Below are 115,343 nucleotides of genomic sequence, written 5' to 3' on the forward strand. Positions count from 1 at the left end.
AATAACCAACCTGATGACACTTACGACTGTGCCCAAGGTCTGATTAACAAGCGTAGCTCCCATGATTGCAGTAATTGCCCCAACCACCACCACTGAAGGCGAAACCAACCCTGCGCGTATGGAGGCATCCCCAATAACTAACCCACCGATGACTGTCAGAGTTTGTCCGATGGAGCTAGGCAATCGTACTCCAGCCTCTCGAAAAACCTCTAGGAGGAACAGCAATGTAAACATTTCCATTTGTGCTGATAAAGGCAGACCGCTTCTCGCTACCGATATTGTCGCCATAAGCCGAAATGGAATTTGATCTTGGTGAAACGCAGTAAGGGCCACCCAGAAACCAGGCAAGAGAATCGACATCCAGAAACTTAAAAAACGGATCAGGCGAGCAAAAGCTACGTATTGAAAACTGAAATGAATATCCTCCGGGGATTTCATAATCAACGAAAACGTCCCAGGTGCAATTAAGATCAAGGGGTTGCCGTCGATAATAAGAATAAATCGCCCGGACAACAAGCAGTTAACTGCATAATCGGGCCTACCCGTAAAGTCCGTTATCGGAAATAGCGCAAATTTCTTATCGGTAAGTGCTTCTTCCACCTGGCTGATACTATAAATGCCATCGACATCGACTTTATTTAAGCGAGTACGAACTTCCTCTAAAATATTTGGAGCAAGAATGTCCTTAATATACATTAGTCCGATTTTCGTTCTCGTTCTTCTTCCGAGAATGAACGTTTCACAGCATAACGAATTGCTTCGAATCCGTTTGCGAATCAGGGCAATATTCGTCGAGAACTCTTCCACAAATCCATCTTTCGGCCCTTTGATCGAAATTTCGATACTTGATTCATCAGGAGCCCGCTGAGGACGGTTACAAATATTAAGTTTATACATCGCATCCGAACCTGCAAAAACAAGGAGAAGATCCCCTTGAAAGACGCAATCTGTCATTTCTTGCTCAGTTGCTTCTCCATCAAAGGAAATGAGCGGTAAAGAGCCAAGCACATATCCGTTTTGCAGATATTCGAAGCCATTTTCTTTATAAACATGATTCAATCCCGGCAGGACAACTTTCCCTATTTGAACGGCATCACATAAACCTTCGGCATAGATCATCATAATTGTGGATGACGGGTCATCCTCACCAAATAAGTAAGTCTGAATTTGAACGTCAGAACAGTTTGCGAACAATTGTCGAACCATCTGCTCTTTCGTTACATCGCCAGATTGCGTAACACTAACGCTCATGCTGCTCACTCCTTGGTGGGTTTGGCCATCCATGCAATAACGGCTAAAACAATTGTTATGATTAGAGTGAAAATCAAAGTTGCAGGAAAATAAATTTTATACATCCATAAATAGAACGAATTTTGGTGTGTTACAATCATTGAAAATATAATGGTGCAAAGTGTTATTAACAGAATGAACCAACGCCGCATTTCTGCCTTTTTATTCGGAATTATTTCAGCTAATAAAAAAAGTGAGAGACTGATGCGTATCGTTGCTCCGGCTAACCATTGATACACAGATAAGAAATCGAGGTGCTCGATATACGAACCAATTTTGACAAGGCGCCATTGCTCATACGGAGATACCATCTGCTTGGCAGCTTCTTGAGGTCCGAATTCCGTGATTGCCCCTACCAAAGGACCTAATGTAATGTATACGAGAATCACACCGAGCAGCAGCATTTGCCAGACCCGTATCTTCGATTTAAAACGGTGTTGGAACAATAGCAGCAGCATAATCTCCACTAATGCTCCTCCTGTATAAACCATACCGTTCAAAGCCGGCTGCCAACCATGTTCAAGAAAAGGCTTGAGAAGCGCGTAATCTTTCTCCGGCATATTGGCAATGGAAACGAAGTATCCGAGGCAGACGACCGTAGGAAGTAAGATACCCGCAACTATGGTTATCGTGCGAATGCCATTATAGGCCGAGTAGTAACAAACCAAAACTAACGTAATTATTAAAATATATTGAGGAGTTGCAGGCAAATAGTTGGTGACGGTCCATACCTCCGTCTGGATAACCGTCATGCCTCCAATCAAAAACAGTTCCACGCAAATCGGAGCTAGAATGAACCAAGCTATAAGCGGGCTTGTTTGTTTTGCCAACCATGTCCGCAGCTCCTGTTGACCTGATTTTCTCATAATATAAACAAGAAGTGCGCACCACGGCAGGTAGAGAACAGCCGTCAGTAGAACAGAAATCCAAGCATCTCTACCCGATGTATCCAAAACCAACGGATTAACAATTACATGGCTAGTCAAACCATTGAACAGCATCATGACCATAATGATGGATATAATCCCAATTTTCCCTTGTGTTCCGTCCATATTATTTTCCTCACATGCAGCTATGAATGGTCAGTTATGACGAAAAGAATCTTTTGTAATTTATCCCATTGTTACATTTATTATGCACTTATATTTCTCGTTCACTTCCTAATTCCGATCTCCGTTAGATCTACTCTCACATTCAGTTTAACGTTCATCGTTGGATATTCCTCTTTCCACGCCTCAACGTTCCACTTTCGCGTTTTGCTTCTCACGAAATCACCTAATCCGAGGGGATCGATCTCTTCTTTTTTAAATAATTGTAAAAGATCCAAACCGGTTGTAGTTAAATCCTTTTCGAAACTCTCTGTTATTCTCAGCTGCTCTTGTTTGGTTAACGCCATCCCTTTTGAGTCGATAACTTCCGCGTTTAATCTCAGATTTATGGTCACGTTCGGACTTTTCGATTCTTTACCAACGCGAAAGTTCACTTTTGAACCGATATTCTTGATTGCCATGTACGGTCCATTCTCCAGCTTCGTTTCAAGTGTGCCGTACCTTACATTTCCAAGTAGAAGCTTCATAACGCGCATTTGCTTTTCGCTAAGTGACAGTACGTATTTGTCATCCTTAAATAATGCCAATCCGGAAATCTGAACTTGACCGTTCGGCTGTAAGGTAAGAAGCGGAAAAAAGGGGTCCATTCCTTTCCCCAAATAAGCGTACTCAAAATCGTGAAGGTTCTGCCTCGGAACAAGTCCAGTGCGTACATTCGTGTCGAGTAAATTATACAAATACATTCCTTTTTCTTCATTCGAGCTGAAATTTGCTTGCAATATCTCCTTTCCTTTGCCATCAACAATGGCCACATACATCCTTCGTGAAGCTATAGCGTCCCGCAAGATCACGTCTAATTCATCCGCCAACCCTCTTTCCGCCAATTCTTTTCCGATTAAGAGGACTGATATTTTTCCGGGTTTAATAGGACGGTTTAATTGCAAATCCATTATTTCCAAAATGTTCTTGCTTGTATGTCCGACCTTTGAGTACAAAGCATTAGAAACAGTCCGGGATTTATCGGCTTGAAACTTTGTTGCCGCAATCGTAAATTCAATTTGATCATCGGGTGCTTCATCGAAAGCGCCGGTGAATGAAATCGTGATTTTGTCAATAACATCTTGCTTTACGCATCCAGTCAACAGCACACTCGCGATGAGCACTAGGAAGTAAAAGAAACGAATCATACAGTTCTTCTCACTTTCATTCTGATAACGTCAACTAAAAATACAAATGGAATATACGCATAGATGAGGTAAAATCCAATATCGTATAGCATTTTTTGAACGACTTCAATATGAGAATGATCTGGAATGAAGCATACCGCCGCAAAAACGAGAATTAATAAGATCGGCAAGGCACTTCTTTGTTTCACAGTAAACATGAGTTTACACACTCGGCTTGCAGCCCAGAAACAGAAGCACAAAATAGGAACTACCCACAATAGCTGTGCAGCAGCGCCAATATAGTCAAATCGTTCAATAAAAGGGAATTGAATAAATTTATATTTGGTTAATTGCGGCCATATTTCTACGGCTAATTGTTCTGGTTTAAACAATAACAAGGAAAAGAAAATAATGAGTAAGTAAGAAACTGTGGTGACGACATTTGCGAAATGAGCCCATTTTTGAGATTTTTGAGGAGTTTTAATGAATGTGTAGCAAAAAAAGAGCATTTCCACGCCTAGAAAGGGAAATGTCATCTCCTTGCCTGCATTGACGATTTCGCTTAACGAATGATCGAATAGAGGAGTTAAATTATTGAAATGAAAATAATCCGCAGGAAAAAACATGGCTAAGATAGTTACAATTCGCAATAAGCTAAACATACAAATACCTACAATAACTCGAAAACCCCCTGTAACAATGTAATAGACTAGCAGGAGCAAAACGAATGCTAATGACCATGTTTCAAGATCTTTAAATAGCCATACTTGTATGATTTCTATAAAAAAACGCAGCTGAAAACTGGCAATGAGCAAGAAGTAAATGATAAAGATAAAGTTAAGACCCCCACCCGCCAATTTCCCGAAAAATCGTTGATGGATTTGAATGAGATCCGTCTCATTTCGGTTAAGAATTTGATACATCATCCAAATAATGACGTGGAAACTGAGTCCACAGAGGATAATAGAAATCCAGGTATCTTGACCAGCCAATTGAATCGGAATGTTCGACATGGACAGATATTCGGGTCCGAACTGCATGCTATGTATCAAAACGAATACCAGATAAGGTGATATTGTAAATCGTGGATGTTCATTTGATTTCATCGTTATGTCACTCCCAGAGCTGTTTCAATCATCGATGTCTCGTTTTTCGTTGGTATTTTTCTTATCAAATCTTGTGGGGTTGAGTGTTCGGAGAAAGCTTAGTCGATGGTGAAATTTGGAATATGGCGGACGAATGACGGTATCATATAAATCGGAAGTGCGGAAAGGATAAAATGGAACCAAGTACGGCATCCCGAGAGATGTTAACCTCAACAGATGTGCAACCAAGGTAATCGTGCAAATAAAAATACCTAATAACCCCCATATTTGTGCTGCGATAATAAAGGGAAACCGAAGAATTCGTATGGTAGCGCTCATGCGAAAAATAGGTGTTGTGAACGAGGCCAATGCCGATAGCGCCACGATAATCAATAAGAAATTGCTTGTAAGCGCAGCTTCGACTGCCGCCGTACCAAGAACAATACCTCCAACGATGCCAATAGTCTGTCCGATTTTCGTAGGCAATCTAGCGCCAGCTTCCCGCAATAATTCAATAACAAGTTCCATAATGATGACTTCCACGATTGGTGGAAAAGGTACATTGATCCTCGAAGAAACGATCGTGGGCAAAAAGACATTGGAAATACTTTGTCCGTGATAGGTCATTACGGCAACATAAAAGGAGGAGGCAAAGACGGAAAACAAGACTGAGCACATGCGAATCAACCGTAATAAAGAAGCAACAATCCATGGCAAATAATAATCTTCATAAGTAATGAAAAATTGCCACAGATTGACCGGCGCAAAAAACGCACTCGGGGAACCATCCTTCATTGCGCATATTTGCCCAGAAGATAAGGCCCACGCAACGTAATCAGGTCTTTCTGTCCCGATTGACTGGGGAAAGATGGAGTTGGAATTATCTTCGATCATTTGTTGAAGCAAAGAGCTATCCGTAATTTGATCAAATTGCACATCCTCAATGCGCTTAATGAATGTTTGTAAATATTGTTTGTTCGTTAATCCTTCCAGGTAACAAATCGCAACTCTTGACTTACCTAAACTCCCTACCGTGTACTCTTTTATACGTAAATCAGGACTGGGAACTCGCTTGCGAATCAAGTTCAAATTGATGTCCAATGATTCAACAAAAGCTTCTTTCGGCCCTTCCACGGTGAATTCAACTTCAGGACTGGTTACATTACGACCATTGGATGAAGCTGCGTTGACCAAAATGCATGGTAGGCTTTGATTGCCGTATTGAATCGCAACATATCCTTGATAAATCTTGTTTTGGACGAAATCCCAATCGGAAGAAATCTCTTTCTCCGCTACGTGGAACTTAGGATATAAATCCTCCAAGGAGGATTTATCTGAACTGTTGCTTAAGCATCCGAGGATATGCTGCTGTAAGACTTGTGGTTCAATGAGTGATTTGAAATAACCGATGTACAAAGGAACTGTGTTCATTTGATGTTCGTAGCATACGAAATCCGCTGATTGACTTAGCTCCTTCCATAATGGAGGGACTGATTTCAACTTTAATCACTCATTTCGCCATATAATTTCTCACTTCATTGTGTCACACCTAGTGGAAAATTATACAAAATCAATGCAAGCGAATCGACTCCGCTATGACAGCGCAAATCCGTTCTATCCCTCTTTCAATCTCATCCTCGTTCACGTTCGTAGCATTTAGCTTCACTATATTTTTCCTCTCGAAATTCTGCAAATAATTCCTGTCCATAGACTCCAGCAGAATTGAGTTTTTCTTTAATTTAGCGATAAGCTTCTCAGTAGGAATTGTTTGATGCAATAAGATATGTGTATGTATAAACGGATATTTAGAATGTTCGTAAGTGAAGGCACCTCCACTGCGGGCAGCTTCTTTCGTAAGTGCTGCATCGAGCAGCTTCGCCCTTGCTGTATATCTTCTCTGGATTTTGGCAAGATGGCGATCGAACATTCCGCTGCGCAAATAGATTTCAAGAGCGGCTTGCGACAACATGGAGCTGTCGATATCATCTTGTTTCTTGTACAGCCTGAATGTTTCAGCGAGCTGAACAGGAATAACCGCAATGCCGATGCGCAAACCAGGGAAAATGATTTTGGAATAACTTTTCAAATAAATGACATGTGATGAATCGTCCTGCGTAAAAATGGGATCAGCCTTACTGTCCTGTTCGAAGTCTGCGAGGTAGTCATCCTCAACGATGTAGACATCATATTTGGCAGCAAGCTTAGCAAGCCGCTTCTTCTCTTTGCTCGTATAGGAACAGCCCAAAGGATTGTGAAACCGCGGCATGGTATAAAAAAACTTGATGTCCCCGGTTTGGAAAATATTTTCCAGTCTATTAAAATCTATTCCCGAAAAGCTGCGCTCTATCCCGATAACCGGCATGCGACGCGTCTCCAAATACTCGATAAACAGATGATAGCTGGGCTGTTCAATCAGCACCTTCTGCTTTCCGTTAGGGAATGGCATAGCGGCAAGGAGTGATAACGCCTGCTGAACCCCGGATACGACAAAGATGTTCCGCTCGTCCGTAAACACCTGGTAGCGCATTAATTGCTTACGCACGATTTCGATTAGGGATGACATCCCTTTGGCAGTGCCATATACAAATAAATCCTTCTGGTAGGTGTCAATCGCTTTATTGATGCAATGCTGAAAATCCAAATAAGGAAATACGTTTGGATCGGGAGCAGCAGCTGAAAAGTTCAAAATTGGAGACGCTTCATCCTGAGCGGCGTTCATCCCTTTGACCACGTAATAGCCGCTCTTAGGCATCGCATAGATGAGATGACGCATCTCCAACTCATTCAGCGCCTTAATGATCGTACTTGTGCTGCAAGTATACTTCTCCGAAAGCGTGCGAATAGAAGGAAGTTTCTGTCCATCCTTATAAGGTTCCTTCTGTATCAGTTCCTCCAGCTCATTCATTAGCTTCAAATACATGTACATCGGACAAGCTCCTTAGTTGTAATCTGTATCGGTACAGATTGCTCTTTTCTATATTGTAGCATGTAGTGAGGGTGAGATACGATAGGGATATCAAGTACAGATACTAGGAGGAACGTCATGACAACCGCACAAATCGATACCAAAACAAAGCGCTATGCCTACTCAGCCATCGTAATTTATTCCACCATTGTAGGACTCTCATTTCTGTTTGGAAAATTAGCTTTAACAGTTGCTTCCCCACTGGATAGCCTTGCTCACCGATTTACGATCTCCCTTATCGCCGCCACCATTCCTGTTCTATTAGGATGGGTGAAGCTGCAGATACAACCGCGGGATGTTCTGGTTATTCTTCCAGTTGCGGTCTTATATCCGTCGCTGTTCTTTGCTTTTCAAGTGTTTGGCTTACAGTTCACCACTTCTGCTGAAGCAGGCATTATCCATGCGACCGTGCCGATCTTCACGATGATTGCAGCAGCACTTTTCCTGAAGGAACGTGCAACTAGGTTGCAACAGTTTTCTACGTTACTCTCTGTTGCAGGGGTTATATTCATATTTGTCATGAAAGGCACGACAATTGATGTAACGAATATGAAAGGTACACTGCTCGTTCTTTTGTCAGCCCTTTCTTTAGCGGGATACAGTGTTCTTGCAAGAAAGCTAACTTTGCGATTGAATGTGGTAGCCATGACCTATGTGATGACCATCATTGGATTCCTTGTTTTCAACCTCATGGCGGCTAGTCAGCATTTGGCATCAGGAACGCTATCCCTTTATTTTGCGCCATTTGCCAGTCCGGTGTTCTTAATGTCTATTCTCTATTTGGGCGTCCTCTCTTCGCTCGTTTCCAGCTTGCTCAGCAACTTCGCTTTATCCAAATTGGAGGCATCAAAGGTAAGTGTGTTCAATCATCTTGCCACCTTGGTTTCAATTGTTGGGGGCTTCGTCTTTTTAAATGAACAGCTTGCCTACTATCACATCATCGGTGCAATTGTTATTATTGTGGGTGTGCTTGGTACGAATGCAAAAACATGGCGAGGCAGACGAGTAGGCTCCTCTCAGTCCTCACGCACTAGTGATTCCCGTTAGATGCTAGTTAACCAGTCCGTTAACTAAAAAAGACACCTTCGTGGTGTCTTTTTATATACATTTGTATTTATATAAACAATCATTTATACTAATTATCAGACAGACAAGAGGTGATGATTTTGCACGACATTTATACCATAATTGCCGAGCCTTCTCGGCGTAGAATCCTGGACTGTTTGCTGCGTTCGGATTCGACAGTCAAAGATTTAACCGAAGAGTTGGGTTTATCTCAGCCGCTGATTTCCAGCCACTTACGGTTATTGCGCGAGAGCGGCCTCGTTCGTGTCCAAGCAGATGCACAGCGCCGTATCTATTCTTTGGATGCAAGTCCTTTAGCCGGTGTGGATGATTGGTTAAGTACATATCGCGCAAAATGGAATCAACACGTCGATAGGCTGGAGGAACATCTGGATCGGCAAAAACGAATCAAAAAGGAGAAGCTGCAATGAAACTACATGGCGAAGATCTGATGCCCATACTTAACCGTTCGGATGAAGAATGGGTGTTAATTCTTGAACGAACGCTGAAGCATCCGATAGCAGATGTATGGGCTGCTCTAACTGAATCGGATCAACTACCCGCTTGGGGCCCTTTTGCCACGGATCGGGACCTTGTATCGACTGGGCCTGTCGTACTTTCCCATGTGAACCATTCAGAGGAAAACGTCAAACGACAAGGCGAAGTGCTTACGGCGGAAGCCCCTCACCTGCTTGTTTTCAAGTGGGGCAACGACATTTTACGCTGGGAATTGAGTTCGAGCAATAACAACACAGTTCTTATTCTCCGCCATCGCTTCACAGATTATCAAATGGCACCTTCTCTTGCAGCGGGTTGGACTTTATGTTTAAAAGGCTTAACTGGCATCCTCGACGGCAAACAGATGCCTTCCATGGCTGGAAGCAACGCTGTTCGTTATGGATGGCAAGAGCTGCATGACGAGTTCAAAAAGTTGTTTGAAGGCGAGGCTAACCGATGAACAATGTTACCAAAATGGCCATTGCCAGACCGGCAAATGAAGTATTTGAAGCATTCGTCGATCCCGAGAAGATCGGAAACTTCTGGTTCTCTTCCAGTTCTGAGAGATGGGCACCTGGCAAAACAATCAAGCTGCGCTATGATGAATACAATGCGGATGGCGAGATTAGAGTTAAAGACATCGTGAATGACGAGAAAATTAAATTCGAATGGGATTACGGGCATGTACACCTCGTCACCATAACCTTCACGGCAAAGGATGAAATGAACACGATAATCGAAGTGAACGAGGACGGTTTTGCAGATGACAAGGAGTCTATTCCGTTACTTGTAGGCAACAAAGAAGGCTGGGTATATACGTTGACATGCCTTAAGGCTTATCTGGAACACGGCATCACGACATTACGTGCGGCGTTAGTTCATTAGCAGTCTATAAGAAAAAGGAAAGCACGCGGCGCATGTCTATACGCTTCCTGCTTTCCTTTTTGATTCCCTGCTAGTTTTCTTTATACCATAGAGGAACAATTTCCTCGAAATTCTTATGGTCTTCCAGCACAACGCAAATTCTAGCCAACATGGATTCAAGCTGCTCCGGCACAACTTTAAGAGTCCACGTAATCGTTGGAAAAATACTTACTTTTTGAAATTTTCTTCATATTTTTTCTGGGCATCGGCCATGACTTTGGAACCGCCGGCTTTTTTCCACTCTTCCACATATTTATCGAAGTCGCTTACAGGACGCTGTCCGGTAATGATATCAATGTAAGTTTTCAGCGTCAATTGGTCGAGCGCGTCGATATTTTCGTTGTAAGCTGGAATCGCAATCGGCTGCATGATATCGTATTTACCTTTGCCAATATGCTCGGAAGCCTTACGTAATGACATCAGCTCGTTAAGAGTCATATACGGAGTCTGAAAGTCATAATCGTTAAACGATTTGCCCAGGAACGTGTACTGCTGACCGATACCGAACTTGATCTGCTCTTCTTCTTTATCGTAAGGAGGGAGATATATGTAATCTCCTTTCTCTCCCTTCTTATAGGTTTTTCCTTTTTCCCCATACACAATATTCTCAAAAGTCTCCGCATCAAAAGCCGTAGCATCCGCAACCTGCAAGTATTTGGCCATCTTCTCCTTGTCTTTTTCCATATGTTTGCCGAATTGGCCGCCTGAACTTGCGATTGGGTTTAACTGGACAGTGCCCTGTTGTCCTTCAGGTCCTTTGGGTCCAGCGGTTATCACCCAATTGGCATTCGGTACATTGACACGAAGTTTATCGTAATATTTTCCATCAAAAAATGCGGCCTTCGTAATAAATTGGTACCAGGAAGCGGTTACAATTCCAGCTTTGCTGGAGATGATTTTATCATCCACATTCTGTCCTTTGTTTAGCACAAACTCCGGATCAAGCAGCTCCTCCTTGTACCATTTATTAAGCAGCGTAAGCGCTTGTTTCGCTCCCGGCTCAATCTCTCCCCGAACGATTTTACCGTCCTTATCCGTAAATGTACCTGGAAATACACCAAACGCACCAAATACCGGGCTGAAAATATCTTTCACGCCTACAGCTTGGCCCGTCCAACCGTAGGTATCTTTTTTGCCATTTTTATCGGGATCGTTATTGCGGAACTTGCGCAGTGCATCTTCAAACTCTTCCAATGTTTCAGGGTTTTTCGTGATGCCCACTTGCTCCAGCCAGTCCTTACGCAAACCAACGACCGTACGATCCGGCCCCAACGTCTGGATGATCGGCATGGAATAATTTTTACCGTCTCTCTTATATAACTTCAAGGGGTCATCACCCAGATGTTTCTTCAGCCAAGCCCAGTAATGCGGGGCATTCTTCTCAATCATCTCCTGCGGAATTTCGGCAACAGCTCCCTGATTCACCAGTTTCTCATATTCGGGAAAACCTAAATCCACCCAAACGTCCGGAATTTCCCCAGAAGCCACTTTTAGGAGAAGCTCGTCCTTGTAGTTGTCTTTCGAACGTGGGAGTTGTTCAATATCGACATTGAACTTGTTCTCGACATACTTAATCGCATAAGAATCTTTGACGGTTTTATCGAAATTCTGATTCAAGTAGCTTAACTTCAATTTTTTCTCGACCTGTGGTGCAGCGGATTGTTCCCCTTGTACACCACTTCCCGTTGAACAACCAGCCAGAACGGCTCCAAATAAAGCGACGCTTATCGTCACTGGAATAACCTTTTTCAATTTAATCACCCTTTCAATCCCTATTGTTTATCCTTTAACGGCACCGATCATGATCCCTTTAACAAAATACTTTTGCACGAAAGGGTAAATCACTAACATAGGAATGACAGAAAACATAATAACGGTAGCTTGCAGCTGACGAGTAGAGAACATGTCCTTCTGATCAAATTGATAAAGCATTGCATTTAATTGATCCATATTATTATCTACGATGATTTTTCTGAGAACGACCTGCAGCACCTGCTTCTTCGGGTCGGTTATATAAATTAAGGCGTCAAACCAAGCGTTCCAATGCTGGACCGCGATCCACAAAGCAACTGTAGCCAGAACCGGCTTGGATAAAGGCACAATGATTTTACGAAAAATAAAGAAGTAACCCGCTCCGTCTACACGCGCAGACTCTTCCAAGCTGTCCGGAATCGATCGGAAGAAGTTCCTCATAATTAACGCATTGAACGCACTGATCATGCTCGGCAACACAAGAGCCCAGATGGAGTTATAAATGCCCAGCTTTTTAATCAGCAAATAATTGGGAATTAAGCCTCCACTGAACAACATGGTGAAAAGCACGAGTGATGTGACGGTTCGGTTAAAAGGCAAATCCTTCTTGGATAACGGGTAAGCGAACAGCGCGGTAAAAGTTAAACTTAGACTTACGGCCAGAATTGTACGCAGGATCGTGTTACCATAACCGGACCAGATCGCTTTGTATTGAAAAATAACATGGTAGCTTTCAAAGGAAAGCTTGCTCGGAAAAAGCAGCATCCCTGTTGTGTAAAGGGTGTTCTCAGCACTAATCGACGTCACTACTTGATTCCAAAAAGGGTACAAGGTGATTATCGTAATCACAATCATAACCAGGTAAAGCGAAAATGCACCGATTGTCTCTGCAGTTGTTTTTTTCGTCTTATTCATAGCAGATTTCCTCCATCCCTCTTCCCTCAAGCCTGACTACCAAAGGGTATGGTCCTTTCCTCCCATCATGTGAACGGCTTTATTGACAAGCACGATTAACACTAGGGCCACGACGGATTTAAAGAGCCCAACCGCTGTCGCATAGCTATAGTTCGTTTCCAGCAAACCCTTTCTATACACGAAAGTATCGAGAATGTCTGATACTCCGTACACTTTTGGGTTATACATATTGAAAATTTGATCGAAGCCGGCATCCAGCACATGAGCCATACGAAGTATAAGCATAATGGAGATCACAGGTAACAGCATCGGAAGCGTTATGTAAATGATTCTTTTAAAACGGCTGGCACCATCCATAATGGCTGCTTCCTGAAGCTGCGGATCGATCCCGGCGATCGTTGCAAAATAAACAATAGATCCCCAACCGAAGCCTTGATAAATGTCCGTTAGGACCAGAATCGTACGGAAGTATCGATCATCAGCCATGAATAAAACCGGATCGCCACCGAATAGTTTGACAATTGCATTCATAGGACCGTTCAGCGAGAAGATGCTAATGAATATCCCGGCCAAAATGACCCAAGACATGAAATGAGGCAAATAGGAAATCGTCTGGACGAGTTTTTTAAACCGTTCTCTCGTGATTTCACTTAATAAGAGGGCGAAAATGATTGGAATCGGGAAAGCAAAGACGATTTTATACAAACTGATGATCAGGGTATTATTGAGGACGCGATAAAAATTGGGATCTGCAAAAACTTTTTCAAAATGATCAAATCCCACCCAGGGGCTCGCTATAATGCCTTGCATAATTTTGAAGTTTTTAAAAGCTAACACAACCCCGTAGATCGGGATGTAGTGGAAAACAAGAAAATAAAGCAAGCCTGGAAGCAGCATAAAGTAAAGAACGCGATAGCTTTTCAATTTCCGTCTGAATTCACTTTTTGTTCTGGAAACGGTTTCAACTCTCGGAGTTACGACAACGGATTCCTGCAAATAACCCTCTCCTTTCCCACAAATCTGAAATGAATGCGCATTCACTTGTTATTTACTATAGCACAGCGTTGATTTCATTGATTTATCTCATTTTTTTGAAAATTATTGATTTATTGCGATTTTGTGTTTCTATATTTCGGAATCGTCATGATCATCGTCGTACCTTGCCCTATTTCACTGATCACTTCAATGCCATAGTCTTTCCCGAACACGAGTTTAATGCGCTCATTCACATTTTTTAATCCGTATCCCTTGGACTGTTTAATCAAAATCTCACCAAGTCGTTGCTTATCGATACCAGGCCCGTTGTCCGTTACATGAATGTCGATCGTATCCTGGTTAGCAATAGCCTTAATCGTCAGCTTGCCTCCACCCGCTTCTTTTTGATCGATCCCATGCAGGATTGCATTCTCAACAAGCGGCTGAATGGATAGATTCACCGTATCGTACTGATAGACATCTTCATCTATTTGGTAACTGACTTCGAAGCTGTAATCGTGCATGACCAGCTGAATTTCCACAAACGACTGAGTGTTCTGCAGCTCATCCTTCACCGAAGTCATACTTTCACCACGGTTTAAAGCAGTCCGATAGAAGCGGGATAACATCGTGACCACATGGCTTATATCCGTAGCCCCGATCTTCAATGATTTCCAGTTAATGACGGATAACGTATTATATAAAAAATGCGGATTAATTTGAGCCTGAAGGGCTTTAAACTCCGCTTCTTTCTGAATAAGCTTGTTCTGGTATACTTCTGTTACCAGCTCATTGATCCGGCGGAGCATAATACCGAAACGATTCGTTAATTCCCCTATTTCATCCCTGCTATCGCTTCGAATATCCATCTGCAAATTTCCGAACTGTACTTGCTTCATCCATTTATTCAGGAGATAAATTCGTTTGATCATGGTATGCGAAAATACCGAGATAAGGACAACCAGTATGACCATACACGTAAGAATGAGTGCAATCGTCGCTTTGACAATACTCGTCGCATCCATGGATATGTCCTGTTCCGGTATATAATAATGAAGCGTCCAATTGGCTTGGCGAAGTGGCTCCTGTATCAGGATATAACGAAGGCCATCGATTTCGACCATATCCTTGTTCTTTAACGGATCTTGCAGCATTTGTCGTTGAAGTTCCGCAGCTTCAATGTTGTTGGAGTAAATAATATGATTATTTCGGTCGGAGATATATAGTCCATCATGTGCGGACTGTGCCGTAGTCATCGTAGTCGTAGTTAGCGAATCAAAAAAGCGATCCTTGTTCAGCTTCAAGTACAGGATACCAGACATCTGATTGTACAGAATCGTTGGAAACGGTCTGAATACGGCCAGCTCAGAGCTTTCAAGATACCAACCCGTTTTCTTTTGTTCGGCTATGTCCTTATACCAAGGACTCCCTTCCTTAATCCGGTCCAATGAGAGAATAAACTCACCATACTCGGGCATTTTGCCTGATGTATAGACGGTGAGCTGCAGAATGTCTGTATTCAAATTTTTGATCATGCTAAAATAGGGACTCACATAGTTTCTTAGATCTTCGGAAAGAAGCGTAAGGCTTGCATAGTCCGTAGCAAAAATACGCTGCAAACCTGTATTCATAACGACGGAATCCACGGTCCGCTCAACCTGTTCCGACTTATCGTTCATCCCTCTTGCTAACGTCCCAACCGTATTCTGCAAGCCTTGGATCGCTTGTTTTTGGAGAAAAAGCTTGGATTGATTGTACGAATAGGCGCCTAGCAATGCCAGTGGAATTAAGCTAACAACCAGGTACGACAGGATCAGCTTTTGCTTGAAGCGCATATTCTTGAGCACGTCCAGCCAGCGACTCATGCGGAGTCCCCTTCCCGATACTTGGCGGGAGTTTTCCCGTAATAATTTTTGAATATGGAGCAGAAATAAGCGAAGTTGGTATAGCCCACCTCTTGCGAAATATCTGAAATTTTCTTCGTTGTACTCCGAAGCAGTTCACCCGCCTTTTCCAATCTGTAGCAGGTTATATATTTGACAAGGCTTGCTCCGGTCTCTTTCTTGAACAGGTGGCTCAAATAGCTTGGGGACAAATAAGCCTTCTCCGCCAAAGAATCCAAGCCGATATCCTGCCCATAATTGCGGTGAATCAGCCTAAGTACTTCGCCGATCACCTTTCTGGGTGACTCTGTAGAAGGTTTCTCTCGCTCAACGATCAGGTCGATCATCAAATCTTTCAGTTGGACCAGGTTTTGTGTCGTATAGACTTGCTCGACAAACCTATGAAAGCAAGCATGGTATTCACGTTTATACGTCTGGATATATTTCTTTGCAATTTCCGTGCATATGTATTTTACATAAATGTTGGAAAGGCTATTGCTGTTTTGAAGCACAAAGAACATTTGTTCGATGCCAGTTCGAATCAAAAGAGTTTCGCCATAGGTCATGTGAGTTGAGATTTCCTCGAGTAATCGCTCAATATCCATAGGTTCATCCTGCCGTGAAGGGCAGGCTTGTTCCGTAAACAATATGGCTGATGCAGGAAGGAAAAATTTGTGTTCCAATCCTTTTTCCATCTCCTGAAATTCAGCTGAAAGCATCTGAAAGCCGTTAAGTAATTTGCTGAAAACAAGCACATGATTAGCATGATACTTTACAAGCAGGTACTCTTGCAGATGTAACCCATATGGCTCTATACTCGTGATATCCTCCCCACTTTTTTCAATATGTAAGAACAGCACACTTTGATATTCATTCAAGTTTACATACAAACAATCCCAGGGAAGCATTGATTTCAATTCGGCTTCGAATCCATGATCAACGGAATCAAAAAACTTTCTCCGCATATCCATTAGAACAACTCGATATCTTGCATATTCATCTAGCCATTCGAAAACAGTCTCACCCGCTAATGCATTGCGCGTAGACGCGGTTCCTTGTAATAAGTTAAGCAGTGTTTGTTCCTGTACGTAACGGTTTCCTATTTCGAACACCTGGTGAAGCTTAAGCGTTCTTTCCCTTTGCTCCCGATCTTCATCGCATAAGTGGACAACCTGCGTCACAACCTCCAAAAACTCAGATACCTCAACAGGCTTGAGCAAATAGTGCACAACGTGAATTTGAATAGCTTGTTTGGCATACTCGAAATCCCCGAATGCGCTTACAATAATAACTTTAAGTTTGGGATGAAGCTTCTTAGCTTTTGCTGAAAGCGCCAAGCCATCCATAAAAGGCATGCGGATATCCGTGAACAGGATGTCCACTTCGTTGGCCTGCAAGTACTCCCATGCTTTGACACCGTTTTCCGCTTCGGCAGTAATTAGAGACAGCCCTAGCGTTTCTATTAAAAATTTAATGCCATCGCGCTCAATTTTTTCGTCGTCAACAACCAATGCTTTGTACACCCAACCATCCTCCACATCCAAATTTACCCATGAACGGTTACTTAGATGATACATGGATTGCAAACTACGCGCCATGTGATAACTTTTATAGGTCTGTGTTTTTTTATGATTCGTTGCATACGAAAGAGGCTGCCGCGCGTAGCACTGCGCCAACCTGTTTTGCTGTTTGATCCATGATAATACTTATTCCTTGATCGTATTCTGGATTATATTATTGTTTTCTCCTTCATCTTTGATGTTATTTGGGTTATTGCGCTTAAATTGATTTTCGAACACCAAATTTGCAGTATGTGGTTGATGGATAAAAACGCCGTTGTCTTCATTTTTTTCAATCTTATTATTCTGAATATCATTAAAGTCAGAGATAACTTGAATTCCGCTCAGTTTATTATCTTTGATTTCATTGAAACCGGCAAAGTTATAATTAAATGCGATGAATAGGCCATTTTCGCGGTTCCCTTTTATTTTGCTATCCAATACAATTGTATTCGTGCTCTGAGCATTTACTCCGTTATTTCCATTGTTAGTTATCTTATTATCATATATGAGATTGTTGTCTACCCGACTCACCAGAATCCCGTCGCCTTTATTATGGGAGATCTGATTACCGACAATCGCATTATGGCTGCCATCTATGACCTCGATACCTTGGGCTGAATTGTGCTTCAGCTTATTCTTAATCACCCAGTTGCCAGTAACAGATTGGAGATGAATCCCCGTTCCTGATCCTGCGCTTCCAATTCGCTCAACTACATTCTTCATGACTAAATTGCCTATTGAATTATTTATAAAGATACCAATCGAATTAACGCCACCATCTATATCGCTGATTTTGTTACTAAGGATATGATTTGATTTTGCGTTAAGAAGCTGAATCCCCCGCGAAAGATAGTTTATCATTTTAAAACCGTAAATTTCGACGCCAGCGACACTATTTAACTCAAATGCTTCAAGCAGGATGCACCTTCCATCTAAAATCGCAGCATGCTTATGCTTGGAAATGATGCGAATGTTGTTTTTAATACTGGGAACCTGTACACTTTCATGGTACACGCCTCTATGTACCAATATGACGTCGCCTTCATTCGCCATCGTGATCGCATCTTGAATGGCCGTCTGACTGTTGGGAAATACCTCAATGATCGCCATTCTATCACCTCAATCGATAAGAATTAACTATCTGTTCTATAGTAAATTCTAAACGATGCTGCTAAGAAAGGAACATTTGACCAGTATTTCAACAATAAATATTAAGGGAGTTGTAACTGTATGTCTAACCATGAGACTGCACCAATTGGAAAAGAATATCCCTTCGAATCCCGATTTCTTGAGATAAATGGTCAGCAATTGCATTATATCGATCAAGGATCAGGGAATCCTATCCTATTCTTGCATGGCAACCCGACATGGTCATACATGTGGAGAAATATCATCCCCTACCTAGCGGACTCCGCACGCTGCATCGCGGTCGACCTAATCGGGATGGGCAGATCCGACAAATCAGATGTCGGGTATACCTTCTTGGAGCATGTCGATTACATGAGCCAGTTTATTGAAAAACTAGGTCTTGCTGATCTCACGATCGTCGGGCACGATTGGGGAATGGCGATAGGCTTGCAGTATGCTATGAATCACTCGGACAAAGTGAAGGCAGTTGCGATGATTGAACCGCAAGCCTTGTATCCATGTCCGGATTGGTCCGTGTTTACGCCTGCTGAAGCGAAAGAGCTTTTCCAGACACTGCGCGATCCCGAGCTCGGATGGCCGCTGATGCGGGATAAGAGCGTGTTTATTGAAGGTATGCCTACGATCATCATCAACCGGTCTTTAACCCCGGAAGAACATGAACAATATCGAGAGCCCTTCAAGAATCAGGACAACAGAAAACCTATGTGGGTGTTTCCGAACCAAATACCTATCGAGGGCAGCCCCAATGAAGTCGTACAAGCCGTGCTTTTGCGTAACAAATGGTTTACTAAGGCCTCTATGCCGAAAATCCTGTTTTACGCCACGCCAGGATGCACCATTCGCGAACCGCAAATAAGCTGGTGCCAAGCAAATCTGCAAAACTTCACAACCTTCGATATTGGCAAGGGATATCATCATTTAGTGGAGGAGAACCCGCATGCTATCGGCCAAGAACTACAGCGATGGTATGGTGAGGTTTCCTCCAAATCGTAAAAAGAAGGCTGCCGTTGTTACTGGCAGCCTCTTTCTTATTTTCACATTTAGAGGTTGAAATGATAAAGAGCAATTGCAAATGAGAGCAGACACAGGATGATGGCTGGGATCGCTTTTGTAAACGGATCGCGTGCCATAACAAGCAGACTAAAGGCTGCGGCCAGCATTGTTGCTCCAAGAAGTAAACCGGATAACAGGGCTACGATGGGATACCATATCCCCACGATCATGCCAACTGAGCCTATGATTTCAAAAAAACCTGTTACGAAATTAAAAAAGGACGGAAGTCCAATTCGGCTAAATTCCTTAGCCATTTTACCTGAAATGATTCTCGTTCCTGTTATCATGAAGAAAATACCCAAAATAACTTGTAAAATAATAGCTATTATCATTGTTTTCACGCTCTTTCATTTTAAATGATTGAATTTATATGCTATAGCATATATTTAAGGTGCCAAGGCACTCATTCATCTTCTACGGTTAAATATAGTTTGCTAAGAATTACATGCAACTGCCCAATCTCATCGTTACTCAGATATTTGGTTACATGATCGTGAGCTGCCTTTACAATCGGCATTAGCTTGGTTTTGAGACTCATTCCTTTATCGCTAAGGAACAAGTTGTGGGAGCGTTTATCCGCTTCATTCTGAATTCTTCTTACGATTTCTTTCTTCTCCAGTGAGTAAATCATCCTCACAACGGTAGTTTGATCTCGATCGATGGCTTCAGCAAGCTCTTTCTGGCTCGTCGCTCTTTCTGTATCAAGTACAAGAAGGATCCCCCATTGTTCCGGAGTTACTTCATATTGTTTAAGTATTTTTGTAAAAAAATTAGTCATCTTAACATCAGTTCGATGAACAAGAAATCCAGTGAGATTACTCAGCTCCATCCTATGCGCTCCCTTCTGTCTCAAATTTTTATATGCTATAGCATATAAAATAACTTAAAAACGTTTTTTTGTCAAATGAGGCCGTTAAGCAGAGAATACTATGATGAATCCGGCGGCATAATTAAATATTAGCCTACTCTTCTACAATGCGGCTAATTTGTTTATACTATACTTCTGCCACGACATTATTTTTTTGGAGGAAAGACACATGGAAAACTCGGTTGTAGAAAGACAATTACAGGCATACAACGATAAAAATATTGATTTATTCATGAGCTGCTATAGCGATGATGTGAAAATCTATGATTTTCCTGACACCCTTACTATGGAAGGCCAGGCTGCTATGAGAGCGAGTTATCAAAAATTGTTTGAAACCTTTCCGAACATGGTTGCAACGGTGGATAAAAGAATCATTCATGGCAAATATGTCATCGACCATGAGCAAATCACCGGCAGATTAGAAGGCGCTATTTTGGAAGCTGTGGCTATGTACGAAATAAAGGATGATATGATTATTAAGGTTTGGTTTCTTCGGAATTAAGCTGCTGTTCTGACATCTCCACAAGCCCTGCTGGCCCTGCTTTTCAAGATGCGTGGAAAACAAAATAATGGTAAAATACGTATAGGCAGATGAACTCTGCGCATGTTAACACACAGATTTCCAAAATGTCATTTGGGAGGCAACAAAATGGATGATTATTTCTTGGTTAAAGACGGTAGAGTTGTACGTTGGGACGGGCTTACACTTGGCGGAACGAAAATCCGAGCTGATGAACTCATTGAGTCTTTTGGACGTAAAGCTTTAGATGAAATCGAACAGTATGGATTTTACACGATAAAAAAAGCTTAACTTGTTAAAGAAAGAGACTGCCGTTGGTTCCGGCAGCCTCTTTTTCATATCTGGATCCAGAAACGTCTAACCACATTTCCATGATCCTCCACATATTCCGATTCAAACTTACCACCGTTTTTTAGGATCGTTCTTTCAGATGCCACGTTTCCCTTATCACAAACAAGAAGTACATTGTTCAGGCCCATCTCTTTCATCCGTTCTAATGTTAAGGCCAAAAGCTGTGTGGCATGCCCTTTTCTTCTTGCTGACGGCCGTATGCCATATCCAATATGCCCACCGCTATTGAGCAGTTTTTCATTAAGTCTATGCCTCAGATTTGCAGCGCCAATAATCATTCCCGAATCATCATCTAGTAGCCAATAGGTAGAGTGCGGCACAAATCTTCCGTCCGTTATCTTCTCTTCGGAATCTTGTGAGTATAAGAAATTAAGCATGGCGATGAAATCATAAGGCTCCTTCTCAACAGTCCATGGAACAATATCTTCACCACTCGCTATCCAATCCTCATAAAAAGAAATATACTCATCCTTATACTCAGCAGAAGGTTTTACTAACCTAATTGAATTTTGCATTTCTTCACCTCTTGTTTGATGTCCATAACCTCGCTACACTCCTTAATTCCTTGTCTTCAAATTCAAGTTTGTAGATATCAGGTTTGCTTGTTTGCTTCCAAAATTCAAATCCATAATTTGCATCGAAATACTTCAATATGATCGTCATAATATTCCCATGTGTCCCAATTACAATTTTCTTACCTTCATAGTCAGACAGCAATTTCAATATAACGGGTATCGCTCGTTCTTGAGCTTGTCTTGTTGTTTCACCTTCAGGCATGCAAAAATCAATGTCTGTGAATGATTTTTCAATTCCAAGTAGAATCTGTTCTTCGGATATTGGATAATTTAAGCTCGCAATGGGTCTCTCAATGAGTTCATCATATTCGATAATATCTTTCTTTAACAGCTCTGCCAAAGGAGCAACCGTTTCTTTCGCTCGATGATAGGAACTGGAAACTATAACGTCGATATTTTCGTTGCCTAACAATTCTGCCACTCTTATGGCATCTGCCTGTCCTTGTTCTGAAAGGTTTGCTCCTCCTGCCCGTTCCAGTTCATGTGAAAATGGTGCGATACCATGTCGTACAAAATAAATGTATGTGGTCATAACCAACTATAGCCTCCCTGAAAAATTATTAATTGGTGTCCTTGGGTTTTACCCATGAAAGTAGATAACGGTAATAGAAACGGCGCCGGACGACTGCCCCTGGAAGGATCTCCTGTGCTGCTCGACGTATCTCCGCAATTGATTCTTTAGGTTCTGCAATTCGCACATTTGGATCTTGCATCCCGCCATGGACTCGATCCATGATCCGGATTGGGAGAAGCAGAAATGCCGAAAGGGTAAAATCTAACACTGACTTATCCGCTGCTAACCCAATGATGTGGAGCCGACCGCCAGGCGCGAGTACTTGGTTCATTTTTACCAGTGCGCTTCTTAAGTCCATATGATGTAAAGTCGCTACACAAATGACAGTAGAAAATCGTTCCTCTTGAGAAGGGACTGGCATGGTAAGGAAGTCACCGTTTACGAGTGTTACATTTGTTACTGCAGCAAGCCGCGTCCGTGCGCGTTCAATTGCTTTCGAATCGGGGTCTATGCCGACAACCTGCTGAGCGAAGGGCGCGAGGCGTTGAAGTAATAACCCGTCCCCACATCCGATGTCGAGTACTCGGCCGCCACGAACCTTAGCGGTTGCCACCAACTCTTCGTGAAATGCTGTATTGTGATTCCAATACGTATCCATTCGTTTCTTTCGCTCCCTTCCTCAAGTCTCTCTGTTTAGACACTTTAAATCTAATAAAGTTTCAATATTTCTCCCTAATTTCTACCAGTTAATACAAAAAGCCGCCGAGCTATCGCTCAGCAGCCTAAATAATTCGTCCATTTATCCCTTCACAGCGGAACTGACCGTCAATGCGTTTTCCACTTGTTCGGTGAAAATCAAATATAACACGACCATCGGCAGACTGGCGATCGTCATGACAGCCCCCATCCCACCCCAGTCGGTCGCGTGAAGTCCTTGAAAATAGATGAGCCCTATCGGCAAAGTCATTAATTCCTCTTTTGTTATTAAAATCGATGCCAAAAAGAATTCATTCCACGTGCCCATAAACTGCAAAATAACGATGGTGGCAACAGCTGGAGTGAGAATCGGCAGCATAATACGAAAGAAAGTGAGGTAAATCGAAGCGCCATCCATACAAGCCGATTCTTCCAACTCTTGCGGGATCCCGCGCAGGAATCCATAAAAGACCATTGAGGCAAAAGGCAGTCCAAACGCTACGTAAGGGATCAATAGGGCGCCGTAAGTATTCGTCAAGTGAAAATCTTTCACGATAATCGCCAAAGGAATGATAATGACTTGAATCGGGATAAACATCCCGATAATCATGTAGATCCGCACGGTTTCTCGAAATTTCCACCGAAGCCTGGCAATCGCATAGGCAAACATGACGGCGAACAAGACAACACCTATCGTTGTAATCGTTGAAACAATCAAACTGTTGGTGATATAAGTCGGGACACTGAATTTGTTCCACGCATTCACATAATTCTCATACCGGAAATGCGTAGGTAGTCCGAAAGGATTGGTTACGAAGATTTCATCATTGTTTTTCAACGAATAGGAAACCATCCAAATTAACGGATAGACAGAAATAACGAAATAGGCCCATAAAAAGGACTGCAGGACGATTCCAACGATTTTGTTCATATGATGACTCTCCTTTACCCTTGTTCCAATCCGGTTTCTCTGCTGTCAAACACTTTGTTGATGATGATGGTGGCGATCAGGCTTATCACAATCAACAACACCGAAATGGCACAAGCATACCCATATTGATTACCCGAGAATGCATTCCGAATGATCATGAATGTTATCGTATAGTTTGTCGTTCCTGGGCCGCCATTCGTCATAATGGCCATTTGCACATAAGCACCTATCCCAGCCGTAATGGCAATAATAAAGCAAAACTTGAACGTCTCTTTCATTAATGGGAGCGTGATGTGCCAATGCGCCCTCCATTTGCCTGCACCATCAATTCGAGCAGCTTCTGTATAATGTTCCGGAACGGATTTCGCGCCAGCATAAAGCAAGGCAAACTGAAACCCCATATACTGCCAAGCATTAACGAAGGCAATTGCTATAATGGAGACGCTCGGTGAGTTCAACCAGTCTTGCTGATAAGCGATCCCAAGTGCTTGAAACAATTTATTGATGATTCCGTTAACCGGGTCATACATGGAAAGCCAAAGTTGACACACGACCGTGACTGACAGTACAACGGGAATGAAATAGGCGGTTTTCAGGATTTTGCGCCCTTTCACCTTTGGATCCGAGCAAATTAGCGCCAACAACGTACCTAGACCAATTTGGAAAATGACTAGGACCAGAGCGAACAAAAACCCGTTTCGCAGCGATGTCGTCAATAAATAATCTTGACTAAGGTCGATATAATTTCGCACGCCAATAAAAGTCGCTCCGCTAAGCCCATCCCATTCAAAAAAACTGCGATAAACAGTTTGAAGAATGGGATAAAACACAATGACACTATAGAGCACAATTGCCGGTGTTAAAAAAATCAGAATAGCCCATTTGTTTCCTAAGTATTGTTTCATCTCTATGCTCCCTTTCTTGAAAAAAACTCACACCGACTTACAGGTCGATGTGAGCCATCAGGTACTGAAAGGATTTATTTCTTTAGCGATTTATTGAGATTCGTTACGAACTGATCCGCCGTAAATCCTGCCACAATCAAGTTCTGTGAGTTGTCGTCAATACTGAGATTCACATTTGTATCATTCTGCACGGTTGCGAAGCTCGTAATATTCGGGATCACTTCTTTACCAAGACGAGACAGCATAGCAGGTACTTGCGCCGTGATAGGCTTATCGACTTTGATGGAGACAATCGGTGTGCCCACTTGCGTGTACTTGTACTCTGCATATTTACGTGCCATGAATGCTGCTACTTTAATTGCAGCTTCTTTGTTTTTTGTTTTGGAGGAAACGGCGAAGCCTCCTGGGCCTCCTGCCCCATTCATAGCAAACTTGGCCTTTTCGTAAGTGGCTTCATCTTTCGCTGGGAAATTCATGAACTCTACATTGTCTCCGAGATTTTTTTGTGAGCTTGGAATTTCCCATTGACCATTAACGAACATAGCTGCCTTGCCTTGATAAAAAAGTGAAGAAGCTTGATCATAGTTCGTCTGCGTCGCATTTTTAGCAAATAAGCCTGCCTTTTGCAGTTCCGCTACTTGCTTGGCGGCCAGTTTCAGAGCTTCCGGCGTTTCTGCCGCGCCATTAAGGGCTCCGTAACCTTTCGGCTCCTCTCGAGTCATGAAACCTTGCAAAAAGGCGTTGCCGATCCATTTTTCTTTGGAGAAGATCGCGAGTGGAATGATTCCCTTTGCATTGAATTTTTTAGCGGCATCCTTCAATTGATCAATTGTTTTGATCGGTGCTTCAATGCCTGCTTCAGAAAAAAGCTTTTTATTATAATACAAAATAATAAATTCAGTGCCGGCATACGGATATCCATACACATGGCCATCTGGTGCAATGAGTTTCGCCTCGTTGCCTTTGTTCAAATCTTTCTTGAATTGTGCCGTTTCCGGAGCATCATCTAACGTCAGAATATTGTTGGACTTGCTGCCGATCTGCATAATATCCCAATTCGTGTCAATAATATCAGGCAAATCTCCGGTTGCCATTTGCGTTTTGATTTTCTGTCCATTATCTTGCAGACCAGGGACTAGCGTTACTTCGATGTTTGGCATCTCTTTTTTTAGCTCTGCAACCGCGTAATCATAAGGCTTCGATGTGTCATCGTCGAAATGATTGGTATAAATGCTAAGCTTAACAGGAGCATTGATTGGTGCTGCAGCCGTTGTTGCAGCAGGTGTTGCCGCGGCAGGAGTTGTAGATGTTGCCGGTGTTGCTTTTGAGCCCGCGTCACTTTTCGTTTCCGTTCCACACGCTGTAAGTGAAACTGCCATGATTGATGCAAGTCCGATGCTGCTGAGTTTTGTCCAGTCCCTCATTTCGAATACCCCCAGTAATAAGTTCGAGATAATTGTAGCGCTTACATGACTGATTGTAGGGGAAAAATGAGTTCACCATAAGGTACGATTACGCCTTATAACGTACAAAAAGCCCGTTTTCTGGCGGACAATTTTCAGAAGAACGGTCTTTACTCCTTCTTATAAACATACTTTGTTTGTCGGAGCCAAATTAGGCAGAACACCTACGACATATGATCGATTCAAGAATATATTGGTAAACGTAGACTCTCCCCTTTACCGCACCGCCGATCCCCTATCGGCGAGGCGGTTTTTTTATACTTTCAGTTTGGCGATCGAGCGGAAATCTCTCGTCAACGCAAGTAGCTGGCTGCCTTTTAGATAAAAATCATCTTTCACTCGCCAAGTATGGCTTTGTTTATTTTTACGACGGATGTACACGTAGTTAAAAGGTGTCGTTGCATAAGTTTTAAAACCATGTTGATTACATGCTCTGAGAAAAGCTACGTCTTCTCCCAGCGAGCGGTCAGGAAACTGCACCCTCTTAAGAACACGTCTGTGGAACAAAATCGTGCCTCCTTGCACAAACTTAACCTCTTTATTTCGCTCATGAGGCGATCTAATAAGGAGCTTGTGAGCTGCCGCGAGATAAACCAGGCAGGCGTGCTTGCCAACAACATCACTTTTCGTCAAACGCAGTGCCTTCATTTGCTCTTTTAAGTAAAAGGGTGAGTAATAGTCATCATCATCAAATTTGGCGATATACGGAAATTTGGATTTCGCGATTCCGCAATTGAGGCACTGTCCTAACGAAGTCTTCTCGTTTACTTGATACACGCGGACGTTGGCAACTTTACGCGCTCTGAGGCGATAAGCGGCAAGATTCATTTGGTCATTATTTATAATAATGATAAGTTCTTTTAACAAGTCGTGTTGTCTTTGAAAATTATGCAAAATGTGATTGAAATATTGTGGACGATTGGTACACGTAATGATAGAAACACCTGCAGCCGTTGTGTTTTTCCCCATTTGTTTCCTCCCCTTTCCTACCAATAATTCAACATACGTCTATGGTAGATCATTTGTGAAACAAAAAAAGAAGCCCGCTTGAGCGAGCTTCTTACTAATCTTAATGCATAGCATTCATCGTCGCGTGCTTCACGATGACACGGCGGATGAAGAAGGCTACGGCTAACCCGATAAGTGTCACTATCATAGCGAAAATGAACACGTTCTGGGAACCAAGCATCATAGCTTTTGCAGCCTCGAGGGGTTCACTCGGCTTGGAAGAGCTATCTAGATACTTCTCCATACCGCTAGTCAGGATACTGATTGCAATTGCTGTACCGATCGCCCCTGCAACCTGTTGCAGCGTGTTCATAACCGCTGTACCGTGCGGATAAAGTTCCGGCGGAAGTTGGTTAAGTCCGTTCGTCTGAGCCGGCATCCATACCATGGAGATCCCAACCATGAGTCCGATATGCAAGACGACGATAAACGCCACGGAAGAAGCAACCGTGATACTGGAGAAAAACCATAGCATCACAGCTACAATAGCTAGGCCAGGAACTACAAGCCATTTAGGTCCATACTTATCGAATAACCGCCCCATACGTGGAGACAAGATACCATTCAAAGCGCTACCCGGAAGCAGCATGAGCCCTGTCGTAAACGCGGATAACTTCATGCCATTTTGCAAATACATCGGCAAAATAATCATCGTTGATAAAATAATCATCATACAGGACAACACAAGAAGCAGTCCGATAATAAACATCGGGTATTTGAAGACGCGCAAGTTCATCATCGGCTCGCGCATGGATGTCTGGCGAAGCGCAAACAACACAAGAGAAATTAGGCCGATTATGATCGATGTTAATACGATTGCGCTAGTCCAGCCGCCCTCTCCTTCGCCTGCTTTACTGAAGCCAAACACTACGCCACCGAAACCTATGGATGATAAAATAATTGAAATTAGATCGATACGCGGTTTTGTGACCTCGGTGACGTTTTCCAGGTTTCTCAAACCGATCAAGAGCCCAATAATTAAAAACGGAAGAGATAACCAGAAGATATAGTGCCAAGTTAAATACTCGATTAAAAGTCCCGCCACAGTTGGGCCTGTTGCCGGTGCGAACATGATGACCAGGCCAACGAAACCCATTGCTGCGCCGCGCTTCTCCGGGGGATAAACGACCAAAATTGTATTAAACATGAGTGGAATTAATAACCCCATGCCAGCTGCCTGAAGAACACGAGCGACCATCAACATTTCAAAATTGACTGCTAGAGCTGCAATCAATGTCCCAACGATCGAGCTTGAGAGCGACATAATGAAAAGCTGCCTTGTTGTAAACCACTGCAGCAGTAAACCAGTCATCGGCATCAGAATTCCTAGAGTCAGCAAAAACCCTGTCGTTAACCACTGGGCTGTGGCAGCTGAAATCTGGAACACATCCATCAAGTTACTAATAGCTATGTTGAGGGCCGTCTCACTGAACATGCCAACGAAACCGCAGATCAGCAGCGACGCCATAATAGCCTTAGTATTATATTGCTTCATTTGTTTCTTCACTTCCCTCTCCTGAAAACTAATTGAATAGTTCTCTATCTTTATAGTCCGCTTAAAAATACAACAGTCTGTCGAATTATACAAGTGCAAAAATAAATTAAATGATATTCTCCTTTCCAGAAAAAGAAAACACCTCCAAATGACGCAGGGAGGTGCTGTTCATCATTTTAGTCTAATTAGTGTCAGAAGACCAGATAGCACGGTCAGTTTTTTTGATTGTTTGACTTGTTTTGACCTAGTTCGCGGCGTCCATTTCCAGGCATTGCTATCAATTGCTTTAAGCTCCTGTCTATGTTCATTCATCGTTTCCTCAAAAAAATAAGGATCATGATGCAAGGCGCACACCTCCAATTCCTTAATAGGATGACTTCCCTTCGCTGTAAGCTCATTATACGAAATCAAGTATGACAGCAGTCTGTCATACTTGTGGGTATCGGTTTAACATTTTTTCAATTTTAACTTTGAGCATCTGCCTTAACGAAAGAGGTTCGAGAACCTCCACATCTTCACCAAAACCTAATATCATTTCAACTAGCCGTTCTGCTTCTGAAGGATTGATAATGGTAATTGTAAGTGTGCCATCTTCATTGAAATATTTATCTTCCGCATAGAAAACATCCAAGGCATGTGCCAATGATTTCCCTGTGAAATGAAGAACAGCTCCTACGATTTCATCTTTCCGATAATCCAAAGAGAGATCTTGTAGAAAGGCTGAATGGATACACGGATAAATTTCGGGCAAGGTAACCAAATCTATCATTCTTGTAAGTTTAAATACGCGATAATCCTTGCGAACTCTACAGTACCCATGTAAATACCAAGAATAATATTTAAATAGCAGGCTGACTGGCTCAACGATTCGACGAGCTCTCTCATTCTTAGAATTCATATATTCAAATCGAATGACTTGGCGTGTTGTTATCGCTGCACGAAGCGTATGCAGTGTTTCATTGTTGGCTCGCCAGCTTCCTAAATCCATGGTCAAGCTAGGCATTTTATCTTTTTGAATTGTTTGAAGTCTGTGCATCGTCTCCGTTGCTCCCACATCTTTGAACACCGTCGCCGTACTTTGAAGAAGCGTGATTAATGACTCAATGTCGTTGTCATGCAATAAAGTTTTCTCCATTTTATACTCTTTAATAATTCCATATCCGCCATTGACGCCCTGATAAGATACGACAGGGATTCCAGCCGCACAAATTGCCTCTATATCTCGATAGATGGTTCGTTGAGAGACCTGATATTTGTTCGCAAGCTCTGAAGCGGAAATCACTTCATTATTCAAAAGCGCATACGTAATCGAAATTAATCGTTCTAACTTCATCTCATCACCCTTTAAACTTAAGAACATACGTTTGTGTCTATTACACCATAATTCTCCAATTGGTTCAAGGGGAACAACGAAAAAACGTATTAGCTCTCGACCTCGACTCTGCTACTAAGAAGCATCTTCTAAACCTCATACCGTCATACCATTTATTACTCATCACATACCAACAAACGCTCATCGCCAAGTTGCGACTGTAACCTTATTCTACGTTGTACTTCGTGCAGTCATTTAGCTGCAAATTGGCTCCAGATCGGCTTTTTATAGTACTTTTTACAACGAATCTTGCATTAAAACGCTTCCATCACGCTTTTTCGCAACAAATAGTTGTATTGTAATCTGCCCATAACGGACTGATGTATTTTTCTAATACTTCTTTGACGTCACTTCTTCTGCTCTCTTCAATGTTTACAGTGTCATTTAAAATATCATTTCTTATTCGGATAAGCACATACAAAGGGGGCAGTGAAGCCTCACGCAGAGCTTTTATCATCTCTTCTTCTTGCGGCGTAATATCCATGATCGCACCTCTTCCTTCATGTAAGATAATCTGATTTTAAACCCTACCCTATGTGTCAGGGTCAAGAACATAAAATCAAAAAAGGCAGTCCGCTCTAACCAGCGAACTGCCTTCTTCTATATTAATTAATTCGAGTCTGCTTCAGCTGACCGATCATACCATGCGTTGAGCTCTTCCATCCGTTTGTTATAAGCATCGCGAATGGAATAGGCAGATTGGGACCCAACCGGAAGCCGCAGCGGCGCATTCCCTTCATTGATAACGGAGATAATATATTGAACGGCTTTGGCCGGATCGCCAATTTTGATATTTGATAAGTTTTTTTCATACGCTTCGTAGTACGGAATGTACTCCGGTTTTTTCTCCGTCTGCTCCAGGGAGTGTCCAAGAAACTCGGTGGCAAAAACAGCCGGCTCGACAATCGTCGTCTTGATGCCAAAGCTTGCAAATTCCTTCGCGAATGCTTCAGAGAAACCTTCTACTGCAAACTTGGAGGCGGCATATAGACTGAACGGCGGGAAGGAAACAACTCCGAAGAAAGACGAGAAGTTAATATAATGCCCGGATCCCTGACTTTTGAATACAGGAAGTGTCGCACGAATGACATCCAATACACCAAATACATTAACGTCGAACTGTTTCCGAATTTGTTCTTCCGTGTACTCCTCTAGCATCCCGAACAGTCCGTATCCTGCATTATTCACGACAATATCGATTTTTCCAAATACAGTAACAGCTTCTTGAACAGCGGCTTGAATTTGGTCCGGTTTGGTGACATCCAGAGCGACAAGATGAACACGATCCGGTGCTATTGCTTTAAAATCCTGAATAGCTTCAAGTTTGCGCGCTGTCGCAACTACTCTATCCCCAGCTTGAAGCAGCTGCTCCACAAAATGGCGGCCAAATCCTGTTGAAGTTCCTGTAATAAACCATACTTTACTCATCATTTATTTCTCCTTTAGTAATCAAGAATGAACATTCTAATATTTGCAAAAAAATAAGGCTCCAATTAAATATTTAGCATCGACATAGCGGAACCAACTATGCGGTAAAGCTTCTCTTTGCCGGTAGAGGTTCGGGCGAGTACACGCAAACCTAGCATTGTATTATGCATTTCTTCAGCAAGCTCACTTGCGTTACGAGTCGAAGCGAACTCACCACTTTCTAGTCCCCGCTGAATCAGTTCAGCGAGAAGCTTCTCCACTTTATCGAAGCTTTGTACAGTCTTGGCATCCACTTCGAGATCCCATGGAGCAAGCTCTACAGCCATATTGACAAGCAGGCAACCTGGGGGCTTGTCGTCGGTTCCTTCAATCATGAAGTCAAACAAAAAACGAATAGCTTGCTTAGCACTATCGGCGCGGGTGATGCCTGATTGAAATTGCCCGTTCAAGTACTCATTGTAACGTTCTATGGCTTTTAGAAACAGTTGATGCTTGTCGCCGAATGTATCGTACAAACTTCTGCGATGAATACCTAAATGATCAACCAGATCATTAATCGATGTTTTCTCATAGCCTTGTTTCCAAAATAACCTCACAGCTTTCAGCAACGCCACATCGACATCAAATTCCTTGACTCGAGGCATTTCACATCACCTCCCTTCTGAATATAGTTATATCACATTGAGAACGTTCGGTAAAGAATTATTTTTACCGAACGTTCTCATATTGCGCAATATAAAAAAAGGCTATTCCATCAAAATGGAATAACCTCTTATTTCATGCCGGTACTCCGTGCCGCATTAGAACAGACTTCACAAGCTCACTGCCCGTGGCCCTCTCCGGAAGCGTTACGCCTGCTGCAATGAGGCTCTCGGCTACCGCGGCATAGTCCCCTTGAGGGTCCTGATTGTGCATAGAGCCCCACATACAGCTATTGAGCGGGGTCCCCCCATATTCATTACGAATATCGATGGATGCTCCACGTCCGAGAAGCAATTGGACAATTTCGTTGTCCCCCCGGATCGCCGCATGATGAAGGGCCGTCATCGAATGCTCATTTCGCCGCGCATCTGGCTGAAAACCAACCTCCAACATGAGTCGCACAGCCTCTATCCGATGATCCCATGCTGCATTCGCAATCATACTCTGGTATTCCGAATCCAGGGATTGGATGATACCCCGATGCTCCTTCAACATGTTATAGACGGTCTCGGCATCCGCACGTATACAAGCGAGCAGCAATCTCTGCTCAACTAAACTGTACGGCAGCATCAACTCCGTAATGGTTTCATGTCCCAGATGCGCAGCAAGGAAAAACGGTCTCGCTCCAGTGCCGATCATGTACTCATAAATGTGCCCACCGTTCGATTCACCGGAGGTAAACTCCCTTTTTCCCACCTGAGCTTCAAGGGCATTCGGATTCTCGTTAAGAATCCTGCGAACAAGTTCAAGGTTTCCCAACTGAACGGCCATAAAGATATCCGTCTGAGCACCACGTTTAATCAAATGTTTGCATTTGTCAGGTTTATTAACCGCATATTGAGCAGGCGTACTATTGTGGTCAATATCCCGCATATCAATGTCAGCGCCGTGATCCAGCAGGAAATCGATGACGTCAGATGAGACGGCATAATGGAGAGGAACCTGCCCATCCGGACCACGCTGATTGACAACCTCTGGATCCTCATCCACCATCTTTTGCAAGACGTCTATCATACCTAATGCTGCAGCAGCGTGCGGATCGACATGAGCTCCTCGTTCAATCAGGTAACGGGACAAGTTATGATGATCGTGATGCAGAACGCCAAATCCGCCAGCCCACCAGCTGCTTTTGGCATTGATATCCGCTCCGAATTGCAGCAGCACATCAACCATCTGACGATTACCTCTGTATGAAGCGATCACAATTGCTGGTGTATCAAAGGCAAAGCTTGGTTCGTCTATCCGTGAAACAAGCGATGGATGGCTTTGCAGGATTTGTCTTACGGCTTCCGGCTCATTGCGATCAACCGCCTGCTTGAATTGTTGAATAACCTTCGGGTCCAGATCATCCTTATAATGAGAATCATTAAACGACTCCTTCACGTAAGCATCCTTCCTCTTCTACTTAAGATTTGAGATTATAGAAAATCTCCGTTTCCAGTTTGGTTTCATCCTCATTCCAATGTCCATACACTTCCATTAACGGAAGCTCATGATATTCATCTGAAGCTTTCACTTTTGCACGAATGCTTTCATAAGTTTTATCTAGCTCGCTATAGGGTCCGATGTGTTTGCAATAGGCATATTTTTCTAAAATAACATCTTTCATCTCCAGTAATGAATCTTCATTCGGAGGAAGAACTAACTCAATGCCGGCAAATATATGGTGACCATTTTCATAAACTACGTGGTTCGTTCCCTTATGAGAAAGCCCCTTCTCCCTTACTTCCTTCCACACTTTATCCAGCAATTCGAAAATCGTATCACTGTACCTTTTTTGATGATCATGCGTTTTAGAAAAGCCGAACAATGTAACCATTTTTCTTTGATTGAAAATGACTGGTTCCATTAGGATCTCCCTTCTACTCTCGATAAAAGGACAGCACCCAGCACACGCCGTTCCGGTCAGTCACTATCGCCAGCAGACCGTTAAATGGTGCCTCGTATACTTCGGTAAGGATAGTCCCGCCGGTTGACAATGCTCCGTAGATCGCACGGAACGTTTCTTCCGAATCGATTTTCAGGAAAACTCTCACATAGTCACCTTTCAACGCCGGTTTCGCCGCTAGAACATCGGCAAACTTAAGTGTTGCCGTCCCAACATGAAGGTCCGCGTTTAACACCACTTCACCTTGCTTGCGCAGAATAATAATCTCACCACCAAAAATACTTTGGTAGTAATTAATTTCGTCTTTACAGTTCTCCACTACGATAAAAGGGATCGCAATCATCATGGACATCCTCCTCAAAATTATACTCCATATAAAGCACTTGCCTCTACACGTCTTCTTGTTCACTGAGATTATGAAGGACAGTCTTCAATAGGTCGTTCAACAAGTCATACTCCCCATCCGAAATACCTTTTCGGGTTTTACTCTTGACGCGGCTCAATGCTTCTTGTACTTTTGGCACCACCTCACGACCTGACTCTGTCAGATAGAGCAGTTGATAGCGATTGTCCGCGGGATCGGCTTCCCTCCGAACATATCCTTCTGCTTCCAGCTTCGCAATCGCTTTAGCTGTAGTCGTCTTGTCAATGAGCAGCCTCTCGCTTAGTGCTTTCTGTGTAATAGGTTGATGAGAAGCTATTGACATCAAGAAGATGTACTGACCACTTCCAATGCGATAAGGTTGCAGCTCAGATGAGATCAGGATCTGCATGTGTCGATAGATGGCAGAGATATATTGCCCGTGTGATTCCGTGCTGTCCTTGTTAGCAGGCTTCCAATGATCGTTCAATTTACTCCTCCTTAAATAGGATGTTATTGCAACTAATTTCAGTATATGGCTTATAGGATGTTATTGCAACTAATTTTATACATATAGGCTTGACGCCCGTGTAGATCAACCATTTTACAGGTCAAAACGCAACGAACATCAAGCTTTTATTGAATCTTACTCCTCATTCACATATGGAATGGTTAAAGGTCCCAAAGGCAAAACGGCTACCGTCATCTTCTCGCCATACTTCTCTTTCAATTGCTCCAATGTAACTTCAATATCATGAGAAGTTTTTAACATCGCTTTTTCAACGTCTTCGTCGGCTAATGAAGAGTACAAATAAACATCGGCCCAGACCTGAATGACCGCTTGTTTTTGTACTTGCCATTGATCGAACTTTTGAAAGCTTCCGTCGTTAATCATGTCGAGAATTTCATGAGGAGTTTTTCGCATCTGTAAAATTTCTGCATAATTGCCGTGGTTCGGAATCCCATCCGAGCATTCTGAGGCACAGATGATGGTCCCCCCCTCTTTAACAATCTTATGGGCTGCGCTCATCCCTTTGACCGCCTGATATAGATTCTGGTCTAAAGGGTAGCCTGAATTGGAAGTAATGACAACATCAAACCGTCCCTCAACCGGGATCATGGCATGCTGTTTGGTGAAAGCACACCCTTGGTCATGGGCTTCAAACAACTCACCGGCAAAAACTTGCGTGATTTCCTTCGATTTATTCAGAGTCACATTGAGCATAAAATGGGGCTTGCACATCCGATTGACTTCACGGGTCATATCCTGCAGCGGATTATTTACCATATTCCCCCATGTTGCCAAAGGGTCTCCGATCATTCGGGCGTTATGAAAGGTCAAAATGGTCTCAATTCCAGCAATACCAGGCATGATCCCTTTCGGTCCTCCGGAAAAACCTGCAAAAAAGTGAGGCTCAATAAAACCTGTAACAATCCTGAAATCGGCCTCTACATACTCTTTATTGAGATAGACATCGCACCCAAACTGGCTATGCCCCACCTTCACAAGTTCATCGTTGTTGTGGCAATGGTGATTAATCACACGGACACTGTCAACAACCGACTTACCCAACATTTGAATCAGTTCTTCCTCGGTTTGATCGCGATGCGTTCCCGTACCGTTAATGATGACAACATTTTCTTTAGGCACGTGAGTCAGCTCTTCAAGAATCCACGGGACTAACTTCTCGTTAGGTGTCGGACGTGTAATATCACTAATGACAATGGCAACCTTGTCCGTAGATTTGACCAGCTCAGCCAAAGGCGGCGATCCAATCGGATGTCTGAGAGCTTCCAGAACGGCTAGTTTCTCTTCTTGCAATCCATCCATATGATAAGGCTCGATAATCTTGGAATGGTCTGGCACATCAACAGCTAAAGTTCCTTTACCGTACAGCAGGGTCGTCTGCATATCTTTCCCTCCATTGTGAACATGAATTTGAGTCGCAATATTGTTTACAAGAGTTGTGAAAGCGTTTAATAGTAAAATTATAACATAGACAACTAGTAATAGACTTCTTCATTTTTACAGGAATAACCTTGACGCCCACGGGACAACTTTAACATTATGGCTAACCGTTATTTAATGGTATAATTACCATTGTTCATCAAAATACTTAGAGTGAGGCGGTAATCGTTATGGAAACAGCTAAACAGACAGTAACGGTTGAAACTACAGTACATGCACCAGTTGAACAAGTGTGGGCATTTTGGACACAACCAGAACATATTACACAATGGTCTTTCGCCTCTGATGACTGGCACGCGCCAAGAGCCGAAAATGATTTAAGGGTTGGCGGAACATTCGTTACAAGACTGGAAGCCAAGGATGGCAGTTTTGGATTTGACATGGGCGGCGTTTATGATGAAGTGAGAACGCATGAATTCATTTCTTACACCATGGGCGATGGAAGAAAAGTCGAGATCTCATTTATTCGTCAAGATAACGATACCAAGGTAATTGAATCATTTGATGCTGAAAGCGCAAATCCTGTTGACATGCAAAGAGCTGGCTGGCAATCGTTTCTAGACAACTTTAAAAAATATAGCGAAACTGCCAAATAAGATTTGGCCATATAGATTGAATTGAATGGAAACCTCCCTTACTTACGGGAGGTTTTTCTCATTTCTTTTGCTGATTAACTTTGAATATATTTCTCGCCGGTGGGAAATTATAACAAAAAGTTTGAAAGATAAAGGGGACTCAGGACAATGAATCCATTAATAAAAGAAATTACAGCTAAATTTCTGAATAACGATGATTTCTTTCTTCAACAGGATTATTTTATGAATAACTCTGTTATCTTAATGGGCTTCAACACATTGGTCGACTTGACTGAGTCTCGAGAAGCTATACATATGTACATTGAAAAGGCAATTTCAGTAAATATAACAGAAGAAGAATTATTAAGCCTGTTCGGGGAAGTCAAAGAGAGTGATATTCATGTTCTCATCTCATCTATTTTACAGGGAAAATTAATCCTATTTTTCGCTACATACAACAAATTTGTTGTTTCGCAGCCGATACCCAAATTGCTTAATCGGTTTACTGAACCTCCTACGAATGAAAACGTCCTTCAGGGGCCGCTAAGTTCCTTTGTCGAAGACATTGAGCAAAATATTGGTATTGTCAGGAAACAAGTAAGCACCGATCAGCTTTTAGTCAAATCGTTTTATGTTGGCAAGGATGAGAAAAAAAAAATTTCGCTTCTGTACTGCGAGAATCATGTGCAAATGGAGTTGGTGAATAATATTGTTCGTCAACTCGAAATGAACCTGGATAAGGAAGTTCACAATATACAAAACTTATCACAAACAATGGGATTTTCCGCCTGGGAATCCTTCTCTAAATTTAAAACGACAGAACTTCCTCTAGAGGCAGCTCAATGCTTGCGTATGGGGAAGGTCGTACTATTTGTAGATAGATTACCTTTAGCGCTTATTCTGCCTAGTTTGTTATGGGATATGTTTGCGATGGAAAACGATCGCAATTACCCGCTACCTTTAATGGTGTCCGTCCGATTTTTGCGAATCATTGGCGTTTTGATGACGTTAATTGTTCCTGCTTTATATGTAGCCCTCGTAGCCGTTAATCCCGAGGTGTTGAGAATAGAACTTGCGTTAGCAGTCTCTCAAAGCCGTGATAGCGTACCATACCCTGCCCTTGTAGAAATCCTGCTGATCCTAGTTATTCTAGAATTAATTGTGGAAGCCAGCGTCAGATTACCTAAAAGTATCGGGCCCACAATTACTATGGTAGGCGGGATTATATTGGGTCAAGCTATCGTTGCCGCCAAATTAGTGAGTAACCTCATCCTGATTATCCTGGCCGCCACGACAATTGCGAATTCAACGGTGGTTGGATTTCAAAATTCGCTTTCAATCCGTTTATTTAAATATCTAATTGTAGTCCTGGCTGCCATGTATGGGGTGTTAGGCATGTTAGCGGGTTTAGTCCTGGTATGCGCCTACTTGGCAAGTCTAAATACTTTTGGAGTTCCCTATATTCAAATCAATGTCGCAAAGGATCGGAGCAATCATGGATAAAAGCATTTCCGTCATGCTTATGTACCTTCTTACTCATTTGGGGCTTATTTTTTTCCTATATCCGGAAGATATTATTGGAAGTACAGACTCCGCACATTGGATTCCTATTGTAATAGGAATTATTGTTCATTTTGTTGTTATTTCCATCTATATGAAGGGTTTAAGCTTCTACCCGAAGTGGGACATTATTCGGATTTACCTCAATGCGGGAAAAGCAGCTGCTATCATTTTTCTTTTACCGGTTACACTTTATTTTTTCATCATCGCCACTCTAGCCGTTCGCGCTTACTCTGAAATCATTTGTATCGTTTTTTTATCCAATACCCCATTATGGTCAATCATGATGTTATTACTTTTTGTGTCAACGTATCTTGCAGCTAAAGGGATTGAAGCCATTTTCCGCACTGGGGTACTATTGGCCATTATTTTTCTGCCTCTAATTTCTATGATTAGTTTCACTTCGTTTCAGAACATTAATTGGTACTACTCCTTTCCCTTTTTCGAACAAGACTTCTCGTTCCTTACGAAACCCTCTTATTTTAAAAGCTTTTTTGCCTTCGCAGGTGGCTTCTTGTTTCTAGGCTTCATTCAACCTGTTATTACGTATCAAAGAAAAAAAATTCTTCTTGCAGCCCTTTTTCTTATTCCCTTCTTTATCTTCTCCGTCTATATTCCTATTCTCACCTTCGGGGAGGCTACAGCAGTAACACTTCATTTTCCTTTTGTCGTTGTTGTGGAGACCATTAATATTTCATGGTTCATGTTTGACAGAGTGACCATGTTTTTCTTGCTTACACTGATTACTTTCAGTATGCTATTCATTTCCATAACCTTATGGCAGGCTAATCGCATAATAAGCAAGTGTTTACCAATCATTAAGCCGTTCTATCTATTGCTCGCGATCTCGGTTGTTATCTTTGTTTCCTGTTTAATGATTCCGGATTGGAATAGCGTCGGCAATCTATTTCTATGGAACACTCCTTTAAGATTTTTTGTTTTAGTTTCCGTTCCGTTGTCTATTTATTTTCTGGGGCTTCGTTTTAAAAGGAAGGTGGGGCATGAACTCAATTAAGATTTCGTTGCAAGTTATTGTACTTCTAAGTATGGTAGTTACGCTGAGCGGCTGTTGGGATAATAAGGACATAAATCATCGTACTTTACCACTGGTTATGGCTATAAGCAAGCAAAATGATGAGTACAAAGTCATCCTGCAAGACCCTGAGTTGGATCAGAATGCGATAAAACTGAATTTAATCAGTGAAACTGGTAAAACAATCTCCCAAGCGGTAGATAAAATCAGTATGAATAAAGAAAAACAAATCGATTTATTCCATATTAAAGTCATTCTTATTGAAAAAAAACTTGCACAGCAAGGGTTGAAAGATATTATCGCTGGTTTCATGAGAAACGGGGAAATTTCGCTTAAAGCGTACGTTGTTATCTGCGACGAAGAAATTGAAAAGTATTTAGCCAATGAAAAGAAAACAACAGTCCCCAAACAAGCGTTTGTTTACGACTTTTTCGAGAAAAATGCGGGTTGGAACCCACAGATTGCTCGAGCACAGATCTGGCAAATTTATCGTAGTATATATTCGTACACCAATGACATTGCGATCCCTATTATTAAATCAGGTAAATCCTCCCCTTGTGACTATATAGGCTCATCTGTTATTAAAAATGGGAAGATGGTTGAACAGATCACATCCGACGAAACTCTTCTGTATAATGCCTTCAACAAGGAAAGCACACAGGGAAAAATCGAGGTCATGGATCATGCGAGTGTCTTAATTGTTAGTAATTCGATGAAGTATAATAGCGAGCTTGTTGACAATAAACCTTATATGCATACACAAATCAAATTGAAAGTTGTCGTCCTGGAGACAAAAGGAAATCCAAGCCAAACGCTCATTATACAAGAATTAGAAAAGCTAATTACAGAAAGATTCCAAATGCTATTTTCAAAAATCCAAAAGAGTGAAGCTGACATTCTAGGAATTGGGCAGCGTTTCCGTACCATCATTCCAAGAAAAGATTTGCAGAATTGGCGAACCGAATACTACCCTCAGCTGAAAATGGATCTTCACTTTCATACAGATATCCAAAATGAAGGTTTAATTAAAATGCGTTCAAATTTAACGAAATGACAAAAAAGGAACCTGTGAATGACCTCAGGTTCCTTTTCATTTCTGAGATGAACTAAAACTCAATACCGCGAACTTTTGCAAAAACCATTGTATCTCTCAAAGTACCATCTTGCGCACACTTCTCTTGTCGAAGGATTCCTTCTAACGTGAACCCCTGACGTTCAGCAACTCGCGCGCTACGTGTATTGCGTCCGTCACAACGAATTTCAACTCGATTAGCATGCAACTCATGTATGGCATAGTTCGTGATGGCGGCTACGGCTTCCGTCATATAACCTTTATGGCTGAAAGGTGTACGCAACCAATAACCGATTTCAAATTTGCGAGCTTCCCAGTCAATGCGATGTAAACCGCTGCTGCCAATAAGCTGACCGGTTTCCTTCAGAAACAGTAGTAATCTGAGATCTGTCCGATCTAAAAATTCCAGCCTGGCTCGTCGGATGTTTATTTCGGACTCTTCAACAGTGGGCATTTGTTTAGCCCACGGCATCCAGGGACGCAATTCATCCATACTTTCTCTAATTGCTTCGTTAACCATCGCACCATCTCCCCATAAGGGAGCTCTTATTAGCAAACGTTCACTCTCAAAGCTCTCTGGTATCGTATATAAAATCGGGCTGGATGCTTGAATGCTCATCGCAAATACCTCCTATCGAAATGGTTAAACTTTTCTCTTCCACAAATTTTCTCCACATCCATGAAACAATCCTTCCCTTCCTTCCCCTTTGAAGCAGAAATTCATTTCTAAATAATGAATTATTCGAATATATTGGGTTCAAGCAATTGTACGGAAATGGACAGGAGGTAAACGCTTATGGAATATTGTTCTACGACAGAGCCGTCTAAGCGGATATCAGATTTGATAGCTCTTGTAAAAGAAACCTACGATGTCCTTCAACGGGAGTCGGATCTGACCCCTTCAAATTCCGCGATCACGAAACCGATTTCTATTTTCACAGAGGCACTCAGGCAAGTATACACACCAGAAGAAGTCAAGTATGTGATGGAGAATATTGAAGTCGCCACACGCCAAAAAGGGTTGCTTGCCAAGCTGTCCGAAGCCGAGTACGGCATGGAATTGTTCGACTCGCGACGCCTCTGCGATCAGCCCGAATTCGGATTAGCGAGCTTATTCCAATATAAAAACTGGGGGAATTATGACAGTCTTGTTGGCGAGGAATTGAAACAGCTGCGCAGGATCATTCGGTCCGAGGAGATTTCTACGCCTATTGTTTTTGTCGGAAGCGGGCCTCTGCCGCTGAGTGCGATACTGCTCCATCTTAGATGGAATGTGAGCGTCATCTGTGTGGATATGGATCCGGATGCTTGCGAGGCTGCATGTTCCATAATGGAACGCATTCATTTAAACGATAACGTGCAAGTCGTGCAAGGAGATGGTGCGGACTTCGATTATGCTTCTTACCAGCATGTTTTTATTGCAAGCCTTGTTACGCAGAAAGATAAAACACTTGAACAAATCCGCCGGACGAATCCGAATGCCTTGGTCGTTATACGGACAGCGGAAGGCATCCGTCAGCTCATGTATGAAGCGATTAACGAGGAAGCGATCGCCGCGGCTGGATGGCGACTCCTTGGCCGGACATCGCCGATAGCAAATCGAGTAATCAATTCAGCTCGCTTCTATCGGCTTTGTCCCGAATGATATACCCTTGACCCAATTCTATCTGCGTAAAGCCTGCCATATGGCGAGCTTGGAACCCAATCGGTTCTTGACTTCCTGCAAGCAAGAAATTTTGAATATCAGCTGAGCCTTCTGATGGTAGAATAAATGCTTTTATATAAGCAAATTCCTCACTTAGCGTTGAATGAATAGCGGTCACGAGTTGGTCATTGTCGCCTTTACCAAACAGATTCATGACGATCAGTCCCGAAGGATCAAGCTTTTCTTTGCAAATTTCAAAAAATGGCTTCGAAATCAAATGCGTAGGCGTTCCTTTTTCAGTAAAAGCATCCAAGACAATTGCATCATAATCATGTTTCTTTTCATCCGCAAGGATTTGACGGCCATCACCTATTCTGACATTATCCTTCCTATATCCAAAAAACTTTGTACTCAACTCCACCACAGTCTGATCTATTTCTACTACCTTGCATTGCTCTTCAGAAAAATAGCCAGCTATCGTCCCAATCCCGTGTCCGACAATAAACATTTTCTCGATAGACGGGATGTTATATTCAATTAGATGAATCATAGCTCGTGGATATTCAAATAAGATATGTGTCGGATTATTCAAATCCATCGCACCTTGGATGGCGCTGTTAGAAAACTCCATGACTCGAAACCTTCCCTTTTCACCATACAGCTCAGTAGTGTCGTAAACGGAAATCTCATGATTAGGGCTAGAAGTTTTGAAAAGTAACTCCAAGTTATTGATTCCTTTCTGGTTGGTCTGCTTTTTCTTTCACAAAGCTAACGAATTTCTGCGTGGCCGGGGACAGAAACCGGTCTTTTTTGATATGCAGTCCAACTTCCCATAACCAACCTTCCTCTTGGATTGGTATCCATTGTAGACCTTCCAGGTGCAATCCAGATGTTTTGGGCAGCACAGAAACGCCAAGTCCTGCCGCTACGAAACCGGCCACCGTTGGAAGGTCCTCCGCATCGTAGGTGGACGCGAGGGTGAAATTCATGTGATGGACACGGGTGAGAAGCGAATCTCTTAAAGAGCAGTTATGCTTCAAGCCAACGAACGGCTCCCCTGTAATTTCTTTTAAGCTGATGGATTCCCTGCCCGCAAAACGATGATCGGAAGAGACCACCAAATACAACGGCAGCGAAAGGATTGGTACCCATTCGTAGGTGTCGCTGACGGGTCTTTCCGAGGTAATCATTACATCGGAGAAGCCCTTCTCGACCTGCTCCAGAATCGCCCCCTTATCTCCCTGTGTCAACTCGAAGGTGATTTTCGGGTTAGCTTTCTGGTATTCACGTATCAATTGAGGAATTAAACCTACACCTAATATATTTAAATAAGAAAGATAGATGATCCCCGACTCAGGATTGGAACATTCTTCGATCTCCTGTTTTCCTCGCTCTACCTCTTGCAAAATCTTCTCAACTCGCTTCGCGAACATGGTTCCGTAACGGTTAATTTGCAGGTTTCTGCCCTTCCGCTCAAACAACGGTACGCCTAGCTCAGCTTCAAGCTTTGAAATGGAATGGCTAAGTGCAGGTTGTGTGACGGATAAAGCTTCCGCGGCTTTCGTCAGATGTTCGATCCTGGCAACTTCCAGGAAATATTCTAATTGAGTAAGCTCCATATCGCCTCTCCTTAATGCATAATAGTTATCATTCCTGCTGTTATCATACATACTGCTAATGATTGAAGCAAGGTTGAAGAATTTATATGAAAAATAATAATGTAATTTATAATTAATATGAATTAGACTTATGATTTAATTGGACTTAAGCTTATACCTGTGACCAAGACTCACATCATCAGAACTTAACACACAGGAGGATAATAATAATGAAACTGTCTTCATATGAGCATGAATTTCAAGGAAAACGCGCATTAGTAACAGGTGGAACAAAAGGAATGGGCTTAGCGATCGTGAATAGGCTTGCGGCAGCCGGTGCTACCGTGCTCACAACCGCCCGCCAAATTCCAACGGATAACGAGATTCCAAACGTCCACTTTGTTCAAGCTGACATTACGAAGCCGGAAGGTACCGCGGTCATTATTCAGGCTGTCTATGAGAAACTCGGCAGTATCGACATTTTGATTAATACGGTTGGCGGTGCCTCCACTCCTCCTGGCGGTGCTTTGGCATTGACGGAGGAAGACTGGATGGAAACTCTAAATGTGAACCTTCTTGGTTCCGTACGCTTGGACAGGGGCTTGCTGCCGCTAATGGTCGAGCAAGGCAAAGGTGCCATTATTCACGTAAGCTCCATTCAGCGAAAAATGCCGCTGTACGAAACAACTTTGGCTTACGCTGCATCCAAAGCGGCCCTTACCACTTACAGCAAGGGCCTATCCAAGGAATTTTCCCCGAGAGGGATTCGCGTAAATACGATAGCACCCGGCTTCATCCAAACAGAAGCGGCGGATCGTATGATTGACCGTATCGCTACTGCGGCTGGAAGCCGCGAAGCCGCTCTGGAAGAACTGATGAATTCCCTCGGAGGCATTCCGATTGGGCGTCCGGGCTTGCCGGAGGAAGTGGCTGAGCTTGCCGCCTTCCTGGTGTCTGACCGTGCAGCTTCCATTACAGGAAGCGAATATGTGATTGACGGCGGGACGTTATCAACCATTTGATTTTTATTAGATTAAATAAAAAGAGCTCTAAGGTCTTGAAATTCCTTAGAGCTCTTTGCAATCACTTTCCTAAGTCTGCAATCGCGCTTGCGAGTCTCTCTCTTGTCTCCGTAAATCGTTCCCTTGCGCCAACATCCAACGGATCTATCCATGAGAACCCATCATTCTCATATCTAGCCCAGATGTGCATGTGAAAGTGCCCTAAATCGCTAAACTTTCCCCCATTTTGCATCATGCTGATTCCATCCGGGTGGAATAACGTTTTTAATCCTTTCGATAAGTTAGCTGAGGCTTTCATCACAGATTGGGCAGTTTCCAAGTCCAAATCGTCAACGTCCGCATAATGTTTTTTAGGCAAAATAATGCTATGTCCCTCACTGCATGGGTCAATCACTAAGATGCACGTCACGTGTTCATCCTCGTATACAACATGAGTTGGCTCAAGACCATGTGCTAATCTACAGCCTAAACACTCTAAATCATGATTCATTGACACTCATTCCCTCCTGAAACTGCCTTAGGCCAAATTTTTCTTATAAAATTCTTCACTGCTTCCGTGCTATCCTGCCTTCCAATGGAAAAAGGCAACCAATCCACATGGAAAGGCTGCCTTCTAGCATAGTTTTATGGAATTCAACGATTATTTCAGTACTTTTAGCATAGCCCATATGATGCCAAGATGATTAACTAAATGCAGCACAGTTGAAACAATCAACTCTCCATAATTATCACCTTTCAAAAAATTTTCTTTCACAGGTTCTTCCAACTTATCCTTCAACAACTCATGAATCTGATTACGCTGTTCTTTCAACTGAGCGATTAATATGGCCCATGCTGGCGGTTCTTCTTGCCAATGGGATTGTCTTGAGCCGTAGGCAAATAGCTGCTGGTAATTGGCTGGAAGGACGAGTGGCTGCTCGGAAAGACCGAAAACATGAAATTCAGTAACCGTCAGTACATGTCCTAGGTGCCAATGTATACTGTTGACAAAACCTTCAGGAACAACCTTTCGTTTGTCTTCTGGGCAACTTTCAACCAATTCAATGAATTGTTCGAGATGTTTATCTAAAATATGGAAAATAAAATCGTTTCTCATTTGCTCAACTCTCCTAAGTTAGAATAATCATTCTCAAGAAATATACAACACCTTCTCCTATCTTGCATAATACATATTGCTGATATTGAATATCTCATATCCTGATATCAAAATATAAGTAGTTGTTAATTCTATTACTGGCATTCTTTTTGAGCAACTCATGATAGAATTAGGCAATATAACTTAGGTGTAAAAGGGGATGCAAGGAATGACAGCAGTCGCAGACTGGAGAAATGGCGCTAATGGCCAACCGTTTATCGCCTCTTTTAGCGGAGGAAAAGATAGTGTCCTTGCGCTTTATAAAGCAATGAAAGTAGGAAAAGCTCTTGGCCTGATCGTTATGCTGGAGGAGGAAGGAAAACGTTCCCGATCACACGGGACACCACCCGATCTTATACGGGCTCAAGCCGAATCCATTGGTTTGCCTGTCTACACGGCACCGGCAAGTTGGGCTGATTACGAAGAAGTGTTTATCCACCTTTTAGAAGATGCTAAAAAGCAAGGTGCGGAGGTGCTAGTCACGGGAGATCTTGAGTTGACGGCTCATGGTTGTTGGCAGGACAAAGTATCGAGCATTGCCGGATTAAAACTAGGTATGCCGCTATGGGAAATGGATCACCGTGAAACCGTTGAGGAATTCATTCGCTTAGGTTTTGTTTCAATTGTTGTTACCGTTAATTTAGCGTTAGGAATGCGGGAAGATGATCTTGGTCGAACGTTAACCCTAGCTTTTGTGGAGGAGCTTGTAACCCACGGGATTGATCCTTGTGGCGAGGGAGGCGAATTCCATACCACGGTCATTGATGGTCCCCTTTTCAAACATCGCATAAGCGTTCACAAAGGAGAAATTGTCACGCACGGCGAATATGCCTTTTTGCCTTTGACGCTAAACCAGGTCTAATAGCGACTACCCATGAATTTCCGTTTATATACAGTTTATAAATGCAAGTTATAATCCACAGTAATTCATTATGTAGGAGGAATTGCATTGGAACTGACATTCAGTGAGCGTAATTCTGAAGTTCTGGCAGTCGAGGCAAGCGGGCTCTCCAAAGCTTTTGGCCAAAATCGTGCGGTCGATGGCGTGAATTTGAGCGTACCGGCGGGTACCATCTATGGCGTGCTTGGTCCTAATGGCGCCGGCAAGACGACCACCATTAACATGCTGGCAACGTTACTTCGACCCGACGGAGGGTCGGCGAAAATTTTCGGCCATGATGTTGTGAAAGAGTCGCAGATTGTTCGTCAACTAATCGGCGTGACCGGCCAGTATGCATCGGTAGATGAGTCGCTTAGCGCGACAGAGAACCTGATGATCTTCTCCCGGCTTCTTGGTCTAAGCCGCGCAGAGGCCAGGAACAAAACAGGGGAGTTGCTTGAGGAATTTGGCTTGACCGAAGCCGCGAAACGGCCCTTGAAAAACTTCTCCGGCGGTATGCGCCGCCGACTGGATCTGGCGGCGAGCCTTATCGCGCAGCCCCCTCTTATTTTCCTCGATGAACCTACGACAGGTCTGGATCCACGCACACGTTCACAAATGTGGGACACGATCCGCCGGTTGGTGAACACAGGTTCTACCATCCTTTTAACCACACAGTACCTCGAAGAAGCCGATCAACTCGCCGACCGAGTAGCGGTTATCGATCGCGGGCGTGTAGTCGCTGAAGGAACTGTGGATGAATTGAAAGCCTCTGTAGGCACCTCATCTTTGCAATTAATCGTGAGCAATCTGCAAGATATCGAGGTTGCCTGCCGGATCATCGAGCAAGTGCTCAAGGTTCGCCCGACGGTCACGTCTGGAAAAATTACAGCACCCATGACCCACGCAGATCTTGTCACGGACCTGCTGATTGCCTTGCGAGAAGCAGGCATTCATTTGGCGGAGATGAGTGTGCAGAAGCCAACCCTTGATGAAGTATTTTTAACCATTACCGGTCAAGGCGTTGGGGATACTTCCCAGCTATCCGATGAGTCGCACAGCAGACAGGAGGTCCGCGTATGAAGAACACTGCGATTCTACCGCCTGCTGAGCGTAAATTGAAGAACCATACAAGCTTCAGCCAATCGGTGCGCAACTCGTTAACGATGGCTTATCGAGGACTTCTGAAAATTCGGCGCACGCCTGAACAATTGTTCGATGTCACCCTGCAGCCCATTATTTTCACGCTCATGTTCACTTACATCTTCGGCGGCGCCATATCGGGCGACGTAGTGAGCTATTTGCCCGTCATTATTCCTGGCATTCTCGTGCAGACCGTTATCACGACCTCCATTGTTACAGGTGTCCAACTGCGGGAAGATATGGATAAAGGCGTATTCGACCGATTCAAGTCACTGCCTATCGCGAGGATTGCACCTTTGGCGGGAGCACTCTTAGCTGATACGATTCGATATACTATTGCTACAGTTCTCACCTTCTCCATGGGTTTTATCATGGGCTATCGTCCTGAGGGTGGTTTGGGACATGTGGCGATCGCTGCGCTTCTTGTTATCTTCTGCTCTTGGGCGATCAGCTGGATCTTCGCCTTCTTCGGTGTGATTGCCCGAACAGCCTCAAGCGTTCAAGGGATATCGATGCTTGTACTCTTCCCTCTTACGTTTCTATCCAATGCCTTCGTACCTGTGGATACCATGCCAGGCTGGCTTCAATGGTTTGTTAAAATCAATCCGATCTCTCACCTCGTCTCCGCCGTAAGAGAACTTGCCAACGCGGGCACTGTCGGCTGGGATCTCGCCATCTCGCTTTTCGGAGCGATTGTCATTGTGGCCATCTTTGCACCTATCACAGTAATTGCCTATATGCGCAGAACTTAAAAGATAATACAGCAAGGCTGCCACTCAGCTACGTGGCAGCCTTATTCATCGTTAGAAAGTTGCAGGGGACATAAAATAGGAATACCATAAGTTCGTCATCAAGACATCGAGAAGCACAAAATAAAACAATTCCAAACCAATATTACGATCATCCAGCCCTTTTCTCCATAGCCGCGTACTTCCATAAGCAAGTAAAGCCATAATCATCAGCATAAATAAGTAACTCAAGATTGGTTGGAAGACTTCAGGCATCACTTGGAGCGCCTCAGCTTTGCGGTAATCTCGTATAAATAGTGCCTTAACTCCAACGTACATGCCAAGTGATATGAAAAAATGCAACCGCGGGCGGGAATCGTATTGATGCTGCCAAAAAGCGCTGAGCACCAGCAGATAGATACCTGGCAAGAAGATCCACTTCAGGCTTAGAAACCAGGTGACGAGGCTGATCCCCCATAGCAGCGGTACATTCTCGGCAGCTGTTCGCAGGTCATCTGCTGTAAGCCGGTTCATCCTCTCCCGGTAAGGCTGTTGATCTGTCGCATAGTAGACACGGTAAGACGCTTCGTTCACTGAATCAAGCCAAACAGCTAAGCGAGTATCCGAACTTTGCACAAGCTTAGGATATTGAGCAAATCCGCCATTTTGACTGATTTTTGTTGATGATTCCAGCTGAGTTTCATGAAAACTTAATTGATACACCTCTTGGCTGCTCAAGCGTCGATTTTTTTCATAAACGGATGAAACGATAAGTGTGGCTTCGCCAGTATCTGTTTCAGCGAAGATAGGTTGTAAGATTGTATCTGAGTCACTGGTCTCCGAGCCTGGAAGATCTATTCGCTCATCTTGTACATCAGCAGGTTGATCCCAAGGAAATGTGAGCATCTGTAAACTACTCTTCCCTGATTTAGCTGAGCTGATCGTATAGGCGACCCTGAGTAAAGAGTTGTCTGCATACAACGTATAATCCTCTAAATACCTATTAACCAACTCCAGATCCTTGAGCTTCTCCATGACGACCGTTTTCCCGGATTTGGTATCCAGTTTGGCAACGTGCAGGGCAGTATTCCCTTCCCTACTAGTCGCATAAACAGCGGACAGCAAGCCGTTTTTATCCATAAAACCTTGTACCTGTTTAATTCCACTAGCGTTCAGCTTTATCCAATTTGGTGCTTCCTCTCCAGACGATATGCCCACAATGAGTGCCTCATCGTTATACGTGAGAAGTATAGTTTTGTCCGTTCCCGCCTGTAGGGCCTGAAAGCCATTTATTTCGGTTTCAGTCAGCAATTTTCTCGGGGACCAATTCCCATTGTCCCATTCACTCGCATACAACTTGTTGCTTGCACCGATCCAAACGGCTTTTGCCTCACCAATAAGGCGATAGGACTGGAAAATCTCCGCGTCCGGCACAGGTCGCACTACTGAGCTGCTCCGGCCTTCATTGTCAATCTTCACATAGATCAGTTCATTTCCTGAACGATAGGCAAAAGATTGGTTCCCGGTCATTTGAACAGGACCTGCCTGGGAAGCGAGCTCAGGCAATAAAGTCGCCCGTCCATAAGGCTCTGCGAACGGCATCACCTGTTCTCTGGCCAACATCACCGTATGTATGATTCCGATCAAGAGCATGGCCGCCAGAAATGGCACGACAGTAAATAACTTCCATAAGGTACGGTTTCTCAATCCAAGGCTCCTCATCTTTGTGTTTGTCTAACAGCTTATTAGACGTAAGTACCTTTCCGATTGTTGCGCAAATAAAAGAAGCCGCAATTATACGGCTTCCTTCTTACACACGACTATGCGATTTATTCGTTGTTTTCCATCCATTGAAAATGGAAGCTGCCTTTTTTATCTACACGCTCAAATGTATGGGCTCCAAAATAATCCCTTTGTGCTTGCAATAAGTTAGCAGGCAGTCTTTCTGTGCGGTAACTATCGTAGTAGGCTAACGCGGAAGCAAACGCAGGAACCGGAATCCCTCTTGTCACAGCTACCGAAACAACTTTTCTCCAAGCATCTTGATAATTGTCTACGATTTTGCCGAAGTACTCGTCGAGGAACAAGTTTTTCAATGCAGGGTCACGATCATAAGCATCCTTGATATTTTGTAAAAATCTTGCGCGGATAATACAGCCGCCGCGGAAGATCATCGCAATGTTTCCGTAGTTCAAGTCCCAACCGTACGCGTCAGAAGCGGCTCTCATTTGGGCAAAACCTTGCGCATAGGAAGCGATTTTGCTTGTGTAGAGTGCTTTGCGAACAGCTTCAATGAATTCTTTCGGGTCACCGTCATAGCTTGACGCCGCGGGACCATTCAGACGTTTACTTGCAGCAACACGCTCTTCTTTCATGGCTGAGATAAAACGGGCGAACACAGATTCAGTAATAATGGACAATGGCACTCCCAAATCCAATGAGCTTTGGCTTGTCCATTTTCCTGTTCCTTTTTGTCCAGCGGAATCAAGGATCACATCCACCATCGGTTTGCCCGTTTCCGGATCTTTTTTCGCAAAAATATCGGCTGTGATTTCGATCAGATAGCTATCAAGCTCGCCATTGTTCCATTCCGTGAAAATGTCATGTAATTCGCTTGTACTTAAATTGAGTACATCCTTTAATAAGTGATACGCTTCCCCAATAAGCTGCATATCACCGTATTCAATGCCGTTGTGAACCATTTTAACATAATGCCCTGCGCCGTCTGCTCCAATATAGGTGGAACATGGATCACCGTTCACTTTGGCCGAAATAGCCGTTAAGATTGGCTCAACCAATTCGTACGCGTCTCTTTGTCCCCCTGGCATGATCGCAGGTCCATTCAGAGCCCCTTCTTCACCGCCCGAAACACCCGCACCGATAAAACGGAATCCCTTGGCTTGAAGTTCTTTATTTCTCCGCTGCGTATCAGGGAAATAAGCGTTACCGCCATCGATGAGGATATCTCCTGGGCTTAAGTAAGGGATAAGTGAATTGATCGTATCGTCCGTAGGTTGGCCTGCTTTAACCATAATTAAGATTTTACGCGGCGACTCAAGGGATTGTACGAATTCTTCAGCGCTGTAAGTACCTACAAAGTTCTTTCCTGGCGCTTCCTCCAAAAGTTCATTCGTTTTCTCTGGTGAACGGTTATATAAAGCAACGGAGAAACCTTTGCTTTCGATATTCAATGCCAAGTTTTTCCCCATAACGGCCAATCCAACTACGCCAATTTGCTGTTTGCTCATCGTAATTTCCTCCTCTTATTTTTGCTCAGTTGCAGCAATACGTTTTTGTAGTTCGGCTTTTTGCGCTTCAAAACCAGGTTTGCCTAGTAGAGCGAACATATTGACTTTGTATGCTTCTACGCCAGGTTGATCAAACGGGTTTACACCAAGCAGCAAGCCGCTGATGCCGCATGCTTTCTCAAAAAAGTACACCATTTCGCCATACGTATACTCATTCAGTGCATCCAATTCAACGATCAGATTCGGAACGCCTCCGTCAACATGGGCAAGTCGCGTGCCTTCCGCCGCCTTCTTGTTCACTTCGTCCATCGTCATGCCTGCAATAAAGTTCAAACCATCCAAATTGGCGGAGTCCTTTTCAATTGTCAACTCGATTTTCGGCTGCTTCACAGAAAGCACCGTTTCGATCAGATCGCGACGACCTTCTTGGACATATTGACCCATGGAGTGCAAATCAGTCGTGAAATCCACAGACGCCGGATATAGACCCTTCTGGTCCTTGCCTTCGCTCTCGCCGAACAACTGCTTCCACCATTCGGAAACATAATGTAAGGACGGCTCAAAATTCGCCAACAGCTCAATGCTTTTCCCTTTACGATAAAGGGCGTTTCGAACCGCTGCATACTGATAGCTTTCATTGGTAGCCAGGTCAGCATTATTGTATTTCTGTGCAGCCGCCGCGGCTCCAGCCATCATTTGATCAATGTCGAGCCCCGCCGCAGCAATCGGCAGAAGTCCTACCGCAGTAAGTACGGAATAGCGGCCGCCTACATCGTCGGGAATGACAAAGGTTTCATAGCCCTCTTCATCAGCCAGCTTTTTCAAAGCACCTTTAGAAGAGTCTGTTGTTGCATAGATGCGTTTTTTCGCTTCTTCCTTCCCATACTTTTTCTCCATATAATCTCGCAGGATACGGAATGCGATAGCCGGTTCCGTTGTTGTTCCCGATTTGGAGATGACGTTCAAGGAAACATCTTTATCTTTCAGCAGTTCCAATAAGTGCGTGATATACGTGGAGCTGATATTTTGACCGGCAAAATAAACTTGTGTATGTCCATCCATTTGATTATGAAAAGTGTGAGACAACGCTTCGATCGCGGATCTTGCGCCTAAGTAGGAACCGCCAATACCAATGACGATCAAGGCATCGGAATTGGCACGAATGCGCTGTGCAGCCTCTTTGATTCTTGCAAACTCTTCTTTATCATATTGAAGCGGCAGATTCACCCAGCCGAGATAATCGGAGCCCGGACCTTTCTTCTCATGAAGCATGTCATGCGCCACTTTTACAAACTCACTGAAGTAATCAACTTCGTGCTGCTGAACAAACGGTAATGCGCTGGAATAATTAAATGAAATAGCCATGTGGAACCTCTCCTTTTAGACCTGCATGCAGGGAATAAATCGTCAATTAGTTTGTATGATGGGCAAAATATTTTTCTTCACTTGGTTTATTTACTTGCTCATTCTTGGAGTCAAACCACCAATGATGGCCATTCGCCGCCAATAAGGCATCGGATTCAGCGGGACCATTCGTGCCCGCGGCATAAAGATGAAGCGGTACTAAATTTTCTTGGAAAGCATCCAGGATCGGTTGAACCCATGCCCAAGCCAATTCGACTTCGTCCCAATGCGCAAAGAACGTAGGATCTCCTTGCAAAGCATCATAGATCAAGTTTTCATAAGCTTCGGGAACATCCTCCTGACTTTCGTGAAAGTCGATTTGGATAGGTTTGTATTTCCCGTTCTTGGAAGGATCTTTCGAATTTAATTGCAGCGTGATACTTTCATTTGGACTAATTTCAAATACCAAAAGATTGGGCACTTGGCTTTCGTCATGATGTTGGGTCAGATTCGTATTCGGCTCTTTAAATTCGATGACGATCCGTGTTGATTTCTCATGCATTCTTTTTCCTGTCCGGATATAAATCGGAACGCCCCGCCAGAAGAAATCGTCGATCTGCAATTTAGCGGCAATAAATGTATCGTTCATGGATGTGCTCGCAATCCCCGGCTCCGAGGTATAACCTACGACTTGCTTACCTCCAATCGAACCTTCTTTGTATTGCCCGCGGATCACACTCGCACCAACATCCTGTTTAAGCAGCGGTTCGAGGTTTTCCATCACTTTTTTCTTCTTAAACCGAACCAACTCGGAGTTGCTGACATTAGGCAGGTGCATGGTAAGCATCATTAGCAATTGCAGCATATGGTTTTGGAACATGTCTCTTACCGCGCCAACATGATCGTAATAGCCTGCTCTCTCTTCAACACCAACAGTTTCGTTTGCCGTAATCTGAACGTTGGCAATGTAATTATTAGCCCATATCGCGTGAAGGACTGGATTGGACTGCTGGATAACCTCAAGTTTTTGCACCATGGGTTTGCCAAGATAATGATCAATACGAAAAATTTCATTTTCGGCAAAAGCTTTGCTTAACTGCTGATTTAAATCCCGAGCGGATTGTAAATCATGGCCAAATGGTTTCTCAATTACCAGGCGTTTCCAACCATCTGCGGAACCTAGACCACTTTCTTTGATATTCGCAGCAATCTTTTCAAAATATTCAGGTCCTACAGATAAGTAAAACATGCGATTCGGTAAGATACGGAGTTCTTCTTCCCGTTGTTCAATGAGCTGCAGCAGCTTCTGATAATCTTCTTTACGATCTATGTCAAGTACACTGTAACGAAATGTGCGTAAGAAGTTTTTCAATAAGTCAGGATTGTTTGCTTTACGCCTGGAGAAAGTATGGATAGATTGTTCGACATTCGCCTGGAAGGCTTCATCTGAAAGCTCTCTTCTTCCCAGACCAATTAAAGAGAAGGATTCCGGTAGTTTATTATCGACAAACAAATTAAATAGTGCGGGGTAAATCTTTCTTTTGGCTAAATCCCCTGTCGCTCCAAATAAGACAAATGTAGTAGGTTCCATTTTCTTCTCTTCTCCTTCCAACAGAACTCCCTCAATCAGTTAGCAGCTCTGGTTTCTTTTTCGTAACTCCACTATAATATAATTACCACCTATAAAAGAAATCATTATATTTCAGAGGAGATATAGACCTCATCTATGATAAATAATTACGAATTGTACAAAGTTTTTTATTGGGCAGCGAAAACAGGCAGTTTAACACAGGCTGCCAAAGCCCTGTATATAACCCAGCCAAGCGTTAGCCACGCCATCAAGCAGCTGGAGGACAGCTTTGGTCTCTCTTTGTTTTACAGGAATTCCAAAGGTGTTGCTTTAACGCAAGAAGGTGCGATTCTATATTCCTACATCGAGCAGTCTCAGAACTTCATATCGAGAGCTGAGGAGAAGATGGCGGCGCTCAAAAATCTGGACAGCGGCGAACTGCGGATCGGCGGAAGCGACTCTCTTTTCAAACATTACTTACTCCCGTATTTGGAAGAATTCCACCAAAATCACCCAGGGATCAAGCTGCATTTGAATCATGGAACTACACCGGAAATTATCTCTTTTCTTAAAGAAGGCAGGATTGATTTGGGCGTTGTTCGTATGCCGATTGTCGATGCCCAACTTGAAGTACGGGAAAGCATTCAGCTTAAAGATTGCTTTGTGGCGGGGCCGCGTTACGAACAATTGAAGGGCGAGACATTATCCCTGGAAATGCTGCTGCAATATCCCGTCATTCTATTCTCGCGCAACAGCCGGGCACGAATGGCCATTACGGAATTATTCCAAAGCTACGGGTATAAGCTTAAGCCTGAAATTGAGGTCGGCAGCGTAGAGCTTCTCATCGAGTTTGCACGGAAAGGACTAGGGATCTCCTACGTGACGAAGGAATTTATTTCGAAAGAGCTGGAAGAAGGCTCCCTCTTCGAAATTCAATTGGATGTCAAGCTGCCGCCTACTCATGTAGGGATTATGACGATGCGCAACATGCCTCTATCTATTTCAGCAAGAAGGTTCATAGAGTTGGTTCAATAGAGTTCAAACAAAAAAGAGGCTCTCCCTCCGTCATGAAATGACTTTGGGACTGCCTCTTTTTTTGCTGTAATTTATTAACTAGATGGGATGATACGAAAGCTTTTATCCAAATTAACAAGCATCATAAAATTGCGATTGAACGTGAATATCCGTTTCACTTGATAATAGGACATGGTCACAGCAGTGAATGCTTCACTTAGCGAGAACCGCAGTTCGGGTCTGTCCAGTAATAATCTGCGCGATTCCATTTCGAATTCAGGGCTGCTGGAGATCAGTGTCAACTTGCCTTTGCTCACGGCTTTATCGATTGCACTCAGAAAATATTCGGCCCGCTGGTAGCTGTACGCATTGCGCAGCCATTCGTGAAGATCAAATATAATCGAGTTCGTCGTCACGTAATTACGTTCCAGATCATGAAAATCCAGAAACAAAGAACGAGCTTTTGCATAACTGGGATCCTCAGGGTTCATGAACGCGGCTAAAGCTGTACCATCCAGGAAAATGGCATCCTGTATATTCATGTGGTTATCCATATGTCGTCAGCACTCCTAATCCTCTAATTTGCAAATGCCATCCAAATACAATAGCGGGTTATCTTCCTTTTGATCCACCGAGATGTGGGTTATTTCATAAGGGGAGCTTTCCAGGTATTGGGCAATGATGTTGTTGACGATTTCCTGTACAGTCGTATGCTGCATATTAGCGATTACTCTCAGTTGATCATATGTGTCAGGACTCAATTCTAATGTGTCTTCATCTTGCTCGTCACTTCTTGAAGTAATGAATTCGGAAGCGGTAGATTTCGCTTTTTCGAGTTGATTTTGAATGAAGCGTTTGTAAGTATTCGCCATCTTGATTCACTCCTTAATTATGCATAGCTTTTAAACGATTCGTCGTATTTTGTCGATTTCAGGGGGTGGTGTCGAAACTAAAAAGATAAATTTTCCATCATCCCGTGTAAAATCGTGCGAAGCGCGCATAATAACAAAAAGACATGCAGGGAGATCTTCTATGACACCAGAGCAACAGCATGTATACGAGGAATTATTAAATAAAGAGAAGTCGCTGTCCCACTCCTGGATCGATTATTGGGTCCAATATTCCAACGCCCAGACATGGGAATTTTGGGTCAATATGGCTATGTTCGTTTTTCCCTTAGTCATACTCTGGTTCGTTCTCGATCGTAAGAAAGCGTTGCAAATCGGATTCTATGGCTTCAGCGTACATGTCATGGCTACCTATGTTCATCTGTATGGTGAACGAAATTATATTTGGGGATTTCCCTATAAAATCATGCCTTACTTGCCAACAAGTATCACGATGGATGCTGCTTTTAATCCGGTTGTGCTGATGCTGCTCTATCAGTGGACCCTGAATCATAAAAAAAATTACTATTTATTTGGCGCACTGATGTGTGCCGCCTTCGCTTTTGTCTTAAAACCATTGTTATCCACCGTGGATTTATTTCATCTGTACGGCAAAATGAATTACTTTTATTTATTTCTGCTTTACTTCCTGGTTACGGTCCTTGCCAAGCTGATAACGGATTTGTTTCTTTATTTTCAAAGAAATCCTAGGAATGCCTAGTAAAAGAAAGGCTCTATCCCCTTGAGCAGTCGAGGGTTTAGAGTCTTTTTTTCGCAGCTCGTATACAGCACTTTTTTCTAATAGAGAAGAATAAAACCGCCTTTTTTCCAGTTTTAACAAATACCTAGGATGACAATTTGCCAAAATCGGAGTAATGTTCAAGTGAGGGGCTGACCACGGAAAAAGGAGTGTACACGATGGGTTTTATGAAGATTTATGTCAGCAAGCACTGGAAACTATTTCTGGTTGCTGTCTTTTTCGTGACGTTGGAAGCGCTCGCGGATTTGCTGCAACCAACGATTATGTCCCACATCTTGGACGTGGGTGTTGCGGAGAAACGGCTGGATTACGTGCTCCGTATGGGCGGATTAATGCTGATCATCACCGCGTTCGGGGCTGTTGCAGCCTCGATGCGCAATATTGTGGCAAGCCATGTTTCACAGAAATTCGGCACGGAGTTAAGAAGGGATTTATTCGAAAAAATCCAATCGCTCTCGTTCGCGAATATCGAGCAATTCGAACGCGCGTCATTAATTACGCGATTAACGAATGATGTGACGCAGGTGCAAAATTTTGTCAATGGACTTATGCGCATTTTTGTCAAAGCTCCCCTTCTGTGCATCGGGAGTCTCATTATGGCCGTGCGACTTAACCCTAATTTGTCCGTCGTACTGCTCATCGTTGTCCCGGTCGTCGGCGTGCTCGTTGCGTTGAACTTGAAAGTGGGTTTTTCCCGATTTGTAGGCGTGCAAAAGGCGCTGGACAGCGTCAATCGGGTTATGCGGGAGTATCTATCCGGCGTACGCGTCGTCAAAGCTTTTAACCGGTTCGATCACGAGACGGGTAAGTTTCAACAGGCCAATATCGAGTATCAGAACAGATCCATAAAGGTGACGAGGCTGCTGGCTATTTTTAACCCCTCTATCCTGCTCAGCGTCAATTTCGGGATCGCTGCCGTATTATGGCTGGGAGCCTGGCGCGTGAATAACAGTCAAATGCAAGTCGGACATATCGTAGCATTCGTCAATTACATGACACAAATTTTGTTTGCGCTGATGACGATTTCCATGGTTTTCAACTTATTCGTGCGAGCTAAAGCCTCCGCCAATCGAATCGGCGAAGTTTTCGATCAGGTCAATACCATGACATGGGACGTCGCTGCTGCACTGCCAACGGGTCGTCAAGGATGTCAGATTGATTTTGAAAACGTTTCGTTTGCCTATGAGGGTGCATCTGGAGATCCTGTGCTGAAAAATATTAACTTCACCTGCCTGCCCGGTGAAACCATTGGTATCATCGGATCTACCGGATCAGGGAAAAGCAGTCTTGTGAGCCTTATCCCCCGATTCTATGATACGAGCGCCGGTACGATCCGTGTAGACGGAGTGGACATTGGAAAGCTTGATCCTGCTAAGCTGCGTGATCAGATTGCCATCGTACCACAGAAATCAATTCTGTTTAGTGGTTCGATTGAAGAGAATCTGCGCTGGGGCAATGAACATGCAACTCTTGACGAAATTATGCAAGCAGCCAAAATGGCGGAAGCCCATGGCTTTATAACTTCGTTTCCCGAGGGTTATGAAACGATGCTTGGCCAACGCGGCGTGAACCTGTCTGGCGGCCAGAAGCAGCGATTGTCGATTGCCCGTGCGCTCGTTCGCAAGCCGGATGTATTGATTCTTGACGATTGTACAAGCGCTCTGGATACGACGACGGAGACAAACATTAAAGAATCTCTGAAATCTTTCGCATCTGGTGTCACCTGTCTGCTCATTGCGCAGCGGATTACCTCGGTGATGGACGCAGATAAAATCATCGTGATGGACGACGGCGAAATTGTCGGAATCGGCACACATGAGACGTTGATGAAGAGCTGCCGCGTCTACGTAGAAATTTTCCAATCTCAATTCGGAAAGGAGCTGCCGCATCATGTCAAAGCCGAATGAAGGATCGCGTCAACCAGCCCCTGACGTCCCGATGATCACGGGGCCGATTGGTCGGGGAGGCCGCGCTCCAGCCGTGAAGCCCAAAAATTTCAAAGGCACCCTACGCCGTCTATGGTCCTATTTAGGCACCGAACGAAAATGGCTGACGATCGTCTTTCTGTTCATTATTGCCGACTCCGCCTTAACCTTGGCCGGCCCTTATCTCATTGGTGTAGCCGTTGACGCAATGGCTGTAGGCCAAGTTGACTATAGCGTACTTGATGTGACGCTGATCGTTCTCATCTCCACGTACATCGCAGATGGCGGGCTTACTTTCCTGCAGAGCTGGGTCATGGCCGGGCTGGCACAGCGCGTCGTGAAGCGACTCCGGCAAACAATGTTTGCCAAGCTGCAGAAGCTGCCTCTTGCTTTCTTCGACGGACGCTCTCACGGGGATATCATGAGCCGGCTATCCAATGATATTGACAACGTGAGCAACTCGATCTCGCAGTCCACTACACAGCTGATGTCAGGATCTATAGCCATCGTTGGTTCGTTAGTGATGATGTTGATCCTAAGCCCTACACTGACACTTGCAAGCCTCATTACCGTGCCGCTCGTGTTCTTCCTCGCCAAAACCATTACCAAGCGAACGAGCGTGTTATTCAAAGGCCAACAGGCACAACTTGGTAAGCTGAATGGCCACATTGAGGAAACGATTTCCGGACTTCTCGTTGTTAAAGCCTTTAACCGTGAGAAGAAAGCTATAGATGAATTTAATAACGTGAACGAAAAGCTTTATGAGGTTGGGCTAAAAGCGCAAATCTGGTCCGGTTTTTTAATGCCTCTCCTCAGCGTGATCAATAATATCGGCTTCTCCGCCGTTGCGATTGTCGGCGGCATTCTAGCCGTGAAAGGCCACATCACTGTCGGCGTCATTGCCAGCTTCCTGAGCTACTCGCGCCAATTTGTGAGGCCGCTTAATGAGATCGCGAACACGTACAACGTGCTGCAATCGGGTGTTGCAGGAGCAGAACGCGCTTTTGAAGTATTGGACGAAGCCGAAGAAGTTGAAGATGAGCCTGGCGCTATCGAACTGGTAAAACCCGTCGGGCATGTCTCTTTCCAGGACGTCACCTTCGGCTATCGGCCGGATATGCCGATTATCAATCAAGTCAGCTTTGATGCGCCGGCTGGCAGCAGCCTCGCGCTCGTCGGACCGACAGGCGCAGGCAAGACGACGATTGTGAATTTGGTGACCCGGTTCTATGACGCTACAAGCGGTACGATCTTGATTGACGGACGCGATATTAAATCATACACGCGTGACAGTTTACGCCGCAGCTTCGGCATCGTGCTGCAGGATACGTATCTATTCTCCGGCACCATTAAGGAGAACATCAAATACAGCAAGCCCGATGCCAGCGATGCTGAAGTGGTTGCCGCTGCGAAGCTCGCGAATGCTGATGCCTTCATTAGCCGGCTGCCGAAGCGTTACGACACCCCGCTCTCCGAGAACGGCGGTAATTTAAGTCAAGGGCAGCGCCAATTGCTTGCGATTGCGCGCGTCATCCTGGCAGATCCCTCCATTCTCATTCTGGACGAGGCAACGAGCAGCATTGATACGCGAACGGAATTGCATATTCAGGAAGCCCTCCTCTCGATCATGAAAGGGCGTACGAGTTTCATTATTGCGCATCGGCTGAATACGATTCGGGATGCGGATACGATTATGGTTATTGATCGTGGCGAAATCGCCGAGCAAGGCAGTCACAACGTTTTGATGGGCCAAGATGGCACGTATTCCCGGATGTTTTCAAATCAGTTTAAAAATCTCGAAAGTGCAGCGGAATAGACACACTACAGCCCCAGGATGCTTAGCATACCTGGGGCTGTTTTCTAGATATTATTATCTTAAAGTCCTGCAACAGCTTGGCTAACTAAGGATGACAACAGCTCGGGATCAATGGCTTGCCCTTGCTTCAGCTTCATTGTCTTTCTTTCCGGAGGACCGTCGAATAATCCGTTCGGGAAAGTTAACCCATTCGCATTAAAAATGGTGAAGCTCACTGCGTCTTTGGACGTGGATATGACGGCGGCATATTTGCCATTTTTCAAAAAATGCGGTTTCTTATATTGCATGCGTTCATGCACGTCCGGGACGACTTCCTGGACAATTTGTCGAAGTTTGACAGACATGTCCCTCTGCCACGGTTCTTTCAACGCCTCAATAAAATCAGTTACTTCCGGATTCATATTGTAACCTCTCCTTTTCTAACTTTGCTGATTTAATTTCTTCCACCCGTTTCAATAAAAGTTCCTTTTCACGTTCATTCCTTGTCATGGTTGCGGCGCGATCAAATTCCATGCAGGCCTCATCATCCCGTCCTAACTTAACCAAGAGATCACCGCGAACACTCGGTAACAAATGGTATTCCTTTAAGGATGTCTCCGACTGCAGTTCGTCGACAATCTGTAATCCGAATGCTGGACCAAACGCCATTGAAATAGCCACAGCTCGGTTTAGCTCAACAATCGGCGACGGTGATACTCTCGAAAGCGCTTCGTACAGCGCAGCAATTCGGACCCAATCCGTCTCTGCTGCCGTTCGCGCCTGTGCATGACAGGCCGAAATCGCGGCCTGAAGTGTATATGGACCAAGAGCTTTACCTAACTTCTTGCTTCGTTCTAAAGCGTTCAAACCACGGCGAATCAGTAAATAGTCCCAACGCGCTCGATTTTGCTCCATGAGAAGCACGGGTTCTCCTTCGGTGTTAACCCGTGCTTTAAACCGGGAAGATTGAATCTCCATTAAAGCGACAAGTCCATGCACCTCAGGTTCCTCCGTTGCAATCTCGGCCAGAACACGTCCGAGCCGCAATGCCTCCTGACACAATAAGGGGCGGATCCAATGCAGCCCCGAGGTTGCCGAGTACCCTTCATTGAACATGAGGTAAATGACTTCAAACACGGCAGTCAGACGGTCCTTGAGTTCCTCATTCGGCACTTCAAAGGGAACCTTTCCCGTACTCAGGGTTTTCTTGGCCCGCACGATTCGCTGGGCAATCGTTGACTCAGCAACGAGGAAAGATCGTGCAATCTCTTCCGTCGTAAGCCCGCATAACAGGCGAAGGGTCAGTGCAACTCTTGCTTCCTGCGATAGGCTGGGATGGCAAGTCATAAAAATCAATCGGAGGATGTCATCGCCGATCTCCCCGTCCCAATGTTCACTTTCTTTAAATAATTCCATCTGGTGTCCAATCTCCATATACTTTTGATCACGTCGTTTATTTCTGCGCATATGATCAATGGCTCGCCGTTTGGCCGTTGTCATCAGCCATGCGCCCGGATTATCTGGAATATTGTGATCGGACCATCGATCGAGAGCAATGACCAGAGCATCCTGGGCAAGATCCTCTGCGAGACTAACATCGCGCACCATTCGTGTTAATCCCGCGATAATTTTAGGCGACTCGATTCGCCATATGGTATCGAGGGTTCGATGAGTTCGGGACAAGTTCACGCTTTATGCTGCTCCCGTATTTGCTCGCGAAGGGCTGCGTCTTTCGCAAGTATTGCCGGATTGTCCGCCAATTCCTCCATCTCGAACACCTGTCTGAGTTCAATTTCCCCTTGGCCAAAACCATGAGGATCCGGCATGCGCATCGCCCATTCGATCGCTTCTTCCCTGGACTTAACTTCAATTAACGTGTATCCGGCGATCATTTCTTTGGCTTCAGTGAAAGGGCCATCAACCACTTTCGGTTTGCCCCCAGCTTCCGGGTAAGAAATCCGTATGCCGCTAGAGCTTGGCTGCAGGCCATCGGCAGCGAGCAAAACGCCTGCTCGGACTAATTCCTCATTATACTTTTGCATGGCGTCAAGTAGCTCTTGACTTGGCTTATTCCCTGCTTCTGAATCTGTTGTAGCTTTAACGATCATCATGAATCTCATAAATGTATCCCTCCGATTTTTGTTTTGGTTTTGCCATCTGCATGACATCTATGATAGAATTTTGCGCTCTATAAGGACAACGAATTAAAAACGGAAGAATCGACAAGTTACAAAAAAATTTTTCTACTTATTTTGATAGGTACAGAACCATTAAATCCTCATCAAAATATTGCCCGTTATACTTCAATGCTTTATGTTCAACACCATAGATTTCAAAACCTAAGGACTTGTACAATTTTTTGGCAATGACATTCTCAGACAGAACGATTAAATTGATTTGCTCCATTCCCTCATAACTGCTTGCTCTTCTAATCAATTCCAGCATCAGTTTTTTTCCTAAACCTTGCCCGCCTGCTTCCGGTGCGACATACATCCCATAGACATTTCCTTTATGGCTGCTTTTCATGCCGTTATCTTGAACAAATCTTACACTGCCAACCAGCGATCCGTTTTCATCAAAAGCGCCAAGTACAAATTTTCCATCCGTGGGTTTAATCCGCTCTACGAAGGTATCCAACGTTAATTGCACTTCTCTTTCATAAGTCGAGCCAAAAGCCTCAGGGCTGAGTTTCAAAGCTTTTAATCGTAATGCTTGATACAACTTGGCATCGAACTCCTCCAAAACTCTTATATTCATCACTTGACTCCTCCTGGCTTCTAATTTCCTGTCTTTTACTATTCTTCATTTCATTATTAAACCCTTTTAAGATCCAACGGCAAAAAACCTCTGAACACGGCACAATGGCCTATCCAGAGGTTTATTAACCGAACTCTTATTGTTCGCGTCTAGGAGCTAACTCAATCGCTTGCTTAATCGCTTCTTTCAGACTTTGCTCGTCCGCAATTCCTTTGCCGGCAATATCGAACGCCGTACCGTGGTCTACGCTGGTTCTAATGATTGGAAGACCAACGGTAATATTTACACCGGCTTCTAGGCCTAATACTTTGATCGGACCATGTCCTTGATCATGATACATGGCAACGATGATATCGAAGTCTCCCCGCGTCGCGCGGAAGAATAGCGTATCGGCAGGCAGAGGTCCTACGACTTGAATGCATTCTTCTTGCGCCTTCTTCACAGCAGGAACAACTTTTTCATCTTCTTCGCCATATCCAAAAAGTCCGTTCTCTCCCGCATGCGGATTGATCCCGCATACGGCAATTTTAGGCTGCGTATAGCCAGCTTTTTGCAAAGTTTCGTGAGCCATTCGAATGACTTTATAGACACGATCCGGATTGATCATACGTACAGCATCTAGAATACCAACGTGTGTCGTGACGTGGATGACTTTCAATTTTGGAGCGGAAAGCATCATGGAGAAATCCTCGGTTCCCGTCAAATCCGCCAAAATCTCGGTATGACCCGGGTAAATGTGTCCACCCTTATGAAGCGCTTCTTTATTCAGCGGAGCGGTACAAATTGCATCAATTGCTCCCGTGTTAGCCAGTTCAATCGCCTGTTTCAAATACATGAATGCGGCATGTCCGGCTTCTTTGGATACTTGGCCAATGGGAAGATCGGCCGGCAATAAGTTTAGATCATAACAGTCCACAATTCCGTGCTCAAACTGCGCTTCTTCCACAGAAGCAATTCGGCGTACACGAAGTCCAGTTTGAACGAATTGATCCGCTCTCTCCAATAATTTAGCATCACCAATGACAAAAGGGCGGCAAGTTTGATAAATCTGAGCATCTTTCAGTGATTTCATGATGATTTCCGGGCCTACACCTGCTCCATCACCCATCGTGATACCGATGATTGGTCTATTCATTGAATGTTTCCCCCTTTAATGCTTTTTTAGCCTTGGATAAGCTATGCTCTTGCCCGAAAGCTCCCGCTTTTGTAACCGCCCATACGGGTTGATTACGAACAAGGAGACCCAACGGGATCCCTGGTTCTATTTCTTTTATCAGTTGGATAGAAGATACGCCCAAATGCTTACATACACCTTTTGCCGTATCTCCTCCTGTTAAAATAACCCCTTGCAACTCGATACTCTCCATAATCTCGGAGGCGATTGCACCCAATATATGCGAGATCTGGTTGGATACTTCCGTCGAGTCTAACCCTCTTTGCAAACCTGCTGACTTCGTCAATCGAACTTGATCAGGAGATGAACTCGCGCATAGGGAGACATCCAAACCGTTTTGTAATGCAGCCTGAAGCTCTCTTCCACATCGTTCAATCTCAGCCTTTAAGCCTTCTTCGGAAGCAATCGCTTGTACCGTATCTAATTCTACGGCAATGACTTGCGGATCACTGTTATACGCAGCCACTTGCCCGCGAGTCACCTGCGAGATGCTTCCTGCGACTAACATCACAGGTTTCGTCCCCCCTGATAATTGCGGCGCAGAATCACCTGTACGAACAGGAAGCGATAAAGCATCAGGCAGGAAATCAGCCAATCCAGCAGAACCTGCCCATAGTATTTTATAGCTGGTTTGGGCAACCCATTCCGCGATATGCTGGACATCTTCTTCGGTAGCAGCATCAAAAACGATAAGTTCCGTTTTCGCTTCAAGGAGGGATTGAATGTTCAGGTGCACCTGATTTTTGCCTGCATGTAGGATTTCTAAAGGAATAAGGCCGACTTTACGCTTGGATTGCGAAGCAAATAATTTGACTAAATCCGATTCCTTGACTGGACATTTCGGGTCATTGGCGATTTCGGTTTCACTGACCGGAACGCCGTTCAGATAATGTACGCCCTGTAAAGTAGTACGTCCAATCTTAGGGAATGCCGGGGCAACGACAGCAAAGTCATACGGAATGACATCCATTACTGCGTCGATTTCAATGCCCAGGTTTCCTCGAAGGGTAGAGTCCATTTTCTTATACATATGCGGGAAAGCCGCTTGATCGATCTGGCACGCCGCTTCTTTCACCTGAGCATAGGCGATCTCTTGCATAGCAGCACGGCTGTCGGTATCGATGACGATTGCCTCCATCGTCTGTTGTGATTTAGAAACTTGCTCGATATCAAAAAACACTTGCGTTTGCAGCCCTTTTCTTGCAAATTGAACGCCTGAGTCGGAAGCTCCGGTCAAGTCATCTGCAATGATGGCAATTTGTTTCATGGTGCAGTTCCTCCCATGCAAATCTCGAACGATTTAGTTGATTTGGCTCTTAGCTCCAATTTTTTTGGCATACCAAGCGGTTACGATCGGCACAAGGATGGCTGTCACGATCACGCAAGAGGCTACCAATGCGGTTGCAGAGGGTACAAGCGGAGCATAGGCAGCATTCGCCGCGGCTACAGCCGCCGGCACACCTGCTGCGTTTCCTGCTGTCGATGCGGCCGATATACCGGCAATGCCGTTGCCGCCGATCAAACGGTCAATCAGTGTCAAAGTAAGGCCTGTCACAGCGACGACGCCAATACCGAGCAATACGCCAAGGAAACCGGCTTTCCAAACCGTCTGAAGATTCAAACCTGCTCCCAATGCAAAAGCAAAGAATGGAACCAAGACAGGTACAGCTTTGGATAAAAACTCGCGCATTTCTTTGTCTAAATTCCCCAAGATCATTCCGACGATTAATGGCAAAATCGCACCAACGAAAGTCTGCCATGGAAATGCGGCTAAACCTGCGATACCTAATGAAATCATCGTAAAGAATGGTCCCGATTCCAAGCTCATGACAGAGTAAGCGCCAACATCTTCTTTCTTGCCGAATTGCCCCATTAAAGCCATGTACAATCCACCATTTGTATCATTCATCGCCGCTACGATAGCCAATACCGATATGCCGGCAAAGAAGCCTTCGCTAATCATTCCATTGCCTAAGAACTTAGCGGCTATAAATCCTACAACGATTGCTGTTAAAATCTTCGTTCCAAGCAATGTTCCACCCTTTTTCAAAATGTAAGGGGTTGCTTTAAAGTTGATCGTTGAACCCATACAGACATAGAAAACAGCTAAAATAGGCAAAGATCCCGTCATCAATGCGCCTGTAAAAGATCCAAATGTTTTTCCCATTGAGGGGAATAATGTTGTAATAATAGCTCCCAGAATGAGCGGAACAATCATCATCCCCCCGGGAATCCGATCAATGGCTGCCTTAATTCTCATGGTGTGCTTCCTCCTAAGAAGTTATGTTGAGCATATAGTTGCAATCTGCAACACATATAATCGTTATCGCCCATACGATGATTATAAGACAGGTGTTCTACGATAACAACGGGGTCAATCGTTTAAATTTGCAACACATCCTTTAACTTTCTCCAGAGGGTTGAACGATTAATTCCTAGCCGTTTTGCGGCTTTCGATTGATTCATACCTTCTTTTTCTAATATTTCCAAAAGAATGCGCTGCTCAATTTCATCCCAAGTCCCGGATAAATTGATCGTCGCCAGTTGGCTGGTTGCTTCATTTTGCAACGATTCCTTGACCTTTTGCCAACCTTCTTTCGCTTCATTCAGGCCAATATAATGACCGTTCGTACAGGCAAGCATGCTCTCAAGGACGATCCTCAGTTGGTGAATGTTTCCTGGCCAGAGCTTATGCATAAGATCGTCTTCCAGTACCTCCTGCCGGATACCAACAATTTGTTTGCCATGCCGCGAGTTATAATTCGCAATTAAAACACGGGCGATCTCATCAATATCTTCCAATCTTTCGCGCAAAGGCGGCAGGCTGATGTACATATCCATAAAGGCTAGGACAAAAGACGGCTCCATTTCTTCTTTTTTTAGCATCAGCTTAATCGGGTGGGATGTAGTTACAATGAGACGGACGTTCGTACCTGTTGTTATTGTAGAAAGCAATTTGCGCTGCAGCCGCTGACTAATGTGCTGGATATTTTCCAGACAAATCGTTCCGACAGATTCTTTGAAAAGCAGTCCCGGATAGTCGTCTGTTCCGAGTAGAACCGCCTCCTGCTCCTCCTCCGATAATTGTTCGCAAGGAATGCTATATAGCGCGTCCCCTGCGCTCTCGCTAGCGGAATGAATGGCTTGACAGAATAACTGCTTTCCGCTGCCCTCTTCGCCCGATATCCAAATGGGATTGCGTGTCTGCGCCATCGCTTTGGCACGTTTGATTGCTTGCATAATGACACTGCTGGAGCCCATTATCTGGGCAAACGTAGCAATCCGGTCGGTTAATTGGAAATTGTAAGTAGCGGTACTGTTCAGTTGATTCTCTGAAGGATATAAATAAATGAAATAGTGGTAGCTAAGCCGATTTTGCTTGGAAGGCACGATGATTTCAATGCTTACCTGCCTTTTTTGAAACCATTTTGTTTGCTTATTTACGCCGCTCGTTGTTCCTTTACCGGCTTCCTCCAAATAACGGCTCCATATCGGATCGATGCCGGCCAGATTCATCCCGCGTATCACAGCGCTGTTATAGCCTAATAATGATGCAGCTGCCTCATTGGCATAAAGAATGCCGCCGCTTTCGTTGACAGCCATGACGCCCGTCCTGTGGTGCTCCAGAATATGCTCAAATAAATGTTCGTTCTCCTGGGCTTTCCAGACGAATTCATAGATCCTTTTCACCTCTTCAAGCGCTTCAAGCACGGACTCCCGTCCGCTGGTAATCAGAATGCCGTTATAGCCCATTTGCTCAGCTGTATTCACAGTGACAACGTCTCCAAGCACGATTTGGGCATCCTTTTCAAAAGCTTTTTGCAGCGCTTCAGGAACGTCATCAGCCCGATCTACCGAATAGATGGGAATTTCATAATCGAGCAGGCTGGATACCTCCGCGACACCGCGGCAAATATTTGGAAAGCCAATGATGGCTACCTTGCTATTTGAATTTTTCACCAATGTGAGCACTCTCAAAATATCGTATCCGGAGACTGGAATATCGACCACAGGCGTTGTTACTTGACTTTTTATAAGTGTTGAGGTTCCCCCACGGCTCAAGATGACATCATATTTTCCTTTGGCAGCATGGACAATAGGAAGAGCATTATGAAGATCCGCGACTTCGATATCGATCTTTATTCGTGGATCCTCTTTTGCGATATTTTCAATTAAACCCTTTAGTCCGGGGTATGGAGCGATCGCCAGTACTTTGATTTGCATACGAATTGAATCCCCTTTGTGAAAAATATGAGTGAAGCGTTGCATATTACAACAATTATCAAATATTATAAGCATTTTTATTTTATTATAGCCAATTCTTCAACTGAATACTTGATTATGCAACAATATATAGCTTGAACAATACAAATAACCGATTTCACATGATTATGACACATGTGAAATCGGTTATTTGTTTACATAATTTTAATTATGTCATCATACATCTTCATCCACTTACTCGACAACTCGAACTCTGCTCCCATCCAAAAGCGGTTCACTGCTTTCTACAATGACCGGTTCCTGGGGAAACAATCCTTCAACAGCGGCAGCTTGCTCGTTCGATTCTACGACTTTCACGCTTCTTCGTATGGCATGGAACGCATTGCCGAGCGGACCTTTTCTTTCTTCGACCGTATAAACGAACGCGCCTGCCGCATCGCTCCGCACGGAAGCCTTCGAAACAAGCATCATGCCGGGCTTTCCTTTCTTAGTAAGCGTAACTTGAGCCCTTTCATTCCCTGTGAGCGATGCATCTTGAAAAATTATCGTCAACTGATTGCTGTCTACAGACTTTTCAGATTGCCCGCCATTGGTTTCAGTTAATAAGGCATTTCCAATCTCCGCTTCCTCTATATGCGCTACTTTACCTGAAATAGACTGATCATTCTGCCCATGAAGTTGAACTTCAATTGCTTCTCCTAGAGTCAGACTATCGGTAATAGAAGCAGGAACCACCAAGCTGATTTTGTAGCCCATCTGAGTATTCAAAAGCAGGATATCTGCGGCGCCTGTGAGTGCCCCCATGCCTTCTTTTGCGTTGATTTCCGCAACCTTTCCGTCGAAAGGAGCGAGCAGCGATTGAGATGCGTCCAATTTAGCGCTCATATCGCTAATCCGCGTCTGTTGGGAAGTGATGTCAAGCTTGGCGCTTTCCACTGCGGCTTTGGCAGCCAGAATGTTGCCTTGATCCCCGCTATGCACCGCCTGTACATAGTCATACTCCAGCTTTTCCATGGATAACATCAGCTTGTTTAATGACGTTTGCTCGGTTTGCAGCTGATTTTGAGCTTCCTCATTGTCGTACTGTACAAGAAGCTGTCCCTTTTGGACAACTTCCCCTTTTTGCACCTGTACCTTACTCACCTTCCAACCTGGTTGTCCTGAGAGCTCTCTTATTTCCATGGGTTTTAGAAATGCACTGCCTTTAAAAGTTTGATCCAATTGTCCAGGACCAACGCTTTGTGTCGTCACCTTCGGAAGCGTCATGCCGTAAAGGGTGTTGCTCAGCAACGTTGAAATCACGAACACGGCTATCATCAGTACAGTGACAAGATGAAGCCAGCGTTTTCCGGGCTTGCTATTACCATTTTTCATTTCAAAATCCAAAACGTTTCCTCCTGATCCTGCCTTTGCTCAAATCGACCCGATGCCGCTTTATCCTTTAATCCCTGAAAGTTGAATCCCTTCAACGAAATGGTTTTGAGCATAAAGAAATAAAACCACCATAGGACTCATATAGAGCACGGAAGCTGCGAAAACGACACCTCTAGCCTCTTTGCTAATCTGTGCCAAATAAAGCGATAAGGGCTGCTGGACCGCATCCTGCAGAAAGATAAGCGGCTGCTCGACCATGTTCCAATAATCGACGAATAACAGAACTATAAGTGCGGCAAACCCCGGTCTTACAAGTGGAAGAATGATACGACCAAAGATCGTGAAATGGCTGGCTCCGTCCATTTTGGCCGCTTCTGTCAAAACAGCTGGAATATGAAACATAAATTGGCGCAGCATGAAGACTCCGAAAGCCGCGAAGATGCCTGGCAGCACAATCGCCAATTGTGTATTTAGCAGCCCAAGCTTTTCCAAAATAATATAATTAGGGACTAACGTTACTTGAAAAGGCATTAACATCGTCAGCAGATAACAGAGAAACCATTTGTCTCTTCCAGGGAAGCGAAGTTTGGCAAATGCATAAGCCGCTAATGAAGCTACAACGACTTGACCCAGGATGATGGGGACGACCAGCCCTACTGAGTTCCAGAACATATGGAGAAACTTCGGATTTCTCACTAATACTTCGAGATATTGATTGAAACTAAGCCAATCCGGAATCCACTTCAGATTAACGAATGCATCCTTATCTCCTGCTGCCGCATCAGGCATTTTCCCTATCCAATCATAGTTAAGTCCAATCTCACTTTCGGTCATGAGAGAATTCGTAAAGGTTAGTACAATGGGAACCAAGGAGATGCCTGCTGCCATCGCTAATATGAGAGTGACGATAACCTTGGTCAACCGTCTTACCATGTCTTTCACTTCCTTCTATTCCATAAAAGATTGAAACCGCCGCTCGACGGCTAACAGTACGAACACTAGAATCAGGATACAACCTACCATCAGCGTTGCACCTGCAGTCAGCTTCTGAATGTCAAGTGAAAAGAACATATTGTTCATATAGTGCTGAAGCATATAAATACGGTCATACGGATAGTCGCCGGCGAGCAAATAAGTCTCTCTGAACACTTTAAACGAGTTGATAATCGAGATCAGCACAACAAAAATCATCGTCGGAGTCAAATAGACCAGTGTGATATGAACGAACTGACGCAGCCTGCTAGCCCCGTCCATCCTGGCGGATTCATAATAAGAAACAGGAATCGCTTGAAGTCCGGCCAGAAATAAGATCATGTCGTACCCCACGTTTTTCCAAATGTATAAAATCACCAATACCCCTATCGAGCCGTCGGACTGCATCCAATCGATCCTAGCCCAGTTGTGGCTATGCAACCATGCATTTAAGGCTCCATTCCAGTCAACGAAAATTTGCCATATCATGATGATGGAAGCTACCGGCACGACCAAGGGCAAAACAAAGGAAGTCTGCAGCCAACCACGTATGGTGAGCTGCCGGTTTAAGAGGATAGCCAGCACCAAGGATAATAAGATCAGAAGCGGCACACTAATACTCGTAAATAACAATGTGTTCATTGCTGCTTTATGAAACGATCTGCTGCTTAGAAGTGCGTTATAGTTATCAAAGCCGACAAATGCTCCGCCAATCGTAGCATCTGTAAAAGAGTACACAATCCCCATACCAAACGGGATGATATAGAACAAAATGAAGCCGGCTGCGCTAGGTGCCAGGAAAATCCATGGGGCGATACTTTCTTTCCCAAGCCAAGTCGGAAGTTGGATTTTACTCATTCAAATAGGTCATCACCTTGTTTTGTATAAGTTTAGCTACATCTTTGGCGGGTTTCTGACCGGTGAAGAAGGCCTGGCTTTCTTTTTGAACGATCTCTTCAATTTTGTTGGGCTGGAACGCAACGGGATGAACGGCTTCCGACAAATAACCATTCAACAGTTGGATCTGAGCGGGATCGACGGGAATCGATTGACCATGCAATGGACCTTCTTCGTAGGTTTTGACTGTCTTGCTGGCCAGGAGCTGTTGGACTTGTTTCTCATACACCATTTTATTGATGGGGAAACCGGCTCGTTCCGGCGCTGGTTGAATGTCACCCGACATCAAATACTGAAGGAATTCCCATGCCTCTTGTTTGACGGGGGATTTCTCATTGATTCCGATAACCTTGTAGGGGTAAAAGTATCCGCCAGCTGTCGTTCCTTCCGCTCTTGGTTTGGCATACAGTCTCGCATCTTTACCGGATTCCTTCATCGTAACCAGATAATCCCAGGCGGAATTGATATTTTTGGGGTTGAAATAAGATCCGCCGCGAGAACTGGCGAAAATGCCGTTATCATACATCTGTTTGATCTGCTCCATCATATCCGTAAAAGCTGCCGAGTCGAAGCTTGCCGTTCGTGAAGACTCGTTTACCAGATGAGAATAGTTTTCCTTCACCATTTCACCCAGCAGCATTTGCATCATTTCCTTCCCTTCTGACGCCGCAGCTCCAGGAGCACTGCCCGCCGACACTTTATTAGGTCCCTTTTGACTTAGCTGCTTGAGGGTGTCGGCGTACTTTTCCCACGTCCAATTTTTATCGTCAATCGGAACACCGGTTTGTTTGATGACTGTTTCATCACCGATGAATACATTGAGGAAGAAAGATAGCGGCATTCCGAAAAGTCCTCCATTAGTCTGGGAGCTTTCCAGAATATTATTATAATAGTCACCCTTTTGGAATCCAGGGTCTTTCTTCAACATTCCGCTTAGATCAGCAAGCAAATGTTGACCGACATATTTCTCACTTGGCAGCATGTCTAAGGCGAGCATATCAGGTCCTTTGCCGGATAACATCGCTGTATTCGTCGCGGTTACATATTTTTGCAGCTCAGCTTCCAAATGCGCATCATCTGTCACGACATCCTGCAGCTCAATGGTAATATTCGGATGCGCGGCCTCATAACTTTTCTTAGCTTTCTTGAGTTCCTCATCCGGCCAAAATGTAGAAAAAACAATCGTAGCTTTGCCGCCTTTAGACGCATTCGCTGCATTCGTACCCGTTTGCTGCGGAGCGGGAGTCTCTCCCGCTTTCCCCGCGTCCGTGCCAGGACTGCTCGGACTCAAGCTCGGGTTCGAGCTGCAAGCTGATAATCCCAGCATGAAAACACTTAAACTAAGTCCTAACCAATATCTGGATTTTTTCAATTTTACCCCATCCTTGTTCAATGATTTTGATATAACGCCTATAAAATCAATGTAACCCAAGGATGTTGCCGCCACTTATTCAACTTGTCAACGAAATGTCAACGAGTTGCAATAAAAAAGAACCGAAGGAATTCCTTCGATTCTTTATTTGAATTCAATCACTAAGTTTTGATTCAATCTGGATGCGCCTTCAACAACTTGAGCTGCTGGGGAGCGTGTAGCGGATTCGGGAGCTGGAGCAGGTGCTGGGGCCGCTCGAGGCTTATCCCATTCGTAAGGTTTCCACCCGCATAGAAGAAGCCTTCTATTATCCTGGCTCCACGCCATAAGCGAGGGTATGACTCCTTTGAAGAGTTGCGTCTTGTTGAGTACATTGTTGCCATATAACGAAGCTGCGTAGACGGTGTCCTTGTCCTGTGCGTAGGCAATCGATTTGCGATCCGGCGATAGACGGAACGCACTGATCCCTTCTACTAGAACGGAAAGGGCAGCATTACGTCTATCATAAGCATACAATGTCCCCTCTTGTCCGGTAAACGCGATCTGATCGTTGTGAATCCACTCAACTTGGCTGTCGTTCGCAGCGGGATGTTCATATTGCCGAACCATTTCGCTGCCGCTCCATGTGCCGATTTCCACAAAAGACTGTTTCCCTCTTGAGCGAACGATGGCCACACTTTGAGCATCGTCCGCTAGCTGTATGGAACCGATGATATCCGCTTCGTCCCATCCACCAAACGAATAGGTTTTCAGGTTATGATCCATCAAATCGTATACGCTAATGAAAATTCCCTTGTTTTCGGGCTTATTCATGAGATAAACGAGATAACGGCCGTTATTCGACCATCCAAACCGCAAGGTGCGAAATTGTTCCATCGCAATTGGTGCTATGACGGTTTCTTTCTGATCCATTAGAGTAATGACATTTAATCCAAAAGATCCATTCTCTTGTTTGGCATAAGCAATGGACTGGCTGGCAGAGGAAAAAGTCATGAATGATGACTTAGATTCAATGCCGAGCAATTTCAGATGCTCTTCATAAGGGGCGTCAATACGTTCCAGGCTAGCTGTATTCTCATTTTCGTCAAAGAGGCTTAGAAGTGAAGTGGAATGGATCCAACCTATTGGTATCGCCAGTTCACTAGATTTACTAAGGATACGGTATATCGACTTGACATCATATGCACCTTGCTCCTCTTTGACCTGCGATGTTTCCTCCGCATCCGGGATGATAATCGTTTCTGAGCGTGATCTGCTCGAACAGCCTGCCAATAAGATCGTAATCAGGAAGCATATCGTAAACATGAAGACCCAACGTTTACTCATTCCCTATCACTCTCCAATCTACGGTATGGCAACTCGATATAGACACTGGTTTGATCCAAATGGCTTGTCATGCGGATGCTGCCCTGATGTTCGTCTACAATTCCTTGGCTAATGCTAAGGCCCAAGCCTGCACTTTCTGCCTCATGCGTAGTCGCTTCCGCCCGATAGAACGGCTCAAAGATCCGGCTGAGATGCTCCGGACGAACCGTGGGACCTTGGTTTGTGAACGTCAAACGCACAGTTTCGGATGCAAGTTCCGCTTTTGCCACAATGTCCGAATGGGCATAGCCATATTTGATGGCGTTATCCAGAAGATTGATGAATAACTGCCTCAGTTTATCCGGCTGTCCACTTACGAATAAACCATTGTCCGCATGGCATCGAATCGTTTTCTTATATCGTTTGGCCTTAATCGTCATTGTTTCGCTAACATCTTTCAGGAGGAAACCCACATCCATGACGGTCATTCGATCCGCCACATGGGATTCCTTCGACTGCTCGAGCAGCTTCAATACCAGCTCATGCAGCCGCTTGCTCTCATCAAGAATGTGGGTAATCCCCTTTTCAAACATCTCTTGATCTTGATTTCCGTTCTCACGAATAATCGTGGCATACCCCATAATGGTTGTAAGCGGCGTCTTCAGTTCATGGGTCACATTATCGAAAAATCGCTTGCGCGCTTGGTTCAACTCATCCAATTGATCCCGATCTTGCTCAATGGTGGCAATTTGATTCTGGATGCGTTCAATCATGTTATTGAAATTGGCAGCCAGTTTTCCAATCTCATCCTTGCGCCTAAACGTAAGTCGAGTGTTTAGCTTTCCTTTCATAACTTCGGTGGAGGCGGTAGACAATTTCACTAAAGGTACCGTTATGTGCCGAGATAGCAAATATGTGAACAGGAAAGCTGCTGCAAAAACAGCCATAGCGGTAACAAAAATTGTTCGCCTAATTTGCGTGCTCTGCTCATAGAGCAAAGTGAAATCCTTGGCAAACCGAATAATCCCTACTTTCGTTCCATCAACGATGACCGGGAATGCGAACAGAACCGATGTTGTCTGATTCTCAGAAGTAATCCGATAGGCGGTTTTGCCGAGTAAGGCTTGTTTCAAATCATCTCCATCCGCCTCAAACAGTGCAGAGTCCGTTGCGTACAGCTTTTCCCCTGTTACGGAATACATAGCGATGCTGGTGGACGTATCATGCTGCAAATCTTTCGCCATCTCCTCGGCGATTTGTCCGAAATACAGTTCATCATTGCCAAAATGATGGATCATAAACGACTGCCGCACATAGGCATTGCTGTTATTTTTCAGACCAATTAATGAATCCGCCATCATCTTTTGATTACCGGATTCAATATTTCTTGCAACCATCTGGTTTAAAATCACAAAGAAAATAAGAAAAATGAGAAAAAATCCGATAAGCAGCTTCCCTCTAATGGTGTGCAGCATGTTACCCGTCCACTTGTTTCTCAAATTTGTAGCCTATGCTAAACACGGTAGTAATCAGATCACCCAGTTGCAGCTTTTTGCGCAAGCGTTGAATGTGCGTATCTACAGTTCTTGTATCTCCAGCGAAATCGTAACCCCATACCTGATCGAGCAGTTCTGTTCGGGTAAAAATTTTACCCTTGGATAGATAGAGCGTCATCATAAGATCATATTCTTTCGGGGTCAGGTCAATAAGCTCATTGTTTCTATGAACCAAACGCTCGCTTGTATTAATCGTAATTTCTCTAATTTGGAAGATGGTTTCTTGTGATTCGTTCATGGTCCGATTCGCCTGAGCAAACCGCCGCAAAATTGTTCTTATTCTAGCAACCACTTCTCGAAGATCAAAAGGCTTCGTAATATAATCGTCAGCCCCAAATTCCAAACCGAGAATTTTATCTGTAATGTCAGATTTAGCTGTAAGCATGACAATTGGAATGTTATATATTGCAGTAACTTTTTTACAAATATCCAGACCATTCCCGTCCGGCAGCATCCAATCCAGCAATAATAAATCTGGTTGGAACAGCTCCAGCCGTCTCAAACCTTCGGCACTTGTAGCTGCTTTTTGAATGCTATACCCTTCCTTTTGCAGTCCATATTCCAGAAGATCGGCAATTGCTGCTTCATCTTCAATCAGTAATATTTTGGTCTTCTCCATCCGCCCTCCGCATTCATTACGCCATGGGACACCCACGCCAGCCATTAACATTTCATCTAGCAAAGTCGGTGATGCTCGGTGAAATTATACCTCTGTATGGTAACGTGCATGTTACGAACTTGTAAACTTTTTGTGTCCAACTGAGAACCATACCCTTTCAATTAGATGACGAGAGGCTTTGTTTTCTTCTATCAGCAAAAAGAAGCAGTGCATACAGCAACACAGGAACAACGACACAAAAACTTAGATCGAACCAAACGTAATATTGCTTCAAAAGATCATTGTAAATGACTATACTAGGCGTGCCGACGACGGTGCCCACGAGAAGAATCATGCCAATTGGGATTGTCAGCATTTTACTTTCCCGCAGATTAAACAGCTGGGATATACCGGTTGTAAGCGAGAAAAAGAGCAACAGCGTTTTATAAAAAACAGTTATGATCCATAAAAATGCGAGAATTGCTTCGAGCCGCTCCAAAAAGTGGCCGATTGATATTTTTTGTGCTAATACATAGGTTGGATAATATTTCGTTTCCATTAAATTCGTACCAAGCACGAGAACGCAGAGCAGCACAATGAAAATCATGATGACTCCACCGAAAGCAAAACCTGTTATAATCGGTTTGGTCAATTTCGCATTTCCCGTAACATGCGATACCAACATAAGTAAGATAACCATCTCTGTAAACCCGTAAGTGAATGCCGGCATCGTGCCCTGCCAGATCTGACTCATTCCTCTTGCTGCAATTGGCCGTAGGTTGGCGAAGTCGACTTGAGGGATTAAGAAAATGATGAGAAACAAAAATAGCACCATGAACATGGGAAATAGCAATTCGCTCATACGCGCAAATGCTTCAATACCATATCTGTAAGCGATGATAATAACCGTGAGAAATACAATAATAATGGCGTTAACAGGTGTCTCCGGCATCATTTGTGTTGTCATAAATTGGCTCATTTCACTCAAAAGCGATAAGATGCATATCGCAAATTCAAATAAGAACAACAAACAGAAGCAGCCTCCTACAAAGGGGCCAAGCTTCTGGCGCGTGAAAACGAACAGACTGTTTCGCCCAAGCTTATTTGCAATCGCGGCGAATAACCAGCCAGTTAGAAACCCTATGAAGGTGGCTGCCATCATGGATAGCCAAGAATCCTGCTTGGCTGAGGAGGCAATGATCATTGGCAAGATTAAGATGGAATCTCCAATGATTCCCAGAATGATCAAGATGGTAAACTGGCGCAGGGATATCTTTGCATTGTCATAAGCGTTCATGTGATCCTCCCATTCTCTTGCCAATACGGGTTAACTGCTAGCCAAGCCAATGAAACAACAATTTTAATAGGTAAAATGGATTCGGAAGCTTTACTTTTAGCGTCAGAGCTCCGTAGAGTGCGGTTCCCATGAGCAGGAAGATCATGAAAATAATCAACTCTCGTTTATGTTTTCGTCGAATCAGCCCTGGTGCTTCCAACCAGAAGGCTCCCGCCGCTATAGCTAATACAGCAAAAAAAGAGGACATGATTGAACCGCGTCCTTTCTACACGTACGCTATTTCATTGTTGAATTGCCCGTTGTTCCCGTTTTTCTGATAAAAACTTGGATATCATAATGCACTTTGGCCTTCGGAAATGTTTCGTCATTCCATTCGTCTTTCACTTGCTCCCAATAAGCGGGATGTTCCTTTCCTATTTGGTTCCCGAAGCCAACGATATCTGACTTTACCTGCTTGGCTCGAGTGACGGTCGCTTCCATATTGGATTGAACAATTTTTCTGGTTTCTTCCTCCAAATGTTTCATTGTTGCCGGATCTGTCAAATCCACATCATTGCAAGGTCTATCGACGATATTCGCCTCCACCCGCACTTGAACATTGACTTCGGGCAGACCGTTCTGTACGTTCGTTTTCAGTTTGGTATCGGAAGACGTAATTTCAATACCCATATATTTGTGCTCTCCACACGCAACTTCGATGGAGGTACTATCCAGATTATCCGTAATATCCGTGTATCCCTTGCTTTCCTGTTGATCCAACCATCCTATCAATTTATCTTCCTTGAAGGCGGCGATGCCGGAATATCGAAAACGACTTGGCGGCAGAAAGGATTCTACATTTTGTTTCGACTCTCCCATTTGGGGATCCCCGATTATCTTAATGCCCGTAAGTGCAAGCTCATATCCGGGGTTGGAAAGTTTATTCAGCACTTCATCTAATGTAATAGCTGCGGTTGGTGCCCAGTTTTTTTGTGAAGTTTCTAGAGATTGCTGCATGCTATGGCTGGATAGTTTCTCGAGTGGCGTATAAAGTTTTAAAATATTCTCCGCCTTCGTGCCTCTGGCTACAACAATATTGAAGTCCATCCGCAATTCATTGTCTCGAAACGAATTATCGATAAATTGTTTAATTCCCATCCTTGCTAATTTTTCACTTATGACATAGAGCTGCAAATGCCCCATATAAACTTTACGCGGCGCCTCGGCTGTCAAAGACCTGGCAGCCTCGAACATCGTTTTGCCTCTCCCCTGAAAAAGCGTGCTGGGCGGACGGTCTCCGCCTTTTTTTTGAGCTGAAATTTCACTGGGATTCACGACTTGAAATGAAAGTAAATACTCGCCGTCTTCCCAATCGACGCCGACTCCAAGCACAATAAGAAGCTCGTTCAATTCCCGTCTGCTCCAACAGCCGGTTAACATCAGCAAACAGAGTATGATGACAACCCATTTGTACCTCAGACGACAGCGCCTCCTTCCTAACGCTTGCGAACCCTGATGCTGCCGCTATTTAGGGATGTTTCAGGCTTTTTGAACATCAGCCATCTCGGCAAGCGCAAGAGAGTATCTTCTAAATCCGTTTTGTTGTACGGTGAAAATGGAGACATAAAGGGCTCACCGAATGAGCGCAGAGAGCATAGATGCAGCAAGAGCACGAACACACCCATGATGATCCCAAACAATCCGAAACTAGCGGCTATGGCCATAAATACAAAGCGAAGAATACGTATTGGAATCGACATACTGTATGCCGGCAAGGTGAAGGTGGAAATAGCGGTAACCGATACGACAATAACCATCGCCGCAGAAACAATACCTGCCTCTACGGCAGCTTGCCCAATAACAAGCGTGCCGACGACAGATACAGCTTGGCCAATCGCTCGCGGCATCCGCAAGCCGGCTTCCCGTAAGATTTCGAAAGTAACCTCCATCACAAGTGCCTCAACAAATGCGGGGAAAGGTACCCCTTCTCTCTGCGCTGCCAACCCAATTAACAGCGAAGCAGGTAACATGTCCCGATGGAAAGTTGTTATGGCAATATATAAAGATGGGAGCAAAAGCGAAATAAACACGCTCCCAAATCGCAGCATTCTCAGTAAACTCGCATATACTGCCCGTTGGTAATAGTCCTCCGCCGATTGAAAAAAAGTAACGAGTTGGCTTGGCACCAGCAGCAAATTAGGCGTTCCGTCAACTAAAATCGCTACCTTCCCCTCCAACAGCTGTGAGGCTACATTATCTGGCAGTTCGGAATTGTAGATCGTAGGAAATAAAGAAAACTTTGTGTCCTCGATTAGCTCCTCAATATAACCGCTGTCAAGAATACTATCGATTTCGATGGCGTTAAGTCTTGTACGAACCATGTCAACGACAGATGGCTTAGCTAGGCCGTTAATATACATAATACTTACACCGGTTTTCGTTATCTTGCCAATTGAGATAGTTTCAAGCCATAACCTGGGGTCCTTTATTTTACGTCGAATCAGCGCCGTATTCGTACGAAGCGTTTCCGTGAAACTTTCCCTTGGACCGCGCACGGACGTCTGGTTCGTTGACTCCGTCACGTCGCGTCCCTTCCATTCACGAACGTCAGCGCGATAGGCAATGTCCGTGTCTTTGAACAAAATAATTGCTTCACCGGAAAGTAAATTGGTGAATAAAGATGTCATGTCCGTAACCGTGTGAATCGATCCGACACCGACTAGCAGTTCTTTGGCTAGTGAGTCTATATCCAAATTATCCGACTCTGGGACAACACTTAGCTTGTGATTTAACACGTCATAAATGTAATTATTAATAGCTGTTGTATCCGACAACCCATCGATATACACGACGGCCGCCGCAATTTCTGAATGTTCGTCATAACGGATCTCACGAATGACCAGGTCATCACTTCCACCCAAATCATTCTGAATGCGTTCGAGGTTTTGTTCAACGATTGGATTTATGGAAACCGTTGTGTTTTCAGCCAAACAACCTCCCTCCTTAGCGTCGACACCTTAGAAAGAAAAGCCATATCTTCATCTACTTTTTAGTATTTTCATCCAATTGATTTTCTATCCCAGACATAAAAAAGCACAGGTGATCAATGTAATGACATTGGCTACCTATGCTTGCAACAAATATGTATTAGTTAAATGGTTTCAAATTTGACAGGTCGCATAAATAACTTCATGATCTGATCTTGCGCATCTTGCTCTTCCCAAAGGACGGCATTCACCGCCTGACAAATGGGCAATTCCACATCATACATGGCTGACAAATGAAGCAAGGCTTTCACCGTAGCTGCTCCTTCGGCTAATTTCTCAAAGGGTTCCTGTTTGACAAAAGCTTCCCCAAATCGCCGATTATGGCTATGTTTCGAAAACACCGTCGCTTCATAGTCACCGAGATGACCCAATCCATATACAGTCAACTCATTCCCGCCCATGGCCTTGACTAATCGGGCTACTTCTTTCGTACCCCTAGCCATTAACGCCCCTTTCAAGCTTGAATAGCCTAATCCGTCCAAGATGCCCGCTGCAATGCCGATCACATTTTTCGCAGCCGCCCCAATCTCATTTCCTAATACATCTTCTCCATAATAAAAGCGGATCGTTTCGCTTCCCAAGCTATCAGCGATTAACTTCGTAACGTGAATGTCATCTGAATCAATCACCATACAGTTCGGAATATCCTGCACGAAATCTTGCACGTGACCTGGACCGACCCAAATGGCAACATGGACAGGCTGCTGAATTTCGTCTTTAATAATACGTGTAAGCCTTTCCCCTGTATTTACCTCAAGACCTTTCATACACAGAACAAATGTCTTGTTTGCAAGGTTCAGCGAATTAAGCTGCTTGGCAAAAGCTCTAAGTTCTTGAGCGCTAATCGCAATAAAGATAAGTTCAGCAAACGCAGCGGCTTCTTTCAAGCTATTCGTTAACTGAATCGTTTGCGGTAAAAGCAAATAATCATTTGTTCTCGTCTGCAACAACTTCTGATAATTGCGGGAAGCTTCTCTTCCCCATAATTTCACATCATGTCCTTGTTTATTAGCATACCAGGATAAAAAAGATCCCCATCTTCCGCAGCCTAATACAGTCACTTTCATTACATGCACTTCCTTTACGTCAATCTGAGGCGTGAGTACTCTCTATGTATCTCCAATAGCATTATTCGCGAAAAAAGCTGACGATCCTCTTGATGCCCATGAAAACAATAAATCCGCCCAATGGGCGGATGAGAAGGTTGACTATTTTGGGGGCAACCACAAACGATTTGACGTGCGGCCTCCGAGAAGGGGTCTGCCTACTTGTTTTTTTCCAGGCATGCCTGTAGGAACTTTTCGCAGTGATGAAACGCCTTTAGATGGCAATGCCACAGGACCAACAGCATTTCTCGCGCTCCGAATTGCGGTTAATGTGAGTGTGAAATTGGCAACAAGCAAACCGAGCCTAATTCCTCTAAAACCAACTGTTCGGCAAGTGGAACAGCCTGTGTCCCAGCACCAACGATACGGTGTCGAAGGGACTTGTGTGAAAAATTGCCCAGCCCAGCGGCGTCCGAACGCATCTTCAGCATAGTAATAAAACGTTTGTCCGCCAACGAACCCACTCCAAACTTGTCGCGTTTGCCCAGGGTCCACTCTGTACCAACCCGTTTTGACAAAGGTCGTTGGACGACAGAGTAAATTAAAGTATCCGAAGGAAATAAACAGCGGAGCATTCGTAGCATTTCGGAAACTGAAACCCATAGTTCGTCACTTCCTATTCCACTATAGTAATCTTACAGTTTATATTATGAGATTACTGGAATTTAGAAAGGGACAAACGTCGGCTCTCCTAAAATATCAGTTAATGCTGGATCGCTAACTTCGCTCCCCATTTTGACCAGCTACGAGACTCTTGAAATTGTCCAATTTATAGTTCATTTTCTCAAGTGCCATGCTCATTTCAGCCATTTGCATCTCTATGTCTTCTTTATGCTTATGAAGAACTTGATAGCAACCCTCATAATCTTGATCGATATAGAACTGAATATATCGATCGATTTCTTTTAACGGCATCTGTGTTCGTTTCAAATGTGTAATGAAAATGAATCGTTCCAGATCGCCGCTCGTATACTCCCGCCGTCCATTACTTTTACGATGAGGTGAGGGCAAGATCCCTATTTTCTCATAATAACGTATTGTATCTATGGTCAGTCCAGTCTTCTCAGACAGCTCTGAAATTGAAAGTGTTTGTTCTGTAAGTTCCATACCAAGCCTCCTTTGTAACGATTTTATCGCCTGGAGTATACTCCATGTCAACCGGAATGGCCGCCAATAAAGCAATAAAGGTCGCCATTTAGCGACCATTCACGGTTTCGTGTTGCATTTCGTACTCCATATCTTTTTTTATTTGATCCGGCATTTGATCCGGCTTAGCGCCAAACCACTTCGTATACATCGTTTCGTAAGTGCCGTCTTTGCTGACAGCCTCGATGCCTTTGTTCACTTTGCCGATATACTTATTGCGTTTCTTCCCAACGACGGCGTATCGCTCTTTGTTAAACATTTCTCCAACCATTTTCACTTGTCCTTGCGCTTTGTCCTGCAGAAAATCATGGGCGTTACGCTCATCGAAAATAGCGGCATCCACCGTATTGTTTTTTAACTCGTTGTAGACATCAGCGACATTGGAATAGCTCCGTATTTTTGCCCCTTGAATTTCACCTGCGTAGTTAAAAGCAGTTGATCCGTTCTTGGTTGCCACCACTTTTTGAGCTAAATCCTCCTTGCTTTTAATGACAGCATTGTCGGTAGATGTCAAGACGACCAGCCCTGTTTGAAAATAAGGACTGGAGTAATCAAAATTGTTCTTGCGGGCATTGCTGACAGTCATACCGGCAATCGCTAGATCAACCGCGCCGGATTTGACGCTCTTGATGAGCTCTCCATGCTCCATGGGAACGAGTTCATACTTAATGTCCGCTTTTTTCGCAATCGCTTGCCACAAATCGACCTCGAAGCCCTTCTTATCCCCGTTTTCCGTATACGTGAACGGACGGAAGTTTTGCTCAATGCCGACTTTGACCGCTTCCTGTTTCCCGCACCCTGAGGCAGCAAGCATAACCAACAGGACGGCTAACAGAGCGATGCCCCGCTTGCTTCGATTTCCAACCATAGCTTGGATACCCTCCTTCTCATAACAACGGTATTATTTGTTAATCGATGGGAGGTTATACTTGATTATTTACATAGAACTAACGATAAGTCGGTGCGATAACTCCCCTAGCAACTTCAACTTTTTTCAGCTCTATGCCATTCATCAAATCAATTCGCTCATTTCCTTTTACAGCTACATGCCACTCAAGCCCATCATAAGAAACGATCCCTTCTACTGTTCGAACACTCATCCCGATGAGCAATTTTAGTTTTCCTTCTCGATCCGTCACAGCTCTTAACCCATTCGGAAACTGAAGCAGCACCTTCCCATCCCGGTAAACAATCGATTGATCCACCGTATTCACCAGTTCAAAAGTTACACTGTCTACTTGGCGACTATAAGCCGTGGCCTCAGCAATTTCTTCCCCGTGATCGACAGCGTATGGAAGCAGTCCTGTAAACCAAAGTTCATTATCCGGTTTCGGCAGAATCCCACAAAGCCGCTCAACATAATCCAACACGCATAAAATGGCCGGTGAGTAGGTTTGCGTAAAACCCTCTTCGCCTGTCCACGGACTAAGCGCTTGAGAGAAACGCGTCATTTTATTAAAGGCCGCCATGATGGGATACAGCACATACGTTAACTCTACGAATCGGCCGTGATGCTCAAAGGCATGCGGTGCACGGATCAGGCTGAGAAAGTTGGAAGGCCCTGCCCAGCTGTTATACGATGAAAAAGGATCGAATCGAGGATCATCCATCGCGATCGAGGTAAAGGGATACTTCGCAAAGAACTTACGCGTGTTCAGCAGATATTTCCGCAGCGCTTGATCGAAAAATGCTTGATCGCCAACTTCACAAGCTAACACTCGCAGTAGGATATCCGATTGAACGCGAACCAGCTCATCATTTTTATCCCGATCATAGAAGAACTGATCCGTTTCATCAAAGCAGTATTGGAATAAGCGATTTAAGCTGGTGGCTGCTTTCTCCCGCCACGGCTCGCCGCTTTCGCCTAACTCTTCCGCTATTTTCGCCAAATAGAGGCGCTGACAATACACATTTGCCGTTAAATCCGGTGCAAGGAAAGGCAGAATCGGAGAATCCGGATTGTACACGCGAGGATCATTCCTATGCGGTGTATCCGCTACATGCCAGAAACGCGGCGACAAGTCATGACCCGTATCGAACGTACAAAACGCTTCGACAGTACCTGTACCACGCGTATCGCGATATGTAGCCAGCCACTCGTCATAGCGCTGCATGGCCGTGTACATTTTACGCAGAAAGGTCTGATCCTTCCCGTTCAGTTGATAATGATTCCACACACTTCGCGCAAGCGGTGTCACCAGTTGAATTTGCCTATACGATGGACCCGCCTCAGTCAGCTTATACGGAATAAGGCCATCCTCTCGCTGGTGGTCGGCGAACATTTCATACGTCGTCTGCGACACGGACGGTAGGAAGCGTGAAAGCAGCTCGGCATTAATGGTCCCCGTGCTTTCCAACCAGCAGCCTAGATAGATGCCGCCTTCATGTAAAATCGGCTTGTCGCCGAGGGTTGGCACCACACAATCCAACAGCTTACGCAGTGCCTCGTAGTAGACACTCTCAAATTTATCGGAAGAGGCTGCAAATTTCACGCCATGCTGCATCCACTCTTTTACTACCTGAACATCGGAAGCTTTTTTCAGCTCACCGACCTTGTCCTCCGTCTGAATCCCGCGAAGTTTCGTAAGCACATCTTCTTTCATATGTTTCAGCCTCTTTTCTTGTCTCAATAAAATAGTCCAGCATGCGCATTGGAAGATAAGAAAAAGACTGCCAGTGGCAGCCTTTTCTCCCGCAAGCGGATTTCTTATTTGTTATTGTTGAAAATTTTGACCGTACCGGTATAGAAATCAGCCACGCCTTTTTTCACATCTTTTTTGCCAAACCCGATTTCCTGTACGGTTGTTTCAATTAATTTCGTATACTCCGTGTTGCCAGGAGGATTGTAACTCACCACGAACGGTTCTTTGTTCGTTGCTGCAGAGACGCGGCTCGTATAATCATAGATAACTTGATCAACCGGATTCGCATCCTTCTTCAACAGCTCACGCATTTTGGATGTAACAGGAACTCCACGGTCATTGCCCAGAATTTTCGCCGCATCCGGATCGTTAATCCAGTAGTTCATCAGCATTGCCACTTCTTTCGGATGCTTTGTTTTGGCATAACCGGACAAGCCTTGGCTCGATTCGAATACAACACCGGTACCTTTTGGTCCACGAGGCAGTTGGACTAACTCCAGCTTATCCGGAATCAAGTTCTGGTGAGCGCCAAGCTGATTGGAAGCAAGCAGGCTCATCGCCACTTTGCCGGTAACAACGAGTGATTTGCTCGTATCCGACGGGGGGTTAGACACTTGCAGCGCCGGTGTAACAACGCCGCCAGCTTTGGTCATCGAATCCCATAAGCCGAACCACTCTTCCGCGTCCTGCTGCTCAAAGCCAAGCTTCGCATTATCCATGTCGTAAAGCATCTTGCCTCTTTGCTTCAAGTAGATATCCATGCCATCGACAGTGAAATTGTACGTACCGAATACGTCTTTACCCAGCTTATCCGAAATTTCTTTGCTCGTTTTTCCAAATTCTTCCCATGTCCAACCGTCTTTTGGAACGGGGATTCCAGCTTTTTTGAACACCTCTGTATTGACAACGATCCCCCTTGCATTCGCACCGGCAGAGACATGTAGAAGTTTACCTTTGAATGTCCCATACTGAATCATGGATTTATCCATATCGCTAAGGTCAAGTTCTTTGCCTACATAAGGGTCCATCTCCAGCAAAACGTTTTTATTGGCGTAATCAACGACGTTCCCGCCAAGGAAAAACGCATCAGGTGCTGTGCCGGAAGCAAGCTGCGTGTTGAGCTTATCAAAGTAACCGGAGCTTGGCGCGAACTCACCGACAATTTTGATGTTCGGATTTTTCTCTTCGAACTTGCGCAACGCTTCATTCGTGCGATCTGCCCGTTTTTGATCGCCCCACCACATAAGTCGGAGTTCAACTGGTTCTGCTTTTGCAGCTCCACTTGCCGTGCTTGCCGCCGGCGCACTTGTTGTGCCGCTGCTTGTACCTGTGCCTGTTCCTGAGGAACAAGCCGTTGTCACGGCCATCAACATGGTCAACGTTGTCATGATCAACTGTTTTTTCATAGAAAATTCCCCCTGCTTTTCGTGTTATGATCGTTGATACCCTGATCGTATAGCATTTTCAGCGTACATAGAATGTCATTTCTTCGGGTGTTGACTACTCAATTTTTCGGGTTATTTCAGACCCGTAGTCGCAATGCCTTCCAAGAAATATTTCTGGAAAGATAGAAAAATCGTCATGATCGGCACCAGTGAAAGCACAGACATCGCAAGCAGCGCACCCCAATCCGATTCTCCGGAAGGATCAAACAAGGAACGGATGCCAAGTTGAACGGTAAACAATTTGATGTTGTTCAAATAAATCATTTGTGAAAAGAAGTCGTCCCAAGTCCAGATAAAAGTAAAAATAGCAGTTGTAATTAAGGCAGGCACCAATAACGGCATCATAATCCGAAAATAGATTTGACCTTGTCCGCACCCGTCAATCGTTGCACTCTCATCCAGCTCTTTCGGGATACCACGAATGAACTGCACCATAAGCAAGATGAAAAAAGAATCGTGAGCCAGCCATTTGGGTACGATCAGCGGCAGGTACGTGTTAATCCATTCAAATTTGTTATAAATAATGTACTGCGGGACCAAGGTAACATGGTAAGGAAGCATGATCGTCACCAGCATAAGACTGAACCAAAGCTTTTTGAATCTAAACTCCAGACGTGCAAAGGCATAAGCAGCAAATGAGCACGTAATGATGTTTCCAAGCACTGAAAGCACCGAAATTTGCGCGGAATTCAGGAAAAACCGGCCAAACGTCGTACCCTGCAGCCCTTTCCAGCCGTTGATATAATTATTTAATGTAAATGTTGATGGCCAAAGGCTTGTATTCGAGAATATGAGCTGATTCGGTTTAAACGATGCGCTGAGCAGCCACAAGACGGGATACAGCATCAGCAAGCCAAAAGCGATAATCAACAAATGTTTAAGTAGTTTTGTATAGTTCCTGTTCACAGTCATTGCATCATCCCCTTTCATCCTTGCCATCGCCGTAAAATACCCAATACTTGGAGGTCAGGAACACAACGGCCGTTAATACGCCAATAACAACTACCATGATCCATGCAAGCGCTGACGCATACCCCATATCGAAGAATGCAAACCCTTTTAAATACAGATACAGCGTATAAAATAGGGTTGAGTTAACCGGGCCCCCGCGCCCGTCACCAATCACGTAACCAGGCGTAAACACCTGGAACGAATTAATAATGCTCATAACGAGGTTAAAAAAGATAACCGGCGACAATAGAGGCAATGTAATTTGAAAAAACTGCCTGATCTTTCCTGCACCATCCACTTGCGAAGCTTCATACAGATCAGCGGGCACTTGCTTCAGTCCTGCCAAAAAGATCACCATCGCAGATCCAAACTGCCACACGGACAATGTAATGATCGTGGATAAAATATAGTCCGGATGTGCGACCCAAGCCGGTCCCTCAATGCCAAACAAGCTCAAAAATTGGTTGAACAATCCGTCTCCGTCGAATATTTTACGCCAAACGATAGCAATCGCAACGCTTCCCCCGAGCAGCGACGGGATGTAATAGACGGTTCGGTATACACCGAGGGCCCGAATTCCTTTATTCAGCGCCATTGCCACCATTAAAGCAAATATCAATCGAAGAGGCACGGACAGCAAGGCATATTGGAACGTTAGTCCCATCGAATGCAGAAAGGAGTCGTCTTCCTTGAAGATTTGCACATAATTGTCCAGTCCTAGCCACCTGGGGCTGTTCAGTAAATTGAATTTCGTGAACGAGAGATACAGTGAGCCCAGCATTGGCCCTAAGGTCAGACAGAAAAATCCGATCAACCATGGCAATAAAAATAAATATGCCGTACGATTTTGCCTCGAAAGGGCGGATTTTCGTAGAGATGACATGAGCGCCCTCCTCCTCCATGATCGTTTCGGGGGTTGATGTGCCCCCATTAGGATCATCATAAGGATTTACGGCGCTCCTTTGAATGCTATTTCTTCGGTAGTTGATTATCAAATTTTTCAGGTGTTTTGAGGCGTACACGGTAATCGGATGGCGAAATCCCGTACATCCGTTTAAATTTTGAGCTGAAATAACTCGCATTCGAGAAACCCGTCAGCTCCGCAATGTCCCACAAACTGAGCATCGTTTCCTCCAACAGCTGTACAGCTTTCGCCATCCGCACATCCGTAATGTATTGAATGAATGTTTTGCCGGCTTTGGCTTTGAACATCTCGGAAAAATAGGAGGAATTATAATTAAAACGTTCGGCTAACATCGTTAAATTCAGATCGTACATGTAATTGTCTTGAATAAATTGCTCGGCAGCTTGAATCATGGAATGATCAGCATCCAGGGAATCCTTTTCCGGTCCAGCCACGATTTTCACAGCCAGTTTATTCAGAAATTGCTGAGCTTTGGCGGCCGTATCAAAGCCCCACACCTGCTCGGGACGAAGCCACAGTTGTTCACTGCTCTCTAAGGCTATGCCGGCCGTAAAGGCCATCGAATCCAGCATGAGATATAGCTGAAAAATAAGCTTCACAAAGCGAGCTTGCGAAGCGGCAAAAGAAGCACTCAATTCTTTGTAAACCGCCTGCTCAAACGCGGCCAAATCGCCTCGTGTCACATAACGCTGCAACACCTTCGTCGTTTCCTCCGAAAGAACGGCCTCCATGGCGCCATACTGCTGAATGACATTGGAACCAGGATTACCTTTCAAATTCCAAGCCAATAACGCAGATAAATAGCCATCCTTCCATTGCCTTAAGCCAGTCACCGTCTGCCCAGTGCCAATCGCGGGTTCGAATCCCAAATGTTCGGTTACCGCTTGACGAAGGTTCTGTACGAAAGATTCCAGTTCCCCCTCTTCAGTGGTGGTTACGAAATGCATCAATCCTGCATAAATCGCATCCCGAAACACATGAAACAGCCCTTTTGAATTCTCTGCCGCTTCTCTGCAGAGCATTTCGAAAGGCAGCCGCAATTTGTCGGGTGAACGTTCCTGCTGCGTAGTATGACGCTCAATCAAACCCGCCGTAACGAATCGCACTTGGCGGCTTTCCCATGCATCCAGTTGAAACCACTTGGCTCTTTCCCGCAGTACGGACTCCCGTTCCACCTCTTCTTTGACAAGATGAACAAGAAAATGCTCTTTCATTTCCTTGTAGTATTGCGAGAGCCGCCACTGTATCATGGCTTGCTGGTCACGTTCATTCCTTAGCCCATCCAACTCCTGAACAATTTTCCCCAGCGTTTCGGTCAGTTCATCTTGGGTTACAGGCTTGAGCAGATAATTCCTTGCCTGATTGCGAATCGCCGCTTTGGCATATTGAAAATCCTCATAGCCTGTAATAACAATCAACCTCAAAGCGGGATACTGTTCGTAGCAAGCTTCCAAAAAGGACACGCCGTTCATAACGGGCATATTCATATCCGTGATGATCACATCAGCCGGATACTGTGCCAGCCACTCCATGGCTTCAGCTCCATTGCCTGCTTCACCTGCAACGTTCAAGCCTAAGCGTTCCCAGTCGACCTTGAGCTTCAAACCAAGGCGAATTTCCGGTTCATCATCGACAATAAGCACACTATACATCCAGACTCCCTCCTTGAATAGGCAAAATCAGTGAAATACTTGTGCCTGTGAGCTCACCCGGCGTAATTTCAAACTCGAACAAATTGCCGTAGTAGAGCTGACATCTGGCCAAAACATTGCGCAATCCGATCTGTTCCGACCTTGTTTTCAAAATATGGTCAAAATGAGAAGTCAACGACTCTGCGCGCAACTGCTGGTACAGGTCCAACGTGATGCCAGTGCCATTATCAGCAACGGTGAGTATTAAACGCTGATCTTCACGCCGTACTCTAACAATAACCTTTGCTTCAGCCTGCTCTTTAAAGCTGTATTTTACAGCGTTTTCAATCAGCGGTTGCAAAATGAACTTGGGAATGACACATGAACGAAGCGACTCATCTTCTTCTAACGAGAGATTCAGCCTATCGGCAAATCGAATTTGTAAAATGGATGCATAATGGCGGACATATTTCAGTTCTTCTTCAAGCGGTGTTAAGTCGTTGCTGATTTTCAAGGAAAAACGCATCATTTTCCCCAAAGCCTCGATGACCTTTACGGTATCCTGTGTACGGTGCTGCATAGCCAAACTGCTTAATAATTCCAGTGTATTAAACAAAAAATGCGGATTAATCTGCATCAGCAAAGCTTTATATTCCGCCTGCTGCTTTAACAGCTTTAGCTCAAATTCTGTTTTGATATGATACCGGAGCCGACTAACCATGTTGCGAAATGTTGCCGTCACGTAACTGACTTCATTGCGCACCTTTTCGTCAGCAGGGATCCGATTCTCGGCGCCGTCAAAATCGCCCATCTGAACATATCGCATCCCGGATGCCAGCCGTGAGAGCGGTTTCGAAATGCCGTGCGAAAGCCAAATTGCCGCAGCAATTGCCCCTACCAGCAGCAAGGAACCAAAAATCAAGAGACTTGTGCGCAGCTTGTATAAATTGCCGTATAAATCAACTTCAGGCACAATGCCAACCAGCAGCCAATTGTTAAGCTTCAGCTTTTTATAGACCATAATATCCTTAGCGCCATCTTCATTCTCCAGATATATGACCCCGTTCTGCTGCGTACTGTTGCGGATTGCCTCCATTTGCTTCGCTGCCTCGGGGTGAGAGTCATATTCATGCTGTCCTAGAACGGATTCTCCTTGACCATCCAGCAGGAAAATCGTACCTTTTTCGCCTAAATGAATCCGACTTAGCGGCTCTAAGAAAAATTGAGAGCTGACATTAATTTTCATCATATTTTTGGATTGCAAGGGCTCGAATGTGCCAATTGGCAGCAATAAACTGAGTACGTCAAACTTCTTCGAACGATTCAGTTCAATTGGATCTTTATGTGCAGACACCCATTGAATGCCTCTCGTTTTAAAACGATCGTACCACGCTTCGTTCTTGAACGAAGAATCATTCATCATTTGATTGTCCGCTGTGATCCATAAGCCCTCCTGCCGATACACCGTCACCGACGAAACAATCGAATAATTATTCGTGGTTTGGGTTAGAAACTGACTGAGATTAATGTTTGCCAGCATCTTTTCACCTGCCGGCAATGCAGTGTCTGACAGGGTATTGTCCCAGTTTTTCACCGTCGAACTGTTAAAAACAATGGATGAAACATCGTAGATTTGAACCAACGCCATGTTGACGAATGACCCGTATTCGTCCATTTTTTCGAAAGCGGACGATTCGATATAGGACCGTATAATAGATCGTGACTCTGTAAAAAACAAGTACGACATCGTCCCGAATGAGACAAACAATAAGACGACGAAAAACACGATCAACCGGTTTTTTAGCGAGTAGAACATGTAAGGCCCCCTCTAGCTAGTTATGGCATCTTTAATTACATACCATATAACGCCTTTGAGTATCTTTTTGTCAACTGCTAAAATCGTTGCAAATAAAAAAATGCCGCATCGACTGCGGCATTTCATTCCTTCACTTGCTGACTTTATTCCTCTGCAGCCACTTCAATTTCTCCATTCAACTGGTCCGCATAAGCTCGAATCAAATCATAATCATGATTGATAGCGGCGTCCTTCACCTGCTCTTCCGCTTGAAATTGCATCAATTTCTCGTTATCAATCTCCATGCTGCCAACCCCCTCGTGTTGTTGCAATTAGAATTTCCTATCCGGGAATTGTTATCCTTTCTCCATAAAAGTTTTCCTTCTACTAGCTGCAAGACGACACGTATACTAGAAAAGGAAGAACTCTGAAGGGAGATATGGCTAATGATTGTAGCAGAACAAATTTATCAATCGTATGGGATGGATAAAGACACATTTATCATCTTTATGAAAGAACGAAGTTTGCATACAGCTATACACTCGCTTGGCATCGACTTCGTGGAATTGGCGCCTGATCGGGTGGTCATGTCCATGCCGGTCGGACCTAGCACCCATCAGCCTGCCCGCATCCTGCATGGCGGAGCTTCGGTTCTACTCGCGGAAACAGCCGCTTCCATTGCCTCAGAGATTAATATCGTCGATAAAGAAAAGTATGCGGCGGTTGGGTTAGAAATCAATGCGAATCACCTTAAAAGCAAACGAGACGGCATTGTGACAGCAGTTGCCACGCCTATACACAAAGGCCGCAAAACGATGGTTTGGGATATCCGCATCTCCGATGAGAAGAATCAACTGATTTGTATTTCACGCTGTACGGTCGCTATTATTGATAAAAAGTAACAAACACCTTCACGGAAGATGAAGATCCTAAGTAACCATATCTATAAGCTCCGCGAAAGTCAGGGTACCGTTCTACAAAGGGAACTGGTGTCCTCTATTTTGAGGGAAACGAGCCATTTCCACTCTGAACGGAACTGGCGGGTCTTATTTCTCTTCCGATGGCGCTTTTTTCAAGTGAATCGGCAAAATTGAGGACTGTAGTTCCCCTCACGCGTGCAAATTGTGCTTTTTGCTTGGAATAGAGGACTGCAGTTCTCTTCGCGTCGCGAAGAACCCATTTTGCAAACAAAAACAGCCCAGACAATGTGTCTAGGGCTGTTTCAGTTTAACTTTTACTATATAGTTTACTCTTCTGCGTATATCATTTTAACCGTCATTCCGCCGTCGATGGTTAGATTCTGACCCGTAATGAAACCGGCTTTCTCGTCGGCCAGGTAGAGACAAGCAGCGGCAATATCCTCAGGTTTGCCTACTCTGCCTACCGGATGTTGTTTTTTATCCACTTCGGAATGAACAATGCTGCCTTCGACAGCCGGATAGTGCCAATCCCGAACCTCAATCCATCCGGGAGAAATGGCGTTAACACGAATGCCATATTCGCACAAGCTTATAGCCATCGCATGCGTCAGTGCAGAGATGCCGCCTTTTGAAGCCGAATATGCCTCCGTGTTTGGCTCTGACATAAATGCCCGTGTAGACGAGATGTTAATGATGGCTCCGCCTTGCCCCTTCTCCTTCATCACACGCGCCGCGGCTTGCGAACATAGAAAAGCTCCTCCTAAATTTACGGAGATGACCCGCATAAACTGTTCACTCGTGAGATCAAGTACATCCGTATTATGCATAATCCCTGCATTATTAACAAGAACATCAATCCCGCCTAAGTCAGAGACCGTGCGCTCCATCCACTGCCTAACTTCGTCTTTCGTCTTCCTTCGAAACGTCAACCTTCGTGAAAACGACATGCTCTGTATAGGAATTCAAGAGTTTGACAGTTTCCAAACCGGCAGCTTCATGAATATCCGCAATGGAAACGCCGTATCCTGCTTGGGCAAAGGCAAAAGCGATCGCACGTCCAATGCCATGTCCACCACCTGTGACTGCTGCTACTTTTCGCATATTCATCACCTCATCTGATTTTTCATTATTTTACCATAACCGATTGGATCAAACATGTGTAACCCTGTGTATCGAAGGTCCCTCCGATATTGTGCTCATTTTTTGGCATGGCCTTACAGAACCCGGGCGGAAACCGCCTAAAAAACTGGCAGATACTAAAAAATGACTTGAAGTTCCCCATAGGAATTCAAGTCATTTCGATTATTGCCTGTCTGTTAGTTATACGTTATTTTCAAACCCAATTCAGCCGCACGGTTAAGCGCCCCTTCAGAGAATTTAGGTTTCTTATATCTTTGTTCAAATTCTTCTTTGTCTAGCGGGGTCCATTTAAAATCTTTATTTTGATAGATCCAAGTCTTCGTTCCCCAATCCACGTGGATGGTCCGATTCGTTACTTTTTTGACGACCCCGATTTCAACGATAAAACCGGTTTTACCAAATAATTTGGCACAGTATTTGTTCAGCATTTCGCTCACGATGACTCCCCATTTCTCTATTCCTTGCTCTATTCTCTTATAAAATGCATGTTAATGCAACCATGGCAAGTCCCTGTTGACACAAAAAAGGCACCAATTATGGTGCCAAACTCGCTTTAAACTTACGCTAATATTGAATGGGATCGGAGAGAATGAAGGATTGCCGCTGCAATTTCAACTGAAGTATCCTGGTCTTGATACTCTTCGCCGAATGAAGTTCGAAACAACTGATTAATGGCTTGGCTAAGGCTGTGCGCATCTAAATCTGAAACGTGTTTGGTTATATAAATCGTTAGCGTACGCGCTTCACCTTCATATTCGTCTTCAAGACCATGCATGTCCAGCAGCCCGATAGGGTCCCATGCATCCAGATGTTGTTTGACGATCTCCATAATAGGTGACGGATCATAGGGCAGAGAGTTCAAATACGCATTCTCTTTGACAATCTCTCTTCGAATACTCCACATCATATAATTCATTTTTGTTTGCTCGGATACCGCTCTAAACTTCAATGGATAAGCCTCCTTTATTGGACGCTCTCTTGCTTCTCTGTCATCAACTTGTCAGACTCTGTGATCAGTTTAACAGATCGTTCAATTCTCGCCCCATTGAAGTTTAGCATTTTCCCTGTCCCTTGAGCAATACAAGCCATCGGATGTTCCGCAAGATACACGGGTACACCTAATTCTTGTTGAAGGCGCTTGTCCAGCCCTTCCAGTAAAGCGCCGCCACCGCAAAGCAGGATGCCCTGCTCCATAACGTCGCCAGCGAGCTCAGGAGGGCATTTCTCCATGGCAAGCCGTATGCACTCCACAATTGAAATCATAAAATCATCAAAAATTTCATAAATCTCCGTTGAAGAGATCGTAATGCTGCGAGGCAATCCTTCCATCAAGTCACGCCCCCGAATGTCCATCGTGATTTCCTTCACAGGTTTCACGACAGTGGCGACGTTCTTCTTGATTTCCTCTGCCGTTCGCTCACCAATAACCATATTGTAGGCACGTTTCACATATTCAATAATATCTTGGTCAATCGACATGCCTCCACGGCGAATTGCTTCACTTACGACAATGCCGCCAAGTGAGATAATCGCAACTTGGCTTGTTCCTCCACCAATGTCAAGGACCATGCTGCCTATCGGTTCTTCGACAGGAAGACCTGCTCCCATCGCTGCGGCGAGCGGCTCTTCCACCGTTGTTGATCGCCTCGCTCCTTTATGAACGATCATCTCTTCAACGGCTCTCTTTTGCACATTCGTAATGCCGCATGGAACGGAAATCAGAACGTGAAAGCTGCGAAACCAATTATAGCCTTTTCTAATTTTGCCAATAAAATATTTAAGCATCGCTAAGGTCATATCAAAATTAGCAATTACGCCATCTTTTAGCGGATAAATGACCTCCACATTAGCTGGAGTTCTCCCAATCATATCATAGGCTTCTTGGCCAATAGCTTTGATTTCCCCTGTATCTGTTTGAATGGCGACTACGGACGGCTCTTGCAGAACAATACCTTTTTTTTGCTGGTAAATTAGCGTATTACAGGTGCCCAAATCTACACCAAACAGTTCTTCCAATCTCTTTAACATGACTCGCTCCTTCTCGCTGTTTATTAGACGATGCCCCTAGTAGCGTGTGTATTTAAAATGATTATGACTAACTGCATCTGTATACTTGTTCGCATTGCCAAGCCATTCTACGGGGGTAAGCCAATAAACACCAATCATTCCCAAGCCAAACAAAACAGCAAATCAACCCTACTTATTCTGAATCAATCCAATCCCATTACCAACAGGATCAACTAAATAAGCAAGATAGAAGTTATCAAATTCCATCTTCCCTCTAACAACTTGTGCTCCCATTTCCACAGAGTTATCTATAGCTTCATCCATGTTATCAACTTGAATTTGAATTCTAATACCATGAGGATAATCGCTTGGTCCCTTAGAAATTCCGCCATGAATGCCAGGCTTGTCCTCATTTCCTGTTGTCACTGGAAGGTAACCCCAACTGGATGCGCCGATTTCCCAACCAAAAACAGTAGAATAAAAACTCGCCGCACGTTCAGGATCTTGACTATTCATTTCAAATAAGACAACTCGTCCCATTTCACTCACCCCCTTAATTTGGAATTAATATCCACATAATACCAAACATTTGTTCCCCTGTAAATACAAAATTATGGTACAGGAACTACAGGATTGAAACGCTCCATTCCAGCGCAAAAGCCTGTAGTTCCCTCCCAACTTTGTTCGCCTCCCCCTCTCCACGAATCATTCTTGGTAGGAGTAAAATCCCTGCCCGGATTTACGCCCCAATCGCCCCGCTTTCACATATTTACGCAGCAGCGGACAAGGCCGATACTTGGAATCTTTAAAACCATCATATAAAATTTCCATGATCGAAAGGCAAGTATCCAGTCCAATGAAATCCGCGAGTTCCAGCGGTCCCATCGGATGATTCATGCCGAGTTTCATCACTTTATCCACGGATTCAATAGAGGCTACACCTTCATATACGGTGAAAATCGCTTCATTAATCATCGGCATCAAGATCCGATTAGAAACAAAACCAGGGAAATCATTCACTTCAACCGGTGTTTTTCCCATACGCTGACTCAGCCCGTAAACGACCTCGAATACTTCCTGCGACGTCTCCAGCCCTCGAATCACTTCTACGAGAGGCATAACCGGTACTGGATTCATAAAATGCATCCCGATAATTTTCTCCGGACGTCCTGTAACAGCGGCAATTTCCGAAATAGGAAGTGATGACGTATTCGTTGCCAAAATCGTATGAGGCGAGCAAAGACTGTCCAGCCTATGGAACAGCAAGGCCTTCAACGCCATATTTTCTGAAATGGCTTCGATAACAAAATCTGCTTGCTCCGCATGCTCTACAAACTCAGTTGGTCGTATGCGGCTTATGATCTCCGCCATGCTTTCCGGTGTCCGTTTGCCTTTCTCCACATTTCGGCTTAACTGTTTACTGATCGCCTGCATGCCCCTGTTCAGAAATTCCGGGGATGTGTCGTGCAGCAGCACCTGGAAGCCTGAAGCAGCAGCCACCTGTGCGATCCCGCTTCCCATTTGTCCAGCGCCAATGACCATGATGGTCTGTATGTTCATAGCTCCGCTCCCTCCAACCTTTTCATCCATCCACCCGAATGAGAATGGCATCACCTTGCGCAGCCCCGCTGCAAATTGCGGCAATGCCGTAGCCGCCACCGCTTCTTCGCAGCTCATGGATTAAGGTGAGCAGAATCCGCGCCCCGCTTGCTCCGATGGGATGACCAAGCGCGATGGCCCCCCCTCCCACGTTAACGAGTTCCGGATTCCATCCAAGCATTTGTTCACTGGTCAGCAGGACCGCAGCGAACGCTTCATTCACTTCAAACCGGCTGATTTGATCCAGCGTGATGCCTGTTTGCCGTAATAGCTTCTGAATTGCTAACGCAGGCGTTGTCGCAATGTACGGCGCTCTCTCACCAACAGTCGCAGACCCAACAATCGTTGCAAGCGGGCTAACGCCGCAGGCTAATGCTTTATCCTTCGACATCACGACCATCGCCGCCGCCCCGTCGTTAACGCCAGGGGCATTTCCCGCCGTAATCGTTCCGCCTTTCACCAGGGCCGGCAATGCAGCAAGCTTTTCCATGCTTGTATCCGTTCGGGGACCTTCGTCTTCCTCCACCCGCTTCGTTCCATGCTTCGATTGCACGATAATAGGCACTATTTCCTCTGCTAAGTAACCCTTCCTTCTCGCCTCAATCGCCAAAATATGACTGCGAAGCGCCCATTCATCCTGTCGATCACGACTTAAGCCGAACTCTGCGGCTACGTTGCTGCCATGAACGAACATCTGAACGAGTTCAAATGGGCAAAGCAAACCATCGTGCACCATCAAGTCAATGGTCGTCTGATTCCCCATCCGCGCCCCCCAACGGGTGCTTGGCAGCATGAAAGGAGCACTGCTCATGCTCTCCATTCCACCTGCAATCATGCAATTGGCATCGCCAGAACGGATCATTTGATCAGCAAGTGTGACACTTCGCAGACCCGATGCGCATACTTTATTGATCGTTTCTGCCGTTACGCTCCAGTCGAGGCCCGCCAAACGCGCAGCCTGACGCGCAGGATTTTGCCCTGCTCCCCCTTGCAGGACCATCCCCATGATAACTCCATCAATCATAGACAGTTCAATAGAAGAACGCTGAATCGCCTCCCGAATTGCTGTACCGCCCAGTTCGACTGACGGAACATCCTTTAAGCCGCCGCCAAATTTCCCGAACGGTGTGCGAGCCCCTCCAACAATGACACTTTCCTTCATGCGTTAATCCTCCTAAGGTGAAGAGCCTCAGTAGATCACTGTTTCCAGATCATATTTTTCCAAATAATGCTTGACTCGCTGCAAAAATCGACCGCAAATCATCCCATCCAGAATACGATGATCAAATGAAAGGCAGATCGAGACCATGGATCGGATGGCGATCATTTCTTGAATCACAACGGGTTTCCGAACAATGCTCTCAAATGTAAGATTAGCCGCTTGTGAGTGCTGAATTATGGGATAAGAAAGCATCGACCCAAAGGCTCCGGTATTATGAAAAGTAAACGTGCCGCCTTGCATTTCCGCCGGTCGTATAGTTCCCGCCTTTGCCCGTTTGAGCAAATCGAACAGCTCAAACGCCAAGCCAGCTATGGATTTGCGGTCTGCATGATGGAGGACAGATGCAATCACAGCTTCCTCATCCTCAGAGCCAACTGCAACGGAAATATGAATATTTCTTTGGACAGCAATACCTTCCGGGCTCCATGATGCATTCATTAGCGGGAACTCCTTTAAAGCATTCACAATCCCTTTTATGACAAAAGGTGAGATTGTAAGCGGAAAACCTTCTGTCAATAAAAAGGTTTCCTTCAGCTTTTGCCGCAAGGCGACGAGATTCGTCACGTCAACTTCGATCATCAGCCAGGCGCGGGGAATTTCGGTGACACTTTGCTGCATGCGGGAAGCAATTGCTTGTCGCATCGGGCTGATAGCAAGTATTTGATCGCCTGGGAGCGTTGCACCTGATTCCTCGTGTTGCGACATAGCCACCCTCCTCTACAATTCCGCTAGCTGGCGCATCGCATCCTTCACAGTATCTATACTCGGCAGGTAAAATTTCTCCAGTGTCGGCGCCATCCCGACAGGAGGAACATCCGGCGGGCAGCAACGCATGATGGGAGCATCCAGCTCATACAACAGGTGTTCAGCCAACATCGCTGATATCTCAGCACCAATACCACCGGTCTTGTTATCCTCGTGAACAATGAGAATTTTTCCAGTTTTCGCTGCAGCCTCAAAAATAGCCGTTTTATCAAGCGGATGCAGGGTTCGCAGATCAAGAAGCTCTGTACCGATGCCCTCCAACTCCAGTTCAGCCGCTGCTTTCATGGCATATTGAACGGATAAACCGTAAGCAATGACCGTAATATCCTTACCTTCGCGTCGAGTTATTGCTCTACCGATGGGTACCGTATAATCATCCGCAGGAACTTCGTCCGAAACGGAGAGGTAACATTTTTTATGCTCGAAAAAGAGAACCGGATCGTCGTCACGAATCGCTGCTTTCAATAATCCCTTGGCGTCATAAGCGGTGGACGGAGCGACAATTTTGAGGCCCGGCGTCCCAAAAAACACCGATTCGGGACATTGTGAATGATACAAGCCCCCGCCGCCTGTGGCGCCGTAAGGTGCACGAATGACAATTGGGCAATGCCAGTCATTGTTAGAGCGATAACGAATCTTGGCGGCTTCGCTAATGATTTGGTTGGCTGCCGGAAATATGAAATCGGCAAATTGAATTTCTGCAATCGGCCTCATCCCAACCATCGCCGCCCCGATGGCGACGCCTACGATGGCTGATTCAGAAAGCGGCGTATCGAGCACCCGCAGCTCGCCGAACTTATCGCGCATGCCCTTCGTGGCGTTCAGGACACCCCCTTTTCCAATATCTTCGCCAAGTACAAACACGTTTTCATCCCGCTGCATTTCCTCCGACATCGCTGAACGAATGGCCTCCAAATAAGTGATAATCGGCATCTCAAACCTCACCCCCATCTTCCGCATAGACATGCCGAAGCACGTCCTCCGGTGCCGGAAATGGCGATTTTTCAGCGTATTTTGTGGCTTCATTCACTTCCTTGGCAATATTCTCTTGCAAGGCTCGATCCAAATCCTCACTAAGTACGTCACTTTCCATCAAATAACGCCGGAACCGCTGAACGCCCTCCTGATCTTTGTGGTAATCCACTTCTTCCTTCGTTCGATAGAGCATATCGTCGTCGGCGGTGGAATGAGGCGGAATTCGATACATCATCGCTTCAATTAATGTAGGGCCATAGCCGCGAACGGCACGTTCTCTCGCTTCTTTCACCGCGCGATAAACTTCCAGAACATCGTTGCCGTCAACACGTTGGCCTGGAAACCCATACCCTGCAGCGCGATCAACGACACGGCCGGCAACCTGCCGATGGGCAGGAATCGAAATCGCATATTGATTGTTTTCACACAGGAAAATCACAGGGAGCTTGAATACTCCGGCGAAATTGAAAGCCTCATGCACATCGCCCTGATTACTCGAGCCTTCCCCAAAAGTCACGAACGCCACATGTTCTTCCTTCCTCATCAGAGCAGTGAGCCCAATGCCAACCGCATGCAGAACTTGCGTTGCTACAGGGCTTGAGCCGGATACGATATGGAGCTTTTTATAACCGAAATGCCCTGGCATCTGCCGGCCCCCGTTAACATCCTCTGCTTTGAACAGCGCCGCCAGCAGCAACTCCTGAACCGTCATGCCAATCGTAAGCACAAAGGCGTAATCTCTGTAATAAGGAAGGAAATAATCCTGCTGTTTATCCAAAGCGAACGCTGCCGCCACCTGTGCCGCTTCTTGGCCGATACTGGAGATGTGAAATGCCGTTTTGCCTGATCTTTGCAGCAGCGTAGCACGTTCATCGAATTTTCTCGCTTTCAGCATGTAAGCATACATCTTCAGCACGTCATCGTCCGTTAAACCCAGCTGTTGATGCTTGAGCATGTGCTGAGAAGACATCGCCATTCCTCCTCTTCTGTTCTTTACATGTTCCTGCGATATTGCCCGCCGACTTGATAAAGCGCGCGTGTAATTTGCCCGAGACTTGCCACTTTGACGGTTTCCATTAATTCCGCGAAAATATTTCCGCCTGAAAGCGCCACCTCCTGAAGTTTCTGCAAAGCTGCTGGAGCTGCTTGTTGATTTTGATCAAGAAATTCCCGAAGATGAGTAATTTGTTGATCTTTCTCTGCGGTTGATGCCCTGGCAAGCGGAATATCCATGTCCCCCTCAGGTGGATTAGGATTCAAGAATGTATTGACGCCAATGATCGGCAAGTCCCCTTGATGTTTTTTCATCTCATAAAGCATCGATTCATTCTGAATTTTACCACGTTGATACTGCGTCTCCATGGCACCGAGCACGCCGCCACGATCACTAATGCGATCCAGCTCTTGCAGGACAGCCTCCTCGACCAGATCCGTCAATTCCTCGATGATAAAAGAGCCCTGAAGCATGTTTTCGTTTTTAATGAAACCAAGCTCTTTCGTAATGATTAACTGAATGGCCATCGCTCGGCGAACCGACTCTTCCGTAGGCGTCGTTACAGCCTCATCATAAGAATTCGTATGCAGCGAATTACAGTTGTCCAGCAGCGCCATCAAGGCTTGAAGGGTCGTTCGAATGTCATTAAAATCCATTTCCTGCGCATGTAGCGAACGCCCGGAAGTTTGAATGTGATATTTCAGCTTCTGGCTGCGATCGTTCCCGCCATATTTCATTTTCATTGCCGTAGCCCAAATGCGGCGCGCGACCCGCCCGATAACCGTATATTCCGGATCTAACCCATTGCTGAAAAAGAATGAAAGATTAGGTGCAAAGTCATCAATCAACATGCCACGGGACAAATAATACTCTACATAAGTAAAGCCGTTCGCCAGTGTGAAAGCGAGCTGAGAAATCGGGTTCGCCCCAGCTTCCGCGATATGATAACCCGAGATGGAAACTGAATAATAATTACGTACTTCCTGATCGATAAAATACTGCTGGATATCGCCCATCATTCGCAGCGCGAATTCCGTTGAAAAAATACAGGTGTTCTGTCCCTGATCCTCCTTTAAAATATCCGCTTGCACCGTTCCTCTAACCGCCTTCAGCGTTGCCCTGCGAATTTCGGACACTTCATCCGTGGCTGGCTCTCTTCCGCTTTTCTGTGCGAAACGCTCAATCTGATCGTCCATCGCTGTGTTCATATACATCGCTAAAATGATTGGCGCAGGCCCATTAATCGTCATAGAAACAGACGTCATCGGATCGCACAGATCAAAGCCGGCATACAGCTTTTTCATATCATCCAACGTACAGATACTGACGCCGCTTTCGCCTATTTTTCCATAAATATCCTGACGTTCGTCGGGATCTTCCCCGTACAAGGTGACAGAGTCAAAAGCTGTGCTGAGACGTTTGGCTTGATCATTTCTGGACAAATAATGGAATCTCAGATTCGTTCGTTCCGGCGTGCCTTCCCCTGCGAACTGGCGTTTGGGATCCTCGGCGGTACGCTTGAATGGAAACACGCCTGCGGTAAATGGAAATTCTCCAGGCACATTTTCTCGGTACAGCCATCGAATAATGTCGCCAGAATCTCTATATTTCGGCAAGCTGATCTTCGGAATATCCGTTCCTGATAAGCTTGTCGTAGTAAGTTCCGTCACGATTTCCTTCTCCCGAACACGTGTAATGAACGTTTTGCCGCCATACTGTTTCTGACTTTCGGGCCACTGTGCAAGCATGCGGAGCGTATCTTTGTGCATCTGATTCTCAACATTCAGCTTAAGCGCATGCAGCGAAGTTAAACTTTCTTCTGGAGCTTGCGCATGCCTTGCGGCAGCAATAGCTCCATCGAGCCGGTAGAAGACGCTCGCCAGCTCTGCCTCCTTTTCCGCAAAAGCATGATAGGACCGAATACACTGTGCGATTTCACCGAGATATCGCGTACGATCCACTGGAATGATGACATGCGTTTTCGCGTGTGAAGCCGAGCCGAATCCATCAATCGGCCATTGCACTGAACATTTGCGGTTCAAAGTCTGAATGATGGCTTGAAATAACGCATCCACACCCACGTCGTTAAATTGACTAGCCATGGTGCCATAAACAGGCATTGATTCATAAGGCTCAGAGAATCTGCCGTGATTTCGCTGCACCTGCTTCTTCACATCCCGAAGAGCATCTTCAGACCCTCGCCGGTCAAATTTATTAATTGCCACCAAATCTGCGTAATCGAGCATATCGATCTTCTCTAGCTGCGATGGCGCGCCGAATTCGCTTGTCATGACATAGAGGGAGACATCCGCCAGTTTTGTGATCTGGTGATCGCCTTGGCCAATTCCGCTTGTCTCGACAAGGATCAGATCAAAGCCCGCTTCCTGCAGAACAGCGATTGCCGGGCTAAGCGCAGTGGATAATTCGTTGCCTGATCCGCGTGTAGCCATACTGCGCATATACACGCGATCGGAATGGACGGAATTCATGCGTATCCGATCGCCAAGCAAAGCTCCCCCGCTTCGCTGTTTAGTTGGATCAACCGATAGAATCGCTATCGTCTTATCCGGATATTGCCGGAGAAAACGCTGGACAATTTCGTCCGTTAAGGAGCTTTTCCCTGCGCCTCCAGTGCCCGTAATGCCGACAATTGGACAAGGAGACACCTGTGATGGCAAATTAGGTTCTGGCGGGTTTGGCGATTTGTCCGCTGTGTTATCACTTGAGAGTTCTGCCATTGTTATACGCTGTGCCAGAGATCTATGATCTATCACCGCTTCAGTGCCGTTAGCTCTATTCCTATCGGTAGCAACCGTACAGAAATCGCACTCCTTCATCATGTAAGAAATCATCCCTTGAAGCCCTAGCTCCCTGCCATCGTCCGGCGAAAAAAGACGTGTAACGCCATACGCATGCAGCCGTTTAAAATCCGATGGCAGGATGACACCGCCCCCTCCACCGAAAACTTTTATGCTGGAAGCACCTTTTTCACGCAGCAAATCGATCATATAGGTGAAAAATTCGACATGTCCGCCTTGATAAGAGGAAACGGCAATGCCTTGTACATCCTCCTGAATCGCTGCCTGCACAATCTCCTGAACCGACCGGTTATGACCAAGATGAATCACTTCCGCTCCACTAGCTTGCAGAATCCGCCGCATAATCGTTATGGACACATCATGGCCGTCGAACAAAGCGGAAGCAGTGATGAATCGCACTTTATGTTTCCCTGATGACACCGCTGGACCTCCTCTCCTCGGATGGCGGATGTGCACAAAAACCCCACCGACATTAAGATATCAGTGAGGCCTAGCCCCTCTCGGGCAAAACGGTTTTGGCAATTTTCCCATCCAGCGCTTCATACTCAAAGTAACGAATCGTATCGTACAGCTCGCTGCGTGTTTGCATGTGGTCTATCTTTTCCTTCTGCGAACCTGTCATCTGGATTTCCTCAAACAACCTTTCCATCGCCTTGGCCGCTACACGCAGCGAAGTCACGGGATAAATCACCATGCCAAAACCCCAACTTTCAAACTGCTGCGCCGTAAAATACGGCGTTCTTCCGAACTCCGTCATATTCGCCAGCAAGGGACAGGTTAATTCTTGGCTGAATTTGAGAAACTCCTCTTCTTTCTCCAACGCTTCCGGGAAAATTGCATCTGCGCCTGCAGCCACATATTGTTTCGCTCGAGCGATCGCCGCGTCCATTCCCTCTACACTTTTGGCGTCCGTACGGGCAATTAGATATAAAGAGGGGGAAACGGTCTTGATCGTTTGAATTTTTTGCATCATCTCCTCGGCGGAAACCAGCTTTTTCCCATTCAAATGGCCGCATTTCTTCGGCATTTCTTGGTCTTCCAGTTGAACGGCTGCGACTTTGGCTTCCACCATCTCCTTCGCTGTTCGTGCGGCATTCAGAACACTTCCAAATCCGGTGTCGATGTCTACCAACAGCGGAAGACCTGCCGCACGAACCAGTTCACGAGCGCGCTCCGCCACCTCATTCGAGTAGATGAGGCCCAAATCCGGCAGCCCTCTGCTGGCTGTATACGCAGCACCGGAGAGATAAATGGCATCAAATCCAGCTCGTTTGGCGATTAGAGCTGCCATTCCATCGTGGGCGCCGGGGATTTTAACAATGGGACCCGCTTCGACGAGTTGGCGAAAACGAGCGGCTAACTCCCTTTGCTCAGGTTCTTCTTCAATGAGCCATGCCATAGGAACCTCCTGCATGATCATGTTTCATGTTTTTTGGTGCAAACCATCGGTCAAATAACGAAAAGCGATAGGAACTCCTGACATGGCGTCTGAATGAAACGCTCATAGTCAAGCGAGAGGTTCAAAATGTCAGATGATTTTTTCCTAGGGAAGCGGGTCAGAAGGTTCGTCTCGAACTTCTCGATCACCTTAGGCAGCCCTTCAGCACGCCGTCTGCGATGACCGATCGGGTATTCGCAGACAATTTTCTCCGTTGAAGTGCCATCCTGAAAATGAATTTGCACCGCATTCGCAATCGAGCGTTTGTCCGGGTCCAGATAATCCTTACTGTACTGCTCCTCTTCTGTGACGAACATCTTCGCCCTAAGCGCATCTATTCTCGGGTCTTTCGCGATGCCTTCTTCATAATGCTCAGCCGTCAATGTCCCGTACAGCAGCCCGATGGCAACCATGTACTGCAAGCAATGATCCCGATCCGCCGGGTTAAACAAAGGACCTTTCTTATCAATGATCCGGATGGCGGATTGATGGGTCGTAAGCGTGATAGACTTAATATCCGCTATACGCTCATGTACCAAAGGATGCAGCTCTAGCGCACATTCCACAGCTGTCTGCGCATGAAATTCGGCTGGAAACGAAATTTTGAATAAAATATTTTCCATCACGTAGGAACCCAGTTCTCGCCCTAAGATCAGCTCCTTGCCTCGGAATAACACATCCTGGAAACCCCATGTTTTGGCCGAAAGCGCGGTTGCATAACCCATCTCACCGCCGACAGCCATGAAAGCCAGACGCACCGCGCGACTAGTCGCATCCCCTGCAGCCCAGGACTTGCGCGAGCCTGTGTTAGGCGCATGTCTGTATGTTCTTAAACTGGCTCCATCGATCCAGGCATTCGAGAGCGCGCTGCACACCTCTGCCTTCGTTCCGCCAAGCATGGCAGTCGCTACGGCCGTTGACGCTATTTTCACAAGATGAACATGGTCTAATCCCACACGATTTAAACTATTTTCTAAGGCCAGTACGCCTTGAATCTCATGCGCTTTAATGGACATCGTAAGAATATCCTTCACGTAGAGCGGCATTTTGCCCTCTGCCACCCTGCTGCGGCTAATGTAGTCGGCAAGCGCCACGATACAGCCTAAATTATCGGATGGATGCCCCCATTCAGCGGCCAACCACGTGTCATTATAGTCGAGCCATCGGATCATGCACCCGATATTGAATGCCGCATGCACCGGGTCCAATTCGTACCGTGTACCCGGCACTCGGGCGCCTCCAGGCAAGCTCGCTCCCGGCACAATCGGTCCCAGATGTTTCACACATTCCGGAAAACGCAGCGCCAGCAACCCGGTTCCCAGGGAATCCAACAACACATGCTGCGCAATGCGATACGCTTCTTCACTTTCAATATGCGCGTTCAGTGCATAATCGGCTATTACTTCAATTAACGGGTCAAAAGTCATCTCCTTATCGGCCGAGTTCTCGAATCCGCTCATTCACAATGTCGTCCTTTCTGGCAAATGAATTTCCAGCGCTCAAGGATGTAAGTTGCGAGGTCCTGTGTACAGGACACGAGGCCGGAATAGCCGATTATTCGCGTGCTGCTCCATCACATGGCTGCTAACGCCAATCGTACGGGCAGCGAGAAATACCGGAGTGAACAATTCAATCGGAATGCCGAGCAAATAATAGACAGGAGCTGCATAGTAGTCTAAGTTCGGATGCAGATTCTTCTCGCGTTTCATGATTTCTTCACCAACCACACACATCGTATACAGCTCAGGTTGGTTTTTCTCTAACGAAAGCGCAGCTAACGCATCTTTCATCAATAACGCGCGCGGATCGGCTTTTTTCATATAAACTCGATGACCGAAACCCATAATGCGTTCCTTCCGAGCTAATTTGCTTAACATGAGTGTTTCCAAGTTGCCTTCCGAACCTGCCTCAAGCAGCATCTCCATGACAGCTTCATTAGCGCCGCCGTGCAGCGTCCCTTTCAACGAGGCAACCGCCCCGGTAAGCGCGCCGTACAAGTCGGACTGCGTCGAAGCAATCACTCTTGCTGCAAATGTAGAATTCGGCATTTCATGCTCACTGTAGACGATGAGGGATTGGTCGAAAATATCCTCTTCCATCTTCGTAGGTACTTGACCCGTTATCATGTACAAGAAATTAGCTGAATAGGATAAGTCTTTTCGCGGTTCTACGAACGTTTGTTTGGTTTTAACTTGATACCCACTTGCTACAATTTGCGGTACCTTTGCCAGCAACCTGATCGCTTTTCGCGTATTTGCCTCCTTAGAACGATCTTCAAGTTCGTCATCGTAGCTAGCCAAAGCTGAAATCCCCGTTCGCAGCACATCCATTAGGTTCGCTTGCTCTGGCAGTAAACGAAGGATAGAACAAATGTTCGATGGCAATCCATATTCATCCTTAATTCTTTCTTCGAACGAGGATCGTTCATTTTCATCAGGCAGAAGTCCTTCAAGCAATAAGCCTGCTACATCCAGATAGCTAACATGCTGCGCAAGCTCGATGAGGTCATATCCGCGAACAACAATTTCTTCCTTCTCGACATCCAGATACGAAATTCCCGTTTCACTAGCAATAACGTTCTCCAGTCCAGGGTGATAGCTGTTACTCATCTCATCGCTCCCCTTTCTCTCTTCCTGCCGCGTCTAGTCGGCAAGCAGCATGCGGGAAATCACAATACGTTGAATTTCATTCGTCCCTTCATAGATTTGTGTAACCTTCGCGTCGCGCATATACCGTTCAACCGGATAATCTTTCGTGTACCCGTAACCACCGAAAATTTGGACAGCTTCAAGACTGACAGCCACAGCTGTATCACTGGCAAAAAGCTTCGCTATGGCGGCATCCTTCCCATAGGGCAAACCTTTACTTTCCTTCCACGCGGCTTGATAGGTCAGCAGTCTGGCTGCTTCAATCTTGGTAGCCATATCCGCAAGTTTAAAAGCAATAGCCTGCTGCTCACCGATCGGCTTTCCGAACTGCCTGCGCTGCTTCGCGTAGCTAATCGATGCCTCCATCGCCGCTTGGGCAATCCCGAGCGCTTGCGCGGCAATGCCGATACGCCCGCCGTCCAGGCTTCGCATCGCGATTCGGAAGCCCTCTCCCTCTACGCCGAGCAAATGTCCTTCGGGCACCCGGCAGTTCTCAAATCGCAGCTCGAGCGTTGGCGAAGAACGAATGCCCAATTTTTTCTCCTTGTGGCCGAAAATAAAACCCTCGATCCCTTTCTCCACAAGAAATGCGCTGCACCCGCGCTTCTTGTTCACTGGATCCGTCATCGCAAAAACGATATAGACGTCCGCTTCTCCGCCATTGGTGACAAATAGCTTTGATCCATTTAGCACATAATAGTCCCCGTCCTTGACAGCCGTTGTTTTCATTGCTCCTGCATCAGAGCCCGAACCGCTTTCTGTCAAGCTGTAAGCGCCAAGCTTCTTGCCTTGAGCCAGCGGCGTCAAAAACGCCTTTTTCTGCGTTTCCGTCCCGTATTTCGAGAGCGCCCATGAAACCAATGACGTATGGACGGATAACATCACACCTGTAGAAGCACAGGCCTTCGAGAGCTCCTCGACGACGATGGCATACGTCAAGAAATCGGCTCCGATCCCCCCGTACTCTTCAGGCCACGGGATTCCCGTCAGGCCAAGCTCGCCCATTTTATCGAATAGAGTCCGATCGAATCGCTCTTCTTCATCCCTTTGAGCAGCCGTAGGTTCAATTTCGTTTTTGGCAAAATCCCGCACCATAGCACGAATCATATTCTGTTCTTCCGTCAAGGACAGTTCCATATGACCGCCTCCTTCGACATGATCGCTATTCCTGCATGTTTAGCCGAGGATAAGATCGGTGATTTGCTTCTTCATGGGACAAGTTGTAACCGCTTCCAATAACATGTTTTATATATACACGCCTTTCTGAAGGCTTATACCTGACAGGCTATGAATTTACCCGCCCATGAAAAAAACACCGCAATTTCGCGATGTTTGTACTCATGACTATCTTAATTTAATAGGCAATCCGCTTACAGAAGACTCCAATGCTGCTAAAGTAATGCGAAGCGTGACCGCGGCGTCGGCGTAATCTGTCAAAATCCGTGACCGGTCTCCGGTTTTGATTGCATGCAAGAAGGCATCCGTCTCAATTGCATAAGGATTGAGGAGGTTCTTATACTCCGTTGTTTGCGTACTTTCATGATTCTTTAAGTACCGGTTTTGATGAATTTCCAGAACACCTTTATCCGTAAACAGTTCCAATCCCGATCGATGGCCGAAAGGCAGCATACACGTATTCGTGATGGACGCAACAGCTCCACCTGCGAGCTTCAATGTCACAGCACCGACATCTGCCACTTCAACGCCGTCGTGCTTCGTATGCATGTGGCGCTGCGCATAAACCGCGTACACTTCTTCCACTTCGCCGACCAAATAGCGAACCAAATCCACAATATGCGTTGTTTGCTCGACAAATTGTCCGCCGGACCCGTTTTGCTTACGCCACCAATGAACACCCGGCATGTCTCCTAACCAACTGCCAACCGCCATTCCGACTTTGCGGGTTTCCAGCAGCTCTTTCGCCTTCTGCACGGTGTCCGTATATCGGATATGATAACCCACCGAGGTGATGATATTCCTGCTACTCACCTGATCTTGGATGCGATTCACAGTTTCCATGTCCAACGCGATCGGCTTTTCAATCAGGAACGGGATATTTCGCTGAACGATGGCATCTTCAATACTACCATGCGCCATAGGCGGCACACTTATGTATACAGCGTCTGGTTTTACTGTATCAAGCATCTGCTCTATCTCGTCAAAAGCTTGTGCGCCTGCGAATTTCTGCGCCATCTTCTCCGCCTTTGGCAGCGAAGAACCAAGAAAAGCAACGACTTGCGCATCCTCCCTAGCAGCTAACAAACTTGCGTGCTTCTCAGCAAACCATCCTGTTCCGGCAATTGCAATTTTCAACATGTTGATATACGCCTCCTAGTGGTTCAAATTAGCATAGATTCCCATAAGACAAGTATATACGCAGATGCCAATCTTTTCTCTACTTATTTTTTCTGATAAAATTTTAATCGTAATGTTAGTAATTATGTTGATTTGGGTATATGATAATGAAGTCTCTGTCGAATTTGGCAAGATCTTTCAAGGTCATCTTGCCGAAAGTATGGTTTAATGGATGTATCATGTTTTGAAAATTCCCTGAAAGGTAATTACTGACCATGAAAACTGCCTCATTTTTATTTCCGAAAGACAAAGTAGCCTTTATTAAGTCAACCTCTTCCATGAAGGAAGCAATGGAACAATTAGAGCAGCACTATTATACAGCACTTCCCATCGTCGATGAAGGCGGAAAGTACGTTGGCACACTTTCCGAAGGCGACCTGTTGTGGACGCTCAAAAATAAACCTGGCGTTACGTTTGAGAACATGGATGAGATTCCGGTTAGCAGCATAAAAAAACATATTCGAAACGAATGTGTCTCCATTGATGCGTTTATGGAGGATATGCTGGCCAAAGCAGCCGATCAAAACTTTGTTCCTGTCGTCGATGACAAACAAATTTTCTTGGGTATTATTCGCCGCAAAGATATCATCGCCTACTATATGAATAACATTACGGACTAAAATAAAAAGGAACTGGGGCTGTGCGCCCAGTTCCTTTTTATTTTTGAAAGCGCCCTGATCAACAATTATTTGGCCCCTATCTCCGCGATAGGTACGTGCCCTCTTTCTGGCTGAACCGTCATCGACTGGACTCGACTGATCCGGAAAGATTGCCAGAACGATACGGCATAGACAATCATAGCCATAATGAACCAACCCTCCACGCCGAAACGTGCCATGATGACACCGCCTGATAACGGGCCTAATAAGCACCCGAGAAACATCCAAGCATTCACCATGGCAAATGTCTGACCTTCCATCCCTTGGCGAGCCAATTTTCTCACCTGTGCCTGGATATTCGGCATCATACCTGCTACGCACAGCCCCAAACTGTTTTCTCCATGACTCCATCCAACTAGAAGGAGCCTTCGATAATGCTTTCGCTAAGCGGACGGCGGCCATTCGGCAGTTCGCGCTCTTGCAGTTCACTTGGCAAACGCTCACTTGCACCGCGATAGCCTAGAGTGATCACCGCATGCAGATCATAATCCTCGGATACGCCGAGGACTTCACGGGCGATGTCTCTGTCATAGCCACCGACAGCTCGCGTTGCAAGACCCAGTAAATGGGCTTGAAAAGCAAGCGAAGCCCAAGCCGCACCGGCATCAAACGCGTGGGCGCCATTCAGAGCTCCGTCTTGACGGAGCTTGTGCGATAAAACGAGGACAAGTACTGGGGCATGATCCGTCCACAAGCGGTTATTTGGCTTAATGAACGATTGAAATTTCTGCTTCTGAGCTTCCGTTTTCGCAACGATAAATCGCCATGGCTGCAAATTGCTTGAGGATGGCGCCCAGCGCGCGGCTTCCAGGATTGTATACAACGTTTCGTCGGCTACCTCTTTCGGTTCAAAAGCACGAGAGGACCAGCGATTCAGAAAAAGCGAGTGAACCGGATAATCTCCTTGCCGGTTCTCCTCTACCTCTGGGAGTAAGACAGTTTGCTGTACATGGGTTGTCATATGAAATCATTCCTTTCTACTTTTTACTAATGCCTGATTGGCTGGTAAATAAAAAAAAGAGACAACTTCTCTCGATAGAGAAAGTGTCTCCGTTTGAACGGTAGTCCTTGTATATACACAGTATCACTGTAGAGGAAGTGTCGTCAATAATATTTCTTGTATTCCGATGAACTTTATCAGAATATACACAACTTCACTTTGATGTGACATACGGAGCAACAAGCTTCCGAACACGCTCAATTCCATCCCACATGTCGCCAGGTCCATCATAGACGAGTGTGAACGGCCCTTCGTACCCTGCTTGCTTCGCAATCTCCATACAGCGAATGAACTCTTCTTCATCCGGATATCCTTCGCTATCCGTTTGCGCTTTGGCATGGATGGATTCACTGAATGGGATCGTTTTGGCGAGCGCATCGAACTTGTCGCTTCCTTTGAAATTGCCATAATCGGATGTGAACCCAAGGACATCTTCGCATTTCTCCAGCAAAGCAAGGCAATTATCAGCCACAGAAGTCAGTGAGTGGAAGTTTTCTGTAACCACCCTAACCCCGCGCGAACTGGCGTATTCGCCTAATTCTTGTATTGCTTTAGCGGAACGCTCTAAAGCTTGTACGTCTGTAGGCTCCGCATCGCCAGCAATCACACGAATTCTTTCAGCTCCTGCAATGGCAGCAATATCGATCCATCCCTTGATCCATGCGATGTCCGAGGCTCTGCGAAACTCATCAGCGCTAGAGATATCGCCATACTCGAGCAGCAGCGTGTAAAAGCGAACATTCGCTGCTTGGAATGATTGATTCAGTGCTGTAAGATACGCTTCGCTCGTTTCCGGAAAATGAAAATGGCAAACCTCCAAAGAGGCAAACCCTTTATCGGCCAGCACAGAGGGAAGCTCAAGCAGTGTAAGATGTTCCGGTTGCTCTTGCGCAGCCGTAATCTGTGAGCGTGTTGATTCATCCCAGCGCGTCCAGCGTAATGGTCCCAGCAGTCTGTGCAAGCTCCAACTCGTCAATGATAAAAATGGCATATGGTCAACCCTTCCCTAGCATTATTTGGTTATATTTTACCAAATTCGCCTCGTTGAACACCATATGCCATCTCGCCGTCTCATCTCTTATTGTGCTGTTTTGTCCACTTCTTCCACAACCAGATATCCGTTGCCATCAGGATCTTGAAATTCGAAACAGGTAACCCCCAACCGCTTTTCAATCCCCTCTCTAACAAGACCACCTACAGAACGAACATGATCAAGGGCAGCGCCCAAATTCGGCGTTTCAATGATCATAATCGGATTCGTGCGAGTTTCCACCTGGAGCTGCTCAAAGTATTTGCTT

General features: G+C 45.0%; 115 protein-coding genes (2 of these 115 running past the window's edge). 22 read left to right on the plus strand and 93 right to left on the minus strand.

The features are described from left to right. From AC3WTJ_RS18710 to AC3WTJ_RS18735, 6 genes are all read right to left on the minus strand, one after another. Positions 1 to 1,251, minus strand: partial view of a spore germination protein gene (locus AC3WTJ_RS18710; RefSeq protein WP_492523088.1) — the 5' portion only. It extends 234 nt beyond the left edge of the window; the window shows 1,251 of its 1,485 coding nt (coding positions 1-1,251); the start codon lies at positions 1,249 to 1,251; its stop codon lies off the left edge, out of view. A gap of 5 nt (positions 1,252 to 1,256) precedes the next feature. Next, a complete protein-coding gene (locus AC3WTJ_RS18715) occupies positions 1,257 to 2,342 on the minus strand; it encodes a GerAB/ArcD/ProY family transporter (RefSeq protein WP_492523089.1) in 1,086 nt (361 codons plus the stop codon). Positions 2,343 to 2,443: 101 nt separating this feature from the next. After that, on the minus strand, positions 2,444 to 3,526 hold the full coding sequence (locus AC3WTJ_RS18720) for a Ger(x)C family spore germination protein (RefSeq protein WP_492523090.1): 1,083 nt from the start codon (positions 3,524 to 3,526) through the stop codon (positions 2,444 to 2,446). After that, positions 3,523 to 4,611, minus strand: a complete 1,089-nt coding sequence (locus AC3WTJ_RS18725) for a GerAB/ArcD/ProY family transporter (protein WP_492523091.1) — start codon at positions 4,609 to 4,611, stop codon at positions 3,523 to 3,525. The genes AC3WTJ_RS18720 and AC3WTJ_RS18725 overlap by 4 nt, the downstream gene beginning before the upstream one ends. 24 nt (positions 4,612 to 4,635) lie before the next feature. Then, the gene (locus AC3WTJ_RS18730; RefSeq protein ID WP_492523092.1) at positions 4,636 to 6,090 is read right to left on the minus strand and encodes a spore germination protein; all 1,455 of its coding nucleotides are present in this window, start codon (positions 6,088 to 6,090) and stop codon (positions 4,636 to 4,638) included. 70 nt (positions 6,091 to 6,160) lie between these two features. Beyond that, positions 6,161 to 7,516: an aminotransferase-like domain-containing protein gene (locus tag AC3WTJ_RS18735; RefSeq protein ID WP_492523093.1), complete on the minus strand. Its 1,356-nt coding sequence runs from the start codon at positions 7,514 to 7,516 to the stop codon at positions 6,161 to 6,163. A gap of 117 nt (positions 7,517 to 7,633) precedes the next feature. On the opposite strand from AC3WTJ_RS18735, the gene AC3WTJ_RS18740 reads away from it, so the two are divergent. From AC3WTJ_RS18740 to AC3WTJ_RS18755, 4 genes are all read left to right on the plus strand, one after another. Further along, a complete protein-coding gene (locus AC3WTJ_RS18740) occupies positions 7,634 to 8,602 on the plus strand; it encodes a DMT family transporter (protein WP_492523094.1) in 969 nt (322 codons plus the stop codon). Positions 8,603 to 8,721: 119 nt separating this feature from the next. Further along, a complete protein-coding gene (locus AC3WTJ_RS18745; RefSeq protein ID WP_492523095.1) occupies positions 8,722 to 9,051 on the plus strand; it encodes an ArsR/SmtB family transcription factor in 330 nt (109 codons plus the stop codon). After that, positions 9,048 to 9,578, plus strand: a complete 531-nt coding sequence (locus AC3WTJ_RS18750; RefSeq protein WP_492523096.1) for an SRPBCC family protein — start codon at positions 9,048 to 9,050, stop codon at positions 9,576 to 9,578. The genes AC3WTJ_RS18745 and AC3WTJ_RS18750 overlap by 4 nt, the downstream gene beginning before the upstream one ends. Further along, positions 9,575 to 10,003 (plus strand): SRPBCC family protein, encoded by a 429-nt coding sequence (locus AC3WTJ_RS18755; RefSeq protein ID WP_492523097.1) that lies wholly within the window; start codon positions 9,575 to 9,577, stop codon positions 10,001 to 10,003. Before AC3WTJ_RS18750 ends, AC3WTJ_RS18755 begins: the two co-directional genes overlap by 4 nt. A gap of 207 nt (positions 10,004 to 10,210) precedes the next feature. Here the strand turns inward: AC3WTJ_RS18755 and AC3WTJ_RS18760 are convergent, their stop codons facing one another. The 6 genes from AC3WTJ_RS18760 to AC3WTJ_RS18785 form a co-directional block, all read right to left on the minus strand. After that, positions 10,211 to 11,803, minus strand: coding sequence for a type 2 periplasmic-binding domain-containing protein (locus AC3WTJ_RS18760; RefSeq protein WP_492523098.1), 1,593 nt, complete (start codon positions 11,801 to 11,803; stop codon positions 10,211 to 10,213). A gap of 18 nt (positions 11,804 to 11,821) precedes the next feature. Then, positions 11,822 to 12,709, minus strand: coding sequence for a carbohydrate ABC transporter permease (locus AC3WTJ_RS18765; protein WP_492523099.1), 888 nt, complete (start codon positions 12,707 to 12,709; stop codon positions 11,822 to 11,824). Positions 12,710 to 12,745: 36 nt separating this feature from the next. Continuing rightward, the gene (locus tag AC3WTJ_RS18770) at positions 12,746 to 13,705 is read right to left on the minus strand and encodes an ABC transporter permease (protein WP_492523100.1); all 960 of its coding nucleotides are present in this window, start codon (positions 13,703 to 13,705) and stop codon (positions 12,746 to 12,748) included. 110 nt (positions 13,706 to 13,815) lie between these two features. Continuing rightward, positions 13,816 to 15,549 (minus strand): sensor histidine kinase, encoded by a 1,734-nt coding sequence (locus AC3WTJ_RS18775; protein ID WP_492523101.1) that lies wholly within the window; start codon positions 15,547 to 15,549, stop codon positions 13,816 to 13,818. Further along, positions 15,546 to 17,090 (minus strand): response regulator transcription factor, encoded by a 1,545-nt coding sequence (locus AC3WTJ_RS18780; RefSeq protein ID WP_492523102.1) that lies wholly within the window; start codon positions 17,088 to 17,090, stop codon positions 15,546 to 15,548. The genes AC3WTJ_RS18775 and AC3WTJ_RS18780 overlap by 4 nt, the downstream gene beginning before the upstream one ends. A 183-nt stretch (positions 17,091 to 17,273) precedes the next feature. Further along, the gene (locus AC3WTJ_RS18785; protein WP_492523103.1) at positions 17,274 to 18,239 is read right to left on the minus strand and encodes a right-handed parallel beta-helix repeat-containing protein; all 966 of its coding nucleotides are present in this window, start codon (positions 18,237 to 18,239) and stop codon (positions 17,274 to 17,276) included. A gap of 120 nt (positions 18,240 to 18,359) precedes the next feature. Here AC3WTJ_RS18785 and AC3WTJ_RS18790 point away from each other — a divergent pair, with 120 nt between their 5' ends. Next, on the plus strand, positions 18,360 to 19,271 hold the full coding sequence (locus tag AC3WTJ_RS18790) for a haloalkane dehalogenase (RefSeq protein WP_492523104.1): 912 nt from the start codon (positions 18,360 to 18,362) through the stop codon (positions 19,269 to 19,271). A gap of 47 nt (positions 19,272 to 19,318) precedes the next feature. Here AC3WTJ_RS18790 and AC3WTJ_RS18795 read toward each other — a convergent pair whose 3' ends face one another. Together AC3WTJ_RS18795 and AC3WTJ_RS18800 are read right to left on the minus strand one after the other, a co-directional pair. Further along, complete coding sequence (locus AC3WTJ_RS18795) at positions 19,319 to 19,663, minus strand: DoxX family protein (protein WP_492523105.1); 345 nt, start codon at positions 19,661 to 19,663, stop codon at positions 19,319 to 19,321. Between the two features lie 71 nt (positions 19,664 to 19,734). Continuing rightward, positions 19,735 to 20,160 (minus strand): MarR family winged helix-turn-helix transcriptional regulator, encoded by a 426-nt coding sequence (locus AC3WTJ_RS18800; protein ID WP_492523106.1) that lies wholly within the window; start codon positions 20,158 to 20,160, stop codon positions 19,735 to 19,737. A 208-nt stretch (positions 20,161 to 20,368) separates the two neighbouring features. Here AC3WTJ_RS18800 and AC3WTJ_RS18805 point away from each other — a divergent pair, with 208 nt between their 5' ends. Together AC3WTJ_RS18805 and AC3WTJ_RS18810 are read left to right on the plus strand one after the other, a co-directional pair. Continuing rightward, positions 20,369 to 20,701, plus strand: coding sequence for a nuclear transport factor 2 family protein (locus AC3WTJ_RS18805; protein ID WP_492523107.1), 333 nt, complete (start codon positions 20,369 to 20,371; stop codon positions 20,699 to 20,701). A gap of 147 nt (positions 20,702 to 20,848) precedes the next feature. Beyond that, positions 20,849 to 21,010, plus strand: a complete 162-nt coding sequence (locus AC3WTJ_RS18810; protein WP_157326216.1) for a hypothetical protein — start codon at positions 20,849 to 20,851, stop codon at positions 21,008 to 21,010. 44 nt (positions 21,011 to 21,054) lie between these two features. Here AC3WTJ_RS18810 and AC3WTJ_RS18815 read toward each other — a convergent pair whose 3' ends face one another. From AC3WTJ_RS18815 to larA, 17 genes are all read right to left on the minus strand, one after another. Next, positions 21,055 to 21,585 (minus strand): GNAT family N-acetyltransferase, encoded by a 531-nt coding sequence (locus tag AC3WTJ_RS18815; protein WP_492523108.1) that lies wholly within the window; start codon positions 21,583 to 21,585, stop codon positions 21,055 to 21,057. Positions 21,586 to 21,589: 4 nt separating this feature from the next. Beyond that, positions 21,590 to 22,177, minus strand: coding sequence for a histidine phosphatase family protein (locus AC3WTJ_RS18820; protein ID WP_492523109.1), 588 nt, complete (start codon positions 22,175 to 22,177; stop codon positions 21,590 to 21,592). A gap of 28 nt (positions 22,178 to 22,205) precedes the next feature. Then, positions 22,206 to 22,817, minus strand: a complete 612-nt coding sequence (locus AC3WTJ_RS18825; protein WP_492523110.1) for a class I SAM-dependent methyltransferase — start codon at positions 22,815 to 22,817, stop codon at positions 22,206 to 22,208. 141 nt (positions 22,818 to 22,958) lie between these two features. Further along, the gene (locus tag AC3WTJ_RS18830) at positions 22,959 to 23,786 is read right to left on the minus strand and encodes a carbohydrate ABC transporter permease (RefSeq protein ID WP_492523111.1); all 828 of its coding nucleotides are present in this window, start codon (positions 23,784 to 23,786) and stop codon (positions 22,959 to 22,961) included. A gap of 14 nt (positions 23,787 to 23,800) precedes the next feature. After that, on the minus strand, positions 23,801 to 24,691 hold the full coding sequence (locus AC3WTJ_RS18835) for a carbohydrate ABC transporter permease (protein ID WP_492523112.1): 891 nt from the start codon (positions 24,689 to 24,691) through the stop codon (positions 23,801 to 23,803). Positions 24,692 to 24,765: 74 nt separating this feature from the next. Then, positions 24,766 to 26,115, minus strand: a complete 1,350-nt coding sequence (locus AC3WTJ_RS18840; RefSeq protein ID WP_492523113.1) for an ABC transporter substrate-binding protein — start codon at positions 26,113 to 26,115, stop codon at positions 24,766 to 24,768. A 294-nt stretch (positions 26,116 to 26,409) separates the two neighbouring features. Further along, positions 26,410 to 27,123: a glycosyltransferase family 2 protein gene (locus AC3WTJ_RS18845; protein WP_492523114.1), complete on the minus strand. Its 714-nt coding sequence runs from the start codon at positions 27,121 to 27,123 to the stop codon at positions 26,410 to 26,412. A gap of 100 nt (positions 27,124 to 27,223) precedes the next feature. Then, a complete protein-coding gene (locus AC3WTJ_RS18850) occupies positions 27,224 to 28,657 on the minus strand; it encodes a DHA2 family efflux MFS transporter permease subunit (protein WP_157326664.1) in 1,434 nt (477 codons plus the stop codon). A 427-nt stretch (positions 28,658 to 29,084) separates the two neighbouring features. Next, complete coding sequence (locus tag AC3WTJ_RS18855) at positions 29,085 to 29,990, minus strand: helix-turn-helix transcriptional regulator (protein WP_492523115.1); 906 nt, start codon at positions 29,988 to 29,990, stop codon at positions 29,085 to 29,087. 307 nt (positions 29,991 to 30,297) lie between these two features. Continuing rightward, positions 30,298 to 30,513 (minus strand): hypothetical protein, encoded by a 216-nt coding sequence (locus AC3WTJ_RS18860; protein ID WP_492523116.1) that lies wholly within the window; start codon positions 30,511 to 30,513, stop codon positions 30,298 to 30,300. Positions 30,514 to 30,638: 125 nt separating this feature from the next. After that, on the minus strand, positions 30,639 to 31,460 hold the full coding sequence (locus AC3WTJ_RS18865; RefSeq protein ID WP_492523117.1) for an SDR family NAD(P)-dependent oxidoreductase: 822 nt from the start codon (positions 31,458 to 31,460) through the stop codon (positions 30,639 to 30,641). Positions 31,461 to 31,522: 62 nt separating this feature from the next. Further along, positions 31,523 to 32,101: a TetR/AcrR family transcriptional regulator gene (locus AC3WTJ_RS18870; RefSeq protein ID WP_492523118.1), complete on the minus strand. Its 579-nt coding sequence runs from the start codon at positions 32,099 to 32,101 to the stop codon at positions 31,523 to 31,525. Between the two features lie 133 nt (positions 32,102 to 32,234). After that, the gene (locus AC3WTJ_RS18875; protein ID WP_492523119.1) at positions 32,235 to 33,542 is read right to left on the minus strand and encodes an ankyrin repeat domain-containing protein; all 1,308 of its coding nucleotides are present in this window, start codon (positions 33,540 to 33,542) and stop codon (positions 32,235 to 32,237) included. 22 nt (positions 33,543 to 33,564) lie between these two features. Further along, positions 33,565 to 34,008 (minus strand): GyrI-like domain-containing protein, encoded by a 444-nt coding sequence (locus AC3WTJ_RS18880; RefSeq protein WP_492523120.1) that lies wholly within the window; start codon positions 34,006 to 34,008, stop codon positions 33,565 to 33,567. Between the two features lie 13 nt (positions 34,009 to 34,021). Further along, positions 34,022 to 34,399 (minus strand): VOC family protein, encoded by a 378-nt coding sequence (locus tag AC3WTJ_RS18885; RefSeq protein ID WP_492523121.1) that lies wholly within the window; start codon positions 34,397 to 34,399, stop codon positions 34,022 to 34,024. Positions 34,400 to 34,436: 37 nt separating this feature from the next. Then, entirely contained in the window at positions 34,437 to 34,898 is a 462-nt protein-coding gene (locus AC3WTJ_RS18890) for a MarR family winged helix-turn-helix transcriptional regulator (protein ID WP_492523122.1), read from the minus strand. A 156-nt stretch (positions 34,899 to 35,054) separates the two neighbouring features. Further along, complete coding sequence (larA, locus tag AC3WTJ_RS18895; protein WP_492523123.1) at positions 35,055 to 36,320, minus strand: nickel-dependent lactate racemase; 1,266 nt, start codon at positions 36,318 to 36,320, stop codon at positions 35,055 to 35,057. 227 nt (positions 36,321 to 36,547) lie between these two features. On the opposite strand from larA, the gene AC3WTJ_RS18900 reads away from it, so the two are divergent. From AC3WTJ_RS18900 to AC3WTJ_RS18915, 4 genes are all read left to right on the plus strand, one after another. Next, entirely contained in the window at positions 36,548 to 36,973 is a 426-nt protein-coding gene (locus AC3WTJ_RS18900; RefSeq protein WP_492523124.1) for an SRPBCC family protein, read from the plus strand. Positions 36,974 to 37,120: 147 nt separating this feature from the next. Further along, positions 37,121 to 38,455, plus strand: coding sequence for a spore germination protein (locus AC3WTJ_RS18905; RefSeq protein ID WP_492523125.1), 1,335 nt, complete (start codon positions 37,121 to 37,123; stop codon positions 38,453 to 38,455). Beyond that, a complete protein-coding gene (locus AC3WTJ_RS18910; RefSeq protein WP_492523126.1) occupies positions 38,448 to 39,527 on the plus strand; it encodes a GerAB/ArcD/ProY family transporter in 1,080 nt (359 codons plus the stop codon). Before AC3WTJ_RS18905 ends, AC3WTJ_RS18910 begins: the two co-directional genes overlap by 8 nt. After that, positions 39,514 to 40,599 (plus strand): Ger(x)C family spore germination protein, encoded by a 1,086-nt coding sequence (locus AC3WTJ_RS18915; RefSeq protein ID WP_492523127.1) that lies wholly within the window; start codon positions 39,514 to 39,516, stop codon positions 40,597 to 40,599. Before AC3WTJ_RS18910 ends, AC3WTJ_RS18915 begins: the two co-directional genes overlap by 14 nt. Before the next feature lie 52 nt (positions 40,600 to 40,651). On the opposite strand, the gene AC3WTJ_RS18920 is transcribed toward AC3WTJ_RS18915, so the two are convergent. Next, a complete protein-coding gene (locus tag AC3WTJ_RS18920) occupies positions 40,652 to 41,236 on the minus strand; it encodes a GNAT family N-acetyltransferase (RefSeq protein WP_492523128.1) in 585 nt (194 codons plus the stop codon). A 177-nt stretch (positions 41,237 to 41,413) separates the two neighbouring features. Here AC3WTJ_RS18920 and AC3WTJ_RS18925 point away from each other — a divergent pair, with 177 nt between their 5' ends. After that, positions 41,414 to 42,262, plus strand: a complete 849-nt coding sequence (locus AC3WTJ_RS18925; RefSeq protein ID WP_492523129.1) for a nicotianamine synthase family protein — start codon at positions 41,414 to 41,416, stop codon at positions 42,260 to 42,262. Here AC3WTJ_RS18925 and AC3WTJ_RS18930 read toward each other — a convergent pair. After that, on the minus strand, positions 42,225 to 42,986 hold the full coding sequence (locus AC3WTJ_RS18930) for a spermidine synthase (RefSeq protein ID WP_492523130.1): 762 nt from the start codon (positions 42,984 to 42,986) through the stop codon (positions 42,225 to 42,227). The two genes, AC3WTJ_RS18925 and AC3WTJ_RS18930, sit on opposite strands and share 38 nt — an antisense overlap. Position 42,987: 1 nt before the next feature. Continuing rightward, positions 42,988 to 43,881 (minus strand): LysR family transcriptional regulator, encoded by an 894-nt coding sequence (locus AC3WTJ_RS18935; RefSeq protein ID WP_492523131.1) that lies wholly within the window; start codon positions 43,879 to 43,881, stop codon positions 42,988 to 42,990. Between the two features lie 209 nt (positions 43,882 to 44,090). Here AC3WTJ_RS18935 and AC3WTJ_RS18940 point away from each other — a divergent pair, with 209 nt between their 5' ends. Continuing rightward, the gene (locus AC3WTJ_RS18940) at positions 44,091 to 44,882 is read left to right on the plus strand and encodes an SDR family oxidoreductase (protein WP_492523132.1); all 792 of its coding nucleotides are present in this window, start codon (positions 44,091 to 44,093) and stop codon (positions 44,880 to 44,882) included. 61 nt (positions 44,883 to 44,943) lie between these two features. Here AC3WTJ_RS18940 and AC3WTJ_RS18945 read toward each other — a convergent pair whose 3' ends face one another. Continuing rightward, complete coding sequence (locus AC3WTJ_RS18945) at positions 44,944 to 45,372, minus strand: HIT family protein (RefSeq protein ID WP_492523133.1); 429 nt, start codon at positions 45,370 to 45,372, stop codon at positions 44,944 to 44,946. A gap of 150 nt (positions 45,373 to 45,522) precedes the next feature. After that, positions 45,523 to 45,978, minus strand: coding sequence for a DinB family protein (locus AC3WTJ_RS18950; protein WP_492523134.1), 456 nt, complete (start codon positions 45,976 to 45,978; stop codon positions 45,523 to 45,525). 208 nt (positions 45,979 to 46,186) lie between these two features. On the opposite strand from AC3WTJ_RS18950, the gene AC3WTJ_RS18955 reads away from it, so the two are divergent. From AC3WTJ_RS18955 to AC3WTJ_RS18965, 3 genes are all read left to right on the plus strand, one after another. Continuing rightward, complete coding sequence (locus AC3WTJ_RS18955) at positions 46,187 to 46,879, plus strand: Dph6-related ATP pyrophosphatase (protein WP_492523135.1); 693 nt, start codon at positions 46,187 to 46,189, stop codon at positions 46,877 to 46,879. An 87-nt stretch (positions 46,880 to 46,966) separates the two neighbouring features. Continuing rightward, a complete protein-coding gene (locus AC3WTJ_RS18960) occupies positions 46,967 to 47,980 on the plus strand; it encodes an ATP-binding cassette domain-containing protein (RefSeq protein ID WP_492523136.1) in 1,014 nt (337 codons plus the stop codon). Beyond that, on the plus strand, positions 47,977 to 48,792 hold the full coding sequence (locus tag AC3WTJ_RS18965) for an ABC transporter permease (protein ID WP_492523137.1): 816 nt from the start codon (positions 47,977 to 47,979) through the stop codon (positions 48,790 to 48,792). Before AC3WTJ_RS18960 ends, AC3WTJ_RS18965 begins: the two co-directional genes overlap by 4 nt. 51 nt (positions 48,793 to 48,843) lie before the next feature. Here AC3WTJ_RS18965 and AC3WTJ_RS18970 read toward each other — a convergent pair whose 3' ends face one another. From AC3WTJ_RS18970 to zwf, 4 genes are all read right to left on the minus strand, one after another. Continuing rightward, positions 48,844 to 50,475, minus strand: coding sequence for a hypothetical protein (locus AC3WTJ_RS18970; RefSeq protein ID WP_492523138.1), 1,632 nt, complete (start codon positions 50,473 to 50,475; stop codon positions 48,844 to 48,846). Between the two features lie 122 nt (positions 50,476 to 50,597). Continuing rightward, positions 50,598 to 52,016 carry an NADP-dependent phosphogluconate dehydrogenase gene (gnd, locus tag AC3WTJ_RS18975; RefSeq protein WP_127457221.1) on the minus strand — a complete coding sequence of 473 codons (1,419 nt, stop codon included), beginning with the start codon at positions 52,014 to 52,016 and terminating at the stop codon, positions 50,598 to 50,600. A 15-nt stretch (positions 52,017 to 52,031) separates the two neighbouring features. Continuing rightward, complete coding sequence (locus tag AC3WTJ_RS18980; RefSeq protein WP_492523139.1) at positions 52,032 to 53,381, minus strand: glucose-6-phosphate isomerase; 1,350 nt, start codon at positions 53,379 to 53,381, stop codon at positions 52,032 to 52,034. Positions 53,382 to 53,427: 46 nt separating this feature from the next. Continuing rightward, on the minus strand, positions 53,428 to 54,951 hold the full coding sequence (zwf, locus tag AC3WTJ_RS18985; RefSeq protein ID WP_492523140.1) for a glucose-6-phosphate dehydrogenase: 1,524 nt from the start codon (positions 54,949 to 54,951) through the stop codon (positions 53,428 to 53,430). Positions 54,952 to 55,086: 135 nt separating this feature from the next. Here zwf and AC3WTJ_RS18990 point away from each other — a divergent pair, with 135 nt between their 5' ends. Next, positions 55,087 to 55,965 carry a LysR family transcriptional regulator gene (locus AC3WTJ_RS18990; RefSeq protein WP_492523141.1) on the plus strand — a complete coding sequence of 293 codons (879 nt, stop codon included), beginning with the start codon at positions 55,087 to 55,089 and terminating at the stop codon, positions 55,963 to 55,965. A 74-nt stretch (positions 55,966 to 56,039) separates the two neighbouring features. Here AC3WTJ_RS18990 and AC3WTJ_RS18995 read toward each other — a convergent pair whose 3' ends face one another. Continuing rightward, positions 56,040 to 56,498, minus strand: coding sequence for a hypothetical protein (locus AC3WTJ_RS18995; RefSeq protein WP_127457217.1), 459 nt, complete (start codon positions 56,496 to 56,498; stop codon positions 56,040 to 56,042). A 15-nt stretch (positions 56,499 to 56,513) separates the two neighbouring features. Then, positions 56,514 to 56,816: a hypothetical protein gene (locus AC3WTJ_RS19000; RefSeq protein WP_407872790.1), complete on the minus strand. Its 303-nt coding sequence runs from the start codon at positions 56,814 to 56,816 to the stop codon at positions 56,514 to 56,516. A gap of 160 nt (positions 56,817 to 56,976) precedes the next feature. Here AC3WTJ_RS19000 and AC3WTJ_RS19005 point away from each other — a divergent pair, with 160 nt between their 5' ends. The 3 genes from AC3WTJ_RS19005 to AC3WTJ_RS19015 all read left to right on the plus strand — a co-directional run bounded on the left by AC3WTJ_RS19005 (position 56,977) and on the right by AC3WTJ_RS19015 (position 61,332). Continuing rightward, on the plus strand, positions 56,977 to 57,552 hold the full coding sequence (locus tag AC3WTJ_RS19005) for a CBO0543 family protein (protein ID WP_492523142.1): 576 nt from the start codon (positions 56,977 to 56,979) through the stop codon (positions 57,550 to 57,552). A gap of 197 nt (positions 57,553 to 57,749) precedes the next feature. After that, positions 57,750 to 59,498, plus strand: a complete 1,749-nt coding sequence (locus tag AC3WTJ_RS19010) for an ABC transporter ATP-binding protein (protein WP_492523143.1) — start codon at positions 57,750 to 57,752, stop codon at positions 59,496 to 59,498. A gap of 31 nt (positions 59,499 to 59,529) precedes the next feature. Beyond that, a complete protein-coding gene (locus AC3WTJ_RS19015) occupies positions 59,530 to 61,332 on the plus strand; it encodes an ABC transporter ATP-binding protein (RefSeq protein WP_492523282.1) in 1,803 nt (600 codons plus the stop codon). 59 nt (positions 61,333 to 61,391) lie between these two features. On the opposite strand, the gene AC3WTJ_RS19020 is transcribed toward AC3WTJ_RS19015, so the two are convergent. The 30 genes from AC3WTJ_RS19020 to AC3WTJ_RS19165 form a co-directional block, all read right to left on the minus strand. After that, entirely contained in the window at positions 61,392 to 61,733 is a 342-nt protein-coding gene (locus tag AC3WTJ_RS19020; protein ID WP_492523144.1) for a DUF1801 domain-containing protein, read from the minus strand. Beyond that, positions 61,714 to 63,000: an RNA polymerase sigma factor gene (locus AC3WTJ_RS19025; protein WP_492523145.1), complete on the minus strand. Its 1,287-nt coding sequence runs from the start codon at positions 62,998 to 63,000 to the stop codon at positions 61,714 to 61,716. Before AC3WTJ_RS19025 ends, AC3WTJ_RS19020 begins: the two co-directional genes overlap by 20 nt. Next, positions 62,997 to 63,431, minus strand: coding sequence for a YciI family protein (locus AC3WTJ_RS19030; protein ID WP_492523146.1), 435 nt, complete (start codon positions 63,429 to 63,431; stop codon positions 62,997 to 62,999). Before AC3WTJ_RS19030 ends, AC3WTJ_RS19025 begins: the two co-directional genes overlap by 4 nt. Before the next feature lie 127 nt (positions 63,432 to 63,558). Continuing rightward, entirely contained in the window at positions 63,559 to 64,068 is a 510-nt protein-coding gene (locus tag AC3WTJ_RS19035; RefSeq protein ID WP_492523147.1) for a GNAT family N-acetyltransferase, read from the minus strand. A gap of 136 nt (positions 64,069 to 64,204) precedes the next feature. After that, the gene (pdxA, locus tag AC3WTJ_RS19040) at positions 64,205 to 65,203 is read right to left on the minus strand and encodes a 4-hydroxythreonine-4-phosphate dehydrogenase PdxA (protein WP_492523148.1); all 999 of its coding nucleotides are present in this window, start codon (positions 65,201 to 65,203) and stop codon (positions 64,205 to 64,207) included. Then, positions 65,196 to 66,509: a four-carbon acid sugar kinase family protein gene (locus AC3WTJ_RS19045; protein ID WP_492523149.1), complete on the minus strand. Its 1,314-nt coding sequence runs from the start codon at positions 66,507 to 66,509 to the stop codon at positions 65,196 to 65,198. Before AC3WTJ_RS19045 ends, pdxA begins: the two co-directional genes overlap by 8 nt. Before the next feature lie 33 nt (positions 66,510 to 66,542). Continuing rightward, the gene (locus tag AC3WTJ_RS19050) at positions 66,543 to 67,502 is read right to left on the minus strand and encodes a 2-keto-3-deoxygluconate permease (protein ID WP_407872779.1); all 960 of its coding nucleotides are present in this window, start codon (positions 67,500 to 67,502) and stop codon (positions 66,543 to 66,545) included. A gap of 122 nt (positions 67,503 to 67,624) precedes the next feature. Next, entirely contained in the window at positions 67,625 to 69,466 is a 1,842-nt protein-coding gene (locus AC3WTJ_RS19055) for a sigma-54-dependent Fis family transcriptional regulator (RefSeq protein ID WP_492523150.1), read from the minus strand. A 234-nt stretch (positions 69,467 to 69,700) separates the two neighbouring features. Next, positions 69,701 to 70,852, minus strand: coding sequence for an efflux RND transporter periplasmic adaptor subunit (locus AC3WTJ_RS19060; RefSeq protein ID WP_492523151.1), 1,152 nt, complete (start codon positions 70,850 to 70,852; stop codon positions 69,701 to 69,703). A 48-nt stretch (positions 70,853 to 70,900) separates the two neighbouring features. After that, complete coding sequence (locus AC3WTJ_RS19065; protein WP_492523152.1) at positions 70,901 to 71,773, minus strand: carbohydrate ABC transporter permease; 873 nt, start codon at positions 71,771 to 71,773, stop codon at positions 70,901 to 70,903. Between the two features lie 15 nt (positions 71,774 to 71,788). Further along, on the minus strand, positions 71,789 to 72,670 hold the full coding sequence (locus AC3WTJ_RS19070) for a carbohydrate ABC transporter permease (protein WP_492523153.1): 882 nt from the start codon (positions 72,668 to 72,670) through the stop codon (positions 71,789 to 71,791). Then, on the minus strand, positions 72,663 to 74,081 hold the full coding sequence (locus AC3WTJ_RS19075) for an ABC transporter substrate-binding protein (protein WP_492523154.1): 1,419 nt from the start codon (positions 74,079 to 74,081) through the stop codon (positions 72,663 to 72,665). Before AC3WTJ_RS19075 ends, AC3WTJ_RS19070 begins: the two co-directional genes overlap by 8 nt. A gap of 144 nt (positions 74,082 to 74,225) precedes the next feature. Continuing rightward, positions 74,226 to 75,407: a hypothetical protein gene (locus AC3WTJ_RS19080; RefSeq protein ID WP_492523155.1), complete on the minus strand. Its 1,182-nt coding sequence runs from the start codon at positions 75,405 to 75,407 to the stop codon at positions 74,226 to 74,228. Beyond that, positions 75,404 to 76,333, minus strand: a complete 930-nt coding sequence (locus AC3WTJ_RS19085; RefSeq protein ID WP_492523283.1) for a HAMP domain-containing sensor histidine kinase — start codon at positions 76,331 to 76,333, stop codon at positions 75,404 to 75,406. The genes AC3WTJ_RS19080 and AC3WTJ_RS19085 overlap by 4 nt, the downstream gene beginning before the upstream one ends. A gap of 529 nt (positions 76,334 to 76,862) precedes the next feature. After that, a complete protein-coding gene (locus tag AC3WTJ_RS19090; protein ID WP_492523156.1) occupies positions 76,863 to 77,561 on the minus strand; it encodes a response regulator in 699 nt (232 codons plus the stop codon). 157 nt (positions 77,562 to 77,718) lie between these two features. Beyond that, positions 77,719 to 78,837, minus strand: a complete 1,119-nt coding sequence (locus tag AC3WTJ_RS19095) for a GerAB/ArcD/ProY family transporter (protein WP_492523157.1) — start codon at positions 78,835 to 78,837, stop codon at positions 77,719 to 77,721. 37 nt (positions 78,838 to 78,874) lie between these two features. Continuing rightward, positions 78,875 to 79,084, minus strand: a complete 210-nt coding sequence (locus tag AC3WTJ_RS19100; RefSeq protein ID WP_492523158.1) for a hypothetical protein — start codon at positions 79,082 to 79,084, stop codon at positions 78,875 to 78,877. 29 nt (positions 79,085 to 79,113) lie between these two features. Beyond that, the gene (locus AC3WTJ_RS19105; RefSeq protein ID WP_492523284.1) at positions 79,114 to 80,295 is read right to left on the minus strand and encodes a Ger(x)C family spore germination protein; all 1,182 of its coding nucleotides are present in this window, start codon (positions 80,293 to 80,295) and stop codon (positions 79,114 to 79,116) included. 17 nt (positions 80,296 to 80,312) lie between these two features. Next, positions 80,313 to 81,806: a spore germination protein gene (locus AC3WTJ_RS19110; protein ID WP_492523159.1), complete on the minus strand. Its 1,494-nt coding sequence runs from the start codon at positions 81,804 to 81,806 to the stop codon at positions 80,313 to 80,315. Positions 81,807 to 81,967: 161 nt separating this feature from the next. Continuing rightward, complete coding sequence (locus AC3WTJ_RS19115) at positions 81,968 to 82,930, minus strand: NAD(P)H-dependent glycerol-3-phosphate dehydrogenase (protein ID WP_492523160.1); 963 nt, start codon at positions 82,928 to 82,930, stop codon at positions 81,968 to 81,970. A 141-nt stretch (positions 82,931 to 83,071) separates the two neighbouring features. Then, positions 83,072 to 83,572: a DUF1036 domain-containing protein gene (locus AC3WTJ_RS19120; protein ID WP_492523161.1), complete on the minus strand. Its 501-nt coding sequence runs from the start codon at positions 83,570 to 83,572 to the stop codon at positions 83,072 to 83,074. Between the two features lie 114 nt (positions 83,573 to 83,686). After that, the gene (locus AC3WTJ_RS19125; RefSeq protein WP_492523162.1) at positions 83,687 to 84,076 is read right to left on the minus strand and encodes a MerR family transcriptional regulator; all 390 of its coding nucleotides are present in this window, start codon (positions 84,074 to 84,076) and stop codon (positions 83,687 to 83,689) included. A gap of 88 nt (positions 84,077 to 84,164) precedes the next feature. After that, entirely contained in the window at positions 84,165 to 84,983 is an 819-nt protein-coding gene (locus tag AC3WTJ_RS19130; RefSeq protein WP_492523163.1) for a substrate-binding periplasmic protein, read from the minus strand. A 79-nt stretch (positions 84,984 to 85,062) separates the two neighbouring features. Continuing rightward, a complete protein-coding gene (locus AC3WTJ_RS19135) occupies positions 85,063 to 86,718 on the minus strand; it encodes an MGH1-like glycoside hydrolase domain-containing protein (protein ID WP_492523164.1) in 1,656 nt (551 codons plus the stop codon). A gap of 104 nt (positions 86,719 to 86,822) precedes the next feature. After that, the gene (locus AC3WTJ_RS19140; RefSeq protein ID WP_492523165.1) at positions 86,823 to 88,163 is read right to left on the minus strand and encodes an ABC transporter substrate-binding protein; all 1,341 of its coding nucleotides are present in this window, start codon (positions 88,161 to 88,163) and stop codon (positions 86,823 to 86,825) included. Positions 88,164 to 88,274: 111 nt separating this feature from the next. Next, a complete protein-coding gene (locus AC3WTJ_RS19145) occupies positions 88,275 to 89,114 on the minus strand; it encodes a carbohydrate ABC transporter permease (protein WP_492523166.1) in 840 nt (279 codons plus the stop codon). A 4-nt stretch (positions 89,115 to 89,118) separates the two neighbouring features. Beyond that, entirely contained in the window at positions 89,119 to 90,036 is a 918-nt protein-coding gene (locus AC3WTJ_RS19150; RefSeq protein WP_157326272.1) for a carbohydrate ABC transporter permease, read from the minus strand. An 86-nt stretch (positions 90,037 to 90,122) separates the two neighbouring features. Further along, on the minus strand, positions 90,123 to 91,730 hold the full coding sequence (locus AC3WTJ_RS19155) for a response regulator transcription factor (protein ID WP_492523167.1): 1,608 nt from the start codon (positions 91,728 to 91,730) through the stop codon (positions 90,123 to 90,125). After that, positions 91,723 to 93,525, minus strand: a complete 1,803-nt coding sequence (locus AC3WTJ_RS19160; RefSeq protein ID WP_492523168.1) for a sensor histidine kinase — start codon at positions 93,523 to 93,525, stop codon at positions 91,723 to 91,725. The genes AC3WTJ_RS19155 and AC3WTJ_RS19160 overlap by 8 nt, the downstream gene beginning before the upstream one ends. A gap of 143 nt (positions 93,526 to 93,668) precedes the next feature. After that, the gene (locus tag AC3WTJ_RS19165) at positions 93,669 to 93,809 is read right to left on the minus strand and encodes a hypothetical protein (protein WP_492523169.1); all 141 of its coding nucleotides are present in this window, start codon (positions 93,807 to 93,809) and stop codon (positions 93,669 to 93,671) included. A gap of 204 nt (positions 93,810 to 94,013) precedes the next feature. On the opposite strand from AC3WTJ_RS19165, the gene AC3WTJ_RS19170 reads away from it, so the two are divergent. Next, positions 94,014 to 94,406, plus strand: a complete 393-nt coding sequence (locus AC3WTJ_RS19170) for a PaaI family thioesterase (RefSeq protein ID WP_492523285.1) — start codon at positions 94,014 to 94,016, stop codon at positions 94,404 to 94,406. A 344-nt stretch (positions 94,407 to 94,750) separates the two neighbouring features. On the opposite strand, the gene AC3WTJ_RS19175 is transcribed toward AC3WTJ_RS19170, so the two are convergent. The 17 genes from AC3WTJ_RS19175 to AC3WTJ_RS19255 form a co-directional block, all read right to left on the minus strand. Beyond that, positions 94,751 to 95,353 (minus strand): SDR family oxidoreductase, encoded by a 603-nt coding sequence (locus AC3WTJ_RS19175; protein WP_492523170.1) that lies wholly within the window; start codon positions 95,351 to 95,353, stop codon positions 94,751 to 94,753. Next, on the minus strand, positions 95,319 to 95,525 hold the full coding sequence (locus AC3WTJ_RS19180) for an SDR family NAD(P)-dependent oxidoreductase (RefSeq protein WP_492523171.1): 207 nt from the start codon (positions 95,523 to 95,525) through the stop codon (positions 95,319 to 95,321). Before AC3WTJ_RS19180 ends, AC3WTJ_RS19175 begins: the two co-directional genes overlap by 35 nt. A gap of 215 nt (positions 95,526 to 95,740) precedes the next feature. After that, positions 95,741 to 96,001 (minus strand): hypothetical protein, encoded by a 261-nt coding sequence (locus tag AC3WTJ_RS19185; protein WP_492523172.1) that lies wholly within the window; start codon positions 95,999 to 96,001, stop codon positions 95,741 to 95,743. Between the two features lie 122 nt (positions 96,002 to 96,123). Next, the gene (locus AC3WTJ_RS19190) at positions 96,124 to 96,513 is read right to left on the minus strand and encodes a hypothetical protein (protein WP_492523173.1); all 390 of its coding nucleotides are present in this window, start codon (positions 96,511 to 96,513) and stop codon (positions 96,124 to 96,126) included. Positions 96,514 to 96,527: 14 nt separating this feature from the next. Further along, complete coding sequence (locus AC3WTJ_RS19195) at positions 96,528 to 97,592, minus strand: rod shape-determining protein (protein WP_492523174.1); 1,065 nt, start codon at positions 97,590 to 97,592, stop codon at positions 96,528 to 96,530. A 168-nt stretch (positions 97,593 to 97,760) separates the two neighbouring features. After that, positions 97,761 to 98,111 carry a VOC family protein gene (locus AC3WTJ_RS19200; protein ID WP_492523175.1) on the minus strand — a complete coding sequence of 117 codons (351 nt, stop codon included), beginning with the start codon at positions 98,109 to 98,111 and terminating at the stop codon, positions 97,761 to 97,763. A 165-nt stretch (positions 98,112 to 98,276) separates the two neighbouring features. Then, positions 98,277 to 99,131 (minus strand): 3-hydroxybutyryl-CoA dehydrogenase, encoded by an 855-nt coding sequence (locus tag AC3WTJ_RS19205; protein ID WP_407872753.1) that lies wholly within the window; start codon positions 99,129 to 99,131, stop codon positions 98,277 to 98,279. Positions 99,132 to 99,153: 22 nt separating this feature from the next. Then, positions 99,154 to 100,332: an acetyl-CoA C-acetyltransferase gene (locus tag AC3WTJ_RS19210; protein ID WP_492523176.1), complete on the minus strand. Its 1,179-nt coding sequence runs from the start codon at positions 100,330 to 100,332 to the stop codon at positions 99,154 to 99,156. A 27-nt stretch (positions 100,333 to 100,359) separates the two neighbouring features. After that, complete coding sequence (locus AC3WTJ_RS19215; protein WP_492523177.1) at positions 100,360 to 101,097, minus strand: dihydrolipoamide acetyltransferase family protein; 738 nt, start codon at positions 101,095 to 101,097, stop codon at positions 100,360 to 100,362. 12 nt (positions 101,098 to 101,109) lie between these two features. After that, positions 101,110 to 102,090 carry an alpha-ketoacid dehydrogenase subunit beta gene (locus tag AC3WTJ_RS19220; protein ID WP_492523286.1) on the minus strand — a complete coding sequence of 327 codons (981 nt, stop codon included), beginning with the start codon at positions 102,088 to 102,090 and terminating at the stop codon, positions 101,110 to 101,112. A 1-nt stretch (position 102,091) separates the two neighbouring features. Beyond that, on the minus strand, positions 102,092 to 103,102 hold the full coding sequence (locus AC3WTJ_RS19225; protein ID WP_492523178.1) for a thiamine pyrophosphate-dependent dehydrogenase E1 component subunit alpha: 1,011 nt from the start codon (positions 103,100 to 103,102) through the stop codon (positions 102,092 to 102,094). A gap of 23 nt (positions 103,103 to 103,125) precedes the next feature. After that, a complete protein-coding gene (icmF, locus tag AC3WTJ_RS19230; protein WP_492523179.1) occupies positions 103,126 to 106,365 on the minus strand; it encodes a fused isobutyryl-CoA mutase/GTPase IcmF in 3,240 nt (1,079 codons plus the stop codon). 70 nt (positions 106,366 to 106,435) lie between these two features. Continuing rightward, positions 106,436 to 107,344, minus strand: a complete 909-nt coding sequence (gene prpB, locus AC3WTJ_RS19235; protein ID WP_492523180.1) for a methylisocitrate lyase — start codon at positions 107,342 to 107,344, stop codon at positions 106,436 to 106,438. Positions 107,345 to 107,394: 50 nt separating this feature from the next. Beyond that, positions 107,395 to 108,843, minus strand: coding sequence for a bifunctional 2-methylcitrate dehydratase/aconitate hydratase (locus tag AC3WTJ_RS19240; RefSeq protein WP_492523181.1), 1,449 nt, complete (start codon positions 108,841 to 108,843; stop codon positions 107,395 to 107,397). Between the two features lie 39 nt (positions 108,844 to 108,882). Continuing rightward, positions 108,883 to 109,992, minus strand: a complete 1,110-nt coding sequence (gene mmgD, locus AC3WTJ_RS19245) for a citrate synthase (RefSeq protein ID WP_492523182.1) — start codon at positions 109,990 to 109,992, stop codon at positions 108,883 to 108,885. A 33-nt stretch (positions 109,993 to 110,025) separates the two neighbouring features. Further along, positions 110,026 to 111,168: an acyl-CoA dehydrogenase gene (locus tag AC3WTJ_RS19250; RefSeq protein ID WP_492523183.1), complete on the minus strand. Its 1,143-nt coding sequence runs from the start codon at positions 111,166 to 111,168 to the stop codon at positions 110,026 to 110,028. A 207-nt stretch (positions 111,169 to 111,375) separates the two neighbouring features. Further along, entirely contained in the window at positions 111,376 to 112,347 is a 972-nt protein-coding gene (locus AC3WTJ_RS19255; RefSeq protein WP_492523184.1) for a Gfo/Idh/MocA family protein, read from the minus strand. Positions 112,348 to 112,601: 254 nt separating this feature from the next. Here AC3WTJ_RS19255 and AC3WTJ_RS19260 point away from each other — a divergent pair, with 254 nt between their 5' ends. Beyond that, on the plus strand, positions 112,602 to 113,006 hold the full coding sequence (locus AC3WTJ_RS19260) for a CBS domain-containing protein (protein ID WP_127457179.1): 405 nt from the start codon (positions 112,602 to 112,604) through the stop codon (positions 113,004 to 113,006). Positions 113,007 to 113,071: 65 nt separating this feature from the next. On the opposite strand, the gene AC3WTJ_RS19265 is transcribed toward AC3WTJ_RS19260, so the two are convergent. The 4 genes from AC3WTJ_RS19265 to AC3WTJ_RS19280 all read right to left on the minus strand — a co-directional run. Continuing rightward, on the minus strand, positions 113,072 to 113,374 hold the full coding sequence (locus tag AC3WTJ_RS19265) for an MFS transporter (RefSeq protein WP_492523185.1): 303 nt from the start codon (positions 113,372 to 113,374) through the stop codon (positions 113,072 to 113,074). Between the two features lie 26 nt (positions 113,375 to 113,400). Continuing rightward, complete coding sequence (locus AC3WTJ_RS19270) at positions 113,401 to 114,006, minus strand: nitroreductase family protein (RefSeq protein WP_492523186.1); 606 nt, start codon at positions 114,004 to 114,006, stop codon at positions 113,401 to 113,403. Between the two features lie 193 nt (positions 114,007 to 114,199). Continuing rightward, positions 114,200 to 115,036: a sugar phosphate isomerase/epimerase family protein gene (locus tag AC3WTJ_RS19275; protein ID WP_492523187.1), complete on the minus strand. Its 837-nt coding sequence runs from the start codon at positions 115,034 to 115,036 to the stop codon at positions 114,200 to 114,202. A gap of 87 nt (positions 115,037 to 115,123) precedes the next feature. Then, positions 115,124 to 115,343 carry the final stretch of a VOC family protein gene (locus AC3WTJ_RS19280; protein ID WP_492523188.1) on the minus strand. Its footprint extends 560 nt past the window's final position, so 220 of the gene's 780 nt are visible here — the last part of the coding sequence; its start codon lies beyond the right edge, outside the window; the stop codon is at positions 115,124 to 115,126.

The sequence above is a fragment of the Paenibacillus sp. FW101-FHT12H11 genome (assembly GCF_058790355.1).

Bases quoted from the DNA above. Each gene is read 5' to 3' on its own strand.
- AC3WTJ_RS19205 (WP_407872753.1), bottom strand. From the start codon at position 99,131: ATGAACATACAGACCATCATGGTCATTGGCGCTGGACAAATGGGAAGC.
- AC3WTJ_RS18825 (WP_492523110.1), bottom strand. From the start codon at position 22,817: ATGGATACGTATTGGAATCACAATACAGCATTTCACGAAGAGTTGGTG.
- AC3WTJ_RS19195 (WP_492523174.1), bottom strand. From the start codon at position 97,592: ATGTTAAAGAGATTGGAAGAACTGTTTGGTGTAGATTTGGGCACCTGT.
- AC3WTJ_RS19240 (WP_492523181.1), bottom strand. From the start codon at position 108,843: ATGAGCGGATTCGAGAACTCGGCCGATAAGGAGATGACTTTTGACCCG.
- AC3WTJ_RS19220 (WP_492523286.1), bottom strand. From the start codon at position 102,090: ATGCCGATTATCACTTATTTGGAGGCCATTCGTTCAGCGATGTCGGAG.
- AC3WTJ_RS19000 (WP_407872790.1), bottom strand. From the start codon at position 56,816: ATGGCGAATACTTACAAACGCTTCATTCAAAATCAACTCGAAAAAGCG.
- AC3WTJ_RS18965 (WP_492523137.1), top strand. From the start codon at position 47,977: ATGAAGAACACTGCGATTCTACCGCCTGCTGAGCGTAAATTGAAGAAC.
- AC3WTJ_RS18765 (WP_492523099.1), bottom strand. From the start codon at position 12,709: ATGAATAAGACGAAAAAAACAACTGCAGAGACAATCGGTGCATTTTCG.
- larA (WP_492523123.1), bottom strand. From the start codon at position 36,320: ATGCAGACGACCCTGCTGTACGGTAAAGGAACTTTAGCTGTTGATGTG.
- AC3WTJ_RS18905 (WP_492523125.1), top strand. From the start codon at position 37,121: ATGAATCCATTAATAAAAGAAATTACAGCTAAATTTCTGAATAACGAT.
- AC3WTJ_RS19260 (WP_127457179.1), top strand. From the start codon at position 112,602: ATGAAAACTGCCTCATTTTTATTTCCGAAAGACAAAGTAGCCTTTATT.
- AC3WTJ_RS19005 (WP_492523142.1), top strand. From the start codon at position 56,977: ATGACACCAGAGCAACAGCATGTATACGAGGAATTATTAAATAAAGAG.
- AC3WTJ_RS18850 (WP_157326664.1), bottom strand. From the start codon at position 28,657: ATGAAGCAATATAATACTAAGGCTATTATGGCGTCGCTGCTGATCTGC.
- AC3WTJ_RS19120 (WP_492523161.1), bottom strand. From the start codon at position 83,572: ATGGGTTTCAGTTTCCGAAATGCTACGAATGCTCCGCTGTTTATTTCC.
- AC3WTJ_RS18910 (WP_492523126.1), top strand. From the start codon at position 38,448: ATGGATAAAAGCATTTCCGTCATGCTTATGTACCTTCTTACTCATTTG.
- AC3WTJ_RS19145 (WP_492523166.1), bottom strand. From the start codon at position 89,114: ATGACTGTGAACAGGAACTATACAAAACTACTTAAACATTTGTTGATT.
- AC3WTJ_RS19130 (WP_492523163.1), bottom strand. From the start codon at position 84,983: ATGGTTGGAAATCGAAGCAAGCGGGGCATCGCTCTGTTAGCCGTCCTG.
- AC3WTJ_RS19035 (WP_492523147.1), bottom strand. From the start codon at position 64,068: ATGAATATAAGAGTTTTGGAGGAGTTCGATGCCAAGTTGTATCAAGCA.
- AC3WTJ_RS18885 (WP_492523121.1), bottom strand. From the start codon at position 34,399: ATGTCCATGATGATTGCGATCCCTTTTATCGTAGTGGAGAACTGTAAA.
- AC3WTJ_RS19095 (WP_492523157.1), bottom strand. From the start codon at position 78,837: ATGAACGCTTATGACAATGCAAAGATATCCCTGCGCCAGTTTACCATC.
- AC3WTJ_RS19055 (WP_492523150.1), bottom strand. From the start codon at position 69,466: ATGCAAATCAAAGTACTGGCGATCGCTCCATACCCCGGACTAAAGGGT.
- zwf (WP_492523140.1), bottom strand. From the start codon at position 54,951: ATGGAACCTACTACATTTGTCTTATTTGGAGCGACAGGGGATTTAGCC.
- AC3WTJ_RS18735 (WP_492523093.1), bottom strand. From the start codon at position 7,516: ATGTACATGTATTTGAAGCTAATGAATGAGCTGGAGGAACTGATACAG.
- AC3WTJ_RS18830 (WP_492523111.1), bottom strand. From the start codon at position 23,786: ATGAACAAAATCGTTGGAATCGTCCTGCAGTCCTTTTTATGGGCCTAT.
- AC3WTJ_RS18860 (WP_492523116.1), bottom strand. From the start codon at position 30,513: ATGGATATTACGCCGCAAGAAGAAGAGATGATAAAAGCTCTGCGTGAG.
- AC3WTJ_RS18795 (WP_492523105.1), bottom strand. From the start codon at position 19,663: ATGATAATAGCTATTATTTTACAAGTTATTTTGGGTATTTTCTTCATG.
- AC3WTJ_RS18915 (WP_492523127.1), top strand. From the start codon at position 39,514: ATGAACTCAATTAAGATTTCGTTGCAAGTTATTGTACTTCTAAGTATG.
- AC3WTJ_RS19170 (WP_492523285.1), top strand. From the start codon at position 94,014: ATGAAAGAACGAAGTTTGCATACAGCTATACACTCGCTTGGCATCGAC.
- AC3WTJ_RS19050 (WP_407872779.1), bottom strand. From the start codon at position 67,502: ATGAGAATTAAGGCAGCCATTGATCGGATTCCCGGGGGGATGATGATT.
- AC3WTJ_RS19045 (WP_492523149.1), bottom strand. From the start codon at position 66,509: ATGAAACAAATTGCCATCATTGCAGATGACTTGACCGGAGCTTCCGAC.
- AC3WTJ_RS18750 (WP_492523096.1), top strand. From the start codon at position 9,048: ATGAAACTACATGGCGAAGATCTGATGCCCATACTTAACCGTTCGGAT.
- AC3WTJ_RS19210 (WP_492523176.1), bottom strand. From the start codon at position 100,332: ATGAAGGAAAGTGTCATTGTTGGAGGGGCTCGCACACCGTTCGGGAAA.
- AC3WTJ_RS19080 (WP_492523155.1), bottom strand. From the start codon at position 75,407: ATGAGTAAACGTTGGGTCTTCATGTTTACGATATGCTTCCTGATTACG.
- AC3WTJ_RS18845 (WP_492523114.1), bottom strand. From the start codon at position 27,123: ATGGGGAAAAACACAACGGCTGCAGGTGTTTCTATCATTACGTGTACC.
- AC3WTJ_RS19215 (WP_492523177.1), bottom strand. From the start codon at position 101,097: ATGTCGCAACACGAGGAATCAGGTGCAACGCTCCCAGGCGATCAAATA.
- AC3WTJ_RS19165 (WP_492523169.1), bottom strand. From the start codon at position 93,809: ATGGAGATTGATAACGAGAAATTGATGCAATTTCAAGCGGAAGAGCAG.
- AC3WTJ_RS18865 (WP_492523117.1), bottom strand. From the start codon at position 31,460: ATGATGAGTAAAGTATGGTTTATTACAGGAACTTCAACAGGATTTGGC.
- AC3WTJ_RS18755 (WP_492523097.1), top strand. From the start codon at position 9,575: ATGAACAATGTTACCAAAATGGCCATTGCCAGACCGGCAAATGAAGTA.
- AC3WTJ_RS19275 (WP_492523187.1), bottom strand. From the start codon at position 115,036: ATGCCATTTTTATCATTGACGAGTTGGAGCTTGCACAGACTGCTGGGA.
- AC3WTJ_RS18995 (WP_127457217.1), bottom strand. From the start codon at position 56,498: ATGGATAACCACATGAATATACAGGATGCCATTTTCCTGGATGGTACA.
- prpB (WP_492523180.1), bottom strand. From the start codon at position 107,344: ATGGCATGGCTCATTGAAGAAGAACCTGAGCAAAGGGAGTTAGCCGCT.
- AC3WTJ_RS18855 (WP_492523115.1), bottom strand. From the start codon at position 29,990: ATGAAGTTAGAACGATTAATTTCGATTACGTATGCGCTTTTGAATAAT.
- AC3WTJ_RS18720 (WP_492523090.1), bottom strand. From the start codon at position 3,526: ATGATTCGTTTCTTTTACTTCCTAGTGCTCATCGCGAGTGTGCTGTTG.
- AC3WTJ_RS18790 (WP_492523104.1), top strand. From the start codon at position 18,360: ATGTCTAACCATGAGACTGCACCAATTGGAAAAGAATATCCCTTCGAA.
- AC3WTJ_RS19010 (WP_492523143.1), top strand. From the start codon at position 57,750: ATGGGTTTTATGAAGATTTATGTCAGCAAGCACTGGAAACTATTTCTG.
- AC3WTJ_RS18835 (WP_492523112.1), bottom strand. From the start codon at position 24,691: ATGAAACAATACTTAGGAAACAAATGGGCTATTCTGATTTTTTTAACA.
- AC3WTJ_RS19270 (WP_492523186.1), bottom strand. From the start codon at position 114,006: ATGACAACCCATGTACAGCAAACTGTCTTACTCCCAGAGGTAGAGGAG.
- AC3WTJ_RS19160 (WP_492523168.1), bottom strand. From the start codon at position 93,525: ATGTTCTACTCGCTAAAAAACCGGTTGATCGTGTTTTTCGTCGTCTTA.
- AC3WTJ_RS18815 (WP_492523108.1), bottom strand. From the start codon at position 21,585: ATGCAAAATTCAATTAGGTTAGTAAAACCTTCTGCTGAGTATAAGGAT.
- gnd (WP_127457221.1), bottom strand. From the start codon at position 52,016: ATGAGCAAACAGCAAATTGGCGTAGTTGGATTGGCCGTTATGGGGAAA.
- AC3WTJ_RS19065 (WP_492523152.1), bottom strand. From the start codon at position 71,773: ATGGTAAGACGGTTGACCAAGGTTATCGTCACTCTCATATTAGCGATG.
- AC3WTJ_RS19255 (WP_492523184.1), bottom strand. From the start codon at position 112,347: ATGTTGAAAATTGCAATTGCCGGAACAGGATGGTTTGCTGAGAAGCAC.
- AC3WTJ_RS18945 (WP_492523133.1), bottom strand. From the start codon at position 45,372: ATGAATCATGATTTAGAGTGTTTAGGCTGTAGATTAGCACATGGTCTT.
- AC3WTJ_RS18920 (WP_492523128.1), bottom strand. From the start codon at position 41,236: ATGAGCATTCAAGCATCCAGCCCGATTTTATATACGATACCAGAGAGC.
- AC3WTJ_RS19180 (WP_492523171.1), bottom strand. From the start codon at position 95,525: ATGCGAAAAGTAGCAGCAGTCACAGGTGGTGGACATGGCATTGGACGT.
- AC3WTJ_RS19020 (WP_492523144.1), bottom strand. From the start codon at position 61,733: ATGAATCCGGAAGTAACTGATTTTATTGAGGCGTTGAAAGAACCGTGG.
- AC3WTJ_RS19030 (WP_492523146.1), bottom strand. From the start codon at position 63,431: ATGAGATTCATGATGATCGTTAAAGCTACAACAGATTCAGAAGCAGGG.
- AC3WTJ_RS19140 (WP_492523165.1), bottom strand. From the start codon at position 88,163: ATGAAAAAACAGTTGATCATGACAACGTTGACCATGTTGATGGCCGTG.
- AC3WTJ_RS18840 (WP_492523113.1), bottom strand. From the start codon at position 26,115: ATGAGGGACTGGACAAAACTCAGCAGCATCGGACTTGCATCAATCATG.
- AC3WTJ_RS18925 (WP_492523129.1), top strand. From the start codon at position 41,414: ATGGAATATTGTTCTACGACAGAGCCGTCTAAGCGGATATCAGATTTG.
- AC3WTJ_RS18810 (WP_157326216.1), top strand. From the start codon at position 20,849: ATGGATGATTATTTCTTGGTTAAAGACGGTAGAGTTGTACGTTGGGAC.
- AC3WTJ_RS18940 (WP_492523132.1), top strand. From the start codon at position 44,091: ATGAAACTGTCTTCATATGAGCATGAATTTCAAGGAAAACGCGCATTA.
- AC3WTJ_RS19015 (WP_492523282.1), top strand. From the start codon at position 59,530: ATGATCACGGGGCCGATTGGTCGGGGAGGCCGCGCTCCAGCCGTGAAG.
- AC3WTJ_RS19155 (WP_492523167.1), bottom strand. From the start codon at position 91,730: ATGTATAGTGTGCTTATTGTCGATGATGAACCGGAAATTCGCCTTGGT.
- AC3WTJ_RS19225 (WP_492523178.1), bottom strand. From the start codon at position 103,102: ATGTCTTCTCAGCACATGCTCAAGCATCAACAGCTGGGTTTAACGGAC.
- pdxA (WP_492523148.1), bottom strand. From the start codon at position 65,203: ATGAATAGACCAATCATCGGTATCACGATGGGTGATGGAGCAGGTGTA.
- AC3WTJ_RS18980 (WP_492523139.1), bottom strand. From the start codon at position 53,381: ATGGCTATTTCATTTAATTATTCCAGCGCATTACCGTTTGTTCAGCAG.
- AC3WTJ_RS18900 (WP_492523124.1), top strand. From the start codon at position 36,548: ATGGAAACAGCTAAACAGACAGTAACGGTTGAAACTACAGTACATGCA.
- AC3WTJ_RS19090 (WP_492523156.1), bottom strand. From the start codon at position 77,561: ATGGAGAAGACCAAAATATTACTGATTGAAGATGAAGCAGCAATTGCC.
- AC3WTJ_RS19200 (WP_492523175.1), bottom strand. From the start codon at position 98,111: ATGGGACGAGTTGTCTTATTTGAAATGAATAGTCAAGATCCTGAACGT.
- AC3WTJ_RS18800 (WP_492523106.1), bottom strand. From the start codon at position 20,160: ATGGAGCTGAGTAATCTCACTGGATTTCTTGTTCATCGAACTGATGTT.
- AC3WTJ_RS18990 (WP_492523141.1), top strand. From the start codon at position 55,087: ATGATAAATAATTACGAATTGTACAAAGTTTTTTATTGGGCAGCGAAA.
- AC3WTJ_RS19250 (WP_492523183.1), bottom strand. From the start codon at position 111,168: ATGGAACTGTCCTTGACGGAAGAACAGAATATGATTCGTGCTATGGTG.
- AC3WTJ_RS18785 (WP_492523103.1), bottom strand. From the start codon at position 18,239: ATGGCGATCATTGAGGTATTTCCCAACAGTCAGACGGCCATTCAAGAT.
- AC3WTJ_RS19150 (WP_157326272.1), bottom strand. From the start codon at position 90,036: ATGTCATCTCTACGAAAATCCGCCCTTTCGAGGCAAAATCGTACGGCA.
- AC3WTJ_RS18775 (WP_492523101.1), bottom strand. From the start codon at position 15,549: ATGAGTCGCTGGCTGGACGTGCTCAAGAATATGCGCTTCAAGCAAAAG.
- AC3WTJ_RS18715 (WP_492523089.1), bottom strand. From the start codon at position 2,342: ATGGACGGAACACAAGGGAAAATTGGGATTATATCCATCATTATGGTC.
- AC3WTJ_RS18820 (WP_492523109.1), bottom strand. From the start codon at position 22,177: ATGACCACATACATTTATTTTGTACGACATGGTATCGCACCATTTTCA.
- AC3WTJ_RS19070 (WP_492523153.1), bottom strand. From the start codon at position 72,670: ATGAGTAAAATCCAACTTCCGACTTGGCTTGGGAAAGAAAGTATCGCC.
- AC3WTJ_RS19100 (WP_492523158.1), bottom strand. From the start codon at position 79,084: ATGTCCTCTTTTTTTGCTGTATTAGCTATAGCGGCGGGAGCCTTCTGG.
- AC3WTJ_RS18950 (WP_492523134.1), bottom strand. From the start codon at position 45,978: ATGAGAAACGATTTTATTTTCCATATTTTAGATAAACATCTCGAACAA.
- AC3WTJ_RS19115 (WP_492523160.1), bottom strand. From the start codon at position 82,930: ATGAAAGTGACTGTATTAGGCTGCGGAAGATGGGGATCTTTTTTATCC.
- AC3WTJ_RS18725 (WP_492523091.1), bottom strand. From the start codon at position 4,611: ATGAAATCAAATGAACATCCACGATTTACAATATCACCTTATCTGGTA.
- mmgD (WP_492523182.1), bottom strand. From the start codon at position 109,992: ATGAGTAACAGCTATCACCCTGGACTGGAGAACGTTATTGCTAGTGAA.
- AC3WTJ_RS18880 (WP_492523120.1), bottom strand. From the start codon at position 34,008: ATGGAACCAGTCATTTTCAATCAAAGAAAAATGGTTACATTGTTCGGC.
- AC3WTJ_RS18870 (WP_492523118.1), bottom strand. From the start codon at position 32,101: ATGCCTCGAGTCAAGGAATTTGATGTCGATGTGGCGTTGCTGAAAGCT.
- AC3WTJ_RS19135 (WP_492523164.1), bottom strand. From the start codon at position 86,718: ATGAAAGAAGATGTGCTTACGAAACTTCGCGGGATTCAGACGGAGGAC.
- AC3WTJ_RS19085 (WP_492523283.1), bottom strand. From the start codon at position 76,333: ATGGCTGTTTTTGCAGCAGCTTTCCTGTTCACATATTTGCTATCTCGG.
- AC3WTJ_RS18805 (WP_492523107.1), top strand. From the start codon at position 20,369: ATGGAAAACTCGGTTGTAGAAAGACAATTACAGGCATACAACGATAAA.
- AC3WTJ_RS18740 (WP_492523094.1), top strand. From the start codon at position 7,634: ATGACAACCGCACAAATCGATACCAAAACAAAGCGCTATGCCTACTCA.
- AC3WTJ_RS19125 (WP_492523162.1), bottom strand. From the start codon at position 84,076: ATGGAACTTACAGAACAAACACTTTCAATTTCAGAGCTGTCTGAGAAG.
- AC3WTJ_RS18935 (WP_492523131.1), bottom strand. From the start codon at position 43,881: ATGGAGCTTACTCAATTAGAATATTTCCTGGAAGTTGCCAGGATCGAA.
- AC3WTJ_RS18955 (WP_492523135.1), top strand. From the start codon at position 46,187: ATGACAGCAGTCGCAGACTGGAGAAATGGCGCTAATGGCCAACCGTTT.